The sequence below is a fragment of the Aromatoleum toluolicum genome (genome assembly GCF_012911005.2).
Lineage (GTDB): Bacteria > Pseudomonadota > Gammaproteobacteria > Burkholderiales > Rhodocyclaceae > Aromatoleum > Aromatoleum toluolicum.
Genome location: NZ_WTVS01000001.1, coordinates 1 through 114310, shown reverse-complemented (window position 1 = coordinate 114310; position 114310 = coordinate 1). Strand labels below are relative to the sequence as shown.

At 66.2% G+C, this 114310-nt stretch carries 103 protein-coding genes, 1 tRNA gene and 1 pseudogene (1 of these 105 cut by a window edge); 55 read left to right on the top strand and 50 right to left on the bottom strand.

The features are described from left to right. From cuyB to aspA, 3 genes are all read right to left on the bottom strand, one after another. Positions 1-1230 carry the 5' portion of a cysteate racemase gene (gene cuyB / locus GPA27_RS00525; RefSeq protein WP_169136718.1) on the bottom strand. 231 nt of this gene lie to the left of the window's left edge, so only the first 1230 of its 1461 coding nucleotides appear in the window; the start codon lies at positions 1228-1230; the stop codon falls past the left edge of the window. Positions 1231-1353: 123 nt separating this feature from the next. Continuing rightward, positions 1354-2673 (bottom strand): dicarboxylate/amino acid:cation symporter, encoded by a 1320-nt coding sequence (locus GPA27_RS00520; RefSeq protein ID WP_169136716.1) that lies wholly within the window; start codon positions 2671-2673, stop codon positions 1354-1356. A gap of 61 nt (positions 2674-2734) precedes the next feature. Further along, complete coding sequence (gene aspA / locus GPA27_RS00515; RefSeq protein ID WP_169136714.1) at positions 2735-4153, bottom strand: aspartate ammonia-lyase; 1419 nt, start codon at positions 4151-4153, stop codon at positions 2735-2737. Between the two features lie 162 nt (positions 4154-4315). Between aspA and GPA27_RS00510 the strand changes: the two genes are divergently transcribed. Further along, on the top strand, positions 4316-5227 hold the full coding sequence (locus tag GPA27_RS00510) for a LysR family transcriptional regulator (RefSeq protein WP_169136712.1): 912 nt from the start codon (positions 4316-4318) through the stop codon (positions 5225-5227). A 483-nt stretch (positions 5228-5710) separates the two neighbouring features. On the opposite strand, the gene GPA27_RS00505 is transcribed toward GPA27_RS00510, so the two are convergent. Together GPA27_RS00505 and GPA27_RS00500 are read right to left on the bottom strand one after the other, a co-directional pair. Then, positions 5711-6229 carry a GGDEF domain-containing protein gene (locus GPA27_RS00505; RefSeq protein ID WP_246260882.1) on the bottom strand — a complete coding sequence of 173 codons (519 nt, stop codon included), beginning with the start codon at positions 6227-6229 and terminating at the stop codon, positions 5711-5713. Positions 6230-6320: 91 nt separating this feature from the next. Further along, on the bottom strand, positions 6321-7145 hold the full coding sequence (locus GPA27_RS00500) for a hypothetical protein (protein WP_169136708.1): 825 nt from the start codon (positions 7143-7145) through the stop codon (positions 6321-6323). Positions 7146-7429: 284 nt separating this feature from the next. Between GPA27_RS00500 and GPA27_RS00495 the strand changes: the two genes are divergently transcribed. The 4 genes from GPA27_RS00495 (at position 7430) to GPA27_RS00480 (ending at position 12522) form a co-directional block, all read left to right on the top strand. Then, entirely contained in the window at positions 7430-8398 is a 969-nt protein-coding gene (locus tag GPA27_RS00495; protein WP_169136706.1) for a 2-hydroxyacid dehydrogenase, read from the top strand. 10 nt (positions 8399-8408) lie between these two features. Next, entirely contained in the window at positions 8409-8648 is a 240-nt protein-coding gene (locus GPA27_RS00490; protein ID WP_169136704.1) for a hypothetical protein, read from the top strand. Positions 8649-8732: 84 nt separating this feature from the next. Then, on the top strand, positions 8733-10166 hold the full coding sequence (locus GPA27_RS00485; RefSeq protein ID WP_169136702.1) for an NYN domain-containing protein: 1434 nt from the start codon (positions 8733-8735) through the stop codon (positions 10164-10166). A 139-nt stretch (positions 10167-10305) separates the two neighbouring features. Beyond that, positions 10306-12522, top strand: a complete 2217-nt coding sequence (locus tag GPA27_RS00480; RefSeq protein ID WP_169136700.1) for a response regulator — start codon at positions 10306-10308, stop codon at positions 12520-12522. Positions 12523-12529: 7 nt separating this feature from the next. Here GPA27_RS00480 and GPA27_RS00475 read toward each other — a convergent pair whose 3' ends face one another. From GPA27_RS00475 to GPA27_RS00435, 9 genes are all read right to left on the bottom strand, one after another. Continuing rightward, a complete protein-coding gene (locus GPA27_RS00475) occupies positions 12530-12868 on the bottom strand; it encodes an Hpt domain-containing protein (RefSeq protein ID WP_169136698.1) in 339 nt (112 codons plus the stop codon). Continuing rightward, positions 12858-13931: an HD domain-containing phosphohydrolase gene (locus GPA27_RS00470; protein WP_169136696.1), complete on the bottom strand. Its 1074-nt coding sequence runs from the start codon at positions 13929-13931 to the stop codon at positions 12858-12860. Before GPA27_RS00470 ends, GPA27_RS00475 begins: the two co-directional genes overlap by 11 nt. 145 nt (positions 13932-14076) lie before the next feature. Next, entirely contained in the window at positions 14077-14730 is a 654-nt protein-coding gene (gene leuE / locus GPA27_RS00465; RefSeq protein ID WP_169136694.1) for a leucine efflux protein LeuE, read from the bottom strand. Between the two features lie 54 nt (positions 14731-14784). Continuing rightward, positions 14785-15099 (bottom strand): MliC family protein, encoded by a 315-nt coding sequence (locus GPA27_RS00460; RefSeq protein WP_169136692.1) that lies wholly within the window; start codon positions 15097-15099, stop codon positions 14785-14787. A 94-nt stretch (positions 15100-15193) separates the two neighbouring features. Next, positions 15194-15643 carry a D-aminoacyl-tRNA deacylase gene (gene dtd, locus GPA27_RS00455; RefSeq protein WP_169136690.1) on the bottom strand — a complete coding sequence of 150 codons (450 nt, stop codon included), beginning with the start codon at positions 15641-15643 and terminating at the stop codon, positions 15194-15196. An 80-nt stretch (positions 15644-15723) separates the two neighbouring features. Continuing rightward, the gene (gene trxC / locus GPA27_RS00450) at positions 15724-16164 is read right to left on the bottom strand and encodes a thioredoxin TrxC (RefSeq protein ID WP_169136688.1); all 441 of its coding nucleotides are present in this window, start codon (positions 16162-16164) and stop codon (positions 15724-15726) included. A gap of 52 nt (positions 16165-16216) precedes the next feature. Beyond that, on the bottom strand, positions 16217-16792 hold the full coding sequence (locus GPA27_RS00445) for a Tll0287-like domain-containing protein (RefSeq protein WP_169136686.1): 576 nt from the start codon (positions 16790-16792) through the stop codon (positions 16217-16219). 105 nt (positions 16793-16897) lie between these two features. Next, positions 16898-17098, bottom strand: coding sequence for a hypothetical protein (locus GPA27_RS00440; RefSeq protein WP_169136684.1), 201 nt, complete (start codon positions 17096-17098; stop codon positions 16898-16900). A gap of 138 nt (positions 17099-17236) precedes the next feature. Continuing rightward, the gene (locus tag GPA27_RS00435) at positions 17237-18022 is read right to left on the bottom strand and encodes a dioxygenase family protein (RefSeq protein WP_169136682.1); all 786 of its coding nucleotides are present in this window, start codon (positions 18020-18022) and stop codon (positions 17237-17239) included. Between the two features lie 257 nt (positions 18023-18279). Between GPA27_RS00435 and GPA27_RS00430 the strand changes: the two genes are divergently transcribed. Both GPA27_RS00430 and GPA27_RS00425 read left to right on the top strand, forming a co-directional pair. Continuing rightward, positions 18280-19206 carry a CobD/CbiB family protein gene (locus tag GPA27_RS00430; protein WP_169136918.1) on the top strand — a complete coding sequence of 309 codons (927 nt, stop codon included), beginning with the start codon at positions 18280-18282 and terminating at the stop codon, positions 19204-19206. 19 nt (positions 19207-19225) lie between these two features. Then, a complete protein-coding gene (locus GPA27_RS00425) occupies positions 19226-20407 on the top strand; it encodes an acetyl-CoA C-acyltransferase family protein (protein ID WP_169136680.1) in 1182 nt (393 codons plus the stop codon). Positions 20408-20479: 72 nt separating this feature from the next. Here GPA27_RS00425 and rsgA read toward each other — a convergent pair whose 3' ends face one another. Together rsgA and GPA27_RS00415 are read right to left on the bottom strand one after the other, a co-directional pair. Next, entirely contained in the window at positions 20480-21412 is a 933-nt protein-coding gene (gene rsgA / locus GPA27_RS00420; RefSeq protein ID WP_169136678.1) for a ribosome small subunit-dependent GTPase A, read from the bottom strand. 13 nt (positions 21413-21425) lie between these two features. Continuing rightward, on the bottom strand, positions 21426-22682 hold the full coding sequence (locus tag GPA27_RS00415; protein WP_169136676.1) for a M48 family metallopeptidase: 1257 nt from the start codon (positions 22680-22682) through the stop codon (positions 21426-21428). Between the two features lie 74 nt (positions 22683-22756). Between GPA27_RS00415 and orn the strand changes: the two genes are divergently transcribed. Next, positions 22757-23308 (top strand): oligoribonuclease, encoded by a 552-nt coding sequence (gene orn / locus GPA27_RS00410; RefSeq protein WP_169136674.1) that lies wholly within the window; start codon positions 22757-22759, stop codon positions 23306-23308. Between the two features lie 61 nt (positions 23309-23369). Here orn and GPA27_RS00405 read toward each other — a convergent pair whose 3' ends face one another. After that, positions 23370-25007 (bottom strand): ArnT family glycosyltransferase, encoded by a 1638-nt coding sequence (locus tag GPA27_RS00405; protein WP_169136672.1) that lies wholly within the window; start codon positions 25005-25007, stop codon positions 23370-23372. Between the two features lie 142 nt (positions 25008-25149). Continuing rightward, complete coding sequence (rpmE, locus tag GPA27_RS00400; RefSeq protein WP_169136670.1) at positions 25150-25368, bottom strand: 50S ribosomal protein L31; 219 nt, start codon at positions 25366-25368, stop codon at positions 25150-25152. Positions 25369-25578: 210 nt separating this feature from the next. Between rpmE and GPA27_RS00395 the strand changes: the two genes are divergently transcribed. The 5 genes from GPA27_RS00395 (at position 25579) to GPA27_RS00375 (ending at position 28857) form a co-directional block, all read left to right on the top strand. After that, on the top strand, positions 25579-26565 hold the full coding sequence (locus tag GPA27_RS00395) for a tRNA dihydrouridine synthase (protein WP_256222715.1): 987 nt from the start codon (positions 25579-25581) through the stop codon (positions 26563-26565). A gap of 14 nt (positions 26566-26579) precedes the next feature. Next, positions 26580-27284: a tRNA (guanine(46)-N(7))-methyltransferase TrmB gene (gene trmB / locus GPA27_RS00390; protein WP_169136666.1), complete on the top strand. Its 705-nt coding sequence runs from the start codon at positions 26580-26582 to the stop codon at positions 27282-27284. Between the two features lie 21 nt (positions 27285-27305). After that, complete coding sequence (locus GPA27_RS00385; RefSeq protein ID WP_169136664.1) at positions 27306-28031, top strand: UPF0149 family protein; 726 nt, start codon at positions 27306-27308, stop codon at positions 28029-28031. Positions 28032-28059: 28 nt separating this feature from the next. Beyond that, on the top strand, positions 28060-28392 hold the full coding sequence (locus GPA27_RS00380) for a YkgJ family cysteine cluster protein (protein WP_169136662.1): 333 nt from the start codon (positions 28060-28062) through the stop codon (positions 28390-28392). Between the two features lie 102 nt (positions 28393-28494). After that, positions 28495-28857 carry a YkgJ family cysteine cluster protein gene (locus GPA27_RS00375; RefSeq protein ID WP_169136660.1) on the top strand — a complete coding sequence of 121 codons (363 nt, stop codon included), beginning with the start codon at positions 28495-28497 and terminating at the stop codon, positions 28855-28857. Here the strand turns inward: GPA27_RS00375 and GPA27_RS00370 are convergent, their stop codons facing one another. Then, on the bottom strand, positions 28858-29721 hold the full coding sequence (locus GPA27_RS00370) for an ATP adenylyltransferase family protein (protein WP_169136658.1): 864 nt from the start codon (positions 29719-29721) through the stop codon (positions 28858-28860). A 107-nt stretch (positions 29722-29828) separates the two neighbouring features. Here GPA27_RS00370 and GPA27_RS00365 point away from each other — a divergent pair, with 107 nt between their 5' ends. Continuing rightward, on the top strand, positions 29829-30047 hold the full coding sequence (locus GPA27_RS00365) for an RNA-binding S4 domain-containing protein (RefSeq protein WP_169136656.1): 219 nt from the start codon (positions 29829-29831) through the stop codon (positions 30045-30047). A gap of 27 nt (positions 30048-30074) precedes the next feature. On the opposite strand, the gene GPA27_RS00360 is transcribed toward GPA27_RS00365, so the two are convergent. The 4 genes from GPA27_RS00360 to acnA all read right to left on the bottom strand — a co-directional run bounded on the left by GPA27_RS00360 (position 30075) and on the right by acnA (position 35440). Then, a complete protein-coding gene (locus GPA27_RS00360; RefSeq protein ID WP_169136654.1) occupies positions 30075-31808 on the bottom strand; it encodes an NAD-binding protein in 1734 nt (577 codons plus the stop codon). A 14-nt stretch (positions 31809-31822) separates the two neighbouring features. Beyond that, positions 31823-32206, bottom strand: a complete 384-nt coding sequence (locus tag GPA27_RS00355) for a DUF6394 family protein (RefSeq protein ID WP_169136652.1) — start codon at positions 32204-32206, stop codon at positions 31823-31825. Between the two features lie 108 nt (positions 32207-32314). Beyond that, positions 32315-32704, bottom strand: a complete 390-nt coding sequence (locus GPA27_RS00350; RefSeq protein ID WP_169136650.1) for a YchJ family protein — start codon at positions 32702-32704, stop codon at positions 32315-32317. Between the two features lie 18 nt (positions 32705-32722). Then, on the bottom strand, positions 32723-35440 hold the full coding sequence (acnA, locus tag GPA27_RS00345; protein WP_169136648.1) for an aconitate hydratase AcnA: 2718 nt from the start codon (positions 35438-35440) through the stop codon (positions 32723-32725). 318 nt (positions 35441-35758) lie between these two features. On the opposite strand from acnA, the gene GPA27_RS00340 reads away from it, so the two are divergent. Next, positions 35759-38356: a bifunctional aconitate hydratase 2/2-methylisocitrate dehydratase gene (locus GPA27_RS00340; RefSeq protein WP_169136646.1), complete on the top strand. Its 2598-nt coding sequence runs from the start codon at positions 35759-35761 to the stop codon at positions 38354-38356. 59 nt (positions 38357-38415) lie between these two features. Here the strand turns inward: GPA27_RS00340 and GPA27_RS00335 are convergent, their stop codons facing one another. Continuing rightward, positions 38416-39129: a DUF72 domain-containing protein gene (locus tag GPA27_RS00335; protein WP_169136644.1), complete on the bottom strand. Its 714-nt coding sequence runs from the start codon at positions 39127-39129 to the stop codon at positions 38416-38418. Positions 39130-39154: 25 nt separating this feature from the next. Here GPA27_RS00335 and ligD point away from each other — a divergent pair, with 25 nt between their 5' ends. The 3 genes from ligD to GPA27_RS00320 are packed head-to-tail and all read left to right on the top strand — an operon-like array spanning position 39155 to position 43728. Beyond that, positions 39155-41986, top strand: coding sequence for a DNA ligase D (gene ligD, locus GPA27_RS00330; RefSeq protein WP_373322697.1), 2832 nt, complete (start codon positions 39155-39157; stop codon positions 41984-41986). A gap of 25 nt (positions 41987-42011) precedes the next feature. Beyond that, entirely contained in the window at positions 42012-42881 is an 870-nt protein-coding gene (gene ku / locus GPA27_RS00325) for a non-homologous end joining protein Ku (RefSeq protein WP_169136642.1), read from the top strand. 13 nt (positions 42882-42894) lie between these two features. Then, positions 42895-43728, top strand: a complete 834-nt coding sequence (locus tag GPA27_RS00320) for a tetratricopeptide repeat protein (protein WP_169136640.1) — start codon at positions 42895-42897, stop codon at positions 43726-43728. Positions 43729-43888: 160 nt separating this feature from the next. On the opposite strand, the gene GPA27_RS00315 is transcribed toward GPA27_RS00320, so the two are convergent. The 7 genes from GPA27_RS00315 to GPA27_RS00285 form a co-directional block, all read right to left on the bottom strand. Beyond that, the gene (locus tag GPA27_RS00315) at positions 43889-44671 is read right to left on the bottom strand and encodes a phosphodiesterase (RefSeq protein ID WP_169136638.1); all 783 of its coding nucleotides are present in this window, start codon (positions 44669-44671) and stop codon (positions 43889-43891) included. Between the two features lie 85 nt (positions 44672-44756). Next, positions 44757-45332, bottom strand: coding sequence for a C40 family peptidase (locus GPA27_RS00310; protein ID WP_373322696.1), 576 nt, complete (start codon positions 45330-45332; stop codon positions 44757-44759). Further along, complete coding sequence (locus GPA27_RS00305; RefSeq protein ID WP_169136636.1) at positions 45329-45973, bottom strand: 3'-5' exonuclease; 645 nt, start codon at positions 45971-45973, stop codon at positions 45329-45331. The genes GPA27_RS00310 and GPA27_RS00305 overlap by 4 nt, the downstream gene beginning before the upstream one ends. After that, on the bottom strand, positions 45970-47868 hold the full coding sequence (locus GPA27_RS00300) for a DUF294 nucleotidyltransferase-like domain-containing protein (protein ID WP_169136634.1): 1899 nt from the start codon (positions 47866-47868) through the stop codon (positions 45970-45972). Before GPA27_RS00300 ends, GPA27_RS00305 begins: the two co-directional genes overlap by 4 nt. A 132-nt stretch (positions 47869-48000) precedes the next feature. Then, entirely contained in the window at positions 48001-49407 is a 1407-nt protein-coding gene (locus GPA27_RS00295; protein WP_169136623.1) for a PhoH family protein, read from the bottom strand. 39 nt (positions 49408-49446) lie between these two features. Then, entirely contained in the window at positions 49447-49911 is a 465-nt protein-coding gene (locus GPA27_RS00290; RefSeq protein ID WP_169136621.1) for a peroxiredoxin, read from the bottom strand. A gap of 113 nt (positions 49912-50024) precedes the next feature. Then, the gene (locus GPA27_RS00285) at positions 50025-50402 is read right to left on the bottom strand and encodes an Mth938-like domain-containing protein (protein ID WP_169136619.1); all 378 of its coding nucleotides are present in this window, start codon (positions 50400-50402) and stop codon (positions 50025-50027) included. A 165-nt stretch (positions 50403-50567) separates the two neighbouring features. Here GPA27_RS00285 and GPA27_RS00280 point away from each other — a divergent pair, with 165 nt between their 5' ends. The 3 genes from GPA27_RS00280 to thrC all read left to right on the top strand — a co-directional run bounded on the left by GPA27_RS00280 (position 50568) and on the right by thrC (position 54798). Then, complete coding sequence (locus GPA27_RS00280) at positions 50568-51866, top strand: pyridoxal phosphate-dependent aminotransferase (protein WP_246260891.1); 1299 nt, start codon at positions 50568-50570, stop codon at positions 51864-51866. A gap of 45 nt (positions 51867-51911) precedes the next feature. Beyond that, positions 51912-53222, top strand: coding sequence for a homoserine dehydrogenase (locus GPA27_RS00275; RefSeq protein WP_169136617.1), 1311 nt, complete (start codon positions 51912-51914; stop codon positions 53220-53222). 130 nt (positions 53223-53352) lie between these two features. Then, positions 53353-54798, top strand: a complete 1446-nt coding sequence (gene thrC / locus GPA27_RS00270) for a threonine synthase (protein WP_169136615.1) — start codon at positions 53353-53355, stop codon at positions 54796-54798. A 37-nt stretch (positions 54799-54835) separates the two neighbouring features. Here thrC and nadC read toward each other — a convergent pair whose 3' ends face one another. After that, positions 54836-55684: a carboxylating nicotinate-nucleotide diphosphorylase gene (gene nadC / locus GPA27_RS00265; RefSeq protein WP_169136613.1), complete on the bottom strand. Its 849-nt coding sequence runs from the start codon at positions 55682-55684 to the stop codon at positions 54836-54838. 101 nt (positions 55685-55785) lie between these two features. Between nadC and GPA27_RS00260 the strand changes: the two genes are divergently transcribed. Beyond that, complete coding sequence (locus tag GPA27_RS00260) at positions 55786-56682, top strand: DMT family transporter (RefSeq protein ID WP_169136611.1); 897 nt, start codon at positions 55786-55788, stop codon at positions 56680-56682. A gap of 29 nt (positions 56683-56711) precedes the next feature. On the opposite strand, the gene GPA27_RS00255 is transcribed toward GPA27_RS00260, so the two are convergent. The 5 genes from GPA27_RS00255 to GPA27_RS00235 all read right to left on the bottom strand — a co-directional run bounded on the left by GPA27_RS00255 (position 56712) and on the right by GPA27_RS00235 (position 64588). Further along, complete coding sequence (locus GPA27_RS00255; protein WP_169136609.1) at positions 56712-57965, bottom strand: cyclic di-GMP phosphodiesterase; 1254 nt, start codon at positions 57963-57965, stop codon at positions 56712-56714. Positions 57966-58074: 109 nt separating this feature from the next. Further along, on the bottom strand, positions 58075-59580 hold the full coding sequence (locus tag GPA27_RS00250) for an NAD(P)H-hydrate dehydratase (RefSeq protein WP_169136607.1): 1506 nt from the start codon (positions 59578-59580) through the stop codon (positions 58075-58077). A 221-nt stretch (positions 59581-59801) separates the two neighbouring features. Continuing rightward, positions 59802-61340: a SpoVR family protein gene (locus GPA27_RS00245; protein ID WP_169136605.1), complete on the bottom strand. Its 1539-nt coding sequence runs from the start codon at positions 61338-61340 to the stop codon at positions 59802-59804. Beyond that, entirely contained in the window at positions 61337-62605 is a 1269-nt protein-coding gene (locus GPA27_RS00240; RefSeq protein ID WP_169136603.1) for a YeaH/YhbH family protein, read from the bottom strand. The genes GPA27_RS00245 and GPA27_RS00240 overlap by 4 nt, the downstream gene beginning before the upstream one ends. 60 nt (positions 62606-62665) lie before the next feature. Next, a complete protein-coding gene (locus GPA27_RS00235; RefSeq protein WP_169136601.1) occupies positions 62666-64588 on the bottom strand; it encodes a PrkA family serine protein kinase in 1923 nt (640 codons plus the stop codon). Positions 64589-64859: 271 nt separating this feature from the next. Here GPA27_RS00235 and tig point away from each other — a divergent pair, with 271 nt between their 5' ends. The 6 genes from tig to GPA27_RS00205 all read left to right on the top strand — a co-directional run bounded on the left by tig (position 64860) and on the right by GPA27_RS00205 (position 71207). Beyond that, positions 64860-66167: a trigger factor gene (tig, locus tag GPA27_RS00230; RefSeq protein WP_169136599.1), complete on the top strand. Its 1308-nt coding sequence runs from the start codon at positions 64860-64862 to the stop codon at positions 66165-66167. Between the two features lie 19 nt (positions 66168-66186). Beyond that, positions 66187-66825, top strand: coding sequence for an ATP-dependent Clp endopeptidase proteolytic subunit ClpP (clpP, locus tag GPA27_RS00225; protein WP_050416518.1), 639 nt, complete (start codon positions 66187-66189; stop codon positions 66823-66825). A 17-nt stretch (positions 66826-66842) separates the two neighbouring features. After that, positions 66843-68111 carry an ATP-dependent Clp protease ATP-binding subunit ClpX gene (gene clpX, locus GPA27_RS00220; protein ID WP_169136597.1) on the top strand — a complete coding sequence of 423 codons (1269 nt, stop codon included), beginning with the start codon at positions 66843-66845 and terminating at the stop codon, positions 68109-68111. 87 nt (positions 68112-68198) lie between these two features. After that, a complete protein-coding gene (gene lon / locus GPA27_RS00215) occupies positions 68199-70619 on the top strand; it encodes an endopeptidase La (protein WP_169136595.1) in 2421 nt (806 codons plus the stop codon). Positions 70620-70820: 201 nt separating this feature from the next. Further along, positions 70821-71093 (top strand): HU family DNA-binding protein, encoded by a 273-nt coding sequence (locus GPA27_RS00210; protein ID WP_076601040.1) that lies wholly within the window; start codon positions 70821-70823, stop codon positions 71091-71093. A gap of 38 nt (positions 71094-71131) precedes the next feature. Next, positions 71132-71207: transfer RNA gene (locus tag GPA27_RS00205), tRNA-Val, on the top strand. Between the two features lie 157 nt (positions 71208-71364). Here GPA27_RS00205 and alkB read toward each other — a convergent pair. Next, positions 71365-72018 carry a DNA oxidative demethylase AlkB gene (gene alkB, locus GPA27_RS00200; protein WP_169136593.1) on the bottom strand — a complete coding sequence of 218 codons (654 nt, stop codon included), beginning with the start codon at positions 72016-72018 and terminating at the stop codon, positions 71365-71367. 77 nt (positions 72019-72095) lie between these two features. Beyond that, positions 72096-72266, bottom strand: a complete 171-nt coding sequence (locus GPA27_RS00195) for a hypothetical protein (RefSeq protein ID WP_169136591.1) — start codon at positions 72264-72266, stop codon at positions 72096-72098. A gap of 269 nt (positions 72267-72535) precedes the next feature. Here GPA27_RS00195 and def point away from each other — a divergent pair, with 269 nt between their 5' ends. Next, entirely contained in the window at positions 72536-73075 is a 540-nt protein-coding gene (gene def / locus GPA27_RS00190; RefSeq protein ID WP_169136589.1) for a peptide deformylase, read from the top strand. Positions 73076-73091: 16 nt separating this feature from the next. Here def and GPA27_RS00185 read toward each other — a convergent pair whose 3' ends face one another. Next, the gene (locus GPA27_RS00185; protein WP_169136587.1) at positions 73092-73739 is read right to left on the bottom strand and encodes a TetR/AcrR family transcriptional regulator; all 648 of its coding nucleotides are present in this window, start codon (positions 73737-73739) and stop codon (positions 73092-73094) included. A 123-nt stretch (positions 73740-73862) separates the two neighbouring features. On the opposite strand from GPA27_RS00185, the gene GPA27_RS00180 reads away from it, so the two are divergent. From GPA27_RS00180 to adeC, 3 genes are read left to right on the top strand one after another with little or no spacing between them, the layout of a single operon-like run. Further along, positions 73863-75074, top strand: coding sequence for an efflux RND transporter periplasmic adaptor subunit (locus tag GPA27_RS00180; protein ID WP_169136585.1), 1212 nt, complete (start codon positions 73863-73865; stop codon positions 75072-75074). Between the two features lie 11 nt (positions 75075-75085). Continuing rightward, a complete protein-coding gene (locus tag GPA27_RS00175; protein WP_169136583.1) occupies positions 75086-78253 on the top strand; it encodes an efflux RND transporter permease subunit in 3168 nt (1055 codons plus the stop codon). Beyond that, positions 78253-79641, top strand: a complete 1389-nt coding sequence (gene adeC, locus GPA27_RS00170; RefSeq protein ID WP_169136581.1) for an AdeC/AdeK/OprM family multidrug efflux complex outer membrane factor — start codon at positions 78253-78255, stop codon at positions 79639-79641. Before GPA27_RS00175 ends, adeC begins: the two co-directional genes overlap by 1 nt. Before the next feature lie 112 nt (positions 79642-79753). Here adeC and GPA27_RS00165 read toward each other — a convergent pair whose 3' ends face one another. Next, entirely contained in the window at positions 79754-82078 is a 2325-nt protein-coding gene (locus GPA27_RS00165) for an aldehyde ferredoxin oxidoreductase C-terminal domain-containing protein (protein ID WP_169136579.1), read from the bottom strand. Between the two features lie 397 nt (positions 82079-82475). Between GPA27_RS00165 and GPA27_RS00160 the strand changes: the two genes are divergently transcribed. The 4 genes from GPA27_RS00160 to GPA27_RS00145 all read left to right on the top strand — a co-directional run bounded on the left by GPA27_RS00160 (position 82476) and on the right by GPA27_RS00145 (position 89100). Continuing rightward, entirely contained in the window at positions 82476-83966 is a 1491-nt protein-coding gene (locus tag GPA27_RS00160) for an AMP-binding protein (protein ID WP_169136577.1), read from the top strand. A 111-nt stretch (positions 83967-84077) separates the two neighbouring features. Then, positions 84078-85469, top strand: a complete 1392-nt coding sequence (locus GPA27_RS00155) for an MFS transporter (protein WP_169136575.1) — start codon at positions 84078-84080, stop codon at positions 85467-85469. A 113-nt stretch (positions 85470-85582) separates the two neighbouring features. Beyond that, complete coding sequence (locus GPA27_RS00150) at positions 85583-87736, top strand: PAS domain S-box protein (protein WP_169136573.1); 2154 nt, start codon at positions 85583-85585, stop codon at positions 87734-87736. Then, the gene (locus GPA27_RS00145) at positions 87733-89100 is read left to right on the top strand and encodes a sigma-54-dependent transcriptional regulator (RefSeq protein WP_169136571.1); all 1368 of its coding nucleotides are present in this window, start codon (positions 87733-87735) and stop codon (positions 89098-89100) included. Before GPA27_RS00150 ends, GPA27_RS00145 begins: the two co-directional genes overlap by 4 nt. Before the next feature lie 15 nt (positions 89101-89115). Here GPA27_RS00145 and GPA27_RS00140 read toward each other — a convergent pair whose 3' ends face one another. Beyond that, positions 89116-89544, bottom strand: a complete 429-nt coding sequence (locus tag GPA27_RS00140) for a MarR family winged helix-turn-helix transcriptional regulator (RefSeq protein WP_256222713.1) — start codon at positions 89542-89544, stop codon at positions 89116-89118. Between the two features lie 94 nt (positions 89545-89638). Next, positions 89639-90031: a hypothetical protein gene (locus GPA27_RS00135; RefSeq protein WP_169136569.1), complete on the bottom strand. Its 393-nt coding sequence runs from the start codon at positions 90029-90031 to the stop codon at positions 89639-89641. A gap of 33 nt (positions 90032-90064) precedes the next feature. Here GPA27_RS00135 and GPA27_RS00130 point away from each other — a divergent pair, with 33 nt between their 5' ends. From GPA27_RS00130 to GPA27_RS00105, 6 genes are all read left to right on the top strand, one after another. Next, positions 90065-90427 carry a tyrosine-type recombinase/integrase gene (locus tag GPA27_RS00130; protein ID WP_444541833.1) on the top strand — a complete coding sequence of 121 codons (363 nt, stop codon included), beginning with the start codon at positions 90065-90067 and terminating at the stop codon, positions 90425-90427. 282 nt (positions 90428-90709) lie between these two features. After that, positions 90710-91012 carry a c-type cytochrome gene (locus GPA27_RS00125; RefSeq protein WP_169136565.1) on the top strand — a complete coding sequence of 101 codons (303 nt, stop codon included), beginning with the start codon at positions 90710-90712 and terminating at the stop codon, positions 91010-91012. Between the two features lie 7 nt (positions 91013-91019). Further along, a complete protein-coding gene (locus GPA27_RS00120) occupies positions 91020-91421 on the top strand; it encodes a twin-arginine translocation signal domain-containing protein (RefSeq protein WP_169136562.1) in 402 nt (133 codons plus the stop codon). 40 nt (positions 91422-91461) lie between these two features. Further along, positions 91462-93009, top strand: a complete 1548-nt coding sequence (locus tag GPA27_RS00115; protein ID WP_169136560.1) for an FAD-binding oxidoreductase — start codon at positions 91462-91464, stop codon at positions 93007-93009. 9 nt (positions 93010-93018) lie between these two features. Beyond that, positions 93019-94461: an aldehyde dehydrogenase family protein gene (locus tag GPA27_RS00110; RefSeq protein ID WP_169136558.1), complete on the top strand. Its 1443-nt coding sequence runs from the start codon at positions 93019-93021 to the stop codon at positions 94459-94461. A 28-nt stretch (positions 94462-94489) separates the two neighbouring features. Then, positions 94490-95419 (top strand): SphA family protein, encoded by a 930-nt coding sequence (locus tag GPA27_RS00105; protein ID WP_169136556.1) that lies wholly within the window; start codon positions 94490-94492, stop codon positions 95417-95419. Between the two features lie 12 nt (positions 95420-95431). Here the strand turns inward: GPA27_RS00105 and GPA27_RS00100 are convergent, their stop codons facing one another. The 6 genes from GPA27_RS00100 to GPA27_RS00075 all read right to left on the bottom strand — a co-directional run bounded on the left by GPA27_RS00100 (position 95432) and on the right by GPA27_RS00075 (position 98458). Next, the gene (locus tag GPA27_RS00100; protein ID WP_169136554.1) at positions 95432-96394 is read right to left on the bottom strand and encodes a Vgb family protein; all 963 of its coding nucleotides are present in this window, start codon (positions 96392-96394) and stop codon (positions 95432-95434) included. A 21-nt stretch (positions 96395-96415) separates the two neighbouring features. After that, entirely contained in the window at positions 96416-97036 is a 621-nt protein-coding gene (locus GPA27_RS00095) for a histidine phosphatase family protein (RefSeq protein ID WP_169136553.1), read from the bottom strand. Positions 97037-97109: 73 nt separating this feature from the next. Next, positions 97110-97553 (bottom strand): OsmC family protein, encoded by a 444-nt coding sequence (locus GPA27_RS00090; protein WP_169136551.1) that lies wholly within the window; start codon positions 97551-97553, stop codon positions 97110-97112. Between the two features lie 13 nt (positions 97554-97566). Continuing rightward, complete coding sequence (locus GPA27_RS00085; RefSeq protein ID WP_018990247.1) at positions 97567-97764, bottom strand: hypothetical protein; 198 nt, start codon at positions 97762-97764, stop codon at positions 97567-97569. Further along, positions 97761-98000 carry a VF530 family protein gene (locus GPA27_RS00080; protein ID WP_169136549.1) on the bottom strand — a complete coding sequence of 80 codons (240 nt, stop codon included), beginning with the start codon at positions 97998-98000 and terminating at the stop codon, positions 97761-97763. The genes GPA27_RS00085 and GPA27_RS00080 overlap by 4 nt, the downstream gene beginning before the upstream one ends. After that, positions 97997-98458: a MarR family winged helix-turn-helix transcriptional regulator gene (locus tag GPA27_RS00075; RefSeq protein WP_169136547.1), complete on the bottom strand. Its 462-nt coding sequence runs from the start codon at positions 98456-98458 to the stop codon at positions 97997-97999. Before GPA27_RS00075 ends, GPA27_RS00080 begins: the two co-directional genes overlap by 4 nt. 172 nt (positions 98459-98630) lie before the next feature. Here GPA27_RS00075 and GPA27_RS00070 point away from each other — a divergent pair, with 172 nt between their 5' ends. From GPA27_RS00070 to GPA27_RS00060, 3 genes and pseudogenes are all read left to right on the top strand, one after another. Then, positions 98631-100358, top strand: coding sequence for a 2-oxoacid:acceptor oxidoreductase subunit alpha (locus GPA27_RS00070; protein WP_169136545.1), 1728 nt, complete (start codon positions 98631-98633; stop codon positions 100356-100358). Between the two features lie 2 nt (positions 100359-100360). Continuing rightward, the gene (locus GPA27_RS00065) at positions 100361-101200 is read left to right on the top strand and encodes a 2-oxoacid:ferredoxin oxidoreductase subunit beta (RefSeq protein ID WP_169136544.1); all 840 of its coding nucleotides are present in this window, start codon (positions 100361-100363) and stop codon (positions 101198-101200) included. 87 nt (positions 101201-101287) lie between these two features. Continuing rightward, positions 101288-101464: pseudogene (locus GPA27_RS00060) on the top strand (YfhL family 4Fe-4S dicluster ferredoxin); the annotation flags it as partial. Positions 101465-101561: 97 nt separating this feature from the next. Here GPA27_RS00060 and paaX read toward each other — a convergent pair. Next, positions 101562-102518, bottom strand: coding sequence for a phenylacetic acid degradation operon negative regulatory protein PaaX (gene paaX / locus GPA27_RS00055; RefSeq protein ID WP_169136540.1), 957 nt, complete (start codon positions 102516-102518; stop codon positions 101562-101564). A gap of 318 nt (positions 102519-102836) precedes the next feature. Between paaX and fdhD the strand changes: the two genes are divergently transcribed. From fdhD to paaK, 10 genes are all read left to right on the top strand, one after another. Next, the gene (gene fdhD, locus GPA27_RS00050; protein ID WP_169136538.1) at positions 102837-103616 is read left to right on the top strand and encodes a formate dehydrogenase accessory sulfurtransferase FdhD; all 780 of its coding nucleotides are present in this window, start codon (positions 102837-102839) and stop codon (positions 103614-103616) included. A 20-nt stretch (positions 103617-103636) separates the two neighbouring features. Then, positions 103637-106393 carry a molybdopterin-dependent oxidoreductase gene (locus tag GPA27_RS00045; protein WP_169136536.1) on the top strand — a complete coding sequence of 919 codons (2757 nt, stop codon included), beginning with the start codon at positions 103637-103639 and terminating at the stop codon, positions 106391-106393. After that, entirely contained in the window at positions 106390-107037 is a 648-nt protein-coding gene (locus tag GPA27_RS00040; RefSeq protein WP_169136534.1) for a 4Fe-4S dicluster domain-containing protein, read from the top strand. Before GPA27_RS00045 ends, GPA27_RS00040 begins: the two co-directional genes overlap by 4 nt. Continuing rightward, positions 107034-107942, top strand: coding sequence for a DmsC/YnfH family molybdoenzyme membrane anchor subunit (locus GPA27_RS00035; RefSeq protein WP_169136532.1), 909 nt, complete (start codon positions 107034-107036; stop codon positions 107940-107942). The genes GPA27_RS00040 and GPA27_RS00035 overlap by 4 nt, the downstream gene beginning before the upstream one ends. Positions 107943-108115: 173 nt before the next feature. Further along, positions 108116-108688, top strand: coding sequence for an NADH-dependent phenylglyoxylate dehydrogenase subunit gamma (gene padE, locus GPA27_RS00030; protein ID WP_169136530.1), 573 nt, complete (start codon positions 108116-108118; stop codon positions 108686-108688). Further along, complete coding sequence (padF, locus tag GPA27_RS00025) at positions 108685-108984, top strand: NADH-dependent phenylglyoxylate dehydrogenase subunit delta (RefSeq protein ID WP_169136528.1); 300 nt, start codon at positions 108685-108687, stop codon at positions 108982-108984. Before padE ends, padF begins: the two co-directional genes overlap by 4 nt. Then, the gene (gene padG / locus GPA27_RS00020) at positions 108981-110234 is read left to right on the top strand and encodes an NADH-dependent phenylglyoxylate dehydrogenase subunit alpha (RefSeq protein WP_169136526.1); all 1254 of its coding nucleotides are present in this window, start codon (positions 108981-108983) and stop codon (positions 110232-110234) included. Before padF ends, padG begins: the two co-directional genes overlap by 4 nt. A gap of 7 nt (positions 110235-110241) precedes the next feature. Further along, entirely contained in the window at positions 110242-111510 is a 1269-nt protein-coding gene (padH, locus tag GPA27_RS00015; protein ID WP_211164750.1) for an NADH-dependent phenylglyoxylate dehydrogenase subunit epsilon, read from the top strand. Between the two features lie 10 nt (positions 111511-111520). Beyond that, a complete protein-coding gene (gene padI, locus GPA27_RS00010; RefSeq protein ID WP_169136524.1) occupies positions 111521-112849 on the top strand; it encodes an NADH-dependent phenylglyoxylate dehydrogenase subunit beta in 1329 nt (442 codons plus the stop codon). After that, positions 112839-114197 (top strand): phenylacetate--CoA ligase PaaK, encoded by a 1359-nt coding sequence (gene paaK, locus GPA27_RS00005; RefSeq protein ID WP_211164749.1) that lies wholly within the window; start codon positions 112839-112841, stop codon positions 114195-114197. The genes padI and paaK overlap by 11 nt, the downstream gene beginning before the upstream one ends. The last annotated feature ends 113 nt before the right edge of the window (positions 114198-114310 follow it).

The following is a 114310-nucleotide window of genomic DNA, read 5'->3' as shown; positions in this document are numbered from 1 at the left end:
CGCCGGCCCGTAGATCGCACCCATGACCAGATCCTGGTGCTCGTCGTCCGGGACCAGCAGCTGCAGGCCCGCCCGCATCACCACGTCGTGGTAGACGCCGCTCCGGACCGTCCCGCTGGTCGCCAGCAGGCCGACTACCTTGCGATCCGCGAAGTGCTTGCGGATATGCGCGACCGTCTCGCTCAACATGTTCACCACCGGAATGGACAGGTAGGGCTGGATGCGTTCGACGAAGGCATGCGCCGTGTTGCACGGAATCGCGATGATGTCCGCGTCGGCCGCCTCCAGCTTCTTGCAGGTCGAATACAGCGCAACGGTCGGATCCGGGCCGTCGCCCAGCAGATGTTCGGTGCGGTCGGGGATCTGGGGATTCTGCTCGACCACCAGCTTCACGTGTTCCTGATCCCGTCTCGCAGCGGTGTTGCGCACGATCTTGTCGACGAAATCGACGGTTGCCGCGGGCCCCACGCCGCCGACCACCCCGACCTTGAATTGCCGCGTTCGCGGCATCGCGTCCTGGGACACGGCATAGCGGGCGTAGATCAGGTTCGTATCGAGAACGGGGAAGCCGCAATCGAGCAGGGCGTCGATGACGATCGGAATCTCGGCGAAGCCGGGGAGGATCAGTTCCGCTCCTTGCTCCGTCAGATCGCGGCAGGCCGCGGCCAGACGCTCGGTCGAACCGCCCTGCAGGCAGCCCGCCTTGATCCCGTCTGCCGCGTAGATCGCCGCCATCACGCATTCGCGCTGGACCTCTGCGCGCGGGTAGAGAATTTCCCAGTCAGTGCCCGGAAAGCGGCGCTCGAACAGCGCCTTCGCGCGGACATGGTCGGAGGTCAGGACGCCGAGCCGTCGCACGCCGGCATGCCGCTGCACGACGTGGTGGTACAGCGCGTCCATGATGCTGACGATCGGCAAGCGAATCTCGGATGCCAGCTCGTCCAGGAAGGTGTGACTGAGGAAGCAGGGCAGGACCACGGCGTCGACCTGGCGCGCTTCGAACCGCCTGATCATGTCGAAGACGTAGAGCTTGCGCCCGTTCTGCGACGCCGACCGTTCCCCGGGAATGTCGTCCTCATGAAACGGGTGTTGCTCGAAGAGGAGTTCCGGCTGCTCCTGTCCCTTGCGCCCCGGCAAGGCCTTCACCAGCTTGAAGAAGACATCCGCGGCCCCGAGCGCTCCGAGGCCGCCCACGACGCCCAGGCGCCGCGGCGTGTTCTGGTCCTGCATGATTTACTCCCGACAGATTGCCGAGCCGATCGCGCGTTTCGAACGGCAACCGGCGAGGAACGAGGACATCGCCCCGCAGGCCGTGTCAGGGACCACGGGGCGATGTTTCGAGGGGATGCCCGCTCAGGCCCGCACTGCGCCGGCGACGGTCTCCGGTGTCGCGAGCACCGGTTCCGGAACCGCATCGTCGAGCTCGTCCGCGTCGACTACGGTCGGCCCGAGCTTCCCTTCCCACTTCGCGATCGCGGCGGTCGCGAGGCTGTTGCCGATGACGTTGGTCGCGGTACGGCCCATGTCGAGGAAGACGTCGATGCCCATGATCAGCAGCAGGCCCGCCTCGGGCAGGTTGAACATCGGCAGCGTCGCCGCGACGACCACGAGCGAGGCGCGCGACACGCCAGCCATGCCCTTGCTGCTCACCATCAGCACCAGCAGCATCGACACCTGCGTCATGAAGGACATCTCGATGCCATACACCTGGGCGATGAAGATCATCGCGAAGGCCTGGTACATCATCGAACCGTCGAGATTGAACGCGTAGCCCATTGGCAGCACGAAGCCGGTGACCTCGTCCTTGACGCCGAACTTCTCGAGCTGTTCCATCGTCTTCGGGTAGGCTGCTTCGCTGCTCGCCGTCGAGAAGGCGATCACGGTCGGTTCCTTGACCAGCCCGAGCAGCGTGAACACGCGCCCCTTCAGCACGAAGTAGCCGACACCGATCAACACCAGCCACAGCGAGGCGAGACCCAGGTAGAAGCTGCCGATCAGCGTCGCGTAGGTCGACAGCACCCCCAGACCCTGCACCGTGATCGCGGCGGCGACCGCGGCGAAGACGCCGACCGGGGCGAACAGCATCACGTAGTCGGTGATCCGGATCATCACGTGCACCAGTTCATCGATCGTGCACACCATCGCCTTGCCGGTCTCATCCTTCAGCGAGCTCAACGCGAAACCGAAGAACAGCGAGAACACGACGATCTGCAGCACCGAATTCGTCGCCATCGCATCGAAGACGCTCTTCGGGAACACGTTGACGATGAAATCCTTGAAGTTCAGCGATGCCGTCTTCAGGTTCGTCACGGCACCCGCGTCGGGCAGCGGCAGATTCAGGCTGTGCCCGGGTTGCAGCAGGTTGGCCCACAGCAGCCCGAGCACCAGCGACACGAACGAGGCCGTGACGAACCAGCCCATCGCCTTCAGGCCGATGCGGCCGACCGCCTTGGTGTCGCCGAGGCTCGCGATGCCCGACACCAGCGTCGCGAACACCAGCGGCGCGATGATCATCTTCACCATGCGCAGGAAAATGTCGGCCAGGGCGGAGAAATAACTGGCCGTTTCCTTCGCCGCGGCGGCGTCGACAGCCGTCGTGTTGCACACGTAGCCGACGACGATGCCAAGCACGAGTGAAATGAAGATCCAGGTGGTGAGTTTGTTCAGTTTCAATTTGCGTCTCCTCGACACGAACCCCTTTGGGGTGTTTTGAGTTTTTGCCGTCAGCGTGCCGTCAGCGCAGTGCGACCATCGCGCGGGGTTGCGTCAGCACCTCGGGCTTGAGGATCTGGTCCAGCTGATCCTTCGTCATCAGGCCCTTGTTGAGCACCAGCGCATACACGCTATGGCCGCCGAAGAGCGCCTCCTGGGCGATCTCGGTCGCATTGGCGTAGCCGATGTAGGGATTCAGCGCGGTCACGAGGCCGATCGAGTTCTCGACGCTCTTGCGCAGGAACTCGCGGTTCACGGTGATGCCCGTGACGCAGCGCTCGGCGAGCGTCAGGCAGCCGGCGCGCAGGTGCGTGGCGCTCTTGAACAGGCTGTGGGCGATGATCGGCTCGAAGGCGTTGAGCTGCAGCTGGCCCGCCTCGGCGGCGAAGGAGATCGTGACGTCGTTGCCGATCACCTCGTACGCGATCTGGTTCACCACTTCCGGGATCACCGGATTCACCTTGCCCGGCATGATCGACGAGCCCGCCTGCATCGGCGGCAGGTTGATTTCGCCGAAGCCGGCGCGCGGGCCCGACGACAGCAGGCGCAGGTCGTTGCACACCTTCGAGAGCTTCACCGCCACACGCTTCAATACGCCGGATAACTGCACGAAGCTGCCGCAGTCCTGCGTCGCTTCCACCAGGTTGGGCGCGGTGAGCACGGGAATGCCGGTAATCTCGGCCAAGTGCCGGCACACCAGCGCGGCATAGTCGGGGTGGGCATTGATCCCGGTGCCGATCGCGGTCGCACCGAGGTTGATCTCGCGGATCAGCAGCACCGCTTCCTTGAGGCGATCGATATCCTCGCCGAGCATCACCACGTAGGTCGAAAATTCCTGCCCGACCGTCATCGGCACCGCGTCCTGCAGCTGCGTGCGCCCCATCTTCAGCACGTCGGCGAATTGGACCGCCTTGTCGTGAAACGCCGCGCGCAGCACTTCCATCGCCTCGATCAGGCCGAAGATGCCCACGTAGCCGGCGAGCTTCAGCGCCGTCGGATACACGTCGTTCGTGCTCTGGCTCATGTTGACATGCTCGTTCGGATGCAGGCGCGCATAGTCGCCTTTCCGGTGGCCCAACAGCTCCAGCGCGCGGTTCGCGATCACTTCGTTGGCGTTCATGTTGGTCGAGGTGCCGGCGCCGCCCTGGATCACGTCGACGACGAAGTGCTCGTGCAGCGCACCGGCGCGGATTTCCTCGCAGGCCCGGATGATCACGTCGGCGCGCTCGCGATCGAGCAGCCCGAGTTCGCTGTTGGTCTGCGCGGCGGCCTGCTTGATCGCCGCGAGCGCACGGACGAGTTCCGGGTAGATCGAGATCGGCGTGCCGGTGATCGGGAAATTCTCGACCGCGCGCAGCGTATGGACGCCGTAATAGGAGTCGGCGGGCAGGGAGCGATCTCCGAGAAGGTCGTGTTCGATGCGTTCTGTTGTCTGCGACATGTTTCCTCCGAGGTATGGTGCGACGCATGGATGCTACGGACGCACCCGGGATTGCGTGCCGCGCGATGCAAAAAACGCATAACATCCCCACGGAACCCGAATAGGGGGGCGCAGCGGCAAGTCGCCGCATGTCGCAGGACCGCAACCGCAGGAGCGCGGAACATGCAGATAAAGTGGATCGAGGACTTCCTGACGCTCACCGACGCGCGCGCGTTCTCGCGCGCCGCCGAACGTCGCAACGTCTCCCAGCCCACCTTCAGTCGCCACATCCAGGCGCTGGAGGACTGGCTCGGCGTCGAACTGATCGACCGCCGCGCGCAGGGGGTGCATCTCACCGCCGCCGGGCGGATCTTCCGCGGTTTTGCCGCGGACATCCTGCGGCGCACCTACGACATGCGCACCGTGTTGCGTGGGCAGTCCCCCGGCAACGTCGACACCGTGCGCTTCTCGGTCGCGCACACGCTGTCGCTCACCTTCTTCCCGCGCTGGCTGGGGCAACTCAAGGAAGCGCTGGGCAACGTCGTCGCGCGCGTCGGTGCGGTCAATGTGCCCGAAGGGGCGAGCGCGCTGATCGAAGGGGCGACCGACCTGCTGCTCGTGTATCACCACCCGCAGTTGCCGGTGCTGCTGGACCCCGTCCGGTTCCCGCACGTCGCGCTCGCAACCGACCGCATGCGCCCCTTCTCTGCACCGCGGGAGGACGGCCGGCCGCGCTACAAACTGCCCGGGCGGGCCGAGGCGGTCGTGCCCTTCCTCGCCTATTCGTCAGGCACCTACCTCGGACACGTGGTCGAGATGATCCTGCTCGGTGCGAACGAACGCTGCCACTTCGACCGCTCGTTCGACACCCACATGTCGGAGGCGCTCAAGGCGATGGTGCTCGAAGGGCACGGGCTCGGCTGGCTGCCGGAGAGCTGCATCGGTCGCGAGCTCGCAGAAGGACGTCTGGTGGAGGCCGGCCCCGAGCGGTGGACCTGCCCGCTGGAGGTCCGCCTGCACCGTGCCGCGGACAACAGCAACCCGATGGTGGACAAGATCTGGGCGCTGCTGAACGCGCCGCAGCGAGTGGCCTGAGGAGCCATCCGGACGCAGAAAAGAAAAAGCCCGAGCGGTTGAGGCTCGGGCTTAAATCCACACCAAAGGAGGAGGGTGGAGGAGACGGTTCAAAGCATACGGTACCGTATGTTGCGATGCAATAAGTTTGCCCTTCAAATGTTTTTATTGGTCGATCAGAATCCCATATGAGTCGCAAGTCGGCGCCTGTCCGGGGGAAAGCCGCCGCGGGACGCCGGAAAAGAAAAAGCCCGAGCGCGGTTGCGGGCTCGGGCTAAATCCACACCAAAGGAGGAGGGTGGAGGAGACAGTTCCAACTCTATGGGAAGAGCTTGTGCAACGCAACATCCTCCGCCCCAAAATGTTTTTATATTATGATTACTTGCCTGAATAAGTCCTAAAGATTAGTGTCTTGCGATGATCATGCAATGCATGAGGCATGCTGCATTGCCGTGTCGCAAGGTCGTGCCCAAGCCGAAATCGGGCCTGCTGCGGTGCCGTCCGTCAAGCGATCGAATCGGCGCGAGTCACGCAGTTGCGTCCGCCCGCCTTCGACCGGTAGAGCGCCTGGTCGGCCGCGTGAATGAGCTGGTCGACCGACTCGGTTCCCGTGTCCGCGTAGGCGGACACGCCGATGCTGATCGTGACCTTCAGTCCATCGACCACCAGGTTCTCGACTTCGCAGCGCAGGCGCTCGGCCACGGCCATGCCGCCGTCGAGATTCGTCTGCGGCAGGATGCCGATGAACTCCTCGCCGCCGTAGCGGCACGGCGTGTCGTACTTGCGCAGGCTGTCGCGGAAGGTCCTGGCGACGGCCTGCAGCACGCGATCGCCCTGCTCGTGGCCGTAGGTGTCGTTGAATTTCTTGAAATGGTCGATATCGAACATCAGCACCGCGAAAGGCGCCTTCGTCCGGGCCGAGCGGCTGTGCTCGGTCGTCAGCACGTATTCCATGTGGCGCCGGTTGTACAGGCCGGTCAGGGCGTCGGTGGTCGACAGGCGGCGCAGCTCCTTTGAAATCAATGGAAACACTTCGGCCAGTCTATGACATTGTGGATAGTCGGAAAACCCCCGGATTCCCCCAATGCACCGCCAGCAAAAGGGCGATGTGCAATCAGCGCAGCAGCGATGAGACGAGCGAAAATTCATTCAGCGCGGCCACGACGCGCGCCTGGGATTCCGCACCGCCATTGCCGAGCGAGGCGAGCGTGAGGAGGTCGGTGAGGTTCTGCAGGCCGCTCTGCGAGGCATCGCTGCTGCCGTCGAACAGGCCGAGCGTCAGTTGCAGGGACGAGAACTGTAGCTGCGCCGCGAGCAGCGAGGTCGTGCCGTCGCTCGACGCGGTGAATTCCGACGCCAGCGTGGCGAACGCGTCGGACGCCCGCGCGAGCAGGGAGAAGCTGCCTGCGGGGTCCGCCTCGAAGGCCGCGCGCAGCGCCTCCATGTCGATGCTCAGGCTGCCGCCGCTGCCGGGAAGCAGCCCTGGCCGCAGTTCGATCCCGAGGTCCGACAACTGCGTGAGGGCCGAATCGCCGTTGTCGATAGCCTCGTCGACGCGCGCCTGCAGGTCTGCGGACAAGCGCGCCGCGGGCGCGGAAGCCGGGACGGTGCCGAACAGGAAATTCTGTTCGCCGAGGCTGCCCTGCAGGTTGTTGAAGCTGTCGACAAAATACTGCGTTTCGGCCACGAGACTCCCGAAGTCGGCGCCGAAATTCTGGCCGATACCGCTGCTTGACGATCCCGGGCGCAGTACCGAGAGGCGGTTTTCGAAGTTCGCGACGGCAGACAGGAGCTGACCGAAACTCGACAGATCGACGATCGTCGAAGAGCCTGAGAACAGCGACAGACTACCCGCCGTTGCGGCGAAATTCGTCGAAACGGGACGAAGGGCGCTCGTGCCGAAGAGGCCGAGCGCCGAGGTCAGGGGCAGGATGCTCACGTGGCGGACTCCCGCGCTGCGGCGATCCGCAGTGGATCGCATCCGTTGGAGTGCGCGCGCAGGCCCAAGGTTTCCGGCGAGGGCCCGCACTGGCGGCGAAAGACCGTGTCGTTGGGGTTGCGCCCGATCCCCTCGGGCGCATCCTGCGGGTATCGTTCGCGGTGCGTCCGGGCGTGGTGAGCGCGCAGTGCCACCGCATCCGTCGCCGCGGACGATCCCGGATGCGGCCCGATGCGCCCGAAACCTGACCGAAACCACAGCCAAGAACGAGCAGGATGAACAACATGACCCGACCCCGACTCATCGTCACCCGCCGCTGGCCCGCCGAAGTCGAACGCGCGCTCGCCGAGCGCTTCGACGCGCGCTTCAACGCCGACGATCACCCCTTCACGCGCGACGAGATGCGCACGGCGCTCGCCTCGTGCGACGCGCTGCTCGCAACCGTATCCGACCGCATCGACGCCGACGTGCTCGGCACGGCCCCGAGCGCCAGGCTGATCGCCAACTACGGCGTCGGCTACAGCCACATCGACATCGACGCCGCCACGGCCCGCGGGATCGCGGTGACGAACACCCCCGACGTCCTCACCGACTGCACCGCCGACCTCGCGATCACGCTGATGCTGATGGTCGCCCGGCGTGCGGGCGAGGGGGAACGCGAGGTGCGCAGCGGCAACTGGACCGGCTGGCGCCCGACGCACATGATCGGCACGAAGGTGAGCGGCAAGACGCTCGGCCTCATCGGCATGGGCCGCATCGCCCGTGCGGTCGCGATGCGCGCACAGCACGGTTTCGGCATGAAGATCGTATTCTTCAACCGCAGCCGCGTGCCGGCCGAAACGCTCGCCGGGCTCGCCGCGCGACAGTGCGACTCGGTCGAGGAAGTCCTTGCCGAGGCGGATTTCGTCTCCCTGCATTGCCCGGGCGGCGCGGCGACGCGCCACCTGATCAACCGCGAACGCCTCGCGCTGATGGGGCGCGACGCCTTCCTGATCAACACCGCACGCGGCGAAGTGGTCGACGAGGCCGCGCTGGTCGAGGCGCTGCGCAACGGCACGATCGCCGGCGCCGGGCTCGACGTGTTCGAAGCCGAGCCCAAGGTCAGCGAGGGCTTGCTCACTCTGGAGAACGTCGTCCTGTTGCCGCACCTCGGTAGCGCCACGCGCGAAACGCGCGTCGGCATGGGCATGCGCGTGCTCGAGAACGTCGAGGCCTTCTTCGCCGGCCGCACGCCACCCGACCGCGTCGTCTGAAGGGGCGGCCGTGAAGCTCTCCCGCCTGTTCCAGCCGCGCAACCCGGCCTTCTGGGTGATGATCGCGCTCAACGTCCTGTCCTCGGTGTTCGCGTGGATCCTGCGCACTTATCCGCTCAACCCCCTCGGCCTTGCCATGGTCGCCGGCCTCGCCCTCGCGAACGCGATGCTCGGGATGTGGTTTGCATGGCGGCTGGTGCGCGAAGACGGTGACAACGGCCGCAAGGGCGGCGCGGGCCGTGGCATGTGACGCGCATCGCCGCTGCAGGAATGGCTATCATGTGCGCCATGGGCGGTCCCCGCGACCGCGCCCGATACACCACCGGAGAACCTTATGGCTTCAGCCCATGACAACGTCAGCATGGCGGTGTTCTGCGATTTCGAAAACGTCGCGCTCGGCGTGCGCGACGCGAAATACGAAAAGTTCGACATCAAGCCGGTGCTCGAACGCCTGCTGCTCAGGGGCAGCATCGTCGTGAAGAAGGCCTACTGCGACTGGGAGCGTTACAAGGGTTTCAAGGCCGTGATGCACGAGGCCAACTTCGAGCTGATCGAGATCCCGCACGTACGCCAGTCGGGCAAGAACTCCGCCGACATTCGCCTCGTCGTCGATGCGCTCGACCTGTGCTACACGAAATCGCATGTCGACACCTTCGTCATCATCAGCGGCGACTCCGACTTTTCCCCGCTGGTGTCCAAGCTGCGCGAGAACGCCAAGCAGGTCATCGGCGTCGGCGTGAAGCAATCGACCTCCGACCTGCTGATCGCCAACTGCGACGAATTCATCTTCTACGACGACCTCGTGCGCGAAAGCCAGCGCGCGGCCAAGCGCGAGACGCGCGAGGCCCAGCCTTCGACGAAGCGCTCGCCCGAAGAGGAAAAGCACCGCAAGGACGAGCTCGAGGCGCGCAAGCTCAAGGCCATCAACATCGCCGTCGAGACCTTCGACGCGCTGGTGGCCGAACGCGGCGACAGCGGCGTGCGCATCTGGGCATCGATGCTGAAGGAGGCCATCAAGCGCCGCAAGCCCGACTTCAACGAGTCGTATTACGGCTTCCGTGCCTTCGGCAACCTGCTCGAGGAAGCTCAGGCGCGCGGCCTGCTCGAGTTTGGCCGTGACGAGAAATCGGGCGCCTATGTCTATCGCAGCAACCGTGCAGCGGCAGCGGAAGCGGTCGCCGAGGCGTCCGCGGCCGCGGAGCACGGGACCGCATTCGAGGCAATGCCGGCGGCGGGCGAAGCGGCGCATGCCGAAGCTGCGTCCGCGACGGTGGCGGAACGTCCGGCGGGCGAAGAGCCTTCGGGTCGGCACGAATCCCGCCGCAAGCGTGGGGGACGCAAGTCCGGCGCGAAGAAGGCGGAGGTCACAGCGGAAGGCGGCCGGGCGGAAGCGCCGACGACTGCCGAAGCCGAATCCGGACGCCAGCCCGAGCCCGCGGTGTCCATGCCGGTGCAGGCCGAACAGCCGGCCGCTGCGATTGCCGTGCCCGTAGCGGAGCAGGCCGACGTGGCGCAGGCAGAGCCCGCCAAGACAGGGGCGCGCCGGTCGCGCCGCGGCAAGACCACCACCGCGAAGTCCGAATCGGCAATAACCGAGGCGACAAACGCGGAAGCCGCAGCGCCTGTTCCGGCAGCGCCGGTTCACGAGGCCGCAGTCGCGTCCGAGCCGGTGACGGTTGGCGGTGCGGAGGCGGCGGCGGCCACGCCTGCCCGCAAGACCGCCTCGCGCGGTCGCCGACCGCGCAAGGCCGAGCCGCAGCAGAATTAGTGGTCCGAGTCGTATCCGCGCCGCGATCCGGGCGCGGTATTTCCGCACACGATAGCGGGGCCGGGGCAAATACAATCGGTATCACCCCGCCGGCGACCGACGGGGTCACCTGTTCGTTGCGCAGAGGCTGGGCATACCGATGACATCTGCTCTTCTGAACCGCCAGATTGCCGCTGCATTTGGCGTCAGCGCGGAAGCCCCCCTCAAGGGCGTGCTGGATGCGCTGCAGTCGGCCGGTCTTTCCGACCTTGCGGCGAACCTCGTCAACCTGTTGGTCGAGATCGAGGACACCTACAATCGGCACGCCGAGGTCGAACGGCGGGCCGAGAAGGCGCGGCGTCTCGTGGACTGCCTCGACTTGACCGGCGACGTGCTGTGCGAGTGGGATCTCGTCTCGCGCAAGATCAAGCAATCGTCGGCTTGGCAGAGGCGTTTCGGCATCATCGATGGCACACCGGTGCGCTGCATCGAGGACTGGCACGCCTGGATCCTCCCGGACGATCGTGCCATGGTGGGTGAGCGGCTCAACACCGTGCTGCAAGGGCGTGCGCCGCTGATGGAAGTCGAGCACCGCATGCGGGATCAGGACGAGGGGTGGCGCTGGTGGCTTCTGCGCTGCCGCGTCACACTGCGGGATGGCGAGGGCAAGCCCACGCGGCTTCTCGTCCTGCACCGCGACATCACCGAACAGAAGCGGTCCGAGGCTGCCCTACTGCGCGCGAAGGAAGCGGCTGAAACGGCCAACCGCGCGCGTGGTGCCTTTCTCGCGAACATGAGCCACGAGATCCGCACGCCGATGAATGCGGTCGTCGGCATGACCGAACTCGTGCTCGATATGGCGCTGGACGACGTGCAGCGCGGCTACCTCGAGACCGTCAAGTCGTCCGCCGACGCCCTGCTCACGATTATCGACGACGTACTGGACCTCTCCAAGATCGAAGCCGGCCGTCTCGAACTCGAATCCGTCGTGTTCCCGTTGCGCAATGTCCTGGGCGACACGATCCGCGGGCTGGCGGTGTCAGCCCATCGCAAGGGGCTGGAGGTGTTGCTCGACGTCGCGCCGGACGTTCCCGATCGACTGTACGGCGACCCCACGCGCTTGCGCCAGATTCTCTCCAACCTCGTCGGCAATGCGATCAAGTTTACCGAACGGGGCGAAGTCGCCGTGGAAGTCAGCAAGCTGCGGCACAGCGGCATGTCCCTGTACCTGCAGTTCATCGTCCGCGACACCGGCGTCGGCATCGCCCCGGAACTCCACGAACAGATTTTCGACGCCTTCATGCAGGGCGACCCGTCTACGGCGCGGCGCTTCGGTGGCACGGGCCTCGGCCTCGCGATCACGAACCGGCTCGTCAAGCTGATGGACGGTCAGATCTGGCTCGAGAGCGAGCCGGGCGGAGGCAGCACCTTCTACTTCACGTCCCGTGTGGCAGCCGATTCCAATGCCGCCGCGCCGTCGTTCGAGCTGCCCGCAGGGCTGAAAGGCCGCACGGCACTGGTCGTCGACGATTGTCCCCATGCCCTCGCGCTCATCGCGCGCATGCTGCAGCGGCTCGGGCTGGAGGTCGACACGACCGATGATGCGTCCCGCGTCCCGGCACTCGTTGCCGAGCGCGCCAGTGCGGGCCGTCCCTACGACATCCTCCTGGCCGATGGCGGCATGCCGCCGCCCGGCGGGCTAGCGCTCGCGCAGGAGTTCGACAACGTCCTGCTGTTGCTGGCAAACCACGCACAGCGACAGGAGTTCGCGTACAGCGGCGCGCTGCCGTCGCGAACCCATCTCGTCAAGCCGGTATTCGAGGACAACCTGTTCGACGCCCTGCGCGCGGCATTCGACGTCGTGGACCTGCAGCGGTTGGAACTAAGGCGCTTCGACGTCGATGAAGCCGCCGCGATGGGGGGCGACGCGTCCGATCCGCTCAATGTACTGCTGGTCGAGGACACACCCGTAAACCAGACACTTGCCGTGCAGTTGCTCACCAGGGCAGGGCACCGCGTCACCGTTGCGAACAACGGCCTCGAGGCACTTGACTGGTTCGAGCAGCAGCCGTTCGACCTCATCCTGATGGACGTGGAGATGCCGCTCGTCGACGGCATGGAGGCCACCGAGAAGATCCGCGCACGCGAAGCAAGCCGGAGCTGGGCCGTCGGCGAAGGCCAGCGGCAGTGCTACATCGCTGCAGTGACTGCCCACGCGATGCAAGGAGACCGCGAACGCTGCCTTGCCGTCGGAATGGACGACTACATCTCCAAGCCCATCCGCCGCCAGGCTCTGAATGAATTGCTCAAGCGTGCGATCGAGCATCGCAGAGCACCCAAGGGTGACCTGAGCCTGCTGCAGAACTGGACGGGCTGAGGCGCTGCTACAAGGCCTGCAGCTCCGCACGCAACTGGGCGAGGAGTCGGTCGATTTCGTTCAGCCGCGCGACTGCCGACGTGAAGTCGTCCGTCCTCGACGCCTCCTCCAACGCTCCCACGGCGCGAATCAGCGCTGCGGCACCGAAATTTTCCGCCGACCCCTTGAGACTGTGGCCGGCGCGCATCACCATCGAGACGTCGCGGGCGCCTAGGGCGGTGCGAAGGTCGGCGAGCAGGCGCGGCGCATCTGCGATGAAGGTCGCGGCAATCACCCGCAGGATCTCGACATCGTCGCCGAGGTTGTCGAGCGTCGAACGACGATCGAACAGCGGTTCACCGTCCATCGTTCGGCTCCGTGGCCGCGGCGGGTTCCTCCTCGTCGACAAAGCGCTCGCGGATCTCCAGTACCCTGTCCCAGACGGTGAGGAAGGCATCCACGCACGCGGGGTCGAAATGCGCACTCCGGTTCTCGCGCAGATAGTCGCGCGCCTCGTCGAGCGACCACGCGCGCTTGTACGGGCGCGCCGAGGTCAGCGCGTCGAATACGTCGGCTACCGCGACGATCCTGCCTTCGATAGGGATTGCGTCCCTGGCGAGGCCCCGGGGGTATCCCGAGCCATTGAACTTCTCGTGGTGATGCAGCGCGATCGAGGCGGCCATCTGGATCGCATGAGAGCTGCTTTCGCGCAGGATCTCGTACCCGATCAGCGTGTGCTGCTTCATGACCTCGAACTCTTCCGGACTGTGCCGGCCGGGCTTTAGCAGGATGTGGTCGGGGGTTCCGAGTTTGCCGACGTCATGCATCGGTGCAGCGTGCAGCAGCAGTTCGGCGAAATCGGGCGGAAGGCCCATCTGCAGCGCGATGAGCTGCGCGTAATGGGCCATGCGCAGGATGTGCGTGCCGGTCTCCGGATCGCGGCACTCGGCCGCGCGCGCCAACCGCACGATGGTCTCGCGCTCCCGGTCGTGGATCTCCGCGACGGCGCGTCGCACTTCCTCGGCCAGCCACGTCGCGCGGTCGGCCAGGGCCCGCTGGCTGCGCCGCAGCGCGAGCATGTTCCTGACCCGCGCGAGGAACTCCATGCGATCGACGGGTTTGTTGAGGAAATCCACGCCCCCTTCGTCGAGTGCCGCGTAACGGACGCTCTTCTCATGGTCAGCGGTCACCATCAGGATCGGCAGACTGTCGTGCCGCGGTTCGCGCCGTACGTGGCGGATGAACTCCAGGCCGTCGAGTTTCGGCATCAGGTAATCGACGATGACCAGGTCGGGGTCGTTCTCGAGACACCAGTCGAGCCCTGAGCCCGAATCCGCGAACGGGATGGGCCGGCAGCCGTCCAGTCGCTCAATGAGCATGCGCATCAACTCAAGGTTGGTCGGCGTGTCGTCGACAATGACGACGTTCATGGCGGGATCCTGGGGAAGTGGCGTCGCGATGAGCGTCAAACTACCGTGAACCGGTTATGGCCGCCGTGCAACGCCTCACGCTCGATGGCGGAATGGCAAATTCCGGATGAATAGCGCGGGCGCGTCGCGTCGCTCGCAGCGGACCTCAGCCGAGCGTCGCGTTCGCCAGTTTCGCGCCGAAGCCTATGAACAGTCCGCCGACCCCGCCGGTTGCCGCCGCGGAAAGGCGCCGGCGCTGGCGGAACTGCGCCGCGAGGTGCGCGCCGCCGAAAATCAGCGCCGACAGGTAGACCGCACTGCACACCTGCACGATCGTGCCCAGGATCGCGAACGACAGCACAGGGTACGCATAGCCGGGATCGACGAACTGGATGAAGAAGGACACGAAGAACAGGATCGCCTTCGGGTTCATCAGGCTGATCACCAGCGCCGTGCGGAAGGGCCGAGTCGCATCGCCGGGCGCCGGCTCGGGTGTTGCCGTGCCTGCCGCCTTGTCGCGCCAGCCGGCGATCGCCGAGCGCAGCAGCGCGAGTCCCACCCACGCCAGGTAGGCGGCGCCGGCGTACTTCAGCACCATGAACAATGCGGGTGTCGTCTGCAGCAGCGACGCGACGCCGGTCGCGGAGAGAACCATCAGCACGGTGTCGCCGAGGAAGATGCCGCACGCGCCGCGATAGCCCGCCGCGATGCCCAGGCGGGAGGCGACCGACATCACGTACAGTGAGTTCGGCCCCGGCAGCAGCACGATGAAGATCGTGCCGAGAATGAAGGTCGTCAGGTCGGTTACGCCGTAAAACATGATCCTGGTCTCCGCCGGAGTATCGCTAATCTTAACGCGTTCGCGCGGCGGAGTTCATTCGCGCGCGCGGCAGTTTTCGTACATGCCGGCCCCCTGTATGTCCACGCGCGCCGAATCGCCGATGCGCCACAGCGTCAGGGCTCCGCATGCGTAGCGTTCGCCGCTGCCGTCAGCAGCCTCCCTCATCAGTCCGAAGCGCATGCCGTCGATGTCGATCGTCGCGTCGCCCCACGGATGGTAGGCCACCGAAAAGCCCTTGCCCGCATCGCAGGCGTAGGCGATGGGGCGGGCTGCGGGGGGCGTCTGCGCGCAACCCGCAAGCAGTGCGGCGACGAGGAGGGCGGGGAGGGCTATCGTGCGGGCGTTCATCGGTGCTTCCTGTGGGGTATCACGCGAGTGGCGTGGAGGGTGGCGAGAGGGGGCCTTCGTGTCGCGGCTGTGCGGCCTGGTACGGCCGCGGGGTTCAGCTTGCCGGCGCGACGCGCATCGGGATGGTGACCGGCCCGTCATTGACGAGGTGGACCTGCATCTCGGCCGCAAATTCTCCGGTCCCGATCTGCTCGTGGGCCTTGCGTGCCTCGGCGACGAAATGCTCGTACAGCGCGCGCCCTTCGTCCGGCGCCGCCGCGTTCGTGAAGCTCGGTCGGTTTCCGCCCGTGGTGTCTGCCGCGAGCGTGAACTGGCTGACGATCAGCAGCCCGCCCTGCACGTCCTGTACCGAGCGGTTCATCTTGCCGGCCTCGTCGGAAAAGATCCGCAACTTCAGGATCTTGCCCAGCAGCTTGGCAGCTTCCGCGCGACCATCGCCGCGTTCCGCGCACACCAGCACCAGCAGGCCATGACCGATCGCGCCGGTCGTCCTGCCGTCCACCACCACGCGTGCTTCCGACACGCGCTGGACCACTGCCAACATTTGCTTCGCTCCCTTGCATTCGGCGGCATCGGCGCTCGCCACCCAACCTTGATTGCGGCGCCCCGCCCTCACAAGCGCGGTCAGAGTTCGTGGCTGCGCGCCCAGTGCGCGATCGCACCTGCATTCATCGCGCCCGACTGCCGTGCTACTTCCTGTCCGCTGCGGAACAGGATCATCGTCGGGATGCTGCGGATCGCGAAGCGCGCGGCGAGCTCCTGCTCCTCCTCGGTATTCAGCTTGGCGAGGCGCATCTGCGGTTCGAGCATGCGTGCCGCCTCCTCGAAGGCCGGCGCCATCATGCGACAGGGGCCGCACCACGGCGCCCAGAAATCCACCAGCACGGGCAGTTCGCTGCGTTCGACATGGAGCGCAAAATTCGTGGCGCTCAGCGTCAGCGGCTTGCGCGCGAACAGCGGCGCATGACACTTGCCGCAGTTCGGCTCGTCGTGCATGCGCGCAGCCGGCACGCGGTTCAGCGCATCGCAGTGCGGACAGGCCAGCGTCAGGGTATCGACCGACATCATCAACTCCATTACCGGCGGGGGCGCCGCCCGCCGGTCATATTCCGTGTGTTTACAGCGGTTTCGTTGCGACGATGGCCCCGCGGATCTGGCCTTCGCTGTAGCCCGTGGCGCGGTCCAGCGGGTAATGCTCGGCCAGGCGTGCCTTTACCGCCGGTGTGAGCTTGTCCGCGGCGCCGTGGCAGTTCAGGCACAGGGTTTGTGTCGGCAGGGCCTTGGCGTAGCGGAACGCGCGCGTGCCGTCCGCCTGCTCGACCATCTCGCCCTTTTCCAGCTTTGCCGGGTTCTCGCCCGCCGCCGCGCGTCGATCGAACTCCTCCAGCATCTTCCGCTCCCACGCGTCCGGCGTCGCGCGCTCGGGATTGCGTGCCTTCAGGGTCACGCGCTTCAACTGCCAGCCGGTGCTCGCGACGATTTCCTTGGCCATCTTCGGCGCCATGTCGCGGCATACCGGAATCGCGCCCTCGGGGCCGCTCCTGGCAATTTCCTCATTGAGCGCCGTCACGAGGCGTGGCGGCAGGCTCGTCGCCGCCGCACGTGCCTCGGTCATCAGCGCGAGTTCCGCTGCGCAAGCGGGCAGGGTCGCGCCCGCAATTGCGGCCGCCAGGGCCAGCCGTACCATCGTCATCGCCATCTCCTCGTGCAAATAGAAGCAGATTCTTATATTACCGCGAATGCCGATGGTGAGGTGAGCGTCGGGAGCGGGCGGCACCCCGCCGGACGACCGTTGCGACTACCCGGCGCGCTCGGTCAGCGCCCAAAGCAGCAGGAAGCACCCGGCGACGAGTGCGCCGATCCCCGCCTGGAGCAGCGTGCCGACCTGGAATCCGCCGATCCAGTAATTGCCTGAAAGTCTTGCGATTCCAGCGATCAGGCACAGGGCGAGCCCGCCGACCCCTGAAATCCTGCCGGCGAGTGACAGCAATCGATCCATGGCGATTCCTCCCGTTGCATGCGGCACCGTGCCGACATCATGCCTTCGATGTCATGCGATTAGACCCCCGTATCGTCGTGCAGACAAGCGCCTTCCGGCGATCTCGCCGCCTGTTTAAAGCATTCCGGTCCCGTTCGATCAGCCTGCACCGAAGACGTAGGCGTCCATCGCCAGCATGCCGTAGCGCACGTCCGCGGCAGCGATGCGCCGTGCGTCGGCGTGCGCTCCGGCGGCGGCGTGCGCAAACATCAGCGGCATCAGGTGCTCATCCGTCGGATGGGCGCGCTCCGCATGCGGCGCGCGCCGCCGGTAGTCGAGCAGGGCGTCGACGTCGCCGGCGGCGAGCGTATCGGCGATCCATCGCGCGAAGGCGCTGACGTAAGGCGTCGTCCCCGCTGCGGCACCCGTGAACTCGTACAGGTTGTGCGTGAGGCTGCCCGATCCCACGATCAGGACACCGTCGGCGCGCAAAGGGGAGAGCGCCCGGCCGAGGGCGTGGAACCAGCTCGCCGGCCGGCGCCCCGGCATCGAGATCTGCACGACCGGTACGGTCGCATCCGGGTACATGTGCAGCAGGGGCACCCACGCGCCGTGATCCAGCCCGCGCCGCGGGTCCGCATGCGCATCCACGCCCGCGGCGGCAAGCAGCCCGATCGCGTGGGCGGCGAGCGACGGATCGCCGGGCGCCGGGTAGCGCAAGTCGAACAGCGGCGCCGGGAAGCCGCCGAAATCGTGGATCGTCTCCGGCTGCGTGTTCGTCGTCAGGCTCACGGCCGGACTCATCCAGTGCGGCGAGGCGATGAGGATCGCGCGGGGCGTCGGAATTGCCTGCGCAAGGGCTGCAAGTTCGCGTCCGGCCTCTCCCGGCTCCAGGGCGAAGGTCGGCGCTCCGTGGGAAACGAAGAGGGTGGGCATCGTGCTCATGTGGGCTCCATTGCGTGTCGAGGGCGCCATTCGTGCTTGGCCCGGTTGTCAGCAGTCTATGGAGCACCGGTAAGCCGATAAACTGCCACTGGCGGCACGCACTGTTCGATGATTCGCAACAATCATCCGGTCACTGTTGTTCGGAAGATCGTTTCGTTTTCCTGGATACGGTTTCCGCGTTGCACAATCGCGTCGTGCTTTTATGGTATCGTGGCCGGATATCACGGGTCCGGACCCTTACATCAATCGCAATACGAATGACGCTTCTTTCGCTGATCGTTGCGCTGCTGCTCGAGCAGGTACGGCCGTTGCCGGTGCGGCAAATCGTTCTGGAACCGCTTCATCGTCTGTCGGGTCTCCTCGTCGAACGCTTCAACGACGGCCAGTCTCGCAACGGTCTGGTCGCCTGGCTGCTGCTCGTCGTTTCGGTGGTCGCGGGCGGTGCGATGGCCTTCTTCCTGTTGTGGCTCGTCCATCCGCTGCTGGCGGTGGTCTTCAACATCGCGGTGCTCTATCTGACGATGGGCTTCCGTCAGGAAAGCCATTTTTTCACGGATATCCATCTCGCCCTGCGCATGGGCGAACTCGATCGCGCGCGTTCGCTGCTGGGGGAATGGCGCGGTGGGCAGTACGTCGACGCGAGTTCCAGCGAGGTCGCGCGGCTGGCCATCGAGAAAGGACTCGTCGCCGCTCACCGCAACGTGTTTGGCGTGATCTTCTGGTTCATCGTCCTGCCGGGACCGAGTGGCGCCCTGCTGTACCGTCTTGCGCGCTTCCTCGGCGAGGAGTGGGGCGAGCGCAACGATGCCGAGTTCGGCCAGTTCGGACGCTTCGCACGCAAGGCGTTTGAAGTGATCGACTGGCTGCCCGCGCGCCTGACCGCAGCATCGTTCTCCGTGGTGGGCGACTTCGAGGACGCGGTGTTCTGCTGGCGCACGCAAGCGATGCTCTGGGCGGACAGGGCGTCCGGTATACTCATTGCGGCAGGTGCGGGCGCGCTTGGTGTGCGCCTCGGCATGCCAGTACATGAATCCGGCGAGATAGTCGAACGACCGGAAATGGGTGTCGGCGAAGAAGCCGATGCCGACTACATGCAGAGCACCGTGGGCCTGATTTGGCGCGCGCTGGTGCTTTGCTTGCTGATGCTGGCCCTGCTGGTGATTGCCGGCTGGGTTGGTGCCTAACATCCAGGAGGGAGCACAGATGGCGAATCGTGAAGTAGTGGTTTTGAGCGCAGTCCGTTCGGCCGTGGGCGGTTTTGGCGGGTCGCTGAAGGACATGGAGCCGGCCGAGCTGGGTGGTGTGGTCGTCAAGGAAGCGATCGCCCGCGCCGGCGTCGATCCGAAGCAGGTGACCTTCGCGACCGTCGGCAATTGCATCCCGACCGAATCGCGCTATGCCTATGTTGCGCGCGTCGCGACGATCCAGGGCGGTATGTCGATGGATTCGGTGGCCTTCGCCGTCAACCGCCTGTGCGGTTCGGCGCAGCAGGCCATCGTCAACTCCGCCCAGGCGATCATGCTGGGTGACGCGGACTTCGCGATCGGCGGCGGCGTCGAAGTGATGTCGCGTGGTGCCTACCTGCTGCCGGCGCTGCGCAGCGGCGCCCGCATGGGTGACGCCAAGGCCATCGACGCGATGGTCTCGGTGCTGACCGACCCGTTCGGCGTCGGCCACATGGGTATCACCGCCGAGAACCTGACCTCCAAGTGGAGCATCAGTCGCGAGGATCAGGACGCCTTCGCGCTCGAGTCGCAGAACCGTGCCGCAGCGGCAATCGCCGAAGGCCGTTTCAAGAGCCAGATCGTTCCGATCACCTTCGAAACCCGCAAGGGCCCGGTCGTGTTCGACACCGACGAGCATCCGCGCATGACCACCATGGAAGCGCTGGGCAAGATGAAGCCCGCCTTCAAGAAGGACGGTTCGGTCACTGCGGGTAACGCTTCCGGCATCAACGACGCTGCAGCCTTCCTGGTGCTGGCCGACGCTGCCAAGGCTGCCGCGGGCGGTCACAAGCCGATCGCGCGTCTCGTGTCCTACGCGATCGCCGGCGTGCCCAACGACGTCATGGGTGAAGGCCCGATCCCGGCCTCCAAGCTCGCGCTGCAGCGTGCCGGCCTGTCGCTGGACAAGATCGACGTGATCGAATCCAACGAAGCCTTCGCGGCGCAGTCGATCGCGGTGAACAAGGGGCTCGAGCTCGATCCGAAGAAGACCAACCCGAACGGCGGCGCGATCGCGCTGGGTCACCCGGTTGGCGCGACCGGCGGCGTCATCATCACCAAGCTGCTGCACGAGCTGATCCGTACCAATGGTCGCTACGGCATGGCCACGATGTGCATCGGCGGCGGTCAGGGCATCACGACGATCTGGGAACGCATCTGACGTACTGCCGATCGGCCAACAAAAAACCCGCTTCGGCGGGTTTTTTCATTCTGGGCGGTCGTTTCGGAGCGCTTACCAGCCTTGCGATTGACGCTTGGCGTCCTTGATCTCGTTGCGAATCATCCGGTAATGCTCGAAGCGGCGCATGTCGATTGCGCCCGCCTCGATGGCAGCGCGCAGGGCGCAGCCAGGTTCGGATTCGTGCTGACAGTCGCGGAAACGGCAATTGCCGAGGTGGCCCTGGAACTCGATGAAACTTGCGGCGAGTTCGTCGGGTGTGAGGTGCGCGAGGCCGAAGGCCTGCAGTCCGGGGCTGTCGATCAGCCAGCCGCCGTCGAGCGGATACAGGCGGGCGAAGGTGGTCGTGTGCTTGCCGCTGTTGAGCGCTTCGGAGATCTCGCGCGTCGCTGCACGGGCTTCCGGGATCAGGGCGTTCGTGAGCGTCGACTTTCCCATGCCCGACTGGCCGACAAAGATGCTGCGCTGGCCGGCAAGATACGGCCGCAGATCGTCGGCGCCGGCGCGGGCGCTCAGCTCGACGACCTCGTAGCCGAGTCTTTCGAAGGGGGCGAGCATGCGGTGGGCGGCGGGCAGGGACTCGGCGAGGTCGGCCTTGTTGAGGACGATCAGGGTCCGCAGGTGCTGGCTTTCCGCCGCCGCGATGCAGCGCGAGATCAGCAAATCCGAGAACCCGGGCTCCGTTGCCGTCACGACGACGACCTGGCTGAGGTTCGCGGCGATGAGTTTTTCACGGAAGGCGTCCGAGCGCCACAGCAGGTTCCGGCGCGGCTTGAGCGCGGTGATGACGCCCTGGTCGCTGCCGGTCGCTTCGATCTCGACTTCGTCGCCGCACGCGAAGGTGCTTTTCTTGCCGCGCGGGTAGCACTTCAGCCGGATCTCTTCCTGCCCGGCCAGTCCCGCGACGACGACCTCGTATTGGCGGCCGAAGGCGGCGACGATCACGCCTTCGAGTGTCGTGTTGCGGTTCTGTCGGGGTTTGTTCACGAAATGCCGGGTCTCAACTGGAGGAGCGCAGGCGCGCGACACGCAGTGCGGCCGGCGGGTGGGAGTCGAAGAAGCTCGAGTACAGCGGATCGGGCGTGAGCGTCGCGGCGTTGTCCCGATAGAGCTTCACCAGTGCCTGCGCAAGGTCGGATGCGCGCGTCTGTTGCGCGGCGTATGCGTCCGCCTCGAATTCATGCACCCGCGACCAGTAGCTCATCAGCGGGGCGGCCGGGAAGGTGAAGGAGGGCAGGGCGAGCGCGAACAGGGCCAGCGCGACGGCGGTGCCGGCCGATGCGGGGGCGACGCCCAGCCCGGCGAAGAACCACGTCTGTCCCATCAGCCAGCCGAGCAGCCACAGCAGGCCGAGGCTCGCTGCCGCGATGACCGCGAGGCGTTTCCAGATGTGGCGGTGGCGGAAATGCCCGAGTTCGTGCGCCAGCACGGCTTCGACTTCCTCGGGCCGCAGCTTGTCCAGCAGGGTGTCGAAGAAGACGATGCGCTTGGCCGCGCCGAAGCCGGTGAAGTAGGCATTGCCATGCGCCGAGCGGCGCGAGCCGTCCATCACGAAGAGTCCGCGGGAGCGGAAGCCGCAGCGCGCCAGCAGGGCCTCCACGCGTGCCTTCAGGGCTTCGTCCGCGAGCGGCGTGAACTTGTTGAACAGCGGCGCGATGAAGGTCGGCCAGATGAAGAGCGCCAGCAGGTTGAACGCGAGCCAGAAGAGCCACACCCACAACCACCAGCGCTCGCCCATCGCGCCCATCAGCCACAGCACGGCGGCGAGCACGGGCAGTCCGATCAGTGCGGCGAGCATCGCTTCGCGGGCGAGGTCGGCCAGGTACAGGCCGGGCGTCATGCGGTTGAAGCCGAAGCGCTTCTCGATGCCGAAGGTGCGATACAGCGCGAACGGGAGCTCGATGGCCCAGCCCGCGATGCCGAGCGCGGCGAGCAGGGCGACACCGTGTACGAGCGTTCCAGGCGCGAATATTCCGGCGAGCAGGTCGTGAATGGCCTGCAGGCCGCCGCCGAGCGTGAGGGCGAGCACGTAGGCCGTACCGATAACGGCATCGATGGTGCCGAGCTTCATGCGTGCGGCGGTGTAGTCCGCCGCCTTGCGATGCGATTCCAGATTGATCGATTCGGCGAACGGGGGCGGCACGGCTTCCCGATGCGCGCGCACGTGCCGGATCTGGCGCATCATGAGCATGAGCCTGGCGAGCAGGGTCAGTGCGGCGGCGGCGAGGAACAGGGACGAGAAGGCTTCCGGGGACATTCGGCGTGTGGAGTGGGCGGGCGGCGAGGCATATATGCCACAATCGCGCCTTTGCTCAAGGGGGGCGGACGATTATGGCACAGGATCAGAATCACCTCATCTGGCTGGACATGGAAATGACCGGCCTGGAGCCCGATACCGATCGCATCATCGAGATCGCGATCGTGATCACCGATGCGCAGCTCAACACCGTTGCCGAAGCGCCGGTGATCGCGGTGCATCAGCCCGACAGCGTGCTCGAACGGATGGATCAGTGGAATCGCGACACGCACGGCAAGTCCGGCCTGACCGACCGCGTGAAGGCGTCGACGGTCGGCGAGGCGGATGCCGAAGCGCAGATGCTCGCCTTCCTGCAGGAGTATGTGCCGGCGCGCACCTCGCCGATGTGCGGCAACTCCGTGTGCCAGGACCGCCGCTTCCTTGCTCGCTACATGCCGCAACTCGAGGCGTGGTTCCATTACCGCAATCTGGACGTGTCGACGCTGAAGGAACTCGCGCGCCGGTGGCGTCCGGAGGTCTACAAGGGGGTCGCCAAGAAGGGCAAGCACGAAGCGCTGTCGGATATCTACGAATCGATCGGCGAATTGCGCCACTATCGCGACAACTTCCTGCGCCTCGAAGGCTGAGGGGCTTGCAATAGCCGCGCGCCCCTTGCCGGCGCGCGGCATCGCCGGGTGCGGCGCGGGCTCAGTCGCGCCGGTACAGGCGGAAGATTTCCCGCTGCCGTCCCCCGCCGCGGCGGAATTCCCAGATCTGCTGCCATTCCTGCGCGGGTTTCTGGGTGCTGCCGCGATCGTCGAAGACCAGCAGGAAGCCGCACTGAGTCTCGTTGTTGACGACCCGCTCCGGCCGGATGTCGGCAAAGTAATGGAAGGAGGCGCGCTGGCTGGCCGACAGGCCCATCATCGCGACGCAGTCCTCGCGCTCGCCCGCCAGCGCGATCTTCAGCGACGTGGCGGCAGGACGGTAACTGCGGTCGTGGTCGAACCAGGGCTTGAGCAGCGCAATCGCCAGACACCACAGCATCGTCATCCCGAGTGCCCAGTTTGCCGGCGCGCGGTTGGGCGAGCGCGGAAGCCGCAGCATCAACAGCACCCACACAGTGACGATGACGATGCCGGTGATCGCCGATATCTCCGGCGCACGCAGGGCGAAATCGGGTGCGACGCGTACGAGGTGACGCGCGAGCCCGGGCGGCCACAGGAAGACCTGCGCGCTCCATGCGATCCACACCAGTATCGCGAAAACGCCGAAGGTCATGATGCCGAACCAGTCGAACGCGTTCGCCGCGCCGCGGCGCAGTGTCGGTATGCCCGACGCCGCGAGCAGCGCGAGCGGCGGCACGAGCGGCAGCATCGACGCCGGGCTGAGGCTGCCGTTCAGGATGATCCAGACCAGGGTGAGCACGAGGGCCGCGATCGGCAGCAGCGAGGACGCGCGCAGAAGATGGCGGCGCGTACGCCACAGCGACCACAGCGTGATGGGCCACAGCGGCCAGGCGAACCAGCCGATGAGTTCGACGAGACGCGTGAGCTCGCTGCCGCTCATCGCCTCCGCCCAAAGGTTTCGCCACTCGGCGCGCCACCACAGCGCGAGCAGGTCGGGGGACTGGTAGTGCAGCACCAGCGGCCACAGCGCCGACGCGCCGATCGCGAGGCTCAGGCCGATGATCAGCCCGCTGCTGGCGCGCGGACTGCGCCATTCGGGACTGCAGGCGATGACGACGAGGAAGAGCGGCAGCGTCAGGACGATGCCCGGCAGGCCGCCGGCGAGGAAGGCGAGGGCGGCTCCCAGCCCGGCCTGGACGCCACCGAGCACCGGGCGGGTCGGGATGTGCGAGAGCCCCGCCAGCGTAAGCGCCTGCATCGCCATCAGCGCAATCATCGGCTGCGTTTCGTGCGCGTGCAGCACCAGGCCCAGCGTGCCGAGGGTCAGCAGCGCCGCGGGGGTACGCGTCTCGCGCCCGTAGAGGCGGGTCGCCGCGCGCGCGATCCAGAAGATCGCCAGGGCCGTGAATAGCGTCGTCGCCAGCCGCGCCCCGTCGTGCATGGGCAGGAACGGGGCGAGCAGGCGCGCGAACGCCGCGCCGGTCCAGTAGTAGAGCGGTGGAAAATCCGTTTCGGGCTGGCCGGCAATCGCGGGGAACAGCAGGTGGTTCCCCTGCAGCATTTCCAGGATCGGGCCGAAATGGCGCGCGTCGTCGCCGCGCCAGGGGTCGTGGCCGGTCAGTCCGGTGAGCAGGTACAGGGCGATGAGCAGCGCAAGGCCGGTCGCACCGTACAGATGCCGCCGGATTGTTGAGGTCCGGAAGGATTCTCCAGTCATGTCATGTTGCGCCATCCGTCATGGTGCGGAGGCGTCCGAACGTCGGGTGCGGAATTCTAGCCGGAGCGGGCAGCCGCGCCGTGATTCGAGGAACAAAAAAGGCAGCCGAAGCTGCCTTTTTTGCCGTGACCGGAAGCCGGGTTCAGCCAAGGCGCTGAACGCTGCCGTACTTCTGGCGGAAACGCTCGACGCGACCGGCGGTGTCGACGATCTTCTGCTTGCCGGTGTAGAACGGGTGGCAGGCAGAGCACACTTCGACGTGCAGCACGGGCTTGCCCAGTGTCGAACGGGTTTCGAAGGCGTTGCCGCAGGAGCAGGTGACCTGGACGGCGTTGTAATTCGGGTGGATATCCGCTTTCATGGCGATTCCTTGGACAAGCGGGCGGTGAATGTGGCCGCCCTGATAACGGGTGGAAACCGGGAATTATCCTTGATCGGCCGCGACAAGGCAAGTGAGGCGGGGGCGCCCGGGCGGGGATGCCGCTAGTGCTGGTGGCGGGCGGGCGTCACCTCCATGTTCGCCCGGATCGCGGATGGGCTTACAATACCGCCCTTTTTTCAGGGAGTTGGTGTGCGTCTGCTGCTCGCGCCGATGGAAGGTCTGCTCGACGCCGATTTGCGCGACGTGCTCACCCGCGCCTGTCCCTACGACTGGGCCGTGAGCGAATTCGCGCGCGTGTCCGGCACGCTCCTTCCGCACCGCGTCTACCGACGCATCAGCCCGGAACTGCAGTCGGGCGGGCGGACGCGCGCGTCGGTGCCGGTACGCGTGCAACTGCTGGGCTCCGATCCCTCCTGCCTTGCCGACAATGCGGCGCATCTCGCTGAACTCGCCCCTCCCGGCATCGACCTCAATTTCGGCTGCCCGGCCCCGACGGTGAACCGCCATCGCGGCGGAGCCGTACTGCTCGACGAGCCGGAGCTCCTCCATCGCATCGCCACGGCCGTGCGGGTGGCCGTACCGGCCGGGGTGCCGTTCACCGCGAAGATGCGCTTGGGCGTTGCCGACACGTCGAAGGCGGTCGAATGTGCCCAGGCGCTCGCCGCCGGGGGCGTGGAAGGCCTCGTCGTGCATGCCCGCACCAAGCTCGACGGATACCGTCCGCCCGCGCATTGGGTGTGGATTGCGCGCATCGCGGAGGCGGTGGACATTCCGGTGACCGCCAACGGCGAAGTGTGGTCCGAGGCTGACTGGCGGCGCTGCCGCGCCGAGAGCGGGGTTGCCGACGTGATGCTGGGGCGCGGGGCGGTCGCCGACCCCTTCCTCGCGCGACGCCTGCGTGCGCAGGGCGATGCAGGCGATCACACGATCGACCGCGACGGGGAGTGGGAGGAACTGCAGCCGCTGCTCGCACTCTTCTGGCGCCGGGTTCGGGAACGGCTGCAGCCGCAGCATTCGCCGGGCCGCCTCAAGCAGTGGCTGAACCTGCTGCGTCGCAATTATCCGCAGGCCGAGCGCCTGTTCCGCGAAGTACGCGCGGCGCGCAGGCCCGCCGAGATCGACGCCGCCCTGGTGCGCCACGGCATTGCCGCCGCAGCGCTGCCGCTGGCGGCCTGAACCGGACGAATTCGATGAGTTACGCAAATTCGCGCATCCCCGAGAGCGCCCAGTCGGGCGTGCATGAGCAGCTGGTGCGGCGCGTGCAGCGCCATCTCGCCGAGCCGTTTCGCAAACCCTGCCTGGACTACAACCATGCCGCGTTCGAGGCCAGCGTCGCCGGCTGGGACCGCAGCGCCCCGCTGATCCTCGATGCCGGCTGCGGTGTCGGCCACAGCACGATCCAGCTCGCGCGCGCCTTTCCCGATCACTGGGTGATCGGCGTCGACCAGTCCGCGGATCGCCTCAATCGCCGCAAGCCCTATCCCGACGCGCTGCTGCCGAAGAACATGGTCTTCGTGCGCGCCGACCTCGTCGATTACTGGCGCCTGATGAGCGATGCGGGCCTGCGCCTCGCCCGTCACTACATCCTCTATCCGAACCCGTGGCCCAAGATCGGCCACCTTGCGCGCCGCTGGCACGCCCATCCCGTGTTCCCTTTCATTCCGCGACTGGGCGGCGTGCTCGAATGCCGCACGAACTGGCGCGTGTACATCGAGGAATTCGCGTGCGCGCTCGGCTTGGCGACCGGCCGCGAAGTCGCCTGGGAAACATTCGAGGCGCCTGCGCCGCTGACGCCGTTCGAGCGCAAGTACCGCGATTCCGGCCAGACGCTATTCCGTCTGGTTTGCGATCTCGATGCGCAGGCTTGCGCGCGGCAAGAGGATGGCGCACGCTGAAAGGCATTCCGGAGACAATTGATGACGAACGAAACCGCTGCAAATGAAGAGAGCGACAACCCGAACCTGCTCGACGACGAGGAATTCGAGGCGCTCGAGGAACTGCTGACCTCGGACGTCGTGCCCGAGGACTGCATGGACCTCGAGATGCTCGACGGGTACCTCGCCGCCGTCCTCGCCTCGCCCGTGCCGATCGCCCCCGAGGAGTGGCTGCCGCCAGTGTGGTCGGCGCACGGGGACGAGATCTCCTTCGGTTCGGGCAGCCAGATGCAGCGTGCGATCCGGCTGGTGCGGCGCTATTACAACGAGCTCGCGACCACCCTGGGCGAGCCGGAGGGATGGGAGCCGTTCTGCTATGCAGCGAGCGAGGGCGACACGATCGCGATCGGCGAGGAATGGGTCGAGGGCTTCGCGCAGGGCCTCGAGCTGTGGCCCGAGGACTGGGACGCCGGACTGCCCGCGGCTGCCGCCGAAACCGTGCGCAATGCGCTCGATGAGCTGATGGCGCCGTGGGCCTCGGATGACGCCGAACTGGCGGACGAGGACACGCGGCTGGAGTGGCTCGAGCAGGCGGTGAACTGCATCGAGACGGTGCTCGGGCAATGGCGTGCGCTCGGAATGGCAGCGCCGGCGCTGCTGACCGTGGAGCAACCCGCCATGCACACGCCGGCTGCGGTCGGCCGCAACGACCCGTGTCCCTGCGGCAGCGGCAAGAAGTACAAGAAGTGCTGCGGCGCGGTCGAGTGAGGCGCTTGGCACGGCTGCGGGGCGCGGCGTGAGCGACGACGACCACTGCACTCGCTGCGGCGCCTGTTGTGCGGCCTTTCGCGTCGATTTCCATCAGTCCGAGCTGGCCAGTGCGACGCCGGGCGGCGTCCCCGACGCGATGACCGTTCCGGTGACGGGCGAGCTCGTGCGCATGCGCGGCACCGACGAGGCGCCGCCGCGCTGCGTCGCGCTCGCGGGCGAGATCGGCAGCCGGGTCGGCTGCACGATCTACGCCGGGCGGCCGTCGCCCTGCCGCGACTTCGCGCCCTACGCGGCACTCGGCATCGGCGAGGATGCCTGTGACCGTGCGCGGCGGCGCCACGGCTTGCCGCCCTTGTGAGGAGGGGGGCGGTCCGTCCGGCCCGTCCGTTACGTGAACCTGCAACGGCGTGAATGCCTTGGGTAGAATCGCGCGGGAATTTGTCCTGCGCACCGACTTGCGATGAGCGATCCGAACCCCTGTCTCGACTGCGGCATGTGCTGCGTCCATTTCCGCGTGTCGTTCTACTGGGGCGAGGCGGACGACGCTCCCGGCGGTTTCGTGCCTGCCGAATTGACGGAAAAGCTCAACCTTCACCTGCGCTGCATGAACGGGACGAACGAGTTGCCGCGCCGTTGCGTGGCGCTAGCGGGGCAGCCCGGCGAGCAGGTGTCGTGTACGATCTACGACCGGCGTCCGACGCCGTGCCGCGAGTTTCCGTCGCATGAGGCGGACGGCTCGCCGAATCGGAAATGCAACGAGCTGCGCGCGCAGATCGGGCTGCCGGCCTTGCGGCCGCTTGCAGGGGCGGAGCAGCCCGGCTGATCAGCTCGGAAGCGCGACCGCCGCGAGCAGCCTGAGCGGGCCGATCGCGCGCACGGTCTCGATCTCCTCGGGGCGCCGCACGAACAGCGAGCCGGCGAAGCCCAGCGCATTGACCGAGATGTTCCCGTGACGCTCGCGGATGCGCGGGATCACGGTCATCCAGTCGCGCGACACGAGGAAATTGTAGGGCGGCATCGGGTCCGCCGCGGCGTCGATGCCGAGCGATTCGCAGCCGTTCCGGAACGCATGGTGCATGGCTTCGCCAAGCGACACGACGTCGCCACAGCGCGGCAGGCGCACGAAAGTGTGTCGCCAGGGGAGCGCCTCGTGCGTGGCGTGGGCGAAGGGGGGTAGGTTGGCGGGCAGCTGATCGGTGAACAGGCCCAGGCGCGCCGTCTCCTCGGCGTCGGGAATCCACTGCAAGTGCTTGTGGCGCTGGCTGGCACCCGCTTCGCTGCCGCCGTTGTAGAAGCCGAGCCCGCCGAGCGACGCCATCACGGTCGCGAGCGCGATGAAGTCGGTCCGCGTCAATGGTGCCGTCTGTGCCTCGAACACGCGCGTGACGATCAGCAGGTGGCGCTCGATGACGGGAAATTTGTTCAGCACGCCCAGGTGCTGTTCGCCGAGCGGGCCGATGGTCAGTTCCGGGTCGGGCGGGAGAAAGGGATTGAAGTCCGGGTCGCGTTTCACTGCGGCCTCGACGCGCGCCGCGTCCTTGTGCGCGAGCGTGGACACCCAGCGCACCGTGAAGCCGATGCCTGCGTCCTGGATCGGGGTCCGTTCGGTGCGGATGGGCAGGAGCGCGCCGGAATCGGCAGCGCGACTGAGGGTGCGGTCGATCCGCTGCAGCAGGTCGTCGGACATGGTCGTGGCGGCAATAGGACGGCAAACGGTTAGCCGGCAGTGTAGGCTGACGGCTTCCGGTCGATCAATTTGAATTGCGCAGCGTATCGGCTGCGCGGGAGAAATGCATGACAGTTTCGTTTGCCGTGCGCGGCGAATACATCCAGCTCGATCAACTGCTGAAGGCGACCGGGCTGACCGGCACCGGCGGCGAGGCCCACGCGGCCGTCGAGGCGGGGCGGGTCACGGTCGATGGCAAGGTGGAGTCGCGCAAGCGCGCGAAATTGAGGCCGGGCGCGACCGTGTGCCTCGGCGCCGAAACGGTGGTGCTGGTCGCTTCCGAGTGATTCCGGCGGCGGCGCGACCTGGCGACGCTACGCCGTCTCGCTCCGTGCGTTCCGGCTGCGCGACAGGCGCTCCCAGATCCAGCCGCCGGGAAGGTCCGTGCCCGTGAGGACATAGACCAGCGCATGTTCGTTCGAGATCACCAGGCCGAATTCGCGCTCCGCTTCCGCCGTGCCCACCAGCAACAGCTCGTCGCCCGGCCGCAGTTTCGTGTCGCCCTCGGGGATCAGCAGGTGATCGTCGTCGTCGCGCCGCAGCAGGAGGATTTCGCATGCGAGGGCGTCGTCGCGGTTCGACGGGGATTTCAGCAGCGACTGCAGTTCGACCGTCGCGCCCTTCATCAGCTTGCGGTACAGCGCCGGAGCCCGGCTCAGGTTGATGCGCTCGCTCCATACCGTCGGGATCTCCCAGCCGAAGCGACCCGTCAGGCGCTTGAGCACCCGGCCGCACCAGTCCTCGTCGTGCCGCTTCATGTCCTCGAGGAAGGGCACCAGCAGCGGCGTCGTCAGGATCGCGAGGCATTCGTGGGCGATGATGCGGCTGGGGACTACGTTCACGTCGTAGTCGAAGGCCTCGAACAGTGAATTGTTCGCGAAGTGGTTCTGGCGCAGGATCACGAACAGCGACGGATTGAGTTCGCGCGCGGTGACCACCGTCGACAGGTTGTCCACGTCGTTGGCGGTCGCGGCGACGATGCCGGCCGCACGGCGCACGCCGGCCGCTTCGAGCGCGGGGGCGCCGGTCCCTTCTCCCTGCACCCAGCGCACCGACGCCGCCGGCGGGGCCGCGTGGCGGTCGATGATCGTGAGCGGGACGCCTTCGCGTTCGAGGACGTGTGCAAGCAGGCGTCCGAAACGGCCGTGTCCGCACAGGATCCATTCGCCGTGCGGGGGATCGCGCTGGCGTTCCATCTGAGTGCCGGGCACGCCCGTGAGCCAGGTCAGCAGGTGCCAAGCGGCCGGTGCGTGCAGCGCGAGCGCAAGGTATTCGGAGAATTTCTCGAACGGGTTGATGATGTGGCGCGTGCCGAAGGACGCCATGTTGGCCGCCGTTTCGGCCGATTCGGCGCGGCACAGGGCAGGAATCCGGGGCGCGAGAAGGCGCGCGGCGATCGCGATCGCGAGGTTCGCGCTGTCGTTGTTGGTCAGCGCGATCACGCCGATGCAGCTGCGGTGCGTGAGCCCGGCGAACTTGAGATTTTCGGGGTTGCGTGCGTCGGCGCACAGGGCAGGGATGTCGGCGTGGTAGCCGTGCAGTTCGATCTCGCCGACCTTGGTGTCATCGAGTTCGATGACCACCGCGCGGAATCCGAGGCGGTCGAGCGCATCGCAGATCAGCCGGCCGGTCTCGCCGAATCCACACACGAGGTAGAAGGGTTCGCGCAGGTTGCGCACCGCGCGCATGAAGCTCTGCGTGCGGATCGCCTGCTGCAGGTTGCGGTCGGCGAGCAGCGCGAACACGGTGCCGACCGTGTACGCCCAGCCGATCACGGACAGGTAGATGCAGACCAGGACCCACAGGCGCTGCTGGTCGGAGAAGGCATAGGGGATCTCGCCGAAGCCGATCGTCGTCGCGGTGTAGCTGATGAAGTACAGCGCGTGGAAGAAGCTGATGTGCGCGGGCTTGCCGTCCGCATCGACGCCGGGCGCGAGCGTGAGGCCGAACACCGAGATCGCGATGATGACGATGAGCAGGATGAACGGCGCACGCAGGCGCCGCATGATCAGGAAGAAGACGCTCTGATGGCGCAGCAGCGGCATCATCGCGGCAAGCCCCGTTAACGGCGCTGCATGATGGTTTCGGCGATCAGGATGATCACCGACACGACGTTGGCGAACAGGGCGCCGCCCGACAGGGAGACGACGCGTGCGACCATCACGGGCGTCATGCCCGTGCCTACGATGTGTTCCGCATAGCCCCACACCATCGCCGCGGCGATCAGCTGCAGGTCCGCGACCAAGCTGGTCGCGAGGTGGATGGCGCCGATCTGCGTGCGGTCACCGAACTTGAGGACGGTCGCGATGAGGTTCACGACGATCGCGACGAACAGCTCGTTGATCTCGTGATGCACGGGATCATCGAGGTCGCCGACGAAGAAGCCGAAGTTCAGGGTCGCCGCGAGGACGATGAAGAAGCCGAAGATGACTTTTTCGAGGTTCATGCCGGTCTCGCGACAAGGTGGCGGAAGCGCCCTGGACGGGCGCCCGCTCACGTGATGGTCATATTGCGGACCGATTATAGGCGGCGGCGATTCCGCGCGGGTGTGGTTTTAATCATGGATTTCGCCGTCCACGTAATACCAGCGGTGCTCCTCGCGCACGAAACGGCTGGTTTCGTGCAGGCGATGGGCTCGCCCGCCCACACGGTAGCGGGCGACGAATTCGACGATGGCCGTGTTATCCCCGGTCTGCAGATGCTGGCGCACCTGCAGCCCGATCCACTTCGGTGCCGGCTCGCCGCCGGCGAGGTCCAGCGTCGTGGGGCGCGTCGACCGGTGCCAGCTTTCGAGCAGGTAAGCCTCGTTGGACTGCGTGAAGGCCGTGTAGCGGCTACGCATCAGCGCCTCGGCCGATTCGGCCGGCACTTCACCGGCGATCACCGGTGCGCAGCACTCGGCGAAGGATTTTCCCGATTGGCAGGGGCAGGGGATGGCGAGCATGGCGAAAATATCCGGATGTCAGCTCGGGCGACCGAGAATCTCCCGCAGCACGTAGGGCAGGATGCCGCCGTGGCGGTAGTAGTCGACTTCGATCGGCGTGTCGATGCGGCACGTCACCGCTACGTCCCGCGTGCTTCCGTCGCTGCGGCGAATCGTCAGCAACAGGTCCTGGCGCGGCTGCAGCGTCGCATCGATGCCCCGGATGTCGAAGGTCTCGTCGCCCTTCAGGCCCAGATTCTCCCACGAATCCTCGCCCTTGAATTGCAATGGCATGACGCCCATGCCGACGAGATTGGAACGGTGGATGCGCTCGAAGCTCTTCGCGATCACCGCCTTCACGCCGAGCAGCTGCGTGCCCTTTGCGGCCCAGTCGCGGCTGGAGCCGGTGCCGTACTCCTCGCCGGCGAACACGACGGTCGGGATACCGCGCGCCATGTACGCCGTCGCGGCCTCGAACACCGTGGCCTGCCGGCCGTCGAGCAGCGTGTAGCCGCCCTCGACGCGCGAGCCGTCGTCGCGCAGCGGCAGCATCATGTTCTTGACGCGCACGTTGGCGAAGGTGCCGCGCACCATGACGTCGTGGTGACCGCGCCGCGAGCCGTAGGAGTTGAAGTCCTGCTTCGCGACGCCGCGCGCCAGCAACCACTGGCCGGCTGGCGTGCTGTCCTTGAAGGATCCTGCGGGCGAGATGTGGTCGGTTGTCACCGAGTCGCCCAGCAGCAGGAGCATGCGCGCGCCCACGATGCTCCCGACCGGCTGCGGAAGCATGGAGAAGCCGTCGAAGAACGGCGGCCGGGCGATGTAGGTCGATTCCGGCCATTCATACACCTGTCCCGTGGTGGCGGGGATCTCGTTCCACAGGTCGTGGTCCTTGGTGAAGTCGGCGTACAGGCGCGTGAAGGTCGCCGGGTCCATCGCGAGCGGCAGCACCGCGGCGATCTCCTCGGAACTCGGCCAGATGTCGCGCAGATAGACGGGATGCCCGTCGTGCCCGGTGCCGAGCGGATTCTCGGTGAGGTCGACATTGACCCGCCCGGCGATCGCGAATGCCACCACCAGCGGCGGCGAGGCGAGGAAATTGGCGCGCAGGTTGGGATGGATGCGCGCCTCGAAGTTGCGGTTGCCCGACAGCACGGCGGCTGCGATCACGTCGTGCTCGGCGATGGCGTCGTTGAGTTCGGGCGCGAGGTCCCCCGCATTGCCGATGCAGGTCGTGCACCCGTAACCGGCGAGTGCGAAGCCCAGTTGTGCGAGCGGTTCGAGCAGCCCGGCGCGGCCGAGGTAATCGGTCACCACGCGCGAGCCCGGGGCGAGGGAGGTCTTGACGTGCGGCTGCACGGATAGCCCTTTCTCGACGGCCTTCTTCGCCAGCAGGCCCGCGGCGATCAGCACCGCCGGGTTGCTGGTGTTGGTGCAGGAGGTGATCGCCGCGATCAGCACGTCGCCGTTGCCCAGCGATACGCCCGGCAGCGCCGTCGGAAAGCGCGTGCCGAGCGCGGCCTCGGGCTGGCCGAAGCCGTTGTCGCTCGCGGGCAGCGAGAACAGGCGGTCGAACACGTCCTCCATGTCCTCCAGCGCGATACGGTCCTGCGGGCGCTTGGGGCCGGCCAGCGAGGGGACAATCGCCGCGAGATCGAGGCGCAGCGTCGTCGAATAGTCGATCTCGCCCGCGCGCGGTACGCCGAAGAGGCCCTGTGCGCGGAAATAGGCCTCGAACAGCTCGCATTCGGCTTCCGTGCGCCCGGTGCCGCGCATGTAGGCGACGGTCTTCTCATCGACGGGGAAGAAACCCATGGTCGCGCCATACTCGGGCGCCATGTTGGCGATCGTCGCGCGATCGGTGACGGACAGGGTCGCGGTGCCATCGCCGAAGAACTCGACGAACTTGCCGACGACCTTCTGCCTGCGCAGCATTTCCGTGACGGTGAGCACGAGATCGGTGGCGGTCACCCCTTCCCGCAGCTGTCCTGTAAGCTCCACGCCGACGACGTCCGGGGTCAGGAAATACACCGGCTGGCCGAGCATTCCCGCTTCCGCCTCGATGCCGCCGACGCCCCAGCCGACGACGCCGACGCCGTTGATCATCGTCGTATGCGAATCGGTGCCGACCAGCGTATCGGGGTAGTACAGCCGCCCGTCGGCGGTGTCATGCCCGCGCACGCCGCGGAACAGGTATTCCAGATTCACCTGGTGCACGATGCCGATGCCCGGCGGCACGACCTTGAAGGTGTCGAAAGCCTGCATGCCCCATTTCATGAACTGGTAGCGCTCGCGGTTGCGCCGGAACTCCAGCTCCATGTTCTGGCGCAGAGCTTGCGGGGTGCCGTAGTGGTCGACCTGCACCGAGTGGTCGACGACGAGGTCGACCGGCACCAGCGGCTCGATCAGCTTGGGATCCCGCCCCGTCTCGGCCGCCACATTGCGCATCGCCGCGAGGTCGCACAGCAGCGGCACGCCGGTGAAGTCCTGCAGCACCACGCGCGCGACGACGAAGGGAATCTCGTCCGTGCGCTCCGCGTTCGCGCCCCAGCTCGCGAGCTGCCGCACGTGCTCCGCGGTGATCTTGCGGCCGTCGCAGTGGCGCAGCACTGCTTCCAGCACGATGCGCAGCGACACCGGCAGGCGCGACACCCGGCCGACCCCCGCAGCTTCGAGCGCCGCCAGCGAATGGAAGAAGCCGCGCGCGCCTGAAGCGGTGGAGAAGGTTCTGAGCGTGTCGAATGCGGCGTGGGGCATGGTCGATCTCCTTCCTTGCGGTTCGTGGTTCGTGAGTGCGGCGGCCGCAGCCGGTCCGGGCTCGTCATACAATCCCTGTTGGAACAGCGCGCCCTGGATGCGTTCCCGTACCGCCCGGTCCGGCCGGGTACTCGGCCATCGCCCCGGGCCCGCCGGCGGGCGCACGCAAGTCCTTGGGGAGGAGTAGAATTCGCGCGCTGCCGAGTGATCGTTGTTGCATTGCACCTCAAGTCTTATAAAAGACATATAATCTCGCAGCGTCGTCCGGGTCGCTGCCCCGACGCCCAGCCAACGTCACGAATAAGGAAGGAATCCGCCGTGCTTGAAGCCTACCGTGCCCACGTCGCCGAGCGTGCCGCCCTCGGCATCCCGCCACTGCCGCTGTCCAAGCAGCAGACCGAGGATCTGGTTGCCCTGCTGAAGAACCCGCCGAAGGGCGAGGAAGCCTTCCTCGTCGAGCTGCTGACCTATCGCGTTCCCGCCGGCGTGGACGACGCTGCCAAGGTCAAGGCCGCCTTCCTGGCCAAGCTGTCCAAGGGTGAGGAAAGCTGTGCGCTGGTGTCGCGCGCCAAGGCGACCGAGCTGCTGGGCACGATGCTGGGCGGTTACAACGTCAAGCCGCTGATCGACCTGCTGGCCGATGCCGAAGTCGGCACCGTGGCCGCCGAAGGCCTCAAGAAGACCCTGCTGGTTTTCGACTACTTCCACGACGTCGCCGAGCTTGCGAAGGCCGGCAACGCCAACGCCAAGGCCGTCATGCAGAGCTGGGCCGACGCCGAGTGGTTCACCTCGCGTCCGGAAGTCCCGGCCTCGCAGAAGCTGACCGTCTTCAAGGTCACCGGCGAAACCAACACCGACGACCTGTCGCCCGCCCCGGACGCCTGGTCGCGTCCCGACATCCCGCTGCACGCGCTGGCGATGCTGAAGAACCCGCGTCCGGGCATCGAGGCCGACGAGCCGGGCGCGCGCGGCCCCGTCAAGCAGCTCGAAGCGCTGGCCAAGAAGGGCAACCTGATCGCCTACGTCGGCGACGTGGTCGGCACCGGCTCCTCGCGCAAGTCGGCGACCAACTCGGTGCTGTGGTTCACCGGCGAAGACATCCCGTTTGTCCCGAACAAGCGCTTCGGCGGCGTGTGCATCGGCTCGAAAATCGCCCCGATCTTCTTCAACACGATGGAAGACGCCGGCGCGCTGCCGATCGAACTCGACGTCAACCAGATGGACATGGGCGACGAGATCGAGCTGAAGATCGACGCCGCCACCGCCAAGGTCACCGCGCTGAAGAACGGCGCCGTGATCGCCGAATCGCAGCTCAAGACCCCGGTCATCCTCGACGAAGTGCGCGCCGGTGGCCGCATCCCGCTGATCGTCGGCCGTGGCCTGACGACGAAGGCGCGTGAAGCGCTGGGCTTGCCGGTTTCGACCCTGTTCCGTCTGCCGGCCCAGCCGAACGATCCGGGCAAGGGTTACTCGCTGGCGCAGAAGATGGTCGGCCGCGCCTGTGGCCTGCCGGAAGGCAAGGGCATTCTGCCGGGTACCTACTGCGAGCCGAAGATGACCACCGTCGGCTCGCAGGACACCACCGGCCCGATGACCCGCGACGAGCTCAAGGATCTGGCCTGCCTCGGCTTCTCCGCCGACATGGTGATGCAGTCTTTCTGCCACACCGCCGCCTATCCGAAGCTGGTCGACGTCAAGATGCACCGCGAACTGCCGTCCTTCATCAGCACCCGTGGCGGCGTTGCGCTGCGTCCGGGTGACGGCGTCATCCACTCCTGGCTCAACCGCCTGCTGCTGCCCGACACCGTCGGCACCGGCGGCGACTCGCACACCCGCTTCCCGATCGGCATTTCCTTCCCGGCCGGTTCGGGCCTCGTGGCCTTCGCCGCGGCGACCGGCGTGATGCCGCTGGATATGCCGGAATCCGTGCTGGTGCGCTTCAAGGGCAAGCTGCAGGATGGCGTCACGCTGCGTGACCTGGTCAATGCGATCCCCTACTACGCGATCAAGCAGGGCCTGCTGACGGTTGCCAAGCAGGGCAAGAAGAACATCTTCTCCGGCCGCATCCTCGAAATCGAAGGCTTGCCCGATCTGAAGGTTGAGCAAGCGTTCGAGCTCTCCGACGCTGCCGCCGAGCGTTCCGCCGCCGCCTGCGCCGTCCAGCTCGACAAGGCACCGATCATCGAGTACATGCGCTCGAACATCACGCTGATGAAGTGGATGATCGCCAACGGCTACTCCGACGCGCGTACGCTCGGCCGCCGCATCAAGGCCATGGAAGCGTGGATCGCCAAGCCGGAACTGCTTCAGGCCGACAAGGATGCCCAGTACGCCGCCGTGATCGAGATCGATCTGGCCGACGTCAAGGAGCCGATCGTTGCCTGCCCGAACGACCCCGACGACGTGAAGCTGCTGTCCGAAGTTTCCGGCACCAAGATCGACGAAGTCTTCATCGGTTCGTGCATGACCAACATCGGCCACTTCCGTGCTGCCGGCAAGGTCCTCGAAGGCAAGTCGGACATCCCGACCCGCCTGTGGGTGGCCCCGCCGACCAAGATGGACGCCATGATCCTCAACGAGGAAGGCTACTACGCGATCCTCGGCAAGTCCGGCGCTCGCATGGAAATGCCGGGTTGCTCGCTGTGCATGGGTAACCAGGCGCAGATCCGCAAGGGCAGCACGGCGATGTCGACCTCGACGCGCAACTTCCCGAACCGCCTCGGCATCGACACCCAGGTCTTCCTCGGTTCGGCCGAACTGGCTTCGGTCTGCGCGCTGATGGGCAAGATTCCGACGGTCGCCGAGTATATGGAGCAGGTCAAGGCGGTCAACGCCAAGGCTGCTGACGTGTACCGCTACATGAACTTCGACCAGATCGCCGAGTTCAGCGACGTCGCAGCGACCGTCACGGTCTAAGTCCCAAGCGTCCGTCAGCACCTCGAAGCCCGCACCGTTACTGGTGCGGGCTTTTCCGTTTACCGCATTCCGCCCGCTTCCTGCCACAACTCTTCGAGGCGGTGGGCGAAGCGCGTGCCGAGCGCCTCGTCCTCGTGCATGAAGTAGACGTAGGCGCGGTCCAGCGCTTGTGCCGCGAGGCGTTCGACCCAGGCGTGCAGGTCGGCGTCGTCGTAGTGCGTTCGCCGCAGGCGGATGTATGCGCACTCCGTTGTCGCCACGAAGGGCGTTTCCCCTTCGTCGGTGTCGGTGACGCAATACATTGCGCCGTGGGAGCGCAGGGCGTCGTAGACTTCGTCGTCCTGCCAGGAGACGTGGCGAAACTCGAAGGCGTAGCGTTTGTCCGACGGCAATACCGCCAGGAAATCGTGCAGCCGATGAAGATCCTTTCTGAGATACGGCGGCAGCTGGAACAGGAGCACGCCGAGCTTATCCCCCAGGGTGCCGGCGCGGCGCAGGAATTCAGCCACGCTCGATTCGGACTCTTGCAGGCGCTCCTCGTGCGTGATGCGGCGCGGCGCCTTGAGCGTGAAGGAGAAGCCGGGCGGCACTTCTTCCGCCCAGTGCGCGAGCATCGACTCGGCCGGCATGCGGTAGAAGGTGTTGTTGATCTCCACCGTCGTGAAGCGCTCGGCGTAGTAGCGCAGCATCGCGTTCGCCGGGAGCTTTTCCGGGTAGAAGGAGCCGAGCCACTCCTTGTACGAAAAGCCGCTCGTTCCGGTCGCCAATCGCATCGCATTTCTCCCGGGGACTCGCCTCATGCCGCGCCGAGCTGAGACGGCTCCGCCCTCGCGTCCGGCACGCCAAGCGAAAGAGCCGGCGAAGGGGCCGCCCGCGGCCGGGACGGACCCGCTGGGCGAGTATTCGGCCAAGCGGACGTTCACTGCTACACCGGAGCCGGCACCCTCGGCGCTACGGGCGGGGGGCGGGCCATTGCTCTTCGTCATCCAGCAGCACATGGCCCGCCGGCTGCACTTCGACTTCCGGCTTGAATGTGATGGAGTGCTGAAATCCTGGGCAGTTCCCAAGGGGCCGTCCCTCGATCCCGCGGACAAGCGGCTTGCGGTGGAGACGGAGGATCATCCCTACGACTACGCTTCCTTCGAAGGCGTGATCCCGCCCGGGCAGTACGGCGCCGGGGAGGTGATCGTCTGGGATTGCGGCGTTTATTCGCCCGATGAGGATCAGGCGTACTCGTTTGACGATCGCGACGAAGCGCAGCGTCGCGTGCGCGAGGGCCTCGCCAAAGGCAAGCTCAGCTTTCAGCTGCGCGGGGAGAAGGTGAAGGGCTCCTTCGCGCTGGTTCGCAGCGGGGAGCCGCGAAACTGGCTCCTGATCAAGCACAAGGACCGCTACGCGGGGCCGGCCGCGGGTTCGGCCGATATGGCCGGGCGGAACCGCTCGGTGCTCTGCGGGCTGGCGGTCGAGGAGATCAAGGTCCTGCCGACGCATCGGGTGCCGGCGGCGACGCTGGTGCCCACCGGCCGGCCCGAGGCGATGCCTGCGACACTCTCGCCCATGCTCGCCGAGACCGGCGAGGCGCCGTTTGCCGACGCCGACTGGCTGTGGGAGCCGAAGCTGGACGGCTATCGCGTGCTGGCGTTCGTCGCCCGGGATGGGACGGAAATGCGCGTGAAACTGCAATCGCGCCGGGGCCTCGACCTGACTACTACTTTTCCCCGGCTCGCCGCGGAACTGCGCGGCCAGGGGGCGGACATGATCGTGGACGGCGAGTTGGTGGCTTTCGATGCGAGCGGCCGGCCGTCGTTCAATGCGCTGCAGAACCGTTTCCATCTGAAAGCCGAGCGCGATATCGCCGCGGCAGACCGCAGCACGCCAGTGGTTTATTGCTGCTTCGACCTGCTGTACTTCGCCGGCGTCGATCTGCGGGCGGCGCCTTATCACGACCGTCGCCGCTACCTCGCGCAATGCCTGCTGCCTTCGCCGCTGCTGCAGCTTGTCCATGTCGCGGAGGATGGGGAGGCGCTGCAGCGGGCCGCGCTCGCGAGCGGCTTCGAGGGGATCATCGGCAAGCGCAAGGACAGCCGCTATACGGCGGGACGGCGCTCGTCGTCCTGGCTCAAGATCAAGGCCACTCAAAGCGGGGAGTTCGTGGTAGGCGGCTACACCCGCGGAAAGGGCTCGCGAGGCCCGCTCGGTGCGCTGCTGCTGGGGTACCGGGAGGGGGGTGAGGGGGGCGCCCTGCGTTATGCCTCGCATGTCGGGTCCGGCTTCGACACCGCAACGCTGGAGCAGGTCAGGGCGCGGCTGGAGGACTTGCGAACGGAGGTGTGCCCGTTCGTGGAGAAGCCGGAGCTGAATGGGCCGACGACTTGGGTTAGGCCGGAATTGGTGGTCGAGGTGCAGTTCCAGGAGTGGACGGAGGACGGCAGCCTGCGCGTGCCGATTTTTCTCCGTATGCGCGACGATATCGATCCCAAGTCGGTGCGCCGTGCTGAGCGTGGCGTGGTGCCGCATAAGCCGCCCGCCGGCGGGTCGGCGCGCGCGGCGGGTGGGAGCAGCGAGATCGACGACATCCTGCAGCAACTGGAAAACAGCAAGACGGCCTTCTCTCTCGCGGTCGGTCCGCACCGGATACGGCTGACGCATCTCGATCGCGTCTACTGGCCGGAGGATAAGGCCCTCAAGCAGCCGGCGGTGACCAAGCGCGACCTGCTGCGCTACTTCGCGCAAGTCTCGCCCTTCCTCCTGCCTCACCTCGCGGATCGCCCGCTGACGCTGATTCGCATGCCCGACGGCATCTTCGGGCAGCGGTTTTTCCAGAAGCGCTGGGAGCAGGAGCGGCCGGAGTTCCTGGACATGCTCGACGTGTATTCGGGGCACCAGGACGAGAGTCATGAAGTGCTCATCTGCAACAACCTGGCCACTCTGCTGTGGCTGGCGCAGTACGGGACCATCGAGTTGCATGTCTGGCATTCGCGTGCGCGTCTCGGGCCGGATGCGGCGGTCCAGGGAACCGATTACGCTAGTTCGCTTTCCACTCTTGAAGCCTCGGTGCTGAACTACCCCGACTACGTGGTGTTCGATCTCGACCCATACATCTATTCCGGCAAGGAGGCGCCGGGAGGCGAGCCGGAACTCAATACGCTCGCCTTCGAGAAGGGCAAGGAGGTGGCCTTTTGGCTGCGCGAGTTGCTGCAGAGCATGGCGCTGGACGCCATCGTCAAGACCTCGGGCAAGACCGGGCTACACATTTTCGTGCCCATCCGGCGCACCCTCGATTTCGATGCCGCGCGCAAGGTGTGCGAGCTTGTCGGGCGGCACCTGCTGCGTCTGCACCCGCGGGACATCACGATGGAGTGGAGTGTGCGCTCGCGGACCGGCAAGATTTTCCTTGACTACAATATGAACGTCCGCGGCAAGACGCTGAACGTCGCCTACTCGCCCCGCGGGGTGCCCGGCGCACCGGTGTCGATGCCGCTCACTTGGGACGAGCTGGCCAGCGCGCACCCGCTCGATTTCAGGATCACCAACGTCGCGCAGCGCCTGGCGCAAACGGGCGATCGCTGGCACGACGCCCTGGAGCGCAAGCTGAGCCTGGAACGGGCTTTGTCGGGCGCAAAAACGTAAACCTCCCTGACCCCCGGAGACAAGCATGGCGGCACGATCGATCGCATCGCTCACGATCTCGTTCGGAATGGTGGCCATCCCCGTGAAGCTCTATTCGGCCACCGAGACGAGCAAGACCGTCTCGTTCAACATGTTGCACAAGGGCTGCGGATCGCGGCTCAAGCAGCAGTACGTGTGCTTGAAGGAAGAGGTGGTGGTGCCGCGCGACGACATCGTCAAGGGCTACGAATTCGCCAAGGATCAGTATGTGACCTTCAGCCCCGACGAGCTGAAGGCGCTCGAGGAGACGGGCTCGCACAGCGCCGAGATCAGCGAGTTCGTGCCGATCGAATCCGTCGATCCGGTGTACTTCGACAAGGCCTATTACCTCGCTCCCGACAAGGGGGGCGCCAAGCCGTACGCGCTGCTTGCTCAGGCGCTGCGCGCGTCCGGGCGCTGCGCCCTCGGCCGCTGGGCGTCGCATGGTAAGCAGCACGTGGTGATGATCCGGCCGGTCGAGGATGGGCTCGTCATGCAGCAACTGCTCTACGGCTCGGACGTGCGGTCGATCAAGGATCTCGACATCCCGCACACCGAGGTCAAGGACGCCGAGCTGAAGCTCGCGGAGCAGCTGATCGATCAGCAGGCCGTCGACCGCTTCGATCCCGACGCCTACACGGACGCGGTGCGCGCGCGCATCGAGGCGGCGGTACAGAAGAAGGTCGAGGGGCAGGAGATCACGCTGACCGAGGAGGGCGAAGGTCGCGGTCAGGTGATCGACCTCATGGAAGCGCTGCGCGCCAGCTTGGAGAAGAAGGCTCCCGTGACGCCCGCACCGCAGGCCGAGGCGCGCAAGCCGCCCAAGCGGGCGCGATCCGCCGTGGAGCCTGCGGTGCGCAAGACGGCCAAGAAATAGCGAGGTTTCCCCCATGCACCGCTACGGCGTGCGCGAGGTCGAAAAGCTTCTGGGCCTGCGACGCAGCACGATCCGCGCACTGATCGAGGCGGGCTTCGTTTCGCCGGAACGCGGCCCGCGCAACGCCTGGCGCTTCTCCTTTCAGGATCTGGTCGTCCTGCGCACCGCTCAGGCGCTCGCGGAGGCGCAGGTGCCGCCCAGGCGCATCCTGCGGTCGATGAAGGCGCTGCGGAGCCGGCTTCCGGAGGAGATGCCCTTGTCGGGCCTTTCCGTCCGCGTGGTCGCCGACCGTGTTGTGGTGAAGGAAGGCGGTAGTCACTGGCAGGCCGAATCGGGCCAGTATCTGCTCGCGTTCGAAGGCGATCCGTCCGATGGCTCGCTGAACGTGGTCGAGTACAAGCCGGCGGAAGCTCCCGCTCACGCAGTGCCGCACGCGACGCACTGGTTCGAGCGGGCGCTCGCCCTGGAGCGCGACGAACCCGAGTCTGCGCGGCGAGCGTACGAGCGTGCCATCGTCGAGGCGCCGCAGCTGCTCGATGCCCGCATCAATCTGGGATCGCTCCTGCACGAGGCCGGATGCCTGACGGAGGCCGAACATGTCTATCGCGAGGCGATCGCGGCGTGCGGCAGCGCCCCGACACTGATGTACAACCTCGGCGTCCTGCTCGACGACATGGATCGCAAGCACGAAGCGATGGACGCCTATCGGGCGGCGCTACGCGGCGACCCCGGCCTGGCCGATTGCCACTACAACCTGGCGCTGTTATGCGAGCAGTTCAGCAAGCCCAGGGACGCCATCCGTCACATGGCGCAGTATCGCAAGCTGGTCGAGGTGAAGCCGGGATAGGCAGCGCGGGTGAAACGAGCGCCGAACGAGGGCGATGACTGCCTTTGGACGGCCGAAAACGCGCGGTCGTCGACACCTTCAGGGGTGACGCGACGGCCGCTTCGAGTGGAACGCGCACTCGCGGGCAAGCGGGCACGGAGCGTTTCCTGTTGATGACGATTCAATCGTAGGGTACCGCGGGGCTCTCGTCGATTGGCAGCACATGGGAGACCAGTTCGCCGTCCTGCCAGCGATGCAGCAGGAAACCCGGCGGTTCGCGGCACCACGCCAGCGCATCAGGTCTGCCCGATAGGTCGCAGACGATCTGGTGGGCGATCGAGGGGGCCGTTACGCACGGTCGCCCCGCGAAGCTCGTGAACATCGGACGATGCACGTGGCCGCAGGCGAGGGCGCGCACCTCGCAGTGAACGGTCAGCCACTCCGCTAGGCGATCGGCCCCGCGGCACGCGATCGCGTCGAGTCCGGCGATGCCCGTTGCGAACGGCGGATGGTGCAGGAACAGGAGCGTTGCGCGCAGCGGGTCGCAGGCCTCGTCGAGCCACGCGAGCTGCGCCTCGGCGATTTCGCCGCCTTCCTCGCCGGGGATGGTCGTGTCGAGGAACAGCAGGCTCAGATTGCCCATCGTCCGCTTCGCGCAGCACAAGCCGCCATTGCCGAAGCCCTGGCCCGGGAATGCGGCCTCGAGCTGCTCGCGGTCGTCGTGATTGCCGGCCATCACCTGCCACGGCATCTGCAGCGGCCCGAGCAGTGCGCGCACGCGGGCGTATTCCTGCGGGCTGCCTTCATTCACCAGGTCGCCGGAAACGACGACCAGGTCCGGTGCCGGCGCCAAGCCGGCGATGCGCCGGATTGCCGCGGCAAACAGGGCGCCGGTATCGATGCTGCCGTACAGGAGGGTGCCGGGGGCGACGACGTGCGGGTCGGACAGCTGTGCGATCAACATGCGGGAATTCTCGTCGGGACTTCAGTCCAGCCTAGACGAAAACCCGGCCCGCAGCAGAGGGATGCCGCGTGTAACGCGGCGCCGTTCAGTTTGCCTGCGGCAGGCCCAGATCGCCTTCCGGAACCATGCGGCGTGCGCCGTTGAAGCGCTTCGCCCAGTAGCTCTGGCTCATCTCGTCGATGCGCACTTCGCCGCCGCTGGACGGGGCGTGCAGGAAGCGGCCGTCGCCGACGTAGATGCCGACATGCGAGAAGGCCTTGCGCATCGTGTTGAAGAACACGAGATCGCCCGGCTTCAGATCCTGCACGCCGACCTTTTCGCCGACGCGGGCCATGTCGCGCGCAGCGCGCGGAAGGTTGAGACCGAGGGCGTTGCGGAAGACGTTCTGGACCAGCCCGCTGCAGTCGAGGCCGGTCTCGGGCGAATTGCCGCCGAAGCGGTAGCGGATCCCGAGATACTCCATGCCTTGGTTGATGAGGTCCTGCGCCGCGGTGCCGTAGCGGTCAAAGGACGACGTCGCCTCGGCGGCCTGGTCCGCTGGAGCGGGCGTGTCCACGGCGCCCGCGGGCGGGGCGATCAGCAGGGCTGTCGTGGCGAGAAGTGCGACGATACGGGTCGTCAGGCGGTGATGCATGGGTCGTGCGAGGGAAATTCGATTCATCCGTGGCGCCTCAACTGTCGGCGGCTGTGTTCCAGGTCCGCCAGACTGCGTGGGGTGTTCAGACCGAGCGCGCGTGCGCGCGCCTGCGCGGCCAGCATCAGCTGTGCGATCGCCCAGGCGTCGCCCAGTGCGTGGTGGCGCTGGAAGGTCTCGATGCCGAAGGCCTTCATCCAGTCGGCAAGGCGGGCCGGTCCGTCGATGTGTTCGTCGTAGAGCGCGGGCAGGAGCCAGTGCAGGTCCAGCCAGGTCCAGTCGGGCGTGAGGCCGAGGTGTTCGTCGAGCGCGCGTTCGAGCAGGCTGCGGTTGAACGACGCGTTGAAGACCACGACCGGGCCTTTCCCGGCAAACGTGAGCAGGTTCGTCAGCGCGGTCGCCGCATCGGGCTCCAGCGGTGCGTAGTAGCTGTCGTGCGGCGACAGGTGCTCGCGGTCGATCGCAATCCCCGCGACCGCGAGCAGGCGGTCCTTGTCAAGGTCGAGTCCGGTCGCCTCGGTGTTGATGACCACGTAGCGCGTCTCGAAGTGCGCGCTGCCCAGCTCGGGCGCGGCAAGCGCCTCCCAGCTCGCGATGGCGTCGCGCAGCGCGGCGTCGAGCGAGGCTGTGTCCGTGCGCGTGCCGAGCAGGCGGGTGAGCCAGTTCATAGCTGGTAGTCGAGCTTCAGCCGCAACTGCAGCTTGCGCGCCTGACGGAACGCTTCCTTGAGGATGCGCCGGTCGAGTTCGTTGAGCTTGTCCGGGTCGATGCGGTTGTCGCCGGGTGCGTCGTGTTCGGTGTCGAGGTGCTGCGCGCGCAGGCGCAGCAGCTGGATGAAGTGGAAGCCGTCGATCAGCGCGGCGATCTCCTCGGCCGGCATGCCCATACGGTTGCCGGCCTGGCGCAGGCGCTGCACGGTGCTGCTCGACGCGACGTCGGCGCGCAGCGCGAGGATGCGTGCGACGTCGACGAACAGCCGTGCCCCCGACTTCTTCAGATCGATCGTGCCGTCGTCCTCGACGACGAAATCGCGGATGCGTCCGAGCGGCGGGGCGACCTGGAGCGCGTTCGACGCCATCAGGCGCAGGAAGTTGGAGTAGGCCTTCGCCGTGCGGTTGAGCCACCCGCGCAGCTGGTCGCCCAGGCGCTCGTTGCCGCACAGCACGCGGTAGTCGAAAAAGATCGTCGCGTTGAGCAGGGCCTGCGGGTCGGGTTCGCGGATCCAGTCGCCGAAGCGTCCCTTCCATTCCTCGAGCGTGAGGCACAGCTCGGGATTGCTCGCCATGATGTTGCCCTTGCACAGCGGGAAGCCGCAGGCGGCGAGATTCTCGTTCACCTCTTTCGCGCAGGCCAGCAGGCGGCTCTTCAGCGCGGCCTGGTCTGTGCCTTCGGGGCAGGCATAGATGATGCCGTTATCCTGGTCGGAGGACAGCGTCTGCTCGTGGCGGCCTTCCGAGCCGAAGGCCAGCCATGCGTAGTCGATGCCGTAGAGGTCGTGCTTCGCGCGCGCGAGGTCGATGATGCGGCAGGTCAGGGCGTCGTTGAGCGCCGAGATGAATTGCGTCAGCTGCTCCGCGCCGATGCCCTGGGCGATGAGGTTGAGTGCAAGCTGACGGATGTCGCGGCTGGCGCGCTGCAGCGCTTCGAGGTCGTCCGCACCTTCGATGCTGGAGCGGATCTGGCGCAAGCCGATGCGCTGCAGCGTGAATAGGTCGCGCTCGGACACCACGCCCTTCAGCCGCCCCTCCGAATCGACCACCAGCAGGTGGCGCACGCCGTGCGTCGCCATCTCGAGGGCGGCGTCGTAGGCGGAGTCGGACGCCGACATCACGTGCGGCGTTGCGGTCATCACGTCGCCGATCGGGCGCTGCAGGTCGATGCCCGGCAGCACGACGCGGGGCAGCAGGTCGCTCTGCGTGAGGATCCCGAGCGGTTTCTGCTCGGCGTCGGTGATCACCATGCAGCCGATGCGCATCTCCGACATCTTCTCGAGCGCGGCGCGGATCGAGCTGTCGGGCGTGACGAAGATCGGCGCCTTCTTCACCAGCTGGCCGAGCGGCGTCGTCATCGTCTGCTGCTCCGCCGCGCGCTGCGCGAAGGTGCTCTGCAGCTGCTGGCGCGACTGGTTGAGCAGGCTGGCGATGTACTGCGTGCAGAAGACGTGGAAGACGGGGCTCATCTGCATGAGCTTGAGGAAGTCCTCCGCCGGCAGCTGGAACACGAAGCTGTCCTCCACCGCGACGTAGGCGTTGGTCGAGGGCCGCTGCGCCGAGATCGCGCCGATCGGGAAGCATTCGCCCGGTCCGAGCGTCATTGCGGCGTAGTCGGTGACGCTCGCAGGGCCGAGCTGGCGGGCCTGCACCTTGCCGCGCTGGACGATGTGGAAGTGCGTCGGCTGCCCCATCTCCGGCGTCAGGATCTCACTGCCGCGCGCGTGGAACGCCAGGGTCGCGCGTTCGGCGAGGAATTCGAGCGCCTCCGGCTCCATCCGGTTGAACGGCGAGAAGCGCGTGAGGAAGTCCGAACTGGCTCCGACCAGCATTTCCGAGGCGGCAGCGGGCATGGGGGCTTTCGCAGGCAAAAAACCTGCGCATTATAGGGTGCATCCCCGCAAGCCGGGATGATCCAGGGCAAATTCCCGCCTCTTGTCAGGGGGATCGTCGGGGCGGGGCGGGTGCCGCCGCCCCGGCGGGCGTCAGAGCACTTCCGCGGCGTGATCGGCCAGGCGCGAGCGCTCGCCGCGTTGCAGGGTGATGTGGCCGGAATGCGGCCAGTCCTTGAAGCGGTCGACGACAAAGGTCAGGCCGGAGCTGCCTTCGGTGAGGTAAGGCGTGTCGATCTGCGCGATGTTGCCGAGGCACACCACCTTGGTGCCGGGGCCGGCGCGCGTGATCAGCGTCTTCATCTGCTTCGGCGTCAGGTTCTGCGCCTCGTCGATGATCAGGAACTTGTTGATGAAGGTGCGCCCGCGCATGAAGTTCAGGCTCTTGATCTTGATGCGCGAGCGGATCAGGTCGCGCGTCGCCGCGCGGCCCCAGTCGCCGCCCTCGCCCGCCGTGCCGTTGAGGACGTCGAGGTTGTCTTCGAGCGCGCCCATCCACGGCGCCATTTTCTCTTCCTCGGTGCCCGGCAGGAAGCCGATGTCCTCGCCGACCGGCACGGTCACCCGGGTCATGATGATCTCCGAGTAGCGCTTGGCTTCGAGCACCTGCGTCAGGGCCGCGGCGAGCGTCAGCAGCGTCTTGCCGGTACCTGCCTGGCCGAGCAGGGTGACGAAGTCGATCTCCGGATTCATCAGCAGGTTCAGCGCGAAGTTCTGTTCGCGGTTGCGCGCCGTGATGCCCCACACGTTGTTCTTGCTGTGGGCGTAGTCGATCAGCGTCTCTATCAGGGCGCTGCGCCCGTCCCGTCCCTTCACCCAGGCCTGCAGCGGCGATTCGCCGTCCTGGAAGACGAACTCATTGACCAGCATGCTGGTTACGAGCGGACCCTTGATGCGGTAGTAGGTCCTGCCTTCCTCTTTCCAGGATTCCATCCCTTTGGCGTGGGTGTCCCAGAAATCGGGCGGCAGTTCGCGCCAGCCGGTGTAGAGGAGGTCCGTATCCTCCAGCACCTTGTCGTTGAAGTAGTCCTGTGCGTCGAGGCCCAGCGCGCGGGCCTTGATGCGCATGTTGATGTCCTTCGACACCAGGATCACCGAACGCTTGGGGAAGCGCTCGGCCAGATGCATCACCACGGCGAGGATCTGGTTGTCGCCCTTCGCGGTCGGCAGGGCCGCCGGCAGGGCCATGTTGATCGCTTCGGTCTGCAGGAAGAGCTTGCCCGTCGCGAGTTCCCGCGACGGGGTATCGAGGTCGATGCCGTCGGCGATGTCGGCCGCGCACGAACTCACGATCTCGTCCATCGTGCGGCTCGCCTGGCGGGCGTTGCGGGCGACTTCGGACATGCCCTTCTTGTTGTTGTCCAGCTCCTCCAGCGTCATGATCGGCACGAACACGTCGTGCTCCTCGAAGCGGAACAGGCTGGTCGGGTCGTGCATCAGCACGTTGGTGTCGAGGACGAAGAGCTTCGTATTCCGGCTGGCGGGCGCGCGTTTGGTCATGGAGTGGGTGATGCTCGGGGCGTCGGGTTGAACGGAGAGTTACAGGCTCTTCACGAAATCCAGCACTTCCTGCGCGTGGCCGGCCACTTTCACGCCGCGCCACTCGCGGCGGACCACACCTTCGGCATCGATGACGAAGGTGCTGCGCTCGATGCCACGCACCTGTTTCCCATACATGTTTTTCATCTTGATGACGCCGAAGGCGTTGCACGCCGCCTCTTCGGCGTCGGAGATCAGCTCGAAGGGCAGGCCGAGCTTGGCCTTGAAGTTCTCGTGCGACTTGATGCTGTCGCGCGAAATGCCGTACACGTCGCAGCCGGCGGCCTGGAATTCCGCGTGGCGGTCGCGGAAATCGGCGGTCTCGTTCGTGCAGCCGGGGGTGTTGTCCTTCGGATAGAAGTACAGGACGAGCTTGCGCCCGCGCAGCGCCGTGAGCGTGACGCTCGCGCCGCCGGTCGCAGGGAGGGTGAAGTCGGCCGCGGAAGCCGTGTTTGTCGTGTTCATGGGGCTCTCCGTCGTCGGTTGTCGCGATCAGCGTAGCGGAGGAGCCGGGGGAATGACAACGGCTGTGTGATCCGGATGGCGCTGCCGGCGGATTTCCGGCCGCGCCCCCGTCCTCAGGTTGGGTCGAAGAGCAGCGCCGCCACGACGGAGCGGCCCTCGGTGGCGAGGATGTTGTAGGTGCGGCAGGCGGCCGGCAAGTCCATGATCTCGAAGCCGATGCGCGCCTCGATCAGCGGGCGCAGCACCTGCGGCGTCGGGAAGCGCTGGCGGCTGCCGGTGCCGATGAGCACCACTTCGGGCCTCAATTCGCACACCACGGCGAAATCGTCGGCACTCAGGCCGGCGAAGCCGCCCGGCGCCCAGCCGGTGACAATGCGGTCGGCGGTGACCAGCGTGTTGCCGTCATGCCGCTCCTTGTTGATCATCAGGTGGTCCGTGCCGTAGCCGGTTACGACGTTGAGGTCGGCGTTCTGTTGGAGGTTCAGCTTCATCGGATTCGCTCGGTCGGCAAAATTGCCGGGGGATACAGGCTTGGATAAGATACATTCTTTTGGTTTTCCGGCCCACCGGCAGCTGCATGCCCGCGAGGTCCGGAGCCGACGGCGCGCCGGGAGTCCGACGCGGAGTGGAACATGCGAAAGAAAGGACGGAGTGCGATGAGCGTCGAGCCGAAACTGCGGGTTGCTGTCCCGCCCGAACAAACGAAGGGGCAGCCCGAAGCCCCGAGGCTCCCGCAGGTCCGCAAGTCTGCCAAGCTCGCCAACGTCTGCTACGACATCCGCGGTCCGGTGCTCACGCGCGCCAAGCAGATGGAAGACGAGGGCCACAAGATCATCAAGCTGAACATCGGCAACCTCGCCGCGTTCGGCTTCGACGCCCCCGAAGAGATCCAGATGGACATGATCCGCAACCTGCCGAATTCGGCGGGCTACTCGGATTCCAAGGGCATCTTCGCGGCGCGCAAGGCGGTGATGCACTACACCCAGCAGAAGCACATCAAGGGTGTGACGATCGAGGACATCTACATCGGCAACGGCGTGTCCGAGCTGATCGTGATGGCGATGAACGCGCTGCTCAACGTCGGCGACGAGGTGCTCGTCCCCGCGCCGGACTACCCGCTGTGGACCGCGGCTGTGAGCCTGTCGGGCGGCCGTCCGGTGCATTACCTGTGCGACGAGGCCAACGGCTGGCTGCCCGACCTCGACGACATGCGCGCCCGCATCACCCCGAACACGCGCGCCATCGTCGTCATCAACCCGAACAACCCGACCGGCGCGCTGTATCCGGACGAAATCCTGCGCGGCATCATCGATCTGGCGCGCGAATTCGGCCTGATCCTGTATGCCGACGAGGTCTACGACAAGGTCCTGTACGACGGCGTCTCCCACACGTCGATGGCCGCATTGTCCGAGGACGTCCTGACCATCATCTTCAACGGCCTGTCGAAGAACTACCGCTCCTGCGGCTACCGCGCCGGTTGGATGGTCGTGTGCGGCGACAAGCGCCACGCCCAGGACTACATCGAGGGGCTCAACATGCTCGCCTCGATGCGCCTGTGCGCGAACGTGCCGGGGCAATTCGCGATCCAGACGGCACTGGGCGGCTACCAGAGCATCGACGATCTCGTCGCCGAGGGCGGGCGCATGCGCCGCCAGCGCGACCTCGCCTACGAGCTGATCTCTGCAATCCCCGGCGTCAGCTGCGTCAAGCCGAAGGCGACGCTGTATATGTTCCCGAAGCTCGATCCCAAGATCTACCCCATCGAGGACGACCAGGCCTTCATCGCCGAACTGCTCGAGCAGGAGCGCGTGCTGCTGGTGCAGGGTACCGGCTTCAACTGGCCGCACCCGGATCACTTCCGTCTCGTGTTCCTGCCGCACGAAGACGACCTGCGCGACGCGATCGCACGCGTCGCCCGCTTCCTCGAAAGCTATCGCAAGCGTCACGGCACCTGAAGCAACCCGTTTCACCCATCTGAAGACAAAACTCAACGAGTTCTTATGAAAGCGATCAATGTTGGCCTGCTGGGCATCGGTACCGTCGGTGGCGGTACCTTCACCGTTCTGAAACGCAACGAGGAGGAAATTACCCGTCGCGCCGGTCGCCCGATCCGAATTACCGCAGTGGCCGACAAGAACCTGGAACTCGCGCGCAAGGTCGCAGGCGCCGGCCCGCGCATCACCGACGACGCGTTTTCCGTCGTCACCGATCCCGAGATCGACATCGTCATCGAGCTGATCGGCGGCTACGGCGTCGCCAAGGAGCTGGTGCTCAAGGCGATCGAGAACGGCAAGCATGTCGTCACCGCGAACAAGGCGCTGCTTGCCGTGCATGGCAACGAAATCTTCGCCGCCGCGCAGAAGAAGGGCGTGATGGTGGCCTTCGAGGCGGCGGTCGCCGGCGGCATCCCCATCATCAAGGCGCTGCGCGAAGGCCTCTCGGCCAATCGCATCCAGTGGCTCGCCGGCATCATCAACGGCACGACCAACTTCATCCTGTCCGAGATGCGCGACAAGGGCCTGCCGTTCGCCGAAGTCCTCAAGGAAGCGCAGGCGCTCGGTTACGCCGAAGCCGATCCGACCTTCGACATCGAGGGCATCGACGCCGCGCACAAGGCCACGATCATGAGCGCGATCGCGTTCGGCGTGCCGATGCAGTTCTCCGCTGCCCACGTCGAGGGCATCACCGCGCTCGACAGCGTCGATATCACCTATGCCGAACAACTCGGTTACCGCATCAAGCTGCTGGGCATCTCGCGCATGCGCCCGGAAGGCATCGAACTGCGCGTGCATCCGACCCTGATCCCCGCCAAGCGCCTGATCGCCAACGTCGAGGGGGCGATGAACGCGGTCGTCGTGCACGGCGATGCCGTCGGGGCGACCCTGTACTACGGCAAGGGCGCGGGCGCCGAGCCGACGGCCAGCGCTGTGATCGCCGACCTCGTCGACGTGACCCGCCTGCACACCGCCGACCCCGAGCACCGCGTACCGCACCTCGCGTTCCAGCCGGACCAGGTGCGCGACCTGAAGGTGCTGCCGATCGAGGAGGTCATCACCTCCTACTACCTGCGCATGCGCGTCGAGGACAAGCCGGGCGTGCTCGCGGACATCACCCGCATTCTCGCCGACAGCGGCATCTCGATCGAGGCGATGATCCAGAAGGAGGCGCCGGAGGGCTCGTCGCAGACCGACATCATCATGCTGACGCACGAAACGGTCGAGAAGAACGCCAACGCCGCGATCGCGAAGATCGAGGCGCTCCCCGTCGTGCAGGGCAGGATCACGCGCCTGCGCATGGAAAACCTGCAGTAATCGCCCCGTGCGGACCCGCGCGTCGATCTTCCCCGTGCGCGGGCGCGACGGCAGGCACGGTTGCATGCGGAAACCTCCGCGTCGCCGTGCCTTCGTCCTTTGACGAACACACCCATTCAAGGATCTGCCCGTGAAGTACCTGTCCACCCGCGGCCACGCCGCCCGTCCCGAGTTCTGCGACATCCTGCTTGGCGGCCTCGCGCCCGACGGTGGCCTGTACCTGCCCGAGACCTACCCGCAGGTGACGCGTGCCGAACTCGACGCATGGCGCGGCCTGTCCTACGCGGATCTCGCCTTCGAGATCCTGTCCAAGTACATCACCGACATCCCCGCAGCCGATCTCAAGGCAATCTGCGACAAGACCTATACCGCCGACGTCTATCGTTTCGTCCGTCCCGGCGGCAACGCCGCCGACATCACGCCGGTGCACTGGCTGGAAGCGGGCCGTTTCGGCCTGCTCGAGCTGTCGAACGGCCCGACGCTGGCGTTCAAGGACATGGCGATGCAGCTCCTCGGCAACCTGTTCGAGTACGTGCTCGACAAGCGCGGCGAGACGATCAACATCCTCGGCGCGACTTCCGGCGACACCGGCTCCGCGGCCGAGTACGCGATGCGCGGCAAGCACGGCGTGACCGTGTTCATGCTGTCGCCGCACGGCAAGATGAGCCCCTTCCAGCGCGCGCAGATGTACTCGCTGCAGGACGCCAACATCTACAACATCGCCGTCACCGGCATGTTCGACGACGCCCAGGACATCGTTAAGGCCGTCTCGAACGACGCCGCATTCAAGGCGAAGTACAAGATCGGCGCAGTCAATTCGATCAACTGGGCGCGCGTCGCGGCCCAGATCGTGTATTACTTCAAGGGCTATTTCGCCGCGACGAAGTCCAATGACGAGCAGGTCGCGTTCTGCGTGCCCTCAGGCAACTTCGGCAACATCTGCGCCGGTCATATCGCGCGCCAGATGGGCCTGCCAGTCTCGCGCCTGATCCTCGCGACGAACGAGAACGACGTCCTCGACGAGTTCTTCCAGACCGGCGTGTACCGTCCGCGCAAGGCCGCGGAGACGCAAGTCACCTCGAGCCCGTCGATGGACATCTCCAAGGCGTCGAACTTCGAGCGCTTCGTCTTCGATCTGGTCGGCCGCAACCCGCAGCGCGTTGCCGAATTGTGGAAGTCCGTCGACGCAGGTGGGACGTTCGATCTCGCTGCCAGCGGCGAGTTCGCCGACTCCCGGAATTACGCCTTCGTCTCCGGCCGTAGCACGCATGCCGACCGCCTCGCGACCATCAAGCAGGTGTTCGAGACCTACGGAACGGTGATCGACACGCACACCGCGGACGGCGTCAAGGTTGCCTGGGACTGCGCCGCGTCCGTGCCTGCCGGCGTGCCCCTGCTGGTGCTCGAAACCGCGCTGCCGGTCAAATTCGCAGAAACGATCCGCGAAGCCCTCGGCCGCGAGCCCGAGCGTCCTGCGGAACTTGACGGGATCGAGGCGCTGCCGCAGCGGGTCGAGGTGATGGCCCCAGACGTCGACGCGGTCAAGCGTTTCATCGTCCAGCACCTCGAGGCCTGAAGCGCGCAGAGCCGGTTCCCGGCCCTGCGCCTGCGGCTCACTCCTCGATGTGGCGCAGCGACAAGTCGAGGGCGCGGACGTCCTTGGTGAGGCTGCCGATGGAGATGCGGTCGACGCCGGTTTCGGCGATGGCGCGCACCTTCTCCAGGCTCACGCCGCCGGAGGCTTCGAGTTCGGCGCGGCCGGCGGTGATGCGCACCGCTTCGCGCATCGTCGCGAGATCCATGTTGTCGAGCAGGATCATCTTCGCGCCGGCGGCGAGCGCCTCGTCGAGCTGTGCGAGGTCCTCGACCTCGATTTCGATGAACACGTTCGAGGGGGCGATCTTCTTCGCTTCCTCCATCACGCGGGCGACGCTCCCCGCCGCGATGATGTGGTTTTCCTTGATCAGGATGCCGTCGTAGAGGCCGACACGATGGTTGGTGCCGCCGCCCACGGCGACGGCATACTTCTGCGCCAGGCGCAGCCCGGGCAGCGTCTTGCGCGTGTCGACAATCTTCGCGCCGGTGCCCGCGACCGCGTCGACGAAGCGGCGCGTGACGGTGGCGGTACCCGACAGCAGCTGCAGGAAGTTGAGCGCGGTGCGTTCGGCCGTGAGCAGCACCCGCGCGTTGGCGACGACGTCGCACAGGACCTGGCCTGCCTCGACGCGGTCGCCGTCGCGCACATGCCAGATGATCGTGGCTGCGGAGCTCAGCGCCGCGAATGCGGCGTCGAACCAGGCGGTGCCGCACACGACGGCCTCTTCGCGCGTGATCACCCGGCCGCGGGCGTCAGTTTGGGCGGCGATCAGGCGCGCGGTCAGGTCGCCGGTGCCGACGTCTTCGGCGAGCGATGCGGCGACGTTGCGCTGGATCTCGATGCGCAGTTGTTGTGACAGGTTCATGGCGGGCGCGGCTCGGTATGATTAAACAGAAATTCTAGCGGTTCCGCCGCAGGCCGGGGCAATCGTGCCCCGCTGGCGGGCCGACCTTGTCGGGAGCGGAAGTGAGACCGCGTGACGTATCCGAACTGCTGATCCTTGCCGCCCTGTGGGGCGGGTCGTTTCTCTTCATGCGCGTTGCGGCCCCGCAGTTCGGCCCTGCGGCGCTCATCGAGCTTCGGGTCGGTCTCGCAGCCCTGTTGCTGCTGCCCGTGCTCGCATGGCGCGGTGAACTCGCACCGCTGTGGCGCAAGGCGGGACCGCTGCTCTTCGTCGGCGTCACCAACTCCGCCTTGCCCTTCGTACTGTACGCTTGGGCTGCGCTGTCCGTCACGGCCGGTTTCGCATCCATCGTGAATGCCACATCGCCGCTGTTTGCCGCCCTGGTCGCGTGGGTCTGGCTCAAGGACCGCTTGTCCGCGCCTGCGACCGCCGGCCTGCTGGTCGGCCTGCTGGGCGTCGTGATCCTAGTGTGGGGCAAGGCTTCGTTCCGTACCGGGGGCTCGGGCTGGGCGGTGGCCGCCTGCCTTGCGGCGACGCTCAACTACGGCATCGCGGCGAATTTCACCAAGCGCTACCTGTCGGGCGTGGATCCCATGGCGATTGCGACCGGCAGCCAGTTCTACGCGGCGCTGGTGCTCGCGCCCTTCGCCGTCTGGCTTTGGCCGCAAGCGATGCCTGCGCAAGAGGCCTGGATCGCCGTGCTGCTGCTCGCGTTCGCCTGCACCGGCGTCGCGTATGTCATGTACTTCCGCCTTATCGCACGCATCGGCCCTGCGCGTGCGATCGCCGTCACCTTCCTGATCCCGATTTTCGGCATGCTGTGGGGGGCGATGCTGCTCGACGAGGCGATCACCCTAAACATGCTCGCGGGATGCGGGGTGATCCTGGCGGGGACGGGGCTTGCGACCGGAGTAATCCGCCTGCCCGGCCGCACGGGCGTCGCGCAGGGCAGGAGCTGACACGGCGTCGCGCCGTCAAGCGCGGACGCTCAGTTCTTGCTGCCGTCGACGAAGTAGTCGAGACGCCCGCGCGGTGCGAGGTATTCGACGGTTTCGACCGGCAGGGTCGCCGGGCTGAGCGCCGCTTCCACCTTCAGGTCGGCGTCGCGCAGGTCCACGAGCATGGCTTCGGAACGCGGAATGTCCGGGTCGTGCAGCATCACGAGCGGATGGAGGAGGTTTGCCGGGTTGGTTTCGACGACCATGCCGACGCTACCGTTCGACAGCGCCACGAAGGTGCCGGGCGGATAGACTCCCAGCGTCCTGATGAACAGTTGCACGAGCTGCTCGTCGTAGTGCTTGCTCTCGGTGCGGAAGATCTGGCGCAGCGCCTCGGCCGGCGCCTTGGCCTCGCGCAGGTCGAAGGGGTTGCACAGGTTGTCGTAGCGGTTCGCGATCGCCGCGATGCGGGCGAGCCGGGGGATCTTCTCGCCCGCGAGCCGGTTGGGAAAGCCGCTGCCGTCGAAAAATTCGTGGTGGCAGGCGATGACGTTGCGCACCGGCACGGGCAGGTCGCGCATGCAGCTGATCGCCTTGATCCCGTAGCCCACGTGGGCGCGGTAGAAATCTTCCTCGGGACCCGTGCGCTTCGTGCTGCGCAGGATGCGCGGCGGAATCTCCTGCTTGCCGATGTCGTGGAGCAGGGCGCCCAGACCGAGGTGGCGCATCTCCTCCTCGGAGAGTCCCAGCGTCTTGCCCAGCATCAGCGACAGCGCCATGACGTTGAGCGCGTGGAATGCCAGGCCACCTTCGCGGCTCTTCTGATTCACCAGATGGATCACCATGCTGTCGTTGCCGAGCAGGTTTTCCACCAGGCTGCCGACCAGCGCATTGGCCTGTCGCTGCGCGTCCTGCGGCCGGCTCGCCAACGACCGGAACACATCGCCCGCGGCAATCGCCTGCTGCTCGAACAGACGCTCGCGCCGCGCGAGGCCTTCACGCTGTTCGCGCACCCGTTCGATGCGCACCCGTTTCTCGTCCTGCATGCCCGCCAGGGCAGCCGTGCCGAAATCCTGCTCCGGTTCCGGCGCCTGCGCATCCGCGGTGCGCGGCGGGAAAGGCTCCGCGGTACTGCGCGCCGGGTCCCATTCGACCTCGGTGATGCCCATTTCGCGCAGCGCCTGGATCTGCTTCTCATTCGAGAGGCAGAAGCGGCTCAGCAGAAATGGGTGATCCATCCAGCCTAGCGAGGCCAGTGAAATGAATACGCCTGGCCTGAGTCGGTCGACGCTGATCTGCGGCATTGGTCTGTTACAAAATCGGACACGGCGATTCTAGCAGTCCCGCCGGGCGATGATGGGCGAACAACCTGCGTTATTCGTGGAAAATCACCGCCCGCGCCGTCTGCAGCATTCAGTGCCCCTTGGTTGCCTGCATCGTCCATGCATTGAAGATGCCGCGTGAAGCCTCCGCGACTTCGCTCGCGGTCAGACCCACCGGACCGATGCCTTCGCGGGCGAGCCGGTCGGCCGCCGCGCCATGCAGATGTACCGCCGCGATGAGACCCGATTCGGCCGGCCACCCTTGCGCGATCAGGCTCGCGATCAATCCCGTGAGCACGTCGCCCATGCCCGCGCTCGCCATACCGGGGTGACCGGTGCTGTTGATCAGCCAGCGGCCGTCCGGCGTCGCGATCACACTGCCGCTCCCCTTGAGGACCACTACCGCATTGAAGGTGCGTGCGAGTTCGAGGGCGCTTGCGACACGATCGCTCTGGACGCCGGCTGTGTTCGAGCGCAGCAAGCGTCCTGCTTCGCCGGGGTGGGGCGTCATCACCGTTGGCGCCTCGCGCGCGGCGACGAGCGTTCGCAGGTTTTCCGAGGCTGCGACGATGTTCAGCGCATCGGCATCGAGCACGATGGGGCGCGGCCGCCGGATCGCCCGTTCGAGCAGCCCCGCGGCTGCCTCGCCGTCGCCCAGCCCCGGCCCTAGCGCGAGAACGGTCGCGAGTTCGATGACGTCGTCCGGGCGCTGCAGCATCAGCTCGGGTTGCGTGAAGTCGACCGCCGGCGCCGCGTCGTCGACCAGGCCGGTGAGCACCCGGCCGCAGCCCAGTTTCAATGCGGCGCGCCCCGCGAGCAGCGCCGCCCCGGTCATGCCTCGCGCTCCGCCGATGATGCCGACGTCACCGTAGCACCCCTTGTGGGTGTTCTGCAGACGCTGCTTGAGGAAGGGTTTGAGGATGCCCGACTGGATCTGCAGGCCCTTGGGTGGCAGGTAATTCGGCGGGTCGATGTCGAGCCGGTGCACATTGACGACTCCGGCGATGTCCGGTCCGTCGTGCGTGAGAAGTCCCGGCTTGAGCGCCAGAAAGGTCAGCGTCGTGGTCGCATGGAAGACCGTGCCCAACACCTGCCCGGTGTCGGCGTCGAGTCCGCTGGGAATGTCGATCGCCAGCCGCGGGGCGTGTTGCGCGTTGAGCGCCTCGATCCACTGCGCATGCCGTCCGGTGACAGGGCTGCGCAGTCCGATGCCGAACAGTGCGTCGACCACCAGCGCCCAGCCGTTTGCCGGCGCAGCCGGAAAGTCCGAGACCGTCTCGCCGCCGGCCGCGCGCCATGCTGCAAAGGCAGCCGCGGCGTCACGCGGCAGCTTCGCCGCGTCGTCGGCAAAGGCGACGGTGACGTTGCGTCCGGCCTGCAGCAGGCGGCGTGCCATCACGAAGCCGTCCCCGCCGTTGTTTCCAGGGCCGCAGGCGATCAGGACATGTCCCGCGCGATCCTGCGTGAGGCGCACGGCTTCCTCCGCAGCGACGCGGCCGGCACGCTCCATCAGGCTGGGCTGCGCATGCGGGGCGACCAATGCTTCGATTGTACGGATGCCGTCTACCGGGTAGATCGGTTTGGGCGGCAGGAACATGAAGCCTCCGGCGGGAAGGGAAATGCCCGATTCTAGCCCCAGTCCGATTTATGACGTCAATGTGCGATTGAATGTCCCGGATAAAAGAGCGTCATGCGAGGCGCCAGCATGACTGCGCCGAGCGGGTCTTCCGCTGCCCTGAAAAGCGAACGCCGGCGCGTCGATCCGACGGGCCGGCGTTCAGTGGCATTGTGCTTGCACTGACTCGCTGCGAAGATTCCCTAATTCTCGGCCTGTCCGCGGCGCTTTTCGAGGCGCGTCTCCTGGACCAGCTCGACGCTCCCGTCCTCGTGCTGGGTCTCGAGCCGCACTGTGAAGCCCCACAGCCGTGCCATGTGCTTCATCACCTCGTCGATGCTGCCGCCCAGCGGCCGCTTGCGATACTGCTGGTGGCGCAGCGTCAGTGAGCGGTCGCCGCGCAGGTCCACGTTCCACACCTGGATGTTCGGTTCGCGGCTACCGAGGTTGTATTGGTCGGACAGGATCTCGCGCACGCGCCGGTAGCCCGTCTCGTCATGGATCGCCGAGACCTTGAGCTTCGCCTCGTGTTCGTCGTCAAGGATCGCGAACATGCGGAAGTCGCGCATGATCTTTGGCGACAGGTATTGCGCGACGAAGCTCTCGTCCTTGAAGTTCTTCATCGCGAAGTCGAAGGTCTCGCGCCAGTCGCTGCCGGCGATATCGGGAAACCACGCCCGGTCCTCCGCGGTCGGATCTTCGCAGATGCGCTTGATGTCCTGCCACATCGCGAAGCCCAGCGCGTACGGGTTTATGCCGCTGTACCAGCGATCGTTGTAAGAGGGTTGGTACACCACGTTGGTGTGCGACTGCAGGAACTCGAGCATGAAGCTGTCCGCAAGCAGGCCCTCGTCGTACAGCTTGTTGATCAGCGTGTAGTGCCAGAAGCACGCCCAGCCCTCGTTCATGACCTGCGTCTGGCGCTGCGGGAAGAAGTACTGCGCGACCTTGCGCACGATACGCACGACTTCGCGCTGCCAAGGCTCCAGTAGCGGCGCATGCTTTTCGACGAAGTACAGCAGGTTCTCCTCGGGCTCGGGCGGAAAGCGCACGGCCGCGACCTTGCCCGGCCTGGCGTCGTGGACCGGCAGCGTCCGCCACAGCTCATTGACCTGGCTCTGCAGGTACTCCGTGCGCTCCGCCTGGCGCAGCTTCTCCTTCGCAAGCGACAGCTTGGGCGGACGCTTGTAGCGGTCCACGCCCAGGTTCATCAGCGCATGGCAGGAGTCGAGCAGCAACTCCACCTCCTCCTCGCCGTAGCGCTCCTCGCAATGCGCAATGTAGTTTCGCGCGAAGATCAGGTAGTCGATGATGGCATCCGCGTTCGTCCAGGTGCGGAAGAGATAGTTGCCCTTGAAGAAGCTGTTGTGTCCGTAGGCCGCATGCGCGATCACCAGCGCCTGCATCGTCAGCGTGTTCTCCTCCATCAGGTAGGCGATGCAGGGGTTCGAATTGATGACGATCTCGTAGGCCAGGCCCATCTGGCCGCGCCGGTAGCTCTTCTCCGTCGAGAGGAAGTGCTTGCCGAAGGACCAGTGGTGGTAGTTCACCGGCATGCCGACCGACGCGTAAGCGTCCATCATCTGTTCGGACGTGATCAGCTCGATCTGCGCCGGATAGGTGTCGAGGCTGAAATTCGCCGCCACGCGCGCGATCTCGGTGTGGTAGGCGTCGATGGCCTCGAAAGTCCACTCGGACGTCGCCGGCAGCTGCTTGACCTTCTTTGAGGTGGCGCGCTTCATACGAAATTCTTCTTGAAGAGTTCGCGAAACACCGGATAGATGTCGGCCGGTTCCTCGATACGCTGCAGGGCGAAGTTCTTGTGCTCGCCCGACAGCTTCTCGTACTCCCGCCACAGGTTCTGCGGCTCGCCGGGGGTGATCTCGATGTACGCGAAGTACTGGCACCACGGCAGGATTTGCGAGCCCAGCAGCTCGCGACAGATCGGCGAGTCGTTGTCCCAGTTGTCGCCGTCCGAGGCCTGGGCACCGTAGATGTTCCAGGTGCCGTGTGCGTAGCGTTCGGCGATCACCTCATGCATCAGTTTCAAGGCGCTCGATACCACCGTGCCGCCGGACTCGCGCGAATGGAAGAATTCTTCCTCGTCCACTTCCTTCGCCACCGTGTGGTGGCGGATGAAGACGACCTCGATGTGCTCGTAGGTGCGCGTGAGAAACAGGTACAGCAGCATGAAGAAGCGCTTCGCCGTCGCCTTCTTCTCCTCGTCCATCGAGCCCGAAACGTCCATCACGCAGAACATCACCGCCTGCGTCGTCGGTTTCGGCACGCGGATGCGGTTGTTGTAGCGCAGATCGAAGCTGTCGATGAAGGGGATCGCCTCGATCTTCGCGCGCAGGCGTCCGATTTCGTCCTTGAGCTTCAGCGCGTCCTCGCAGTCCTCGCCCGACTCCTCGATGACCTGCTCCAGTTCCTTCTGCAGTTCGCGCAACCGTGCGGAAAATGGTGAGCCGAGCGCGAGCCGGCGCCCCAGCGCGCCGCGCATCGAGCGCACGATGTTGATGTTCGCCGGCGAGCCGTCCGACTTGAAGCCGGCGCGCTGGGTCTTGTAGTCACTGATGCGCGCGAGCTGGGTGCGAACCAGGTTGGGCAGGGCAAGGTCGTCGAAGAAAATGTCGAGAAATTCCTCGCGCGACAGGTGGAACACGAAATCGTCTTCGCCTTCACCCTCGTTGCTCGCCTTGCCCTGGCCTCGTCCTCCGCCCCCGCCGGAAGGGGGGCGGTTGATCAGATCGCCGCTGGCGAACTGATCGTTGCCCGAGAACACCTGTTCCCAGATGCCCCCGCGGCCGTGCTGGAATTGCGGCTCGCTCAGATCCTTGGACGGGATCGTGATCTGCTCGCCGTTGTCGAGGTCGCGAATGGAGCGATCCTGGATCGCGTCGTTCACCGCGCGGCGAATCTGCTGCTTGAAGCGGCGCATGAAGCGCTGGCGATTGACCGCGCTCTTCTTCTTGCTGTCGAACCGCCGATCGATGATGCGGGTCATGTGTGTCTCCGGCAGGGATGCGGAACGCCGTCCGGACGCTTCGTCCGGACGGCGCGTCGGTCACGACGACTTGCGGACCCGCAGATACCATTCGCACAGCAGCCGCACCTGCTTCTCGGTGTAGCCCTTGTCGATCATGCGATCGACGAAGTCCTGGTGCTTCTTCTGGTCGTCGGCGCTCGCCTTCGCGTTGAAGCTGATCACCGGCAGCAGCTCCTCGGTGTTCGAGAACATCTTCTTCTCGATCACGCCGCGCAGCTTCTCGTAGCTCGTCCAGCTCGGGTTCTTGCCGTCGTGTTTGGCCCTTGCGCGCAGCACGAAGTTCACCACCTCGTTGCGGAAGTCCTTCGGGTTGCTGATGCCGGCGGGCTTCTCGATCTTCTCCAGTTCGTCGTTGAGGGCCGAGCGGTCGAGGATCTCGCCCGTATTCGGATCGCGGAACTCCTGGTCCTGGATCCAGAAGTCGGCGTAGGTCACGTAGCGGTCGAAGATGTTCTGACCATACTCCGAGTAGCTTTCCAAGTATGCAGTCTGGATTTCCTTGCCGATGAATTCGGCGTAACGCGGCGCCAGGAACTCCTTGATGTAGCCCATGTAGCGCGCCTCGACCTCAGGCGAGTACTGTTCCTGTTCGATCTGCTGTTCGAGCACATACATCAGGTGTACCGGGTTCGCCGCCACCTCGCGGTGGTCGAAGTTGAACACCTTGGACAGCGCCTTGAACGCGAACCGCGTCGACAGGCCGGTCATGCCCTCGTCGACGCCGGCGTAATCGCGATACTCCTGGAAGCTCTTCGCCTTCGGATCGGTGTCCTTGAGGTTCTCGCCGTCATAGATGCGCATCTTCGAATAGATGCTCGAGTTCTCGGGCTCCTTCAGGCGCGACAGCACGGCGAACTGCGCCATCATGCGCAGCGTGTCCGGCGCGCACGGGGCGTCCGCCAAAGAGCTCTCGACGAGCAGCTTCTCGTAGATGTGGATCTCGTCGGACACGCGCAGGCAGTACGGCACCTTCACGGTGTAGATCCGGTCGAGGAAGGCCTCGTTGTTGCGGTTGTTCTTGAACGCGACCCACTCCGACTCGTTCGAGTGCGCCATCACGATGCCGTCGAACGGGATCGCACCGAAGCCCTCGGTGCCCTTGTAGTTGCCTTCCTGCGTCGCCGTCAGCAAGGGGTGCAGCACCTTGATCGGCGCCTTGAACATCTCGACGAATTCCAGCAGACCGCGGTTCGCCAAGCACAGGCCACCCGAGTAGCTGTACGCATCCGGGTCGTCCTGGGAATACTGTTCGAGCTTGCGGATGTCGATCTTGCCGACCAGCGAGGAAATGTCCTGGTTGTTCTCGTCGCCCGGCTCGGTCTTGGCGACGGCGGTCTGCTTGAGCACCGACGGCCGCAGCTTGACGACGCGGAAGCGCGTGATGTCGCCGTTGAATTCGTGCAGGCGCTTTACCGCCCACGGGCTCATGATCGTGTTGAGGTAGCGCCGCGGGATGCCGAAATCGTCCTCGAGCAGGCGGCCGTCCTCATTCACGTCGAACAGCCCCAACGGCGACTCATGCACCGGCGACCCCTTGATCGCGAAGAACGGGACGTTTTCGATCAGTGACTTCAGCTTCTCCGCGAGGGACGACTTGCCCCCGCCGACCGGCCCAAGCAGGTAGAGGATCTGCTTCTTCTCCTCCAGTCCCTGCGCCGCATGGCGGAAGTAGGAGACGATATGCTCGATCACCTCCTCCATGCCGTAGAAATCGCGGAAGGCGGGGTAGATCTTGAGCATCTTGTTCGAGAAGATGCGCGACAGGCGAGGGTCAACGCGAGTGTCGACCAGTTCGGGTTCGCCGATCGCCATCAGCATCCGCTCCGCAGCCGTTGCGTACGCCGAACGATCCGACCGGCACAACTCCAGGTACTCCTGGATGGACATCTCCTCTTCGCGAGCCGCCTCGAATCGGGCCTGATAGGCATTGAAGATCGTCATCTGGATTCCTCCTGTCTGGGGCGAGCCGTTCACCGACACCCGTCAGAGGGCGTGTGCCGGCCCAAGTTCCGTGGTTCTTGTCATTCCATGCGCAAGGTCTCAAGGCTCATTTTGCGGCCGGAAGGACTCTGGAAGGAAGGGGCGTCTGCTGTGCTAGAATCGAAAACCTACTTTTTACGCGCTCCGTTCGTCCGCCATGGTCGGGCTGGCGTCCCCGAAACCCGGCGGGTGCCTTGTGAGCAAACTTTGACTTGTCAGGGATCGTTATTTAATGCAGACCAACCAGGAAACGCTGGGCGCGCTGGAGCGCCGCATCGACATGTCCGTGTCCATGGCAGATATCGACAAGGAGGTCGATTCACGCCTGAAGCGCATGGCGCGTACCGTGAAGATGCCGGGTTTCCGGCCTGGCAAGGTGCCGCTCAAGATTGTCGCCCAGACCTACGAATCGCAGGCACGCTCCGAAGCGATCGGTGCTGCGGTCGAAAAGGCGTTCGGCGAATCCGTGCGCGAACAGAACCTGCGCGTCGCCGGCTATCCCCGCATCGAACCGAAGGAAGCCGCCGCTGAGGGCACGCTGTCGTTCAGCGCCGTGTTCGAAGTCTACCCGCAGGTGGAGTTGGGTGATCTGTCGCAATGCAAGGTCGAGCGCCCGGTGCTGGTCGTCGGCGATGCCGAAGTCGACAAGACCATTGAAGTGCTGCGCAAGCAGCGCACCCGCTTCGAGACCGCCGAGCGCGCCGCCGCCGATGGCGACCGCGTCGTGATCGATTTCGCCGGCCGCAAGGACGGCGAGCTGTTCGAAGGCGGCCAGGCGCAGGACTTCCCCTTCGTGATCGGCGCCGGCTCGATGCTCAAGGACTTCGAGACGGCCGTGACCGGCCTCGCCGCGGGCGAAAGCAAGACTTTCGACATGACCTTCCCCGAGGACTACCATGCCCGTAACCTCGCCGGCCAGACGGTCCAGTTCGAAGTTACCGTGAAGCGCGTCGAAGCGGCGGTCCTGCCGGCGGTCGATGCCGATCTCGCTCGTGCGCTGGGCGTCGCCGACGGCGACGTTTCCAAGCTGCGCGACGAAGTGCGCGCTAACCTCGAGCGTGAGGTGAAGCGCCGCATCCAGGCCAAGATCAAGGAACAGGTCATGGATGCGCTGCTGACCGCCAACCCGATCGAAGTGCCGAAGGCGCTGATCGAAGCGGAGAGCCGCCAGCTGGCCGAGAACGCCAAGCGCGACCTCGAGATGCGTGGCATGAAGACCAAGGACATCCCCGTCGAGGCCGCCTGGTTTACCGAGCAGGCCGTGCGTCGTGTCAAACTGGGCCTGATCATGTCCGAACTCGTGAAGGCGAAGGAACTCTACGCCAAACCGGAGCAGGTTCGTGCGCTGGTCGAGGAGATGGCCCAGAGCTACGAAGATCCGTCGGAACTGGTACGCTGGTATTACGCGCAACCGGAACGTCTCGGGCAGGCTGAGGCCGTCGTGATCGAGGACAACGTGGTCGAATGGGTCAGCGCGCAGGCCCAGACCACCGAGAGCGCAGTGTCGTTTGATGAACTGATGGGTAATAACGCGGCCTGATGCCGCAAAGGTCCAAGGAATGAGCAACATGGCGCCACATTCAGGCAGCAGCTGGGATCCGGTCGGCCTCGGCCTGGTCCCGATGGTGGTTGAACAGAGCGGTCGCGGCGAGCGCGCCTACGACATCTATTCGCGCCTCCTGAAGGAGCGCGTGGTGTTTCTGGTCGGTCCGGTGAATGACGTCACCGCCAACCTGATCGTGGCGCAGTTGCTTTTCCTCGAGTCCGAGAACCCGGACAAGGACATCTTCTTCTACATCAATTCCCCCGGGGGATCGGTGTCGGCGGGGATGGCGATCTACGACACGATGCAGTTCATCAAGCCCGACGTCAGCACGCTGTGCATCGGGCAGGCCGCGAGCATGGGCTCCTTCCTGCTCGCCGCCGGCGCGAAGGGCAAGCGCTTCTGCCTGCCCAACTCGCGCGTCATGATTCATCAGCCGCTGGGCGGTTTCCAGGGGCAGGCGTCCGACATCGAAATCCATGCCCGCGAGATCCTCAACATCCGGGCACGCCTCAACGAAATGCTCGCCAAGCACACCGGGCAGGCAATCGAGCGGATCGAGAAGGACACGGATCGCGACAACTTCATGTCGGCGAAGGATGCAGTGGAATACGGCATCGTCGACAAGGTGCTGACGACCCGCGCCGAAGCCTGAAATACGAGAGGAAGACCATGACGGAAAAAAAGGCGGGCGGCGAAAAGCTGCTGTACTGCTCGTTTTGCGGAAAGAGCCAGCATGAGGTTCGCAAACTCATTGCGGGGCCGTCGGTCTTTATCTGCGACGAGTGCATCGAGCTGTGCAACGACATCATCCGTGACGAGATCGCGCAGTCGGCGGAGACCGAAGGCGGCAGCAACAGCCTGCCCACCCCGGCCGAGATCTGCGAGATCCTCAACCAGTATGTGATCGGCCAGCAGCAGGCCAAGCGCAACCTGGCCGTCGCCGTGTACAACCACTACAAGCGCCTGCGCCACATTTCGGGGCGCAAGGACGACGTCGAGCTGTCGAAGAGCAACATCCTGCTGATCGGGCCCACCGGCTCCGGCAAGACGCTGCTCGCGCAGACCCTCGCGCGCCTCCTCAACGTCCCGTTCGTGATGGCGGATGCAACGACGCTCACCGAAGCCGGCTATGTCGGCGAGGACGTCGAAAACATCATCCAGAAGCTGCTGCAGAAGTGCGACTACGACGTCGACAAGGCGCAGCACGGCATCGTCTATATCGACGAGATCGACAAGATTTCGCGCAAGTCCGACAACCCGTCGATCACGCGCGACGTGTCTGGCGAGGGCGTGCAGCAGGCGCTGCTCAAGCTCATCGAAGGCACTGTGGCGTCGATTCCGCCGCAGGGCGGACGCAAGCACCCGAACCAGGACTTCATCCAGGTCGACACCACCAACATCCTCTTCATCTGCGGTGGCGCTTTCGACGGTCTGGAGAAGGTCATCCGCAACCGCACCGAGAAGATCGGCATCGGCTTCGGTGCGGAGATCAAGAGCCGCGCAGGGCGCAATCAGACCGAATCCTTCCGCCACGTGGAGCCGGAAGACCTCGTGAAGTTCGGTCTGATCCCCGAATTCGTCGGCCGCTTGCCGGTCGTCGCGACCTTGCAGGAACTCGATGAGGCTGCGCTGATCCAGATTCTCGTGGAGCCGAAGAACGCGCTGATCAAGCAATACCAGAAGCTGTTCTCGATGGAAGGCGTGGAGCTCGAGATTCGTCCGGCGGCACTGCACGCCGTGGCGCGCAAGGCGATCCGCCGCAAGACCGGCGCTCGCGGCCTGCGCTCGATTCTCGAGGGCGCGCTGCTGGACATCATGTACGACTTGCCCACCATGAAAGGGGTGGAGAAGGTGGTCGTCGACGAAGGCACCATCGAAGAAGGCGCCCAGCCGCTGTTGATCTATGCGGATCAACAAAAGGTGTCGGGTTCCAACTAAACCCGAAATCGGTTCTAGGCGCCGCTTGATATTTCATGGTCGGGCCCCCATGTGGGCCTGACCAGTCCTTTCGAGGTAATAACAATCATGTCAGGCCCGCTTGACCTCCCCCACGAGCAAATGGAACTGCCGCTGCTGCCGCTGCGCGATGTAGTGGTGTTCCCGCACATGGTGATTCCGCTCTTCGTGGGTCGCCCGAAGTCGATAAAGGCCCTCGAGAACGCCATGGAGGCGGGCAAGGGTATCCTCCTCGTGGCGCAGAAATCCGCCGCCAAGGACGAGCCTTCGGCCGAGGATCTCTACGAGATCGGCTGCATCGCCAACATCCTGCAGATGCTCAAGCTCCCCGACGGCACGATCAAGGTGCTCGTCGAAGGCGTGCAGCGTGCCCGCGTCGACTCGGTCGAAGACCTGCGCAGCGTCTTCGTGGCGAAAGTCACGCCGGTGCCGGTCCCCGAAACCGACAACAACGAACTCGAAGCGATGCGTCGCGCGATCATCGCCCAGTTCGACCAGTACGTTAAGCTGAACAAGAAGATCCCGCCGGAGATCCTCGCGTCGCTGTCCGGGATCGACGATGCCGGTCGGCTTGCGGACACCATTGCCGCCCACCTGCCACTCAAGCTCGAGCAGAAGCAGGAGGTGCTGGAGATGGCGGACACCGGCGATCGCCTGGAGCGCCTGCTGTCGCAACTCGAGACGGAACTCGACATCCTGCAGGTCGAAAAGCGCATCCGTGGCCGCGTCAAGCGCCAGATGGAGAAGAGCCAGCGCGAGTACTACCTGAACGAGCAGGTCAAGGCGATCCAGAAGGAACTTGGGGAAGGCGAGGAAGGTGCCGACCTCGAGGAGATGGACAAGAAGATCAAGGCTGCGGGCATGCCCAAGGAGGCGCTCGTGAAGGCCCAGGCCGAGTTCAAGAAGCTGCGCCTGATGTCGCCGATGTCCGCCGAAGCGACCGTCGTGCGCAACTACATCGACACGCTGATCGGTCTGCCGTGGAAGAAGAAGTCGCGCGTGAGCCGCGATCTCGCCGAGGCGGAGAAAATCCTCGACAAGGATCACTACGGCCTCGAGCGCGTGAAGGAACGCATCCTCGAGTACCTCGCGGTGCAGCAGCGCGTCGACAAGGTCAAGGCGCCGATCCTGTGCCTCGTCGGGCCTCCGGGCGTGGGCAAGACCTCGCTCGGCCAGTCGATCGCGAAGGCGACCAATCGCAAGTTCGTGCGCATGGCCTTGGGTGGCGTGCGCGACGAGGCCGAGATCCGCGGCCACCGCCGCACCTACATCGGTTCGATGCCGGGCAAGATCCTGCAGAACATGAACAAGGTCGGGGTGAAGAACCCGCTGTTCCTGCTCGACGAGGTGGACAAGCTCGGCATGGATTTCCGTGGCGATCCAAGCTCGGCGCTGCTCGAAGTGCTCGACCCGGAGCAGAACCACACCTTCCAGGACCACTACATTGAGGTCGATTTCGACCTGTCGGACGTGATGTTCGTGGCGACGGCGAACACCCTCAACATCCCGGCGGCGCTGCTCGACCGGATGGAGGTGATCCGCCTGTCCGGCTACACGGAAGACGAGAAGGTCAACATCGCGTTGCGCTATCTGCTGCCGAAGCAGATGAAGAACAACGGGCTGAAGCGCGACGAGCTGTCGGTGACCGACGAAGCGTTGCGCGACGTGTGCCGCTACTACACCCGCGAGGCGGGCGTGCGCAGCATGGAGCGCGAGATCTCGAAGATCTGCCGCAAGGTGGTGAAGTCGCTGGTGCTGAAGAAGCGCACCAGCAAGGTCATCGTCAACGCGAAGAATCTCGACAAGTACCTAGGCGTGCGCAAGTACTCCTTCGGCATGGCCGAGAAGGAAAACCAGATCGGCCAGGTAACGGGGCTGGCATGGACCGAGGTCGGCGGCGAGCTCCTCACGGTGGAGGCGGTTGCACTGCCGGGCAAGGGCAAGGTCATGACGACCGGCAAGCTCGGCGAGGTGATGCAGGAGTCGATCCAGGCTGCGCTGTCGGTGGTGCGCAAGCGTTCGCGCTCGCTGGGCATCCAGGAAGACTTCTACCAGAAGAGCGACATCCATATTCACCTGCCGGAAGGCGCGATTCCCAAGGACGGTCCGTCGGCGGGCACCGCGATCTGCTCCGCGCTGGTGTCGGTGCTCTCGGGCATTCCGGTGCGTTGCGACGTTGCGATGACCGGGGAAATCACGCTCCGCGGCGAGGTGTTGCCGATCGGCGGCCTCAAGGAAAAGTTGCTGGCGGCGGTGCGTGGTGGCATCCGCGTGGCGCTCATTCCGGAAGAGAACGTCAAGGATCTGGTGGAGATCCCCGAGAACATCAAGAATGCGATCGAAGTCGTCCCGGTGCGCTGGATCGATCAGGTGCTCGAACACGCGCTCGAACGCATGCCCCAGCCGCTGCCGGACGCCGTGGCGGAGGAAACTCCGCCGGCGGAATCCGCTGAAGGCGGCGCCACGGGCAAGACCGTCCGCGCGCACTGAGCACGAGGGGGCGTTCACCAAGTCCCGCGTCGATACGCGTTGCAGTGATGTAAAACGCTGCAGCGCGTATTGACACCCCGGAATACAGCGCGATATAAAGTCCGTGCTTCTCGCAACGCATTTGGAATCGCCCTGAATGCGGCACCAGCCGAGGGTTTGCGCATTTCGGGTTATCGCTCTCATATCCAAAAGGGGACTTAAGTGAACAAATCCGAACTGATCGACCAAATCGCCTCCGAAGCAGAGTTGTCGAAGGCGGCCGCGGGCAAGGCGCTCGATGCAGCGATTGCGGCGGTCAAGGGCGCGCTTCAGGCGGGCGACTCCGTGACCCTTGTCGGATTCGGCACCTTCCATGTTGGGGCGCGTGCCGCGCGCACCGGCCGCAATCCGCGTACCGGCAAGAACATCAAGATCAAGGCTGCAAAGGTTCCGAAGTTCAGGGCTGGCAAGGCTCTGAAAGATGCTGTAAACTGATCGACTTTGCTGGAACGGGCCTAGCCCCCGTCCAGTACGGGTGCTTAGCTCAGTTGGTAGAGCGTCGCCCTTACAAGGCGAATGTCGGCGGTTCGACCCCGTCAGCACCCACCAGAATCCGCTGTTAAATCAGCAGCATGAAAGCCGGCGCAAGCCGGCTTTCGTGTTTCTGCCTGCTTCGGAGTGATCTTTCCGCCCACCGGAGAGCATGTTCCAGCCGGAGATTCGCCTGCTCGGCCCCGGATGGGCGTGTGCGATGTCGTGCGGATGTTCAGGCCGCTTTGCGGAAGGTCAGGTTGATGCGCTGACGGCCGAGCAGGGGGTGAGTGCCTTCCTTCACGGGCAGGATGCCGTGAAAGCGCAGCCGTGACGGACCGCCCCACACGACCACGTCGCCGTGCATGAGCGCGATGCGGTCGCTGCGATCGCTGCGGCTCAGCCCACCGAATAGAAAAACTGCGGGCAGGCCGAGCGATACCGAGACGATGGGGGCGGTGAGATCACGCTCGTCGCGGTCCTGATGGAGGGACATGCGTGTGCCGGGGTCGTAGCGGTTGATGAGGCAGGCGTCGGGAAGGAATCCGGGATAGCCGGCTGCAGCTGCCGCGTCGGCCGCAAGGTGGGCGAAGGATCCGGGCATCGGCGGCCACGGGGTGCCGCTGAGCGGATCGCAAGCTTCGTAGCGATAGCCGTTGCGGTCGGAGATCCAGCCGAGCGGGCCGCAGTTGGTCATCGCTGCGGACATGTGCTGGCCGCCTGGCGTCAGCATGTGGCGGAACGGCGCGCGGGCGGTGATCTCCGCGATCGCGGCAGCGAGATGTTCGGCGTGCGGACGCGCGAAGCCACGCAGCACTGCGGCGCCCGGTGCGAGTTCTTCGCGGCCGGTCGAGCGCTCGTCGCAGTTTTCGAAGAGAGCCGGCGTCATCCTGCTGATTCGTCCTGAAGCCATGGGTATTGCGGGCGTCCGCGACGGGTTTCGTCGACAGCCGCTGCGCCGGGCTTTCAGTTCACGTCGGCGTTCACCACGGGTGCGCCGCGGCTGCGCAAATCGGTGAACCAGCTTGCGAACACCGCCTCGACGGCGGCTTCTTCGGCCTGTGAATCGTAGCCGCGCGCCGCAGTGTCGTCGAGGTCGATCACTTCGCACTCGTACTCGAGATATTCGATTTCCATTTGTTGCTCCTCGTCCGTTCGCACCAACCGGTTCGGACATGGATGCAGGTTATCGCGCGGCTGCGACCGGTGCTGCGTCGATAAGCGCAGGGAAAACGGGTCAATTCGCCGCGATCGGGTAGTGGGGCCGCAGGCAGCTTGGGGGACCCGATTCCGGGCGTTGGTGCGTCTGCCTTGACGTGACGAGGCTGCGTCGTACCATTGCGCGCGGGGCGCCGGCTGTCCGGCCGGGGCCTGTTACATCGAATCCGTTCGGGAGCGTGCAATCCATGGCAGTCAGAACCATCCTCCGCATGGGCGATCCGCGCCTGTTGCACGCGGCCGAGCCGGTGCGCACGTTCGGCACGCGTGAACTCGACGCACTGGTCGGGGACATGTTCGATACGATGGCCGCGGCCGGCGGCGTCGGGCTGGCTGCTCCGCAGATCGGGGTGAGCCTGCAGGTGGTGATCTTCGGCTTCGAGCACAGCGAGCGCTATCCGGATGCTCCGCCGGTGCCGCGCACGATCCTGGTGAATCCGGTGATCACGCCGCTGGGCGCGGACGAGGAGGAGGGCTGGGAAGGTTGCCTGTCGGTGCCGGGGCTACGCGGTGTGGTGCCGCGTTACCGCCGTATCCGCTACCAGGGCCATGCGCCGGACGGCAGCCGCATCGACCGCAGCGTGGAGGGCTTCCATGCACGAGTGGTGCAGCACGAGTGCGATCATCTGGCCGGCGTGTTGTACCCGATGCGAATGCGCGACCTGAGCCGGTTCGGCTTTACCGAGGTGCTGTTCCCGGATTCCGCGGACGATCCGGGCGCCGAGTGAGGGGCGATCCGCGCATTCAGGGTGTCTGGTCGAGCAGGGCGCGCAGGGAGTGCTGGAACAGGGGAATTACGACGCTGCGGTCGATGCCCGGGTTGCGGATGGTCCGGATCTGCAGGCCTTCGAACATCGACACGAAGACCTCGACCATCGCGGCAAGCGTGGCGTCGTCGTCCTCGTGACCGGCCGCACGGCGCATGTCGCGCATCGTCAGCATGAGGCTTTCACGGCAGACCTTGTCCGCCGAGCGCACGATTTCGGCGACATGCGGGTTGCGCGAGGCTTCGGCGACGATTTCCAGCTTCAGGCCTGCGGTCTGGTGGTCCAGGCACTGGTCGATGCCTTCGGCCACGCGGTCGAGCATCGCTTCGCGCACGTTGCACGCGGACCGGATTTCCGATGTGAGGATCAGGAAACGTTCGAGGTCGCCCGCGACGATCGCCGAGATGATCGCTTCCTTGTTCTCGAAGTAGTGATAGATGTGCCCCGGGCTCATGCCGGCCGCCTTCGAGATCTGTGCAATGCTGGCGCCATGAAATCCATGCTGGCGGAAGCAGTCGACTGCAGCGGCAAGAATCTGGGCGCGGCGCGCGTCAGCGCGTGATCGTTCGGCGGGTCCGGGGCACATCTGGCGGTTCTCGTGGTCGTAATCGGTTTGCAGCAACATTGATCTGTGATCAAGGCTAACATAGAATGAGCGTTCGATCTAGAATGTTCATTCTAGTTCAGGCACAATCAAATTCGTTCAGCGGACCGCGACCGGCGGTCCGCGATGATTTCGAGGCGAAACATGCATAGAACCCCCAGCCTGCGTTACAACGTCCTGACAATGGTCGTCGTTGGCGCATTTCTATCGAGCGCGTGCAGCGGCGACAAGTCGCAACCGGCCGGGCCCGGCGCGGGGCAGGGAGCGCCCGCCGTGACGGTGGTTTCGGTACGCACGGAAGCGGTGCCGCTGACGTCGGAGCTGCCGGGACGGACCGCTCCTTATCTGATCGCGGAGCTGCGGCCGCAGGTGGGCGGGATCGTCAAGCAGCGCCTGTTCACGGAAGGCAGCGAGGTGAAGGCCGGGCAGGTCCTGTACCAGATCGACCCGGCGACCTATCAGGCCGCGTACGACAGCGCGAAGGCGAATCTCGCGCGCGCCGAGGCGAACGTGCATGCGGCGCGGCTGAAGGCGGAGCGCTATGCGCAGCTGGTCGGCATCGAGGCGGTGAGCAGGCAGGCCAACGACGATGCGGCGGCCGAGCTCAAGCAGGTGCAGGCCGAGGTCGCGAGCGCGAAGGCGGCGGTCGACAAGGCGAAGATCGATCTCGAGTTCACCCGCGTGAATTCGCCGATCAGCGGACGCATCGGGCGTTCGACCGTGACGCCGGGCGCGCTGGTGACGGCCAATCAGGCTGCGGCCCTGGCGACGGTGCAGAAGCTCGATCCGATCTATGTGGATGTCACTCAGTCGAGTGCGGAACTGCTGAAGTTGCGGCGCGATCTTGCCGACGGCCGGCTGAAGCGTGTCGGCGGCGACGCGGTTCCGGTCAGCCTGGTGCTGGAGGATGGCTCGCTATATGGCAGCGAGGGCAAGCTGGAGTTCTCGGAAATCACCGTCGATCAGGGTACCGGCAGCGTGACGCTGCGTGCGGTATTCCCGAATCCGAAGGGCGACCTCCTGCCGGGCATGTATGTGCGTGCGCGCCTCTCCCAAGGGGTGAACAGTGACGCGATCCTCGTTCCGCATGCGGCTTTGAGCCGCGATGCACGTGGCAACGCGACGGTGATGGTGGTCAATGGGGAGAGCAAGGTCGAGTCGCGCATCGTCACGACGGGCCAGTCGCAGGGAGATGCCTGGGTGGTGACGCAAGGCTTGTCTGCGGGTGATCGCGTGATCGTCGAGGGCTTGCAGAAAGTGCGTCCGGGTGCGGCGGTGCAGGCCGAGGAAGCCGGTGCGGCGGGTTCGCCCGCAACCGCGGCTGCGGCGGCGCCTGCCGCGGCGGCGGCCAAGTGAGGTAGCGGACGATGGCACGTTTCTTCATCGACCGGCCCATCTTCGCGTGGGTCATCGCGATCGTCATCATGCTGTTCGGCGCGCTGTCGATCATGCGCCTGCCGGTGGCGCAGTATCCGTCGATCGCACCGCCGACCGTGGTCATCAACGCGACCTATCCCGGCGCTTCGGCAAAAACGGTGCAGGACTCCGTCACCCAGGTCATCGAGCAGAAGATGACCGGCCTCGACGGGCTGCTGTACATGAGTTCGTCGTCGGACTCCTTCGGCCGCGCGACGATCACGCTGACCTTCGACGCGGGCACGAACCCCGACATCGCGCAGGTGCAGGTGCAGAACAAGCTGCAGCTCGCGCTGCCGCTGATGCCGCAGGCGGTGCAGCAGCAGGGGGTGCAGGTCGCCAAGTCGACGCGCAACTTCCTGATGGTGCTGGGCTTCGTCTCCGGCGACAACAGCATGGACCGGGCCGACCTCTCGGACTTCCTGGTGTCGAGCGTGCAGGATCCGCTGTCGCGCGTGACCGGCGTCGGCGAAGTGCAGGTGTTTGGCGCGCAGTACGCGATGCGCATTTGGCTCGATCCGGCCAAGCTCAACAATTTCCACCTGACGCCGGGTGACGTGCAGACGGCGATCCGGACGCAGAATGCACAGGTTTCGGCTGGTCAGCTCGGCGGCGTGCCGGCGGTTTCGGGGCAGGGTTTCACGGCGACGATCACGGCCCAGAACCGCCTGGAGTCGGTTGCGCAGTTCGAGAAGATCCTGCTGCGCAGCTCCGCGCAGGGCGGCGAGGTGCGCCTCAAGGATGTCGCGCGCATCGAGATCGGGGCGGAGAACTACGGCATCGTCGGGCGCTTCAACGGCAAGCCGGCGGCGGGTATCGGCGTGAAGCTGGCGGCGGGGGCGAACGCGCTGGAAACCGCGGCCGCGGTGCGCGCGAAGATGGAGCAGATGAAGCCCTACTTCCCAGCCGGCATCGAGGTCGTGGTGCCGTACGACACGACGCCGTTCGTGAAGATCTCGATCCAGGGCGTGGTGCAGACGCTGATCGAGGCGATCGCGCTGGTGTTCCTCGTGATGTACCTGTTCCTGCAGAACTTCCGCGCGACGATCATTCCGACGATCGCGGTGCCGGTGGTGCTGCTCGGAACCTTCGGCGTGATGGCGGCGGCGGGCTTCTCGATCAACACGCTGACGATGTTCGGCCTGGTGCTGGCGATCGGCCTGCTGGTGGACGATGCGATCGTGGTCGTCGAGAACGTCGAGCGGGTGATGACCGAAGAGGGACTCTCGCCCAAGGAGGCGACGAAAAAGTCGATGGGGCAGATCACCGGGGCGCTGGTCGGTATCGGCCTCGTGCTGTCCGCTGTGTTCATCCCGATGGCGTTCTTCGGCGGCTCGACGGGAGTGATCTATCGCCAGTTCTCGATCACGATCGCGGCGGCGATGGGTTTGTCGGTGCTGGTGGCGATCGTGTTCACGCCGGCGCTGTGCGCGACGATGCTCAAGCCGGTGGAAAAGGGCCATGGGCACGGGGAAGGCAGCATCTTCGGGCGCTTCTTCCGCTGGTTCAATGTGATGTTCGCGCGCAATACGCATCGCTACGAGTCGGCGGTTGCCCGCATCCTGCATCGCAGCTTCCGCTACCTCGCGATCTACGTCGCGATCATCGTCGTGCTGGGCCTGCTGTTCGCTCGCATGCCGACGTCCTTTCTGCCGGAGGAAGACCAGGGCGTGATGTTCACGCAGGTCACGCTGCCCGCAGGCGCGACGCAGGAGCGCACGGTCGAGGTGCTGAAGAAGGTCGAGCAGCACTTCCTCGAGACCGAGAAGGATAACGTGCGCTCGATCTTCACGGCGGCGGGTTTCAGCTTCGGCGGCAGCGGCCAGAACATGGGCCTGGGCTTCGTCGGCATGCGTGACTGGGATGAGCGGCGCGCGCCCGGGCGCGACGTGAAGTCGGTGGCGGGGCGGGCGATGGGCGCGTTCTCGCAGATCCGCGAGGCGATGGTCTTCGCCTTCGTTCCGCCGGCAGTGCTGGAACTGGGCACGTCGAACGGCTTCAACGTGATGCTGCAGGACCGTGCGGGCCTCGGTCACGACGTGATGGTCGGGGCGCGCAACCAGTTCCTGGGGCTGGCGGCGCAGGACAAGCGGCTGGTCGCCGTGCGCCCGAACGGCCAGGACGACGTCGCGGAGTACCAGCTCGACATCGACCATGCGAAGGCGGGCGCACTGGGTGTTTCGGTCGCGGACGTCAACGACACGCTGAACACGGCATGGGGCGGTGTCTATGTGAATGACTTCATCGATCGTGGCCGCATCAAGCGGGTGTATCTGCAGGCCGATGCGCCCGCGCGGATGACGCCGGAGGATCTCGGCAAGTGGTACGTGCGCAACAAGCAGGGCGAGATGGTGCCGCTCGCGGCCTTCACGACGGCGCGCTGGGTGTATGGGTCGCCGCGTCTCGAGCGGTACAACGGCCAGCCGTCGATCGAGATCCTCGGCCAGGCGGCGCCCGGGCTGTCCTCGGGTGACGCGATGGCTGCGGTCGAAGAGATCATGGCCAAGCTGCCGACGGGGATCGGCTACGAATGGACCGGCACCTCGTACGAGGAGCGCCGTTCCGGGGCGCAGGCGCCTGCTTTGTACGCGCTGTCGCTGCTGGTGGTGTTCCTGTGTCTGGCGGCGCTGTACGAGAGCTGGTCGGTGCCCTTCGCGGTGATGCTGGTGGTGCCGCTCGGGGTGCTGGGCGCGATCCTGGCGGCGACCGGGCGCGGGCTGTCGAACGACGTGTATTTCCAGGTCGGCCTGCTGGCCACGATCGGGCTGTCGGCGAAGAACGCGATCCTGATCGTGGAGTTCGCGAAGGCGCAGATGGAGAAGGAGGGCAAGGATCTGATCGAGGCGACGCTGGAGGCCGTGCGCATGCGGCTGCGGCCGATCCTGATGACCTCGCTGGCGTTCGGCCTCGGCGTGCTGCCGCTGGCGATCGCCAAGGGCGCGGGCGCGGGCAGCCAGAATGCCATCGGCACCGGCGTGCTCGGCGGCACGATCGCGGCGACCGTGCTGGGCATCTTCTTCATTCCGCTGTTCTACGTCGTGATCAAGCGGATCTTCAAGAGCAAGCTGCAGGACAAGGTGTCCGTATCGGATGCGGCGGCCGTACAGGAGGCAAAGTGATGACCAAAATGCGTACCCTGGTCGTCGCGGTCGCCGCCACGCTGGCGGGAGCCTGCTCGCTGATTCCCGCCTATGACCGTCCGGCCGCGCCGGTGCCGGTCGCGTTCCCGGATGCGCCCGCGACCGCCGCGAGCGCGGCCCCGGTCTGGCGCGACTATTTCGCCGACGCGCGCCTGCGCGAACTCGTCGAACTGGCGCTCGCGAACAATCGCGACCTGCGCATCGCCGCACTCAACATCGAGCGAGCGCGGGCGCAGTACGGCATCCAGCGCGCGGACCTGTTCCCGTCGATTTCAGCCAGCGCCGGCGAGACGGCGCAGCGCCTGCCTGCCGACCTCGGCAGCAACGGCGCGGCGACGACCACGCGGCGCTATAGCGCGACGGTGGGTTTCTCGGCCTATGAGTTGGATTTCTTCGGCCGCATCCGCAGCCTGAACGAACAGGCGCTGGAGCAGTATCTCGGCACCGAGGAAGCGCGGCGCAGCGCGCAGATCAGCCTCGTCGCGGAAGTCGCCGATGCGTGGCTGCGTCTCGCGGCGGATCGCGAGCGGCAGACGCTGGCGAACAACACGCTGGCGACGCGGCAGAAGTCCTTTGATCTGACGAAGCGCAGTTTCGATGTGGGGGCGACCTCGGCGGTGGATCTGCGCCAGGCGCAGACGCTGCTCGAAGGGGCACGCGCCGATGCGGCGCGCTACACGTCGCTCGTCGCGCAGGACCGGAATGCACTGGCGCTGGTGGTCGGTGCGGAGGTTCCGGTCGGGTTGCTGCCGCAAGGCCTGACTGAGTCGATCACGTCGGTGGCGGAGCTGCCGGCGGGCGTGCCGTCCGAGGTGCTCACGCGTCGCCCGGACATCCTGCAGACGGAGCGCCAGCTGCGTGCGGCGAACGCCAGCATCGGCGCGGCGCGCGCGGCCTTCTTCCCGCGCATCACGCTGACCGCCGCGGCGGGCACCGCGAGCAGCACGCTGGACGGCCTGTTCGAGGCGGGATCGGGGACGTGGAGCTTCGCGCCGCAGATTTCGCTGCCGATCTTCGAGGCCGGGCGGCTCTCGGCGAATCTCGAGGCGACGAAGGTGCAGCGGGAGATCGCGGTGGCGCAATACGAGAAGGCGATCCAGTTGGCGTTCCGCGAAGTGGCCGATGCGCTGGCCGAACGCGCGACGCTGACCGAGCAGCTCGACGCGCGGCGCAAGCTGGTGGAGGCGACCGAGGCGAGCTTCAAGCTATCGGAGGCGCGTTACAAGGCGGGCATCGACAGCTACTTCGGCCTGCTGGATGCGCAGCGCAGCCTGTACGCTGCCGAGCTGGACCTGATCGCCGTGCGCCAGTCCGATGCCGCGAACCGCATCGCGCTGTACAAGGCGCTGGGCGGGGGCTGGAACTAGGCAAGCAGCGCGCAAGTCGTCCCGTAAATACAAACGGCGGACGAGGGTATCGTCCGCCGTTTGCATTTCGTGCTGCGCGGATGGGGAGCGGGCTCCCCGCCCATTTTGCTATTCAGCCGCCGGCGATGATCGGTACGAAGGCCACGCGGTCGCCATGGTGCAGGGCGGTCTCGCGCTCGCCCGCCAGGACCATGTGGCCGTTGACCGCGATGTTCCACGAATGGTCGTTGAGCGCCTCGCGGGCTTCGGGCAGGCGGCGGGCCAGGGCGTCGCGCAGTGCGACGACGTTCGCGACCGGTTCGTCGATGACGATCGCCTTTTCCGGCGCGCCGGGCAGCGGGTGCGGCAGTTCGATGCGCACGGCGAAGCCGGTGGTGGCGCCGGCGAGCTGTTCGTGCCAGTCGGCCTTGGGCACGCCCTCGGCGTTGAGACCGGTGACTTCGTAGAAGCGCGCCTTCATCGCCTCGAACTCCTTGCGGTCGACCTTCTCGCCCTTGAACGGGCCGACCTCGATCTGTTCCTCGAACCAGCGCTTCGGCAGGGTGTCGTCCTTGCCGCGCAGGCCGAGGCGGAAGTTGATCAGGCGCTCCAGGCCGGTGATGTTGCGGCCGATCTCGTTCAGCTGCTCGCCGGTGAATTCGTGCGCGGTCGCGGTGGTCAGCTGGGTCGCGAAGTCGCCGCAGTCCGGGGTCGTCGGTGAGTTGAACAGCTTGGTGTTGAAGCGGCACATGCCCACCGAGTCGCCGACGGCGAAGGTGTTCTCGCAGCGGCGCACGGCGAATTCCTTGCCCTCGTAGCGGTTCGGCTCGGCCGCGACGGTGCCGCCGTAAAGCTCGGTCTTGAACGCGGCGTCGTCGTTGATGCGGGCGTTGATCTCGAGCGTGACGCGGTTGCGCAGGTGGTCCATGCCGCGCGTGGCGACCGACAGGCCCAGCGCGAAGGCCTTGAGGATGCGCGCGTCGTGCGGGTCGGACTGGAACAGGCCCTTCACCGCCATGCGGTAGTCCAGGGCTTCGGCCGGATACTTGCCGCGCTCGACGGCGCGTGCGGAGTCGGCGATGGTGTCGCCGAAGCCTTCGCGCTTGGCGGTCATGAACAGCAGCTTCTCGACCGTCTCGTAGTTGCCCCACGACAGGTCCAGTCCGCCGGTGTGGCTCGCGTCGATGATGCCGCGCTGCCACAGCTCCATCGCCCACGAGATCGCGCTGCCGGTCGAGGCCGAGTCGAGGCCGAGGTCGTTGAGGATGTTGTTGAGGCGCAGGATGTGCTCGGGCTCCTTCAGGCCGATCATCGGGCCGAACTTGCCGACGGTGACGTACTCGGGGCCGTCGCCCTTGTCGTACTGGTCGAACTTGCCGTCGTTGTGGATGCCGTTGTAGGTGCGCTGCTTGCCGTGCTCGACGTCGGCCTGCGCCTTGTCATAGCTGGCGTTGCCCTTCAGGCCCTTGAGCGCGGCCGAGCCCCAGCCGCCCTTGCCCTCGGGGGTCATGTCGTTGAGGTTGCGGCAATGCACCGGGCACTTGAAGCAACCGTCCATGCCCGGGCGGTAGGGGTCGAAGTTGTCGGCGTCGAGCGTCGGGTGCCAGTCCGTCTTCTGATTGTTCAGCGTGCCGAGTGCGCCGAGCACGCGCGACGGCTTGTACAGGAAGGGCGTGCCGACCTGCTTGAGGGCGTTCTTGATCACCGAGGTCGAGGTGATCTTCTTGCCGATCACCTTGTTGTGCGCCTTGAGTTCGGCCACCTTGGGCGCTTCGTCCGGCTTGCCGTGCACCATGATGGCCTTCAGGTGCAGCGAACCCATCTTCGCGCCGCCGCCGCCGCGTGCCCAGATCGCCTTGATGCCGCCCATGATGCCGCTGCACAGCGCCAGGTTCTCGCCGGCGGTGGTGATGCGGGCGAGCGCCATGTCCTTGCGTTCGGTGCATGCGAAGTCGCGTTCGATCGCGCCGGGCAGGTCGAGGTTGTCGAGACCGAGGTAGGGCGTCGCGTCGATGAACTGCACTTCTTCATGTGCGATGCGCAGCAGCGTCCATTGCGGCGCCAGGCCGTATAGCACGATGTGATCGTAGCCGTGGCGCTTGACGAAGGACGGGAAGTAGTCACCGCCGTTGGTGTCGAGGATCGCGTCGCTCTCGGGCGAGCGGCTGGTGAAGTTGCCGCGGGTGGCGGCCGGCATGTCGCCGGTGAGGGTGCCGGCGCCGAAGATCAGGGGGACTTCGGGGTCGAGGGCTTCGCGCCCGTCCTGCAGCAGGTTGTAGAGCAGGTACATATTGGCGCCGCGTCCGCCGAGGTAGGTGCGCAGCACCTCGAGCGGCAGGTACTTGCGCTGCGTTTCGCGCTTCTCGAGGTCGACGAACAGCACGGCACCCTGCGTGTCGTATTGCGGCGTGTCGTGCATGCGTGCGCACAGTTGTTCGACCTTGTCCCTGATCCCCATTGTCGTCTCCTGTTGTCCTGATGGTTGGGTGTAGTGTTGCAATAAAACAGTTGGAAGTCAAACAAAAAAGCGGGTGACTTTTTGCAGGGGCGCGGGATGCGCGCGATAGCCGAGGCAGGATCTGCGGCTGCGCGACCGGATTTGCCGCCACTGTCAGGAACGGCGGGGGATGCGGCGCCGGCGACCCGAGAAAATCGTCGCCTGCGGAGTTTTAGTGCACTGCAAGATAATTTGACATCCATCAAAAGCGATGCAGAAAGTGGTTGCCGCGTATTGTTCCGGTCATCGCCCGAGCCTATCGTGCGCAAAAATTCGGTCGCCCTTCGGCGCACCCCGATTCACCGGACGGCTACACGGGCTTCTCTTGAGAAACCCGCCTCAATGTGGAGAAGTGCGAATGAATGCTGCTGAAATCCTGCTGTCGGCAGGCGCGGATGCCGCGATAGCCATCGAATGCGACGAGCGGCGGGTGAGCTATGCCGAACTGCGGGAGCGCGTGCGGCGTGCGGCGGGGGCGTGGCAGGCACTGGGACTGGCACCGGGCGAGCGCGTGGTGGTGTTCGCGCCCGACAGCGACGACTGGGTCGAGGCCTATCTCGGCGCGATCTGGGCAGGCGGCGTGGCCATCGGCGTCAATCCGCGGCTGTCGATGGCTGAGCTGACGCCGATCCTGAAGGAATGCGAGGCGCGTTTCGTATGGTGCGAGCCGCCGCAGGCAGCGGATCTGCTGGGGCTGGTCGCGACGCTTCCCGGGGCTCCCGCGGTGGTCGGCGGCGGCGTCGCGGACCATGATTGGACGCAGACGTTTGCACGTGCGGAAGGGATCGAGCCCATGCAACTCGATGCCGAGGCGCCGGCCCTGTGGATCGGTACCTCCGGCACGACGGGCACGCCCAAGGGCGTGATCCATGTGCAGCGCGTCGTCGTCAACGCCCATTCCTTCGCCTGTAATCTCGCCGGTCTGACGTCCGCGGACCGGCTGTATGCAACGTCCAAGCTGTTCTTCGCCTATGCGCTCGGCAACAGCCTGTTCGCCGGGCTGCGCGCAGGGGCGACGGTGATCCTGGACCGCGAATGGCCGACGGCCGAGCGCGTCGAGGAGATGGTCGCGAAGCACCGCCCGACGCTGCTCTTCAGCGTGCCGACGCTGTACAACAAGATGCTGCAGACCGGCGTCGCGGCGCGGCTGGCCGATCGCGGCATCCGCCATTTCGTGTCGGCCGGCGAGGCGCTGCCGCTCGCGATACGCCAGGGCTGGCGCGAACAGACCGGATGCGCGCTGATCAGCGGCTACGGCACCTCCGAGACGCTGTGCCTGATGCTCTACAGCAACGACGACTCGGGCCTGATGCGCCCGACACCGCTGACCGAGGTGCGCTTCAATCCGGACGTGGATGCGGAGCTGCCGCAGCGGATCTGGGTGCGCCACACCACGGTCGCGGTCGGTTACTGGAAGCGGCCCGACGCCCAGGTCGATTTCGACAACGGCTGGTTCTCGCCCGGCGACATGTTCCTGCGCCACCCGGACGGCTGTCTGGAATACGCGGGCCGCAACGACGATATGCTCAAGATTGCCGGCCAGTGGGTCAGCACCCTGTGGGTTGAACAGGCGCTGGCGGCACACTGCGGCGAAGCCCTGCACCAGATCGCGGCGGTCGGCGTCGATTCGGCAGACGGCCTGACGGCGCTGGCGGTGCTCGTTGTCGCGGCGCCTGCCCGCTGGACCGAGGCACGCCAGCGGCTGGAGGAGGGCATCGCCGCATTGCCGGGCCACCGGCGCCCGCGCTGGGTGCATTGGCTCGATGCGCTGCCGCTGACGCCGACCGGCAAGCTGCAGCGGGGACGGCTGCGCGCGCTGCACGAGCGCCACGCCGCGGCCGCTGCCTGACGAACTGCCTCGGGCGTGCCCCCATGCGGGGCTCGCTTTCTGCAGCAAAGAGGCTGTCGCGGGAAGGCCACCCCGCAGCCGCTAAACCATCCGGCTACCGAGGAGACAATCGTGTCCAGTAAAGACGCCGTCGACGTTCAGTCCTTCATAGACCACCAGGCCTTTTCCGGCTTCCAGTGGCTCATCTTCGTCCTGTGCTTCCTGATCGTGCTGCTGGACGGTTTCGACACTGCGGCGATCGGATACATCGCGCCCTCGCTGATCCAGGAATGGGGCGTCACCAAACCGGACCTGGCCCCGGTGCTGAGCGCGGCGCTGTTCGGGCTTGCGGGCGGGGCGCTGGTGTCGGGCCCGCTGGCGGACCGTGTGGGGCGCAGGCTGGTGCTGAACGTGGCGGTGCTGGTGTTCGCGGTCGCGAGCCTGGTGTCGGCATTCGCCGCGGATCTGCAGAGCCTCACGGTTCTGCGTTTCCTCACCGGGCTCGGCCTGGGGGCGGCGATGCCCAACGCGGTCACGCTGATCAGTGAATACTCGCCGACGAAGCGTCGTGCGCTGATCACTACGGCGATGTTCTCCGGCTTTCCCCTCGGGGCGGCGCTGGGCGGTTTCCTGGCGGCGTGGATGATTCCGCAGTTCGGCTGGCGCAGCGTGCTGGTGCTCGGCGGGATCGCTCCCATCGCACTGGTTGCGGTGATGCTGATCTGGCTGCCGGAGTCGGTGCGCTACATGGTGGCGAAGGGCGTCTCGACCGATCGGATCCGCGCCGTGCTCGGCCGCATCTCCGCCGCGGCTGCGGGCGCACGCTCGTTCTGCCTCACCGAGACGGTCGCCGTTGCCGACGGCAAGAGCGGGCTGGGCGTGGTGCTGTCGCGCTCCCGCGTGGTCGGCTCGGTGATGCTGTGGCTCGCCTATTTCATGGGGCTGGTGATCTTCTATGCGCTGATCAACTGGATGCCCATCCTGTTCAAGGAGGCCGGCCTCGATCCCAAGACGGCCACGCTGATCTCCGCGCTGTTCCCGCTCGGCGGTTGCGCGGCGGTGTTCGTCGGCTGGCTGATGGACCGCTTCAACGGCAACCGCATCGTCGCCATCGCGTACGCACTCACCGCGGTCTCGGTGTATTCAATCGGGCAGGTGGTCGGCAACGTCGGCGCGCTGGTGGTCGTGGTATTCCTCGCCGGGACGATGATGAACGCCGCCCAGGTGTCGATGCCGGCGCTCGCGGCCACGTTCTATCCCACGCAGGGACGCGCCACGGGGGTGGCGTGGATGCTCGGCATCGGCCGTTTCGGCGGCATTGCCGGCTCCTTCCTGGTGGCCGAGCTCGCACGTCGCAAACTCGGCTTCAGCGAGGTCTTCATGGTGGTCGCGATCCCCGGCCTGCTGGCCACGACGGCACTGATCCTCAAGCAGTTCTTCCATCCGGAAACGGCTCCCGAGCAAGGCGAGGCACCGGTCGAAGGAGCGCCGTATCTCAAGGAGCAAGTGCAGGGCGCGCATTGAGCGCGCTGTGCGGTATCCCGAATGATTCCGGCCCGGCTACGGCGCGATGCGGCGGGTGCCGGACCGGATAATCGGGATATGATCCCGACCTGAGTCGTGAGGACCGGGACAAGATGCGCGCCGATCAGCTGGATTTCTACTCCCTGGTGGAGTTTTCGCCCGACAGCGGGGCGATACAGTTCAGCGGCCGGCGCGCCATCCTGCTGCACACCGACGCGATGGGCGCGCTGCGCAAGGAGCTGGTCGAGACGCTCGGCGCCGACATCGCGAAGGTGATCCTGACCCGCTACGGGTTCAGCTGCGGCTTCGAGGACGCCGGCCTACTGCCCGGCTTCATGCACCCCGACACGCTGGAAGAGTTCGTTCGCGGCGGGCCGCGGGTGCACATGTTCTCGGGCATCGCGGAGGTCGAGACGCGCACCGTCGAGGTCGACCGCGCGCGCGGGCATTACCGCATGAGCGGCAACTGGCGCCGTTCCTACGAGGCCGAGCAGCACCTGCGCCTGTTCGGGCGCTCCGACGAAGCGGTGTGCTGGACGCTCGCGGGCTATGCGTCGGGCTTCGCGTCCTACGTGTTCCAGACCGACATGATCTGCGTCGAGCACGAATGCGAGGGCCGCGGCGACGAGCACTGCTCGTGGACGCTGATGAACGCGGCGGACTGCGCGCCGGAGTTCGAAGGCCTGCGCAAGTACTTCCAGCCCCTCAACATCAAGGACCGCATCAACGTCCTCGAAGGCAAGGTGTACGAGCGCACGCGCGAACTCGAAGCGTCGGAACAGCGCTACCGCAACCTCATCGAGGATCTGCCCGAGATGGTGTTCGCGCTGCACGTCTCGGGCCGCATGCTGCAGCTCAACAAGGCCGGGCGCACGCGTCTCGGTATCACGCCCGAACAGCTGCCGGGCATGCGCCTACGCGACCTCGTCCTGCCGGAATACCGCGCGCAGGCGTCGAGCTTCCTCAAGAGCATCGCCAGCGTGCGGGCGGCCACGCGGCTCGACGTCGTGATGCGCGATGCCGCGGGGCTGCCGGTGCCGATGCGCCTGCAGGTCGAGCCGGTGTTCAAGGACGACAAGATCGTCGGCTACAGCGGCCTCGCGATCGATATCACCGCGCAGCAGGAGCGCGAGCGCAAGCTCACCGAGTACGCCGCGCGCCTGGAGAACCGCGAGCAGCAGATCCAGGACATCATCAACGACGCCGTGTATGTCCTCGATCTCGACGGGCGCTTCAGCTTCGTCAATGCGCGCATGGCCGAGCTGCTGGGCGTGCCTGCCGATCGCGCGATCGGTCGCAGTTGCAGTGATCTGATGCTGCATTCATCGGCCTTGCGCGTCGACCGCGACTTCCGCCGGCGCTTGGCGGGGGAGGGCGGCCCGCCGTTCGAGATCATGCTCGCGCCGGGCGGTGCGCCGAACCGCCTGCTGGAGGTCAGCTCCGCAGTGCTGTCCACCGACGGGCATCCCGAAGGCGTGATCGGCGTCGCGCGCGACATCACGGCCCGGCGCGAGATGGAGCGCCAGCTCGCGCAGGCCAACCGGCTCAGCGCGCTCGGGCAGTTTGCGTCGGGCATCGCGCACGAGATCAACAACCCGCTCGGCCTCGTCTCCGGCTTCGCCGAGGAACTTCAGGCGCTGATGGAGTCGATCCCCGGCGCGCAGTCGAATCCCGACTTCGACGTCCTGCGCCAGGGGCTCACCACCATCCAGGAACAGGCGCAGCGCTGCAAGGCGATCACCGACAACCTGCTGCTGTTCTCGCGCAAGCAGGCCGTCCCGCTGGAGGTCGTCGATGTGGCGATGCTCGTGCGCGAGCGCCTCGATTCGTACCGCGAGCTTGGCCTGACCCGCGGCCTCGACGTCGAGCTGCGCACGGAAGGGCCGCTGCCCGCGGTCGCAACGAACCCGACGCTGCTCGACCAGGTGCTGCGCAACCTCGTGAAGAATGCCCGCGACGCGATGGACGGCCGGGGCCGCGTCGTCGTCGTGCTGCGTCCGGCTGGCGGCGCGGTGGAACTCGACGTGCTCGACGAGGGCCCCGGACTGGCGTCGGGCGTCATCGACCACGTCTTCGATCCCTTCTTCACCACCAAGGCGCCCGGGCGTGGCACCGGGCTGGGCCTGTCGATCTGCTACGGGATCATGTCCGAACTGGGCGGGCGCATCGAATGCGGCAACCGCCCCGAGGGCGGTGCGTGGTTCCGCATCCATCTGTCCGCCGATGAGGTGGGCTCCGACGGCGGCGCCGAGGCAAGCATGCAATGAAAGGCCATGTACTCATCGTCGATGACGAATCCCTGTACCGCCAGCTGCTCACCAGCCGCCTCGGGCGTGCCGGCTACCGCCTGAGCGAGGCCGCGGACGGCGAGGCGGCGCTCGAGTGCGCGCAGCACGGCGGCGTCGATCTCGCGCTGGTCGACATCAAGATGCCCGGCATCGACGGCATCGAGGTGCTCAAGCGCCTGAAGCAGCTCGACCCGCAAGTCGAGGTCGTGATCCTCACCGGCCACGGCAACGTCGACAGCGCGATCGCGGCGATGAAGCTGGGCGCCTTCGACTACCTCTCCAAGCCGTACAAGCTCACCGAACTCGACATCGTCGTTGAACGCGCGCTGGAAAAACGCATGCTCGCGCGGCGCTGTGCGGCGCTCAGTGCCGAGGTCGCGCACCTGCGCGGCGCCGACGACACGGCCGTGATCGGCGAGAGCGAGGTGTGGCGGCGCACGCTTGAGCTCGTGCGCCGGGCGGCGCCGCTCGACCTGCCGGTGCTCATCACCGGCGAGAGCGGCGCGGGCAAGGAGATCGTCGCCGGGCTGCTGCACCGCTGGAGCCCGCGGGCGCAGGAATCCTACGTTCCGCTCAACTGCGGCCTGCTTGACGACGATCTGGTCGAAAGCGAACTGTTCGGCCACAAGCGCGGCGCCTTCTCGGGCGCAACCGCAGACAAGGAAGGCCTGTTCGAACTCGCGAGCGGCGGCACGCTCTTCCTCGATGAGATCGGCGAACTGCCTGCGGCCTGCCAAGCAAAGCTCCTGCGCGTGCTCGATTCGGGCGAATTCCGCCAGCTCGGCGCCACCGCCCTGCGCCGCACCACCGCGCGGGTCATCGCCGCGACGCACCGCGACCTCGACGCGCTGGTGGCCGACGGCAAGTTCCGCCACGACCTGCTGTACCGGCTCAACGTCGTGCACATCCCGGTGCCGCCGCTGCGCGAGCGGCCCGAGGACATCCCGCTGCTGGTCGACTACCTGATCCGCCGCAGTGCGCGCGCCGCCGCCCGCCTGCCCGACATTACCCCCGCCGCGCTCGCCCGGCTGACCGCCTACCCGTGGCCCGGCAACGTGCGCGAGCTGCGCAACGCCGTCGAGCGGCTCGTCGCCTTCGGCGACGGGCAGTCGATCGATGAGGACAGCGTGTGCGCGATCCTGCGCCTGCCGGTCGCGACGCCGCCCGCCGCAAAAGGTCCGCTCGCGTTCTCCGGCATCGTCGCGCTGGAAGACTTCGAGCGCGACTACGTCACGTGGGTGCTGGGGCAGCTCGACGGCAACGTCAGCGCCGCAGCGCAGGCGCTCGGCGTGTCGCGCTCCACCGTCTATCGCTACCTGCGTTCGACGGCGGCGGCGGATTAAGACGTCGCAGCGGCTTCAACCGTCGGACAGGTTCCTGCACACCCGCTGCAGCGCAGCGGTCAGCTGCGCGCGCTCGGCTTCATCCAGCCCCACGAGCGCCTTTTCCCGCACCGCCGCGGCGGTCTCCGCGATGATGTCGAGTTGCGGCCGGGCGGCGTCGGTCAGATAAAGGCGGTGTGCCCTTCGGTCGGCCGGGTCGGTACGCCGCTCCACCAGCCCTTCCGATGCCAGCTGGTCGACCATGCGTACCAGCGTCATCGGCTGGATCTCCAGCAGCTCCGCCAGATCCACCTGCCGGATGCCTTCGTTGCGCTCCAGATGAATCAACATCCGCGCCCGCGCGAGCGTGAGGGGGCTGTCTCGCAGGTTAGCCATGAACGAGTGCCGCATCAGGCGCGCGGCGCCAGCAAGCAGGAGGCTGAAGTCCAGTTCGGCGCGTGTCACGGAATGCTCGTAGTGATAATAAGATGTGCTGATTATAACGTCGTTGGCCGGGCCCGGCTAAAGCTACGCCGACCAGATCATCGAAACCGCGGCGCTACGGTCGAACCCACCGCATCTCCCTGAGCGCCGCAAGCAGCTCGGGTCGCATGACGAACTGGAAGTGACCTGTCTCTGGGTCGGGGGTGTCGTCGACCGAGTAGGATAGAACGGTCCACCACATAAACGTCCCGTCTCTTCTCTTTGGCGGGGTGTAGTCGAGGTAAGCGCCAAGATTGAAGGCCAATGTTCCGTACTGAAGATTGGCAGCGTTGTAGTTCCCGTAGCCAGCGGCGACTGCAAGCTTTGTTGACGTGATCATTGCGCCTTCTTCCTTCGCCTGCGCCTTGAGCATTGCGAGATGGGTGTCCGGCAGACCCTTGTCGCGCAGGGCGAGAAGGGCGCGCTTGAACTGCTCAATGGAGGCGATGGGTGTGGATGTGGTGTTCATAGGAGGGGGCACAATGGTGTGGGGGATGTCTGGTTGCCGCATGCCTTGGCGACGAAATATCCCGCGGCTGCGACTTCGTTGGGCTGGCAATACGTGTTTCCGGCGGCGGGGCTGTCGGTGGATCCGCGTTCGGGGGCGGTGTGGCGTCATCACGTCGATGAGAAGCGGGTGCAACGGGCGGTGAAGGCGGCCGCCGCGCGCGCCGGGATCGTGAAGCCGGTGAGTCCGCACACGCTGCGGCACTCCTTTGCCACTCACGTGCTCGAGGCCGGCTACGACATCCGCACGGTGCAGGAGTTGCTCGGACATGCGGATGTGTCGACGACGATGATCTACACCCATGTCCTGAACCGGGGAGGGCGCGGTGTGCGGAGTCCGCTCGACTTGACGGGGTGAGCGCTGCGGGTGTCGCAATTTCAGACAGTGTCTGAATTTGCGAATCGCAGGGTAGTTTCGCGTCGCGCATGGTGGGGCGCGGCGCGCGGGGCTGTTTGCGGTGGGGCGGTGTCTGTATTTCAGACACCGCCCCGTTTCATTTCAGCCGGGCGTTTTTCTCCATTGCGTGCTGCAAGTGCCTGTAAATAAGGAAGAAATGCTCGTAACGCGAAAGCAGGCATTGCTCTTGCTGTGCTCTGGTCGGAGACGTTTGAAGTCAAACAATCAGAAGGGGCGCAAAAGATGCGAACGAGAGCGTGGGGCGGGTGGCTGGGGGTGTTGGCGTTGGCGACCGCGGCGGGAAGTGCGGGCGCGGGACAGTGGCGTGACGGGGCGGAGCTTTACCAGAAGGTGTGCGGACACTGCCACGAGGCGAACGTCGGGCCGGTGCTGAAGGGGCGCGGCTTGCCGCCCGAGTACATCCAGCGTGTCGTGCGCATGGGCAACCGGGCGATGCCGGCGTTTCGCCCGACCGAGATCGACGATGCGACGCTGGCGGATGTCGCGCGCCGGATCAGCACCGGCGCTGTGCTGGCGCGGGAGTGACCCGATCATGGACAGGCGGAACTTCCTGAAAGGTATGGCGGGCGGCGGAGCGCTGGGTCTGGCGCCGGTGGCGGCCCTGGCGGACGTCTCGGCGTTTCCGGCGGGCGAGCGGCGGGGCGTGATGCTGCTCGCGCAGGGCGACCTGCCGCAGGCGATGGCGATTGCGCGCGGGATTGCCGCGGGGGTGGGGGCATGCCCCGTTGCGGTGGATGCGCGGCAGCTCGGCTCCTATGCAGGCATCACGGAGATCCTCGACCGCGCGGCGGGGGCTCGGGTGATCGGGGTGATGGACGACGCATCGGCGCTAATCTTCCAGCAGATCGCCGCGGCGCGCGGCGCGGGGCTCGTGATGGATACCCACCGCCGCGTGGGCAGGGCGAGCCTGGTTTCGTTCGCAATCAACACTTGACGCCCTGCGCGGCAGATACAAATACAACGGAGACAATCGAATGGTTTCGAAGAGCAAGGCGCTGCCGAAAGGCGTGAGTGCGGCCGATTTCGACAAGGTGGTGCGCGAGATCAGGGCCATCGTGGGCGACGAGCACGTGGTGGTCGATGAGGACAAGCTCGCACCGTATCGCAAGATCATGATGCCGGTGCCGGACGAGCAGCACGAGCTGTCGGCCTCGGTCACGCCGGATGGCGTCGAGCAGATCCAGCGCATCATGAAGGTGGCGAACAAGTACCGTGTCCCGGTCTATCCGATTTCGACCGGCAAGAACCTCGGCTACGGTTCCGCAGCGCCGGTACAGCGCGGGCAGATCGTGATGGACCTGCGGCGCATGAACCGCATCATCGAGGTCGATCCCGAGCTGTGCACGGCGCTGGTCGAGCCGGGCGTGACCTACCAGCAGCTCTATGACTACCTGCAGGAGCACAAGCTGCCGCTGTGGTTCTCGTGCCCGGCGCCGTCGGCGATCGCGGGGCCGGTGGGCAACATGGTGGACCGCGGTGTCGGCTACACCCCGTATGGCGAGCACTTCATGTTCTCGTGCGGCATGGAGGTGGTGCTGGCGGACGGGCAGGTGCTGCGCACCGGCATGGGCGCGATGGAGAACTCGAACACCTGGCAGGTCTTCAAGTGGGGCTACGGGCCGACGCTGGACGGCATGTTCACGCAGTCGAACTACGGCGTCGTCACCAAGATGGGCATGTGGCTGATGCCGGCGCCGCCGGACTTCCGCCCGTTCTGCATCCAGTACCCGAACGAGGCCGACATCACCAAGATCGTCGAGGCGCTGCGGCCGCTGCGCATCGCGATGGTGATCCCCAATGCGGTGGTGATCGCGCACACGCTGTGGGAGGCGCCGTGCACGCCGGTGAAGCGCGCGGACTATTACACCGGGCCGGGTGCGATTCCCGACGAGGCGGTGAAGAAGATCCAGGCCGACCACAACATCGGCGCGTGGAACGTGTATGCGGGCCTCTACGGCACGAAGGAAACCAACGACGCCAACTGGAAGATCATCGAGGCGGTCGCGGCGGGTACCGGCGGCAAGATCATCACGCAGGAAGCTTCGAAGGGCAGCCAGGCGCTGCAGTACCGCTTCGACCTGATGAAGGGCAAGCCCAACCTCGGCGAATTCGGGCTCTACAACTGGCGCGGCGGCGGCGGCTCGATCTGGTTCGCGCCGGTGTCGCAGGCGAAGGGCGCCGAGACGCTCAAGCAGATGCAGATGGCGAAGACCATCCTCGCCAAGTACGGCTTCGACTACGTCGGCGAATTCATCGTCGGCTGGCGCGACATGCACCACGTCATCGACCTGCTCTACGACCGCTCGAATCCGGAACAGATGCAGAAGGCGTATGCGTGCTACGACGAGCTGCTGCATACCTTCGCCAAGGAAGGCTACGGCATGTACCGCGCGAACACCGCCTTCGCCGAGAAGGTCGCCGCGACCTACGGGCCGGTGAAGCGCGACGTCGAGAAGCGCCTGAAAAAGGCGCTCGATCCCAACAACATCATCGCGCCGGGACGGTGCGGCATCAGCCTTTAAGGGGGAAGCATGAAGGAATACAAGCTGTTCATCGACGGGGAATGGGTGGCGTCGTCGACCGAGACGATCCTCGACGACATCAACCCGGCGACCGGTGAAGTGTGGGGGCGGGTGCATCAGGCGTCCGCCGCGGACCTGGAGCGGGCGATCGCTGCGGCCTACCGTGCGCGCGAAAGCTGGGGCAACACGCTCGCCAACGAGCGCGAGGCGATCCTGCTGCGCGCGGCCGACGAGTTGCAGAAGCGCATCCCGGAGGTCGCCGACGTGCTGATGGACGAGGCCGGTTCGACCTTCGGCAAGGCGATGTTCGAGGCGTCCTTCGTCGTCAATCTGCTGCGCAGCGCCGCGGGCGAGTGTCGTCGCATCACCGGCGAGACGATGCCGTCCGACAGCCCCGGCGTGTTCTCGATGAGCGTGCGCCGTCCGCTGGGCGTGATCGCCGGCATCGCGCCGTTCAACTTCCCCTTCCTGCTCGCGACGAAGAAGGTCGCGCTGGCGCTTGCGGCCGGCAACACCTTCATCCTGAAGCCGGCGACCTATACGCCGGTTACGGGCCTGAAGATCGCCGAGATCTTCGAGGCGGCGGGGTTGCCGAAGGGGGTGCTGAACGTCGTGCCGGTGCAGGGCGCGGTGCTGGGCAACAAGTTCGTCGCCGATCCGCGCGTGCGCATGATCACCTTCACCGGCTCGACCGAGGTCGGCCGCGAGCTGTCGGCGGAAGCCGGCCGGCACTTCAAACGCATCACGCTGGAGCTCGGCGGCAAGAGCCCGCTGATCGTGCTGAAGGACGCGGACATCGATTACGCGGTGAATGCGGCGGCTTTCGGCATCTTCCTGCACCAGGGGCAGGTGTGCATGGCGAACTCGCGCCTGATCGTCGAGGCGCCGATCTTCGACGCCTTCTGCGACAAGCTCGCGACCAAGATCGGCGGCTTCAAGGTCGGCGATCCGCACGACCCGCAGACAGTGATCGGGCCGCTGATCGACCGCAAGCAGTGCGCGGTGCTCGATCGCCACGTCGCCGATGCGGTCGCGAAGGGGGCGAAGCTGCTCTCCGGCGGCAAGAGCGAGGGGGCGTTCTACCAGCCGACGATCCTCGCCGGCGTCACGCCCGACATGGTGGTGTTCCGCGAGGAGAGCTTCGGCCCGGCGGTGTCGGTGATCCGCGCCGCGGACAGCGAGGAGGCGCTGCGGCTCGCCAACGATTCGTGCTACGGGCTGTCGTCCGGGCTCATCACCAACGACCTGCAGAAGGCGTTCGACCTGTCGCTGCGGCTGGAGGCGGGGATGGTGCACATCAACGACGCCTCGATCATGGATGAGCCGCACGTGCCTTTTGGCGGCGTCAAGGACAGTGGCATGGGGCGCGAGGGCGGCCATCACTCGATGGACGAGATGACCGAACTCAAGTGGATCACCGTGCAGATGGGGCGGCGGCAGTTCCCGTTCTGAGCGTGAAGAAAATCAGGGAGGAGACACAATGAATATGAAGCACATCACCGCAGCCGTCGCACTCGCAGTGCTCGCCACCGGCAGTGCCGTCGCGAAGGAGGGCGGCGACCAGTACCCGAACGGCGTCGAAAGCTGGCTCGCGGGCGCGGTGCCGCCGCCGGGCAACTATTTCCTGAACTACTTCGGCCACTACAGCGGCAAGTTGCGCGATGGCGACGGCGACAAGGTACCGGGTGCCGAGGTCGACGCGTGGTTCGATGCGATGCGTTTCATCAAGATGACCGATACGAAGATCCTCGGCGGCGACTGGGGCATGCACCTCATCGTGCCGGTGGTGCAGCAGCGGGTGAAGCTCGGCGGCGACAGCAAGACCGTGACGGGGCTGGGCGACATCACCTTCAACCCCGTCATCATCGCGTGGCACACCAAGAACCTGCACTGGACGGTCGCGCTGGACATCAACATGCCGACGGGGAAGTACAAGTCCGGCGACCCGAGGAAGAGCATCGGTACGAACTACTGGAGCCTCGAGCCGATCTTCGCCGCGACCTGGCTGTCCGACGACGGCTGGGAGGTGTCGGGCAAGTTCATGTACAACATCAAGCGCAAGAACAAGGACTTCCGCCTCGCGCCGGGCATGCCGAAGATGGATTACGAGTCGGGCGACGACTTCCACATGGACTACGTCGTCGGCAAGCACTTCGGGCCGTGGGCGGTGGGCCTGTCCGGTTACTACCTGAAGCAGACCGAGAACGACAAGTTGGAAGGCGAGACGCTGCCGGAAGTGCCGGGGGTGTGGTCGCGCGGACGCAAGGGCGAAGTGTTCGCGATCGGCCCGAGCGTGAGCTACACGAACAAGAACGGCACGATGTTCATCGCGCAGTGGCAGCACGAGACCGAGGCCGAGAACCGCTTCCGCGGCGACAAGGCGTTGTTCAAGCTGGTGTTGCCTTTCTGAGGCCTGCGGCGTTCATTCCGTGCGATAGACGGTGAGGTGGTCGGTGCCGGACTCCGGCGCCCACACCTCACCCTTCCGACCGAGGATCTGGCGGATCGCGGCGTTCGATTCGGGGGAGGGGAAGGATTCGAAGCGCTCGCTTGCCGGGTCGAAGCGGTGCATCGCGTTCGCGCCGAAGTCGCTGACCCACACATGGTCGCGCTCGTCGACATACACGGCGTAGGGCTTGGGGCTCTCGCCCGGAACGCGCCACGCGCGCCATTCCTTGGTCTTCGGGTCGAAGCGCGAGAGCTGCCCCGACTGCCATTCGCTGACCCAGATCCTGCCCTTGGAATCGGACCAAACCCGGCGTGCGCCCTGGTTGGGCGTCGGCGGCTCGATGACTTCGGCCTTGCCGCTCGCGCTGTCGATGTGTGCGATGTGGCTGCCGGCGAGCGAGGCGTAGTAGATCTCGCCGCCCGGCGTGCTGGCGATGCCGTAGGGGCCGCGCCCGCGCGGGGCATCGAACACCTGCACCGCGCCCGCCTTCGGGTCGAGCCTGCCGTAGATGCCCGACTGGCCGGTGAACCACAGGACGCCTCTGCCGTCGAAGGCGGCGGTGTTGAGGTTCGCGTAAGCGCCCTCGGGCAGCGGATAGCGCGTGACTTCGAAGGTCTTGGGATCGACGCGGACGATTGCGTTGAGTCCGCTGTCGGTGATCCACGGCGCGCCGTCGGGGCCGACGATCACGCCATGCGGTGCGGAGCCGCGCCCGAGCGGGATGTGGCGCGTTTTGCCGGTGGCGGGATCGAGGACGCCGAGCGCGCCCTGACGCTGGGCGGTGTACCACACCGGTCCGCCCGCTTCGGGGGCGGGCGCGATGTCGTGCGGGTGCGCGCCCGCCGGGACTGCAAAGCGCTCGATCCGTACTTCACTTGCCGCCGCGACGGTCGCCGCGATGAAGAGCAGGGCCCCGATCGAATTCGTCCAACGCATCGCCCGTCCTCCTTCAATGGCTCATCGCTCTTGCGCGAGCCGGATCCACTCGTCCGGCCCCACGTGCGCGACGACCTCGAATCCGCCGCGGCCGTCCGGGCGCAGCACGGCTGCGCCGGCCTCCACCGGCCGCCGGTCGGAAACCAGCATGAACACGTTTCCATGCGCGACCAGCACGGTGTTCGTTCCCTTCGGCGGCGGGGTGGCCATCAGCCGCTTTGCTGCGTCGCGCAGCGCGGCGGTTCCGCCGGCATGCTCGGCATGCGTCTCGTTGATCAATGCGCGCGTGACGGCGACCTCGCCCAGTCCGAGCAAATGGGCGGTTTCCTGTGTGCGGCAGAACTCGCTCGCGAGGACTTGCCCGACCGGAATCTTCAGTCGCCGCAGCGCGTCGCCGACCTGGCGGGCCGTTTCGCGCCCGGCCTCCGAAAGCTGCCGCATGCGTGCCGGCGCACAGCTAGCCCAGCCCGCATCCTTCGATCGGTCCGATTGCGTCCAGTCCGTCTGGGCATGGCGGAAGTAGAGCACGTAGCCGCCCGTGCGCAGCGCCTCGACCAGCGCCGCGTCGGCCGCGTGCGCGGTCGATGGCAGGGGCTGCGACAAGAGGACAAGGGCCGCGACAAGACAGCGCAGCGGTGACATCTTCGGCTCCCGGCTGGTCGATGTTCCGCTATAGCACAGATCGCGCGCCTTGCCCGCCGCGGCCGCGGCGGGGTCAGCCGAGGTCGAGGATGATCTCGGCGGTGAGCGAGTTGGCGATGAAGCAGCGCTTGTGGGCGCTGTCGTGTATCGCGGCGAGGGCGGCGGTGTCGGGTGTCTTGTCGACGAAGGTGATGCGCGGCGACAGCGTGATGCGCGTGAGGGCCTGCCCTTTCTCGGTCTTGCCGAGTTCGCCGACGGGGGTGTCGGTGTAGCGGGCCACCGGGAATCCCTTCAGGTCGGCAATCGCGAGGAAGAACAGCATGTGGCAGCTCGCGAGCGCACTGATCACCATCTGCTCGGGGTCGGCGCCGTCGGGGTCGCCGAGGAAGGCGGGCGACGAGGACATGTTGACCTTCTGGCCACCTGCCAGCGTGCTGACGTGGTTGCGCGAGTAGGTCTTGGGGTCGGTCGCGTGCGGAGCGCGCGACCATTCGATTGCGGCGGAGTGCTGCGACATCGTGTGCTTCTCCTCAGCGATATTTCTGGTAGACGGCGCGCGCGTCGGCGTGGGCGCGGTCGAGGGTGCAGATCGACGGATCGTCGTCGTGAAGCGTGAAGAAGTCGTCCGCTTGGGCGCGCATCACCATGTCGATGGCGGCCTGGTCTTCGACGTTGTATTTCTCGGTGATCAGCGTCGTGACTTCATCCAGATGTTCTTCGTAGGTCATTTCGTATTCCTTGCCTGCGAACGGAGCATGTAAAGGTATAGGGACTCGACCTTCTCGCGCGCCCAAGGGGTGCGCCGCAGGAATTTGAGGCTGGAGGGGATGCTGGGTTCGTGCGTGAAGCACCGGATGGCAATCTGCTCGCCCAGCGAGTCCCAGCCATAGTGCTCCACCAGGCGGGTCAGCATGGCTTCCAGCGTGACGCCGTGAAGCGGGTTTCCGGGTTGTGTGCTGCTCACCGGTGTTCCGGAAAGATCTTCTGCAGCAGGCTCACGAGGTTGGTGCGCTCGTCTTCGCTGAGGTGCTCGACGAGCCGCTTTTCATGTTCCTGCACGCGCCGCTTGAGCTTCTTCAGCAGCGCCACGCCGTCGGTTGTGAGCACCAAGGAGTTCGAGCGGCGGTCGTTCTCGGCGGGGCGGCGCTCCACGAGGCCGCGGCGTTCGAGGTTGTCGATGACGGAGACGACCGTCGAGCGGTCGAGGTGGGCGGCGCGGGCGAGCTCGGTCTGCTTCAGTCCGGAGTTGGCCTCGATGATCACTAGGATGCCGAACAGGCCGGGGGTGACGTCGAATTCGCCGAGTCCTTCGGCAAAGTCACGGAAGATCGCGATCTGCGCGAGACGCAGCTGGTAGCCCGCCAGGCCGGGCAGCATGCCGAAGTCGAGCCCTTTCTTGTCTGTCGGTTTTTTTTGTGTCATGGAATGAATATGGGGAAAAACAAAACGTTGGGTCTCCCAAGTATGCCGTCCAAACGTTGATAAAAATAGTGGAAGACAAACAATTTGACAGAGAGCAATGCGATCGGTAGAGTCTGCTCATCGGGGTGCGTGGCCTACGCGCCAGTTCCAGTCGTCGCAGACGGAGGGTCGGATGGGCGGACAGACGGTTTCACTGGTGATGGCGGGCAGCGGCGGGGCGGGGGTGGTGACCGCGGGCAGCCTGCTGCTGGAGGCGGCGGCGCGCGCCGGCTGGTACGCGTACATGACGCGCTCGTCGGGTCCGCAGATCCGCGGCGGCGAGGCGGCGGTGATGATCCGGCTGGGCACCGAGCCGATCGCCTCGCACGACGACCGCTTCCACCTGCTGGTCGGCGTCGACTGGCAGAACGTCGGCCGTTTCGCCGCCGAGATCCCGCTCGGTCCGGAGAGCCTGATCATCGGCGACCCCGGCGAAGGCGCGACCCCCGAAGTATTCACCCGCAGCGGCGCGCAGCAGATCGCGTTGCCGATGAAGGCGCTCGCCAAGACAGTCCCCGACGGGCGCCCCAACATGGTCGCCTTCGGCGCCATCGCCGGCATGATCGGCCTCGGCGAGGACGTCGTCCTCGGCGTGCTGCGCGACACCCTGAAGCGCAAGGGCGAGGAGGCGATCGCCGCGAGCATCGCCGCCTTCCGCGCCGGCGTCGCAGCCGCCAAAGACTTCCCCGCGGTACCCAGGCTCCCCGCCGGCACACCGGCCACCCGCGAGCGCTGGAGCATCACCGGCAACGAAGCCACCGGCATGGGCGCGCTGCGCGGCGGCGTGCGCTTCGTCGCCGCCTACCCGATCACCCCGGCCACGGAAGTGCTCGAGTGGCTTGCCCCGGCGCTGCCGAAAGTCGGCGGCGTGCTCGTGCAGGCCGAGGACGAGTTGGCATCCATCAACCAGATCATCGGCGGCTCCTACGGCGGCGTCCCGTCCCTGACGGCCACCTCCGGCCCGGGCCTCGCGCTGATGACCGAATCGCTCGGTCTCGCGGTGGCCGCCGAAGTGCCCATCGTCGTCATCGACGTCATGCGCGTCGGCCCCTCGACCGGCATCGCCACGAAATCCGAACAGGCCGACCTCAACATCGCCGTGTATGGCCTGCACGGCGACGCCCCGCACCTCGTGCTCGCCCCCACCTCGGTCGCCGACTGCCTGTTCACGACGCAGTGGGCGGTGCATCTGGCTGAAAGCCTGCAGACCGCCGCGATCGTCCTCACCGACCAGGCGATGGGTCAGGCGCGCGCGGTGATGCCGCGTTCGGCCGCGGTCAGCTTCATCGGCCAGCGCGAAAAGCCCGCCGCCCTTGCCGAAGGCGTGCAGTACAAGCGCTACGCCAATACCGCCTCGGGCGTGTCGCCGATGGCCATCCCCGGCATGGCCGGCTACACCTACACCGCCGACGGCCTCGAACACAACGAAACCGGCACCCCCTCGTCGCAAGCCTCCGACCATCAGGCGCAGCTCGACAAGCGCCTGAGGAAGCTCACCGGCTACCACTACGGCGAGCACTGGGCCGACATCACCGGCGACCAAGACGCCGACACCGCCATCCTCACCTGGGGCTCCAGCGCCGGCCCCGCGCGCGAAGCGCTCGAACGCCTGCGCGCCGCCGGCCACGCCGTGAAACTCATCGCCGTGCGCCTCATCTCCCCTGTGCAGCCGGAGAAGTTCGCCCAGGCCCTGCAAGGCGTCGAACGCGTGCTCGTCGTCGAGCAATCGCACAGCGGGCAGTTCCACCGCTACCTGCGCGCGCAGTACGACCTGCCGCGTCAGGTCAAGGCACTGCACCACCCCGGTCCGCTGGCGGTTCGCCCCGGCGCCATCGTCGAACACATCACCCAGTGGAGCTGAGCATGGACGCCTGTGTACAGCAGCGGGACTACACCGCCAAGAACTACAAGTCGGACGTCAAACCCATCTGGTGCCCCGGTTGCGGCGACTACTCGGTGCTCGCTGCGATCACGCGCGCGCTCGCCACGCTGCAGCTCGCCCCCGAGAACGTCGCCGTCGTGTCGGGCATCGGCTGCTCCTCGCGCATCCCGGCCTACACCAGCGTGTACGGCTTCCACGGCGTGCATGGACGGGCGCTGCCGGTCGCCACGGGCCTCAAGATCGCGCGCCCCGACCTCACCGTGCTCGTCACGGGCGGCGACGGCGACGGCTTCTCGATCGGCGGCAACCACTTCCTGCACGCCTGCCGCAGGAACGTCGACCTCACCTACATCGTCATGGACAACCAGGTCTACGGCATGACCAAGGGCCAGGCTTCGCCCACCACCGACCCGGACTGGGAAGGCAGCAAGCTCACCCCCGACGGCGCCGGCATCGAATCCTTCCACCCGCTGGTCGTCGCGCTCGCCGCGGGCGCGAACTTCATCGCACGCTGCTCGAGCTCGGACCCCAACAACGTCGCCGACATCATCACGCAGGCGATCCGCCACCCGGGCTTCTCGATGGTGCAGGTGCTGAGTCCGTGCGTGACCTTCCGCCCCGAGCAGCTCGAATGGAAGCACATGGTGCGCACCGCGGCAGTGGATGTCACCGACGACGCCGCGCGCGCTGCGCGCCGGCTGATGACCGACGACGGCTTCAACGTCGGCAAGGTGCTGTACAAGGGCGACCGCCCCGCCTACCAGCCCGAGCCGAAGGGCGCGGCGGCGGTGGCCGATCTGGAAGCCGATTTCGCGCTGTGACGGCGATCAGCGCGGGGTGCGATCCCATCGGGCGCACCCCCAACCCCATCAGAGACGACATTTCCAAAACAAAGAGGAGATCAACAAATGGCGCTGCAAATCATCGACGACTGCATCACCTGTGACGTGTGTATTCCGGAATGCCCGAACGAGGCAATTACGGCAGGGGGCGACATCTTCGTCATCGACGCCGCCAAGTGCACCGAATGCGAAGGCCACTACGACACGCCGCAGTGCAAGGAGGTCTGTCCGGTCGATGCGATCGTGGCACGGGCGGCGTGAGCGGCCTCGAAACGATCATCCCGCGGACGATACCTTCGGCTGATGCGCCGCACGCGGTGCGGCGCTCAGGCACCCACGGTCACCCTGGCGTCGTTTCCGCCGCCACCGGCTCGCGATCGAGTCCGCCGAAACGTTCGTAGAAATATGACGCTGCCGGTGGCAGTGCACCGGCCGGCGTTTCGCACACCGCCATCAGGTGCTGCTGCGAGTACCGCCACGTGATGTGGTAGAGGTCGCGGCACAGCGTGCGCGCGGCGGTGCCGCTCCAGTCGCGCGGCATGAGCTGCGCGGGCAGCTGCGGGTCGTGCAGCAGCGCGCGGCGGAACTCGTGCATCGTCAGCGTCTGGATGAGGAAGCACTGTTCCGGATCGAGATTGCGCGTGCTGCGCAGCGAGCGCAACACCGGGCGCATGCGGTCCGAGAACTCGCGGTAGGTCGCCTCGATCTCGTCGAGGTTCCAGCATTCGCGCGCGAGATCCTGCAAGGGCCGGGTCGATAGCGCGCCCAGCGTCGCCGCCTGCAGCGGCACGACCTTGTCCTGCGTGCCGGTGTCCTGGAGGATCTCCGTCAGCGTCGCGGTGTCGGCCGACGGGTGTCCCATCACCCCCGGCGCGACGTTGCCGTAGCCTGCCCACGACAGCTCCTTGCGCAGCGTGTCGCGCTCCGGCGAGCCCAGCGTGGAAGGCAGCACGACCAGTTGCCATTCGCCGTTCCAGCTCTCCTGCGGCGTGTCGTAGATGCGGCGGTAGGCGTGCTCGAAGCGCCGGCGGCCGGATGCCGTCAGGCTGTAGTAGCTCTTGCGCCCGATCTGTTCCGATTCCAGCCAGCTGTCCTGCGACAGGCGATACACGCTGGTGCGCACCATGCGCTCATTCAGCCCCAGTGGCTCGACCAGCCGGATGAAGCTGCCGAGCCAGACGGTGCCGCCGTGCGGGGCGATGAAGTCACCGTACACGGTGATGATCAGGGAGTTCGCGCGCACCCGGCGCTCGGCCAGGTAGTCGCTGATCCACTGTTCGAGGAAACGGCTTTTCATTGTTTTTGCACCGTTATTTCGTATGTCCGCGGGGCGCGAGCGTGATGGGGTCGGTCGATTCTAACGCCATGTCCGAGGCGCGGGAAATGAACGCGCGGCGGAGTCCGTCGCAAAGGCGCGCGGGGGTATTCTGCGTTATTGATGCAAATCAAACAATGAGGAAAAAAGCGATACAGAAAACTTGACCAATAATCGATCAGTTTGTATCGTGAACGCAAGACGTCGGATCTTGGGCGTCGGTATCGGCAGGCGACACAAATCCGGTTTGCGAGGTGGACGATGCGGCACGATGCGGTTTCGATGGCGGATGCTCACGGGATGTACGACGTGGACCGGTGGACCGATGGTGCTGCGGTCCGCGCCGCGGATTCCGTGGCCGAGGAAGTGCCGGTCGCGCTGGTGTACAACGGGTTCTCGCACGCAGTGATGATGGCCACGCCGCAGGACCTCGAGGACTTCGCCGTCGGTTTCAGCCTGAGCGAGGGCATCGCCAGCAACGTCCGCGAGATCCTCGACATCGAGGTCGTCGAGCACGCTCACGGCACCGAGGTGCAGATGCAGCTGGCGGGCGAGCGCTTCGCCCAGCTGCGGGCGCGCCGTCGCGCGATGACGGGGCGCACTGGCTGCGGCATCTGCGGCGTCGAAAGCCTCGATCAGCTCGCCTGTCGTCCGATCGCGAAAGTCGGCGCGACGGGAATGCTCGACGCGGGCGCCCTGCAGCGCGCCCAGGCCGAGCTCCAGTCGCGCCAGCATCTGTTCGACCTCACCGGCGCCGTGCATGCCGCCGCGTGGTGCGGCTTCGACGGCCGTGTCGAGTTCGTGCGCGAGGACGTCGGCCGGCACAACGCGCTCGACAAGCTCATCGGCGCCATCGCCGCGCAGCAGCGTTCCTTCAACGACGGTTTCCTGTTCATGACCAGCCGCGCGAGCTACGAGATCGTGCAGAAGTCGGCGGCGGTCGGCATCGCGGTGGTGGCGGCGGTTTCGGCGCCGACCGGCATGGCGGTGCGCGTCGCGCAGGCCGCCGGCCTGACCCTGATCGGCTTTGCGCGTGGCGAGCGCCACAGCATCTATTCCCACCCCGAGCGGGTTCACTAAAAAAGCAAAACGGGGGAGACATGTCCTCAACTACCAATCCGCAATCGGTGCGGAAGGTCCCGACCTATTGCTACAACTGCGTGGCCGGACCGGACTTCATGAACGTGAAGGTCGTCGACGGCGTCGCGACCGAGATCGAGCCCAACTTCGCCGCGGAAGACATCCATCCGGCGCGCGGTCGCGTGTGCGTGAAGGCCTACGGCCTAGTGCAGAAGACCTACAACCCGCACCGCGTGCTGCAGCCGATGAAGCGCACCAACCCGAAGAAGGGGCGCAAAGAGGATCCGGGCTTCGTGCCGATCTCGTGGGACGAGGCGCTGGACCTGGTCAGCGCAAAGCTGACGTCGGTGCGCGCGAAGGGGCTGGTCGATGACTCCGGTCTGCCGCGCGTCGCCGCGACCTTCGGGCATGGCGGCACGCCCGGCATGTACATGGGCTCGCTGCCGGCCTTCCTCGCCGCGTGGGGCCCGATCGACTACAGCTTCGGCTCCGGCCAGGGCGTGAAGTGCGTGCATTCGGAGCACCTGTACGGCGAGTTCTGGCACCGCGGCTTCACCGTCGCTGCGGACACGCCGCTCGCGCGCTACGTGATCTCGATCGGCTCCAACGTCGAAGCCTCGGGTGGCCCCTGCGCGGTGACGCGCCATGCCGACGCGCGGGTGCGCGGCTACAAGCGCGTGCAGGTCGAGCCGCACCTGTCGGTGACGGGTGCCTGTTCGGCGGAATGGGTGCCGATCCGCCCGAAGACCGATCCGGCCTTCATGTTCGCGTTGATCCACGTGCTGGTGTGCGAGCAGGGGCTGGACAAGCTCGATGTGGCCTTCCTGCGCGATCGCAGCTCGTCGCCCTATCTCGTTGGACCCGACGGCCTGTACCTGCGCGACGCGGAATCGGGCAAGCCGCTGTTGTGGGATGAACGTAGTGGCCGCGCCGTGCCCTTCGACACAGAAGGCGCAGTACCGGCAGTGGCGGGACATTTCCGTGTCGAAGGTGCAATCAGCATCGACGCCGACGACGCGCGGCAGCAGTTCGACGTCGCCGAAGGCATCACCGCCTACACGAAGCTCGTCGAGCACATGGCGAAGTACACGCCCGAATGGGCCGAGTCGATCTGCGACGTGCCCGCCGCGACGATCCGCCGCATCGCCAACGAGTATCTGGAGAACGCCTCTATCGGCGAGACCATCGAGATCGACGGCCAGACGCTGCCGCTGCGCCCCGTCGCGGTCACGCTGGGCAAGTCGGTGAATAACGGCTGGGGTGCGTTCGAATGCTGCTGGGCGCGCACGCTGCTCGCGACGCTGGTCGGTGCACTGGAAAACCCCGGCGGCACGCTGGGCACGACGGTGCGCCTGAACCGCCCGCACGACAACCGCCTGCTGAGCGTGAAAGCCGGTGAAGACGGCTTCATGGCGCAGTACTTCAACCCGACCGACAAGGAACACTGGGTCGCGAAGCCCACGGGGCGCAACATCCACCGCACGCTGGTGCCCATCGTCGGCAACACGGCGTGGAGCCAGGCGCTGGGGCCGACGCAACTCGCGTGGATGTTCCAGCGCGAAGTGCCGTCGGACTGGAACATGCCCCTGCCGACGCTGCCCGACGTGTGGTTCATCTACCGCACCAATCCGGCGATCTCGTTCTGGGACACGCGCACGCTGGTCGAGGAGATCGCGAAGTTCCCCTTCACGGTGTCCTTCGCCTACACGCTGGACGAGACCAACTGGATGGCGGACCTGCTGCTGCCCGAGGCGACCGACCTCGAATCGCTGCAGATGATCAAGGTCGGCGGCACCAAGTTCGTCGAGCAGTTCTGGGAGCATCGCGGCGTGGTGCTGCGCCAGCCGGCGGTCGAGGCGCAGGGCGATACGCGCGACTTCACCTGGATCAGCACGCAGCTCGCCAAGCGCACCGGCCTGCTGGAGGCCTACAACAACGCGCTCAACCGCGGCGCGGGCGGCGGCGCGCCGCTGAAGGCGGACGGCTACGACTACAGCCTCGACGCGAGCAAGGAGCACGGTGTCGAGGAGATCTGGGACGCCGTGTGCCGTGCGTCGAGTGCGAGCCTGAGCGAAGGGCGCGAGGTGCATGACCTGGAGTGGTTCAAGGAGCACGGTTTCTACACCGTGCCGATGTCCAAGACCGAGTGGTACCTGAGCCCCACGCTGGAAAAGCAGGGCCTGCGCTACGAGATGCCCTACCAGGAGCGCCTGCTGCGAATCGGCCGCGAGCTCGGCAACCGCCTGCACGAGCACAAGATGCACTGGTGGGACGAGCAGCTGTCCGAATACGCGGCGCTCCCCGAGTGGCACGACGTGCCGGGGCGCTGGACGCAGCAGATCGCCAACGCCGGCGGCAAGCCCGAGGATTTCCCGCTGTGGCTGCTGGCGACCAAGAGCATGCAGTACCACACCGGCGGCAACGCCAGCATCGCGCTGATGCGCGAGGTCGCACAGAACGTGCGTGGTCACACCGGCGTGATCATCAACGCCAAGACCGCAAAGAGCCTGGGCATCAGCGACGGCGATCGCATCGAGGTGCGCTCGCACATCGGCGCGACCTACGGCGACGCGGTGCTCGCCCAGGGCGTGCGTCCCGACACGCTGGTGATCCTCGGCCAGTTCGACCACTGGGCGACGCCCGTCGCCAAGGATTTCGGCATGCCCAGCCTGAACACCATCGCGCCGATGTCGATGGAACTGACGGATGCCACCGGCTCGGGCTCGGACATCGTGCGCGTCGCGGTGCGCAAGGTCGAACGCAAGGAGGCTGTATGACCCGCTACGTGATGGCCATCGACCTGCGCCGCTGCGTGGGCTGCCAGACCTGTACCGCCGCGTGCAAGAACGCCAACGCGACCCCGCCGGGCGTGCAGTGGCGCCGCGTGCTGGACCTCGAGACGGGCGAATTCCCGGACGTGCGCCGCAGCTTCGTGCCGGTCGCGTGCATGCACTGCGACGAGCCGCCGTGCGAGGAGGTGTGCCCGACCAAGGCCACGACCAAGCGCCCCGACGGCCTCGTCGCCATCGACTACGACACCTGCATCGGCTGTGCGAACTGCGTGATGGCCTGTCCGTACGAAGCGCGCTCGATCGTGCATGACGTGAAGTTCGCTTACGGCGACAAGCCGATCAAGTCCGAGGAAGTGCGCTTCGACCCGGCGCGCATCGCGGTGTCGATGAAATGCACCTTCTGCATCGACCGCATCGACCTCGCGGCGAAGACCGGGCAGGTGCCCGGGCGCGACCCGGACGTCACGCCGGCCTGCGTCAATTCCTGCATCTCCGGCGCGATGGCCTTCGGCGACCTCGACGACCCGGACAGCAAGGTCAGCCGCCTGCTCGCCGAGACGCAGCACTTCCGCATGCACGAGGAACTCGGCACCGGGCCGGGCGTGTATTACATCTGGGACAAAAAATGAAAGCCGCGAAAATCCGATCCGGCGACCGCTTCTCGCCCCACCAGCAGCACAACTGGGACTGGCGCGCGGCGTCGAACTTCATCGCTGGCGGCACGGGTGGCGGGCTCCTCGCCTTTGCGGCCTTTGCCAGCCTGTGGGGCACGGACGTGCGCGCACTGCTCGTCGCCGGCATGGCGCTGATCGGCATCGGCCTCACCTGCGTGTGGTTCGAGATCGGCAAGCCGTGGCGCGCGCTCAACGTGTATCGCCATCTCGCGACCTCGTGGATGACGCGTGAGGCCGCCGTGGCGCCCTTCGTGTTCGGCTCCGGCGTGCTGGCACTGGCGACGGGGCAAAGCCTGTTTGTCCTGCTCACCGGGATCTTCGGTGCCTGTTTCGTCTATGCGCAGGCGCGCATCCTCGCGGCGGACAAGGGCATCCCGGCCTGGCGCCACCCGCGCTGCATGCCGCTCGTAGCGGCGACCGGGTTTGCCGAGGGCGCGAGCCTGCTGGCGGTCGCGGCGCCCTTCGTGATTCCGCAGGTCGCCGGGCAGATCGCGGTGGCGACGGCCGCGCTGGTGTTGCTCCTGCTCCGTGTGCTGCTGTGGCGCAACTACCTGCGCAGCCTGCGCAGCGACGGCGCCCCGGAAGGCAGCCTGCGCGCGCTGTCAGCGATCGACGGGCAGTTCCTGAAGTACGGCAACCTGTTGCCCGCGATCCTGCTGCTGGTCGGCGTGATCGGCGCGCCGCTGGCGAGTCCGGCCTTGATCCTTGCCGGTCTGATCGCGGTCGCGAGCGGCTGGTGGTTCAAGTACACGCTGGTACGGCGCGCGGCCTACACGCAGGGCTTCGCGATTCCGCACCTGCCGGTGCGCGGTCGCGGCCCGGCCGGTCCGGCAGTGAAACCCGGTTGGGGGGGAGCGTAGGCACGAAGGTAGGGCGGGAGGAGCCGAAGGCGGATCCCGCCGAATGGTGGTCGAGTCGGGAACGGTCGATTGGCGGGATGCGCTTCGCTTCTCCCGCCCTACGTGAAGTTCGCGGCACAAATGACAACGCGGGGTCGACGAGCCCCGCACCCTGCAACGCAGGAGGAGACGAGATGTACGAAGTGCGATTCCATGGCCGTGGCGGCCAGGGTTCGGTGATGGCGTCGGGCATCCTTGCCGCGGCGATGGTCGAGGAAGGCAAGTACGCGGTATCGATCCCGTCCTTCGGGTTCGAGCGCCGCGGCGCACCCGTGGTGTCCTTCCTGCGCATGAGCGAACGCGAGATCCGCCAGCTCACCAACATCTACCAGCCCGACTGCATCGTGTGCGTCGATCCGACGCTCACCAAATCCGTCGATATCTTCGCCGGCATGAAGGCGGGCGGCACCCTGGTACAGGCGACACACCGGCCACTCGCGGAGCTCACGCTGCCGGACTGCGTCAGCACGGTCGGCCTGCTCGACGCCGTGAAGATCGCGCTCGAGATCTTCAAGCGCCCGATCACCAACACGCTGATGCTCGGCGCCTTCGCCAGGACGACCGGTGTCGTGTCGCTCGATTCGCTCAAGCGCGCGCTGGAAGACTCGGATTTCCGCGACGCCGGCCTCGCGCAGAACATGACGGCGCTGGAACGCGGCTACGCCGAGACCGTCGTGCATCAGATCGAAAGGAGGGCCGCGGCATGAGCCGGCACCACAGTTATCCGCTCTTCAACCTCGAGCAGGCAGGCGTCCCCGACGACCTCTGTCCGGTCGCCACCGTCGTCAGCCCGATGCTGCCGGGCGACTGGCGCAGCATGCGCCCGGTGGTGAACCGCGACAAATGCGTGAAATGCGCGGTGTGCTGGCTCTACTGCCCGGTGCAGTGCGTCGAGGAGCACGCCGCGTGGTTCGACTTCAACCTCAACACCTGCAAGGGCTGCGGCATCTGCGCGAACGAGTGCCCGCAGCGGGCGATCACGATGATCGGGGAAGTCCAATGACGACCGAAACGCTGGAAAAGGCCGTGGCCACCGAGGTGCCGCGCAAGCAGAAGGTGATCCTCGCCGAAGGCAACGAGGCCGCCGCGCTGGGCGTCGCACTCGCGCGTCCCGACATGGTGTCGGTGTACCCGATCACGCCGCAGTCCTCGCTCGTCGAGCACCTCGCGAAGCTGATCGCCGATGGCCGCATGGACGCCGACATCGTCGATGCCGAAGGCGAACATTCCGTGCTGTCCGTGCTGCAGGGCGGCGCGCTCGCCGGTGCGCGCACCTACACCGCGACCTGCGGTCCCGGTCTCGCCTTCATGTTCGAACCCTATTTCCGCACCCCCGGCATGCGCCTGCCGATCGTGCTGACCATCGTCACGCGCGACGGCATCACGCCGCAGTCGGTGTGGGGCGGCCATCAGGACGCAATGACCGTGCGTGAGGCAGGGTGGATCCAGGTGTACTGCGAGAACGTCCAGGAAGTGCTCGACACCACCGTGATGGCCTTCAAGATCGCCGAGCACCACGACGTGATGCTGCCGGTGAACGTGTGCCTCGACGGCAACTACCTCTCGTACGGCGCCTCGCGCGTCGAGCTGCCCGATCAGGCCGACGTCGATGCCTTCATGGGCGAGAAGGACGTGAACTGGCACGTCGCGCTCGACCCGCTGCGGCCGATGGCGGTGGACCCCCTCACCGGCGGCACCACCGGCAAGGGCCCGCAGACCTTCGTGCGCTACCGCAAGGGCCAGTGCCGCGGCATGCAGAACGCGCTCTCCGTGATCGAGGAAGTGCATGCGGACTGGGCGAAGCGCATCGGCCGCAGCTTCGCGCCGCTGGTCGAGGAGTATCGCCTCGACGACGCCGAGTTCGCGATCATGACGCTCGGCAGCATGACCGGCGCCGCCAAGGACGCCATCGACGAGGCGCGCGACGCCGGCAAGAAGGTCGGCCTCATCAAGATCAAGACCTTCAGCCCCTTCCCGGTCGAGGCGCTAAAGAAGTCGCTCGCCAAGGTGCGGGCGCTGGGTGTGATCGACCGCTCCGTGGCGTTCCGCTGGAATTGCGGCCCGATGTACCAGGAGACGCTGGGCGTGCTGTACCGCCTCGGCCGCCATATCCCGTCGATGAGCTTCATCGGCGGTCTGGCCGGTGCCGACATCACCATTCCCCACGTGCATCGCGTGATCGCCGACACCGAAGCGCTGCTCAATGGCGCCACCGCCCCCACCGAGCCGGTGTGGCTCAACGAAAAGGATTGAGGCCAGCATGGACCGAGCCATCGAACACACCAAGTACCTCATCGCCGGCAGCAGCCATGCCGCGCTGGAGGCGATCAACGCGATCCGCATGCACGACGCGGAAGGCCCGATCACCGTCGTCACGCGCGATTCGCACCTGCCGTACTCGCCCACCGTGCTGCCCTACGTCGTGTCCGGGAAGTCGGCGCCCGCGCGCATCTTCCTGCGCGACGAAGACTTCTTCGCCCGCAACAAGGTGAGCTACCGTCCGGAGTCGGCGCTGAAGGCACTGCACGCCGAGGAGAACACTGCCGAGCTCGCGGACGGCTCCAGCATCGTCTACGAAAAGCTCCTGCTCGCGACCGGCGCCTCGCCCGCGATTCCGCCGATTCCGGGCATCGACACCGTCTCCTACCACGTGCTGCGCACGCTCGACGACGCATTGAAACTGCGCGGCGCGATCGGCGCGTCGAAGCAGGCCGTCGTGCTCGGCGCGGGTCTCGTCGGCATGCACGCCGCCGAGAACCTCGTGAAGGCGGGTGCCAGCGTCACCATCGTCGAGATGAGCGACCAGCTCACCTCGGGCTACTTCGACAAGGTCGCCGCCGACATGATCGAGCAGGCCTTCCGCGACGCCGGCGCGAAGATCATGACTGGCAGCCGCGTCGTGCGCCTGGAGCCTTCCGCGGCCGGCGCGAAGCTGACGCTGGAGAATGGCACGACGCTGGAAGCCGACCTGCTGCTGGTCGCCACCGGCGTGAAGCCCGAGATGGCCTACCTCAATGGCAGCGGCGTCGAGCACCAGCAGGGAATCCTCGTAGACGACCGCATGCAGACCACCGCCGCAAACGTGTGGGCGGCGGGCGACTGTGCACAGGCACGGGGTTTCTTCACCGGGACTCCTGTCATGAACGCGATCCTGCCCGACGCGACGATCCAGGGGCGCGTCGCCGGCATGGCGATGGCGGGCGATCCCGGCATGCAGGACTACGCGGGCGGCGTGCCGCTCAACACCTATCACTTCTTCGGCCGCCACGCGATCTCGGTCGGCTCGAGCAAGGTGCCCGAAGGCGGCGAGGTCGTCACGCGCTTCGACGAGCAGACCGGGCGCTACCTCAAGGCGATCTTCACCGCCGACGGCTGCCTCAGCGGCATCTTTGGCGTGAATGAATTCTTCGACGGCGGCGTGATGGCGCAGCTGATCCTGCGCCGCATCGACCTCACGCCGCTGCGCGAGCGCTTCGTCGCGAACCCGCTCGCCGTGGGCCGCGAAATCATGTCGCAGACCTGGCGCTAAGGAGCAATCAATGGGACGAGCTTACAGCACGATCGCCTTCGACCCCGCCAAGTGCGACGGTTGCGGCGATTGCATGACGGCCTGCGCGCAGGCCAAGACCGGTACGGACGATGTCGCGCGTTCGCGCATCCAGATCTACGGCCGGGAGAAAGATTTCGAACTCGCGCTGTGCCGCCAGTGCGCCGATCCGAAGTGCGTCACGGTGTGCCCGGCGGGCGCCCTGAACAAGGACGGCACCACCGGCGTGATCGGCTGGGACGCATCGAAATGCGTCGATTGCCTGTTGTGCACGGTGGGCTGTGCCTACGCCGGCATCGCGCTCGATGAAACCGCCGGTCACGTCTCCAAGTGCGACACCTGCGACGGCAACCCCGCCTGCGTTCCGGCCTGTCCGCACGGCGCGCTGAAGTACATCACCACCGCCAACATCTACAACGAGGTCGGCGACTGGGAAGACCTCTTCGCGCCGGGCCTCGCCGGCTGCCAGGGCTGCAACACGGAACTGCTGATGCGCCACACGCTGCGCCGGGTGGGTCCCGACACCGTGCTCGCGACGCCTCCGGGCTGCGTGCCGGGCATGGGCTCGGTGGGCTTCAACGGCACCACCGGCACCAAGATCCCGGTCTTCCATCCGCTGCTGACCAACACCGCGGCGATGCTCGCCGGCATCAAGCGCCAGTACAAGCGCGTCGGCCGCGAGGTGCAGGCGCTGGCGATCGCCGGAGATGGCGGCGCCTCCGACGTGGGCTTCCAGTCGCTGTCCGGTGCGGCCGAGCGCGGCGAGCAGATGCTCTTCATGGTCGTCGATAACGAGGGCTACATGAACACCGGCATGCAGCGTTCGAGCTGCACGCCTTACGGCGCCTGGACCTCGACGACGCCGGTCGGGGAGACCTCGCGCGGCAAGACGCAGGACGCGAAGAACCTCCCTCTGATCATGGTGAACCACCGCTGCGCCTACGTCGCGACGGCCTCCACCGCGTACATGGAGGACCTGTACGAGAAGCTCGACAAGGCCATCCTGGCCTCGAAGACCGGCTTCGCCTACCTGCACGTGTATTCGCCCTGCACGACCGGCTGGCGCTTCCCGTCGAACCTGAACATGGAAGTCGCGCGCAAGGCGGTCGAGACCAACTTCGTGATGCTGTGGGAATACACGCCGCAGGAGGGGCTGCACTTCACCAAGTCGGTCGACAACCCGCTGCCGGTCACCGAGTACCTCAAGGCGATGGGACGTTTCCGCCATCTCGCGCCGGAGCAGGTCGAGCACATCCAGAAGAAGGTCGTGGAAAACCAGAAATTTGTGGAACGTATGACGGAGCATGCACATGTCGGCTAGGGATGGTTTTGCAGCACCGCAGGGGGTAACGGGGAAGGGCGCGGCACGGGAAACGCTCGACCCGATCGAGACCGCGAGCCGAGACGAACTCGCCGCGCTGCAGCTCGAACGGCTCAAGTGGAGCCTGCAGCACGCCTACGACAACATCGCGCATTACAAACAGGCCTTCGACGCGGCCGGTGTGCATCCGTCGGACCTGAAGCAGCTCTCCGACCTCTCGCGCTTCCCCTTCACGACCAAGAAGGAACTGCGCGACAACTATCCCTACGGCCTGTTCGCGGTGCCGATGCGCGACATCGTGCGCGTGCATGCGTCGTCCGGCACGACCGGCCAGCCCACCGTCGTCGGGTACACGAAGAAGGACATCGCGATGTGGGGCTCGGTGATGGCGCGCTCGCTGCGCGCGGCCGGCGGCACGCCCGACGACATCATCCTGAACTCCTACGGCTACGGCCTCTTCACCGGCGGCCTCGGCGCGCACTACGGCGGCGAAGCACTGGGCGCGACCGTGATCCCGATGGGTGGCGGCAACACCGAGAAGCAGATCCAGCTGATCCGCGAGTTCAAGCCGACCATGATGATGGCCACGCCGTCCTACATGCTCACGGTCGCAGACGGCCTGCAGGAGATGGGCATCGACCCCGCCTCGACGACGCTACGTGTCGGCGTCTTCGGCGCCGAACCCTGGACCAACGAAATGCGCCGCGAGATCGAGACGCGTCTCGGCATCGACGCGATCGACATCTACGGCCTGTCCGAAGTGATCGGCCCGGGCGTCGCCTGCGAGTGCATCGAGACCAAGGACGGCCCGCACATCTGGGAAGACCACTTCTATCCGGAGATCATCGACCCGGTCACCGGCGAAGTGCTGCCCGACGGCACCCCGGGCGAACTCGTCTTCACCTCGCTGTCGAAGGAAGCGCTGCCCATCGTCCGCTACCGCACGCGCGACCTCACCGTGCTGCTGCCCGGTACCGCGCGCACGATGCGCCGCATCGGCAAGATCACCGGCCGCAGCGACGACATGCTGATCATCCGCGGCGTGAACGTCTTCCCGACGCAGATCGAGGAAATCCTCCTGCGCCATGACAGCCTGTGCGGCCACTACCAGCTGCAGATCACGCGGCCGAGCCACATGGACGAACTCACCGTGCTCGCCGAAGTGCGCCACGACCTCTCCGACGGGCTCAACGACGCCCAGCGTTCGAAGATCGCGGCCGAAGTCCGGCACGAGATCAAGAGCCGCGTCGGGGTGAGCGCCGACGTCCATGTCGTCGAGACCGGCCGCATCGAGCGCACCCAGGTCGGCAAGGCCAAGCGCGTGATCGACAAGCGGCCGAAGAGCTGATTCTCCCTCCCCTTCAAGGGGGCTGAGGCGGGGTTTCGCGGAGCACCGCTCTGCGCCGCCTCAGCGGCGGAGCGAAGCGGAGACTCCCGGGTTGGGGTGGGGATGGGTTTAAG

Coding starts and splice junctions, on each gene's coding strand:
- aspA (WP_169136714.1), bottom strand. CDS start 4,153: ATGTCGCAGACAACAGAACGCATCGAACACGACCTTCTCGGAGATCGC.
- GPA27_RS00510 (WP_169136712.1), top strand. CDS start 4,316: ATGCAGATAAAGTGGATCGAGGACTTCCTGACGCTCACCGACGCGCGC.
- GPA27_RS00495 (WP_169136706.1), top strand. CDS start 7,430: ATGACCCGACCCCGACTCATCGTCACCCGCCGCTGGCCCGCCGAAGTC.
- GPA27_RS00485 (WP_169136702.1), top strand. CDS start 8,733: ATGGCTTCAGCCCATGACAACGTCAGCATGGCGGTGTTCTGCGATTTC.
- GPA27_RS00480 (WP_169136700.1), top strand. CDS start 10,306: ATGACATCTGCTCTTCTGAACCGCCAGATTGCCGCTGCATTTGGCGTC.
- GPA27_RS00475 (WP_169136698.1), bottom strand. CDS start 12,868: ATGGACGGTGAACCGCTGTTCGATCGTCGTTCGACGCTCGACAACCTC.
- GPA27_RS00470 (WP_169136696.1), bottom strand. CDS start 13,931: ATGAACGTCGTCATTGTCGACGACACGCCGACCAACCTTGAGTTGATG.
- leuE (WP_169136694.1), bottom strand. CDS start 14,730: ATGTTTTACGGCGTAACCGACCTGACGACCTTCATTCTCGGCACGATC.
- GPA27_RS00460 (WP_169136692.1), bottom strand. CDS start 15,099: ATGAACGCCCGCACGATAGCCCTCCCCGCCCTCCTCGTCGCCGCACTG.
- dtd (WP_169136690.1), bottom strand. CDS start 15,643: ATGTTGGCAGTGGTCCAGCGCGTGTCGGAAGCACGCGTGGTGGTGGAC.
- trxC (WP_169136688.1), bottom strand. CDS start 16,164: ATGTCGGTCGATACCCTGACGCTGGCCTGTCCGCACTGCGATGCGCTG.
- GPA27_RS00445 (WP_169136686.1), bottom strand. CDS start 16,792: ATGACGATGGTACGGCTGGCCCTGGCGGCCGCAATTGCGGGCGCGACC.
- GPA27_RS00440 (WP_169136684.1), bottom strand. CDS start 17,098: ATGGATCGATTGCTGTCACTCGCCGGCAGGATTTCAGGGGTCGGCGGG.
- GPA27_RS00435 (WP_169136682.1), bottom strand. CDS start 18,022: ATGAGCACGATGCCCACCCTCTTCGTTTCCCACGGAGCGCCGACCTTC.
- GPA27_RS00430 (WP_169136918.1), top strand. CDS start 18,280: ATGACGCTTCTTTCGCTGATCGTTGCGCTGCTGCTCGAGCAGGTACGG.
- GPA27_RS00425 (WP_169136680.1), top strand. CDS start 19,226: ATGGCGAATCGTGAAGTAGTGGTTTTGAGCGCAGTCCGTTCGGCCGTG.
- GPA27_RS00415 (WP_169136676.1), bottom strand. CDS start 22,682: ATGTCCCCGGAAGCCTTCTCGTCCCTGTTCCTCGCCGCCGCCGCACTG.
- orn (WP_169136674.1), top strand. CDS start 22,757: ATGGCACAGGATCAGAATCACCTCATCTGGCTGGACATGGAAATGACC.
- GPA27_RS00405 (WP_169136672.1), bottom strand. CDS start 25,007: ATGACTGGAGAATCCTTCCGGACCTCAACAATCCGGCGGCATCTGTAC.
- rpmE (WP_169136670.1), bottom strand. CDS start 25,368: ATGAAAGCGGATATCCACCCGAATTACAACGCCGTCCAGGTCACCTGC.
- trmB (WP_169136666.1), top strand. CDS start 26,580: ATGAGTTACGCAAATTCGCGCATCCCCGAGAGCGCCCAGTCGGGCGTG.
- GPA27_RS00385 (WP_169136664.1), top strand. CDS start 27,306: ATGACGAACGAAACCGCTGCAAATGAAGAGAGCGACAACCCGAACCTG.
- GPA27_RS00375 (WP_169136660.1), top strand. CDS start 28,495: ATGAGCGATCCGAACCCCTGTCTCGACTGCGGCATGTGCTGCGTCCAT.
- GPA27_RS00370 (WP_169136658.1), bottom strand. CDS start 29,721: ATGTCCGACGACCTGCTGCAGCGGATCGACCGCACCCTCAGTCGCGCT.
- GPA27_RS00365 (WP_169136656.1), top strand. CDS start 29,829: ATGACAGTTTCGTTTGCCGTGCGCGGCGAATACATCCAGCTCGATCAA.
- GPA27_RS00360 (WP_169136654.1), bottom strand. CDS start 31,808: ATGATGCCGCTGCTGCGCCATCAGAGCGTCTTCTTCCTGATCATGCGG.
- GPA27_RS00355 (WP_169136652.1), bottom strand. CDS start 32,206: ATGAACCTCGAAAAAGTCATCTTCGGCTTCTTCATCGTCCTCGCGGCG.
- GPA27_RS00350 (WP_169136650.1), bottom strand. CDS start 32,704: ATGCTCGCCATCCCCTGCCCCTGCCAATCGGGAAAATCCTTCGCCGAG.
- acnA (WP_169136648.1), bottom strand. CDS start 35,440: ATGCCCCACGCCGCATTCGACACGCTCAGAACCTTCTCCACCGCTTCA.
- GPA27_RS00335 (WP_169136644.1), bottom strand. CDS start 39,129: ATGCGATTGGCGACCGGAACGAGCGGCTTTTCGTACAAGGAGTGGCTC.
- ligD (WP_373322697.1), top strand. CDS start 39,155: ATGCCGCGCCGAGCTGAGACGGCTCCGCCCTCGCGTCCGGCACGCCAA.
- ku (WP_169136642.1), top strand. CDS start 42,012: ATGGCGGCACGATCGATCGCATCGCTCACGATCTCGTTCGGAATGGTG.
- GPA27_RS00320 (WP_169136640.1), top strand. CDS start 42,895: ATGCACCGCTACGGCGTGCGCGAGGTCGAAAAGCTTCTGGGCCTGCGA.
- GPA27_RS00315 (WP_169136638.1), bottom strand. CDS start 44,671: ATGTTGATCGCACAGCTGTCCGACCCGCACGTCGTCGCCCCCGGCACC.
- GPA27_RS00310 (WP_373322696.1), bottom strand. CDS start 45,332: ATGAATCGAATTTCCCTCGCACGACCCATGCATCACCGCCTGACGACC.
- GPA27_RS00305 (WP_169136636.1), bottom strand. CDS start 45,973: ATGAACTGGCTCACCCGCCTGCTCGGCACGCGCACGGACACAGCCTCG.
- GPA27_RS00300 (WP_169136634.1), bottom strand. CDS start 47,868: ATGCCCGCTGCCGCCTCGGAAATGCTGGTCGGAGCCAGTTCGGACTTC.
- GPA27_RS00295 (WP_169136623.1), bottom strand. CDS start 49,407: ATGACCAAACGCGCGCCCGCCAGCCGGAATACGAAGCTCTTCGTCCTC.
- GPA27_RS00290 (WP_169136621.1), bottom strand. CDS start 49,911: ATGAACACGACAAACACGGCTTCCGCGGCCGACTTCACCCTCCCTGCG.
- GPA27_RS00285 (WP_169136619.1), bottom strand. CDS start 50,402: ATGAAGCTGAACCTCCAACAGAACGCCGACCTCAACGTCGTAACCGGC.
- GPA27_RS00280 (WP_246260891.1), top strand. CDS start 50,568: ATGAGCGTCGAGCCGAAACTGCGGGTTGCTGTCCCGCCCGAACAAACG.
- GPA27_RS00275 (WP_169136617.1), top strand. CDS start 51,912: ATGAAAGCGATCAATGTTGGCCTGCTGGGCATCGGTACCGTCGGTGGC.
- nadC (WP_169136613.1), bottom strand. CDS start 55,684: ATGAACCTGTCACAACAACTGCGCATCGAGATCCAGCGCAACGTCGCC.
- GPA27_RS00255 (WP_169136609.1), bottom strand. CDS start 57,965: ATGCCGCAGATCAGCGTCGACCGACTCAGGCCAGGCGTATTCATTTCA.
- GPA27_RS00250 (WP_169136607.1), bottom strand. CDS start 59,580: ATGTTCCTGCCGCCCAAACCGATCTACCCGGTAGACGGCATCCGTACA.
- GPA27_RS00245 (WP_169136605.1), bottom strand. CDS start 61,340: ATGAAGCGCGCCACCTCAAAGAAGGTCAAGCAGCTGCCGGCGACGTCC.
- GPA27_RS00240 (WP_169136603.1), bottom strand. CDS start 62,605: ATGACCCGCATCATCGATCGGCGGTTCGACAGCAAGAAGAAGAGCGCG.
- GPA27_RS00235 (WP_169136601.1), bottom strand. CDS start 64,588: ATGACGATCTTCAATGCCTATCAGGCCCGATTCGAGGCGGCTCGCGAA.
- tig (WP_169136599.1), top strand. CDS start 64,860: ATGCAGACCAACCAGGAAACGCTGGGCGCGCTGGAGCGCCGCATCGAC.
- clpP (WP_050416518.1), top strand. CDS start 66,187: ATGAGCAACATGGCGCCACATTCAGGCAGCAGCTGGGATCCGGTCGGC.
- clpX (WP_169136597.1), top strand. CDS start 66,843: ATGACGGAAAAAAAGGCGGGCGGCGAAAAGCTGCTGTACTGCTCGTTT.
- lon (WP_169136595.1), top strand. CDS start 68,199: ATGTCAGGCCCGCTTGACCTCCCCCACGAGCAAATGGAACTGCCGCTG.
- alkB (WP_169136593.1), bottom strand. CDS start 72,018: ATGACGCCGGCTCTCTTCGAAAACTGCGACGAGCGCTCGACCGGCCGC.
- GPA27_RS00195 (WP_169136591.1), bottom strand. CDS start 72,266: ATGGAAATCGAATATCTCGAGTACGAGTGCGAAGTGATCGACCTCGAC.
- def (WP_169136589.1), top strand. CDS start 72,536: ATGGCAGTCAGAACCATCCTCCGCATGGGCGATCCGCGCCTGTTGCAC.
- GPA27_RS00185 (WP_169136587.1), bottom strand. CDS start 73,739: ATGTTGCTGCAAACCGATTACGACCACGAGAACCGCCAGATGTGCCCC.
- GPA27_RS00180 (WP_169136585.1), top strand. CDS start 73,863: ATGCATAGAACCCCCAGCCTGCGTTACAACGTCCTGACAATGGTCGTC.
- GPA27_RS00175 (WP_169136583.1), top strand. CDS start 75,086: ATGGCACGTTTCTTCATCGACCGGCCCATCTTCGCGTGGGTCATCGCG.
- adeC (WP_169136581.1), top strand. CDS start 78,253: ATGACCAAAATGCGTACCCTGGTCGTCGCGGTCGCCGCCACGCTGGCG.
- GPA27_RS00165 (WP_169136579.1), bottom strand. CDS start 82,078: ATGGGGATCAGGGACAAGGTCGAACAACTGTGCGCACGCATGCACGAC.
- GPA27_RS00160 (WP_169136577.1), top strand. CDS start 82,476: ATGAATGCTGCTGAAATCCTGCTGTCGGCAGGCGCGGATGCCGCGATA.
- GPA27_RS00150 (WP_169136573.1), top strand. CDS start 85,583: ATGCGCGCCGATCAGCTGGATTTCTACTCCCTGGTGGAGTTTTCGCCC.
- GPA27_RS00145 (WP_169136571.1), top strand. CDS start 87,733: ATGAAAGGCCATGTACTCATCGTCGATGACGAATCCCTGTACCGCCAG.
- GPA27_RS00135 (WP_169136569.1), bottom strand. CDS start 90,031: ATGAACACCACATCCACACCCATCGCCTCCATTGAGCAGTTCAAGCGC.
- GPA27_RS00125 (WP_169136565.1), top strand. CDS start 90,710: ATGCGAACGAGAGCGTGGGGCGGGTGGCTGGGGGTGTTGGCGTTGGCG.
- GPA27_RS00120 (WP_169136562.1), top strand. CDS start 91,020: ATGGACAGGCGGAACTTCCTGAAAGGTATGGCGGGCGGCGGAGCGCTG.
- GPA27_RS00115 (WP_169136560.1), top strand. CDS start 91,462: ATGGTTTCGAAGAGCAAGGCGCTGCCGAAAGGCGTGAGTGCGGCCGAT.
- GPA27_RS00110 (WP_169136558.1), top strand. CDS start 93,019: ATGAAGGAATACAAGCTGTTCATCGACGGGGAATGGGTGGCGTCGTCG.
- GPA27_RS00105 (WP_169136556.1), top strand. CDS start 94,490: ATGAATATGAAGCACATCACCGCAGCCGTCGCACTCGCAGTGCTCGCC.
- GPA27_RS00100 (WP_169136554.1), bottom strand. CDS start 96,394: ATGCGTTGGACGAATTCGATCGGGGCCCTGCTCTTCATCGCGGCGACC.
- GPA27_RS00095 (WP_169136553.1), bottom strand. CDS start 97,036: ATGTCACCGCTGCGCTGTCTTGTCGCGGCCCTTGTCCTCTTGTCGCAG.
- GPA27_RS00090 (WP_169136551.1), bottom strand. CDS start 97,553: ATGTCGCAGCACTCCGCCGCAATCGAATGGTCGCGCGCTCCGCACGCG.
- GPA27_RS00085 (WP_018990247.1), bottom strand. CDS start 97,764: ATGACCTACGAAGAACATCTGGATGAAGTCACGACGCTGATCACCGAG.
- GPA27_RS00075 (WP_169136547.1), bottom strand. CDS start 98,458: ATGACACAAAAAAAACCGACAGACAAGAAAGGGCTCGACTTCGGCATG.
- GPA27_RS00070 (WP_169136545.1), top strand. CDS start 98,631: ATGGGCGGACAGACGGTTTCACTGGTGATGGCGGGCAGCGGCGGGGCG.
- GPA27_RS00065 (WP_169136544.1), top strand. CDS start 100,361: ATGGACGCCTGTGTACAGCAGCGGGACTACACCGCCAAGAACTACAAG.
- paaX (WP_169136540.1), bottom strand. CDS start 102,518: ATGAAAAGCCGTTTCCTCGAACAGTGGATCAGCGACTACCTGGCCGAG.
- fdhD (WP_169136538.1), top strand. CDS start 102,837: ATGTACGACGTGGACCGGTGGACCGATGGTGCTGCGGTCCGCGCCGCG.
- GPA27_RS00045 (WP_169136536.1), top strand. CDS start 103,637: ATGTCCTCAACTACCAATCCGCAATCGGTGCGGAAGGTCCCGACCTAT.
- GPA27_RS00040 (WP_169136534.1), top strand. CDS start 106,390: ATGACCCGCTACGTGATGGCCATCGACCTGCGCCGCTGCGTGGGCTGC.
- GPA27_RS00035 (WP_169136532.1), top strand. CDS start 107,034: ATGAAAGCCGCGAAAATCCGATCCGGCGACCGCTTCTCGCCCCACCAG.
- padE (WP_169136530.1), top strand. CDS start 108,116: ATGTACGAAGTGCGATTCCATGGCCGTGGCGGCCAGGGTTCGGTGATG.
- padF (WP_169136528.1), top strand. CDS start 108,685: ATGAGCCGGCACCACAGTTATCCGCTCTTCAACCTCGAGCAGGCAGGC.
- padG (WP_169136526.1), top strand. CDS start 108,981: ATGACGACCGAAACGCTGGAAAAGGCCGTGGCCACCGAGGTGCCGCGC.
- padH (WP_211164750.1), top strand. CDS start 110,242: ATGGACCGAGCCATCGAACACACCAAGTACCTCATCGCCGGCAGCAGC.
- padI (WP_169136524.1), top strand. CDS start 111,521: ATGGGACGAGCTTACAGCACGATCGCCTTCGACCCCGCCAAGTGCGAC.
- paaK (WP_211164749.1), top strand. CDS start 112,839: ATGTCGGCTAGGGATGGTTTTGCAGCACCGCAGGGGGTAACGGGGAAG.